Below are 115,343 nucleotides of genomic sequence, written 5' to 3'. Positions count from 1 at the left end.
GGGGTAGATGCTGTAAAGCCTATTGGACAGGGCAGATGATATGGGGCTAAAGCGTCAACTGAGGCAACTCACTGGTTTCCCTCTCCGGCGCAGAAGTCTTCTGGGTCTGTTGATTTTGCTTGTCGCTAGCTATCTGGGCAATCTGGCGCGATGGAACCTGTTTTTTAACATTGACCTGATTTTTGGCTCCATTGCCGTGTGGCTGGTGGTGGGGTTTTATGGGGTTCGGTGGGGCGTGTTGGCAGGGGCGCTGAGTGGTGTTTGTACCTACTTTCTGTGGGGACATTTCTACGCGGGCGTGGTTTTTACGCTGGAGGCGCTGTTTGTGGGTGTTTTGTTTTATGGCGATCGCCCCACAAACCGTCCAAACATCGTGCTGCTGGATGGACTCTTCTGGCTGCTGATCGGGGTTCCCCTGGGCTGGTTTTTCTATGCGGGCGTGTTGCAGGCCGACCCCTTCCAGGTGCAAATCATTTTGCTCAAGCAGCCTGTGAATGGCATCTTCAATGCGCTGGTTGCCAGCCTATTGATGACCTATTTGCCCATCCACCGCTGGCTAAATCGACCCAGCGCCATCAACTCTCTCGCTGTTCAGCAAACCTTGTTTAACCTGCTGGTGGCGTTTGTCTTTTTTCCGACGCTGCTGCTGATTGTGCTTGCCAGCCGCGATGTGGTGGACAATATTCGGGCCGAAGCCCGGGCCGATCTCAGTCGGGTATCGGGCTATGCCGTGGCAGCGCTGCGGTCGTGGCATCAGGAAAATCTGCGGTCGGCGAACGAACTAGCGCTGCAAGTCGTGCAGTATCACAAGACGGATCTGGAGCATTTGCAGCACCATCTCGAATCGACCCAACGGCTGCTGCCTGATCTGCGCCAAGTGCAGGTGTGGAATCGGGAGGGGCGGCTGCTGGTTTCCAGCCACAACAGATCGCGATCGAGCAATCGGTCTGATGAAGCGTTTGATGAGCCGTTTGGTAAAGCATTCGACGCGGCGATCGCCCCACTAAGCCCCTATGCAGCCCTGGCTCGACAGACACTCCAGCCGATTCTGTCGGATGTGGTGTCTGGTTCGCCGCCCTATGTCATCTGGAATTTTCCCATTGTACGGGATGGGCAGGTTGAAGGACTAATCACCAGTGAACTGACGCTCGATCGAGTCGAGTCCCTGCTGCGACAGAGCGCTGGCGACCAGGATTTGGATCTCACGCTCATTGGGCGGCGGCAGGTAGTGGTGTTAAGTACGCAGGGCGATCGCCCACCCGGTTCGCTGCTGCAACTGCCGGAGAATAGCAGCATTGAGCAACTGGATGAGCATTTCTACCAGCTATTTCCCGACAAACACCGGCCCATCATGGTGCGCTGGATCAACTCCTCCTTTGTGCAGGAAGTGCCTGTGGATGTAGGCCTGCCCTGGACGCTGGAAGTCATGGCTTCTGCCCAGCCGGATATGCGAAATATCCAGAGCATCTACTCTCGAAATTTGGCGCTGCTGCTGGCGATCGCGCTGCTGGCGCTGCTGGTGTCGGCGCTGGTGAGCCAGCGGATGGTGCGCCCCCTGTCCCGGCTTGCCCAGGTAACGACCAATCTACCCGACAAGCTGCTGGCTGGGCAGCCCATCGACTGGCCCGACAGCCAGATCACCGAACTCGCGTTTCTGGTCAAAAACTTTAGAACGATGGGCAAAACGCTGACCCAGCAGTTTGGCGCGATTCAGCAGGCGCTGAGCTACGAAGCATTGGTCAGGCGCATTACCGACAGCGTGCGCGACAGCCTGGACGAGTCACAGATTTTGCAGACGGCGGTGCAGGCGCTGGGGCAAGAGCTAAACCTCCTCTGTTGTGATGCAGCGCTCTACAGTGCCGACCAGAAGTATTCGACAATTCAGTACGAATATACAGTTGCCCTGCCGTCGGCGCTGGGCACGAGCTTTGCCATTCCCAACGAGTTTTCTGAGGTTCATGGTTTGCTGCTGCGGGGAGAATCCTGCCAGTTTTGCGCCGCGCTGCCCCATCCAGTCCGCCCCACTGCCTGCATGATGACGGTGCTGGCCCATCCAATTTGGGACGATCAGGGCGTGTTGGGGGATCTATGGCTATTTAAGCCGCAGGGCGAATGCTTTGAGGAGCCAGAGGTGCGGCTGGTGCAGCAGGTGGCCAGCCAGTGTGCGATCGCCCTGCGGCAGGCGCGGCTATATGAAGCGGCCCAAATTCAGCTCAAGGCACTGGAAGACTTGAACCTGCTCAAGGACGATTTTCTCAGCACCGTCTCTCACGAACTGCGAACCCCGATTACCAATATTAAAATGGCGATCAATATGCTGAAACTGTCGCAGCACAACGAGCGGCGCGAGCAATATCTAAAGATTTTAGAAGCGGAGTGCGAACGTGAGGCTAATTTAATCAACGACCTGCTCGATTTACAGCGCCTCGCCTCCGGGACACAGGCCCTTGAGCTGGAACCCATCTCCCTCCAGGACTGGGTGCTGCACATTGTCGAGTCGTTTCAGGAGCGCATCCGCAACCGCCAGCAGACTTTGCAGATTGAAATTTCCGACAAGCTGCCCGTCATCACGTCCGACCCAGCCTGCCTGGAGCGCATTTTGACAGAACTGCTCAACAATGCCTGCAAATACACACCGCCCGGTGAAAAAATTCGGGTGGCTGCTTGCGCTGTCGGCCCGTTTGACTGCGAAACTGCTGTGATGACTGAAACGACGGCTGAAACGACGACTGAAACGATAGCCAAAGCGACCGGGGGCGATCGCCCGTTTGCCCTCAAGCCCTTCGCTGCTGCCCCAAATCTCGCCTCAGCGCAAAATTTCGCCTCTCTTTACTCGTCTAATTCAGGCTTTTTTGTGCTGCGTGTCTGCAACTCTGGTGTGGAAATCCCCACCGAGGCGCTAGACCATATTTTTGAGAAGTTCTATCGCGTCCCTGGCATCGACCGCTGGAAACAAGGGGGCACAGGGCTGGGGCTGGCTTTGGTGCAAAAAATGACAGAACATCTGGGTGGCAGCATTCAGGTCGCCAGTGCCGCCCGACAAACCTGTTTCACCGTCGTGCTGCCCGTTGCTCCGCCCCACCAGGCAGCCCCCCAATCCACTGTATAGTCTTCCAGAGGTAAGGGAACTCTAGGAAAGATGAGCGATTGGGGGCTTTGTCCCCTCTTCTGGCGCTGGTATTTTAGAAAATATGGGGCACTTATGCAGTGGGAGGACTTCTTACGGGTCACGCCCGCAAGAAACCATCCAAAGTCCAGAAAACTGATCGCAAGTGTATGAGTCTAGTACTGAGCTGAGTCAAAAGTTTTCCGTCGCTTCACAGGTTCGCAGCCCGTCGCCTATCCGCCCCTCATTTCTCTTGCTTTCCGTGCCACAACTATGCCAGTTCCCGACTTTGCTACGCTCGATGTGCTGCGTCAGTACAACATTTTAGACAGCACGCCCGAAGAGGGGTTTGATGGGCTGGCGCGGTTGGCAGCGCAGTTAGGAGGCGTGTCGGTGGGGCTGATCGCCTTTTTGCGAGGCGACAGTTCGGCGCTGGCAGGCGAAGACCGCTATTGGCTGAAGGCGCTGACGGGCTGGCCCGAAAACACGCCCTGCCATCCGCTGGTGTGCCTGGACAGCACGCTGGCCGCCGAAGACGGTCTGCTGGTGATAGACTTGCAGCAGGATGAGCGGTTTGTATTTGAGCCGATCACCGTGGGTACGCCTGCGGTACGTTTCTATGCTGGCGTGCCGCTGCTGAGTCCGGCGGGGGCGGCGCTGGGCGTACTGGCGGTGATGGGCTGGGAGCCGGGAAATCCATCGGAAGGGCTGATGGACGGCTTGCGGCTGCTGGCGCGACAGGTCATTGCTCAACTTGAGCTACGGCGGCGCACGGCGGCTCTGACAGAGGCGATTGCCCAGCACCACGCCGCCGAAACCGAGCAAAAGCTGCTGTTTTCCCTATCGGCCCATCTGGCCTGCGTGATGGGCGCAGACGGCTACCTCAAGCGGCTCAACCCCGCCTGGCGCAAGCTGCTGGGCTATACCGCAGCAGAACTCATGGCCAAGCCGTTCCTAGAATTTATCCATCCCGACGACTGGGAAATCACCCTCAACCACATTCAAAAAGTCGTCGCCAAAGGGAAGAAAGTCACCTTTCAAAACCGATGCCGCCACCGCGACGGCAGCTATCATCGGCTCCAGTGGCGCATTGGGCCGCTGCAAGACCGCCAGCTCTTGTGCGCCACTGCCAGCGAAGTTTCGGCAGATGCGCCGCTCGATCCCAAACCGCCGCAGTACGACTTGCTTTCTGACCTGGCCTTCGCGCTAAATCAGCACTCCATCGCCGCCGTTACCGACCCTCAGGGCAAGATCCTCTACGCCAACGATAAATTCTGCGAAATCTCCTGGTATTCTCGCGAGGAGCTAATCGGGCAAGATCATCGGCTGATTAGCTCTGGCTATCACTCGCGGGAGTTTTTCCGGGATATGTGGCAGACCATATCCTCTGGCAATGTGTGGCGCGGCGAAATTTGCAACCGGGCTAAGAACAATATCCTCTACTGGGTGGATACGACCATCGTGCCGATTCTCGATGAGACAGGCAAGCCTCAGCGTTATATCGCCCTGCGAACGGACATCACGGAGCGCAAAGAAGCAGAGCAGGAACTCAAAGCGCGATCGCACTTGGCGGAACTGGGCGCGGCCGTCGGCGTAACCCTATCCCAGGGCGGCACTGTTATTGACATCCTGAAGCGCTGCACGGCCCAACTCGTGCAGTATCTCGACGCGCACTCGGCCTACGTGTGGACGCTTAATCCCGAAACGCGGCTGCTAGAGCTACAAGCCAGCACAGGCGGTTACTCTTGCCCCAAGGAGTTTCAAAACCGCATTCCCATTGGCATTTCGGTGATTGGCTACGCTGCCCAAACGCGGCAGCCCTACCTCACCGACAACGTGCTAAATGATATGTGTATCGGCTCCAAAGACTGGCTGGAGCAAGAGCGCATAGTTGGCTTTGCGGCTTACCCGCTGGTCACAGAGGATCGCTTAATCGGGGTCATGGCGCTGTTTAGCCATCTGCCCTTTGCCCAAACGGTGCATAAAACCCTGGGCTGGATTTCCAACAGTCTCGCCGTTGCCATCGACCGGACGCTGGCGCGAGAGGAGTTGCTGAGTCGGCGGGAGGCGCTGCTGTTTCGCCTGGCCAGCCAGATTCGCGCGTCGCTGGATCTGGAGGCGATCTTGGAAACAACGGTGAGTGAGGTGTGGTCGCTGCTCCAAGTGGATCGCTGCCAGTTTCTCTGGTGTCGCTCGACGCTGGAGGCAACGCGGCTGGAGATTACTCACGAAGCCCGCAATCCGGCGCTGCTCAGCCTGCTGGGCGACTATCCGCTGGGGCCGGGGCGGGTGCTGGGTGAAAAGGTGCTGAATCTGGAAATGGTGCGGATTGCCGACGGGCGGCCCGGAGCGGTGGAACCGGGCTTGCTAGAGGTGCTGAACCGGGCCGATGCGGTGGCTCATCTGCTGATGCCCCTAGAGACGCGATCGCACAAGTTGGGGGCGATCGCCTGCTACCACAGCAGCCCCCGCGCCTGGACAGACAGCGAGGTGGAACTGCTGCAAGCCGTTGCCGACCAGGTGGCGATCGCCATTGACCAAGCGGAGTTGTATGCCCACAGCCGAGAAGCGGCGATCGCCGCCGAAGCCCAAGCCGCCCAGCTCAGCCAGACATTGCAGCACCTCCAGCAGACCCAGGCGCACCTGATCCAGTCCGAAAAAATGTCCAGCCTGGGGCAGATGGTGGCGGGCATTGCCCACGAAATCAACAATCCGGTGAATTTCATCAATGGCAATTTGGTTCACGCCAACAACTACACCAAAGACCTGCTGCATCTGTTGAATCTGTATCAAAATCACATCCCCGATCCGCCGGATGAGGTGGCTCAGGCGCTCCAGTCGATCGACCTAGACTTTATTGCCGACGATCTGCCCAAGCTGATGACCTCGATGAAAATTGGCGCAGACCGGATTCGTCAGATTGTGCTGTCGCTGCGAAACTTTTCTCGGCTCGACGAAGCAGAGAAAAAGCCCGTGGATATTCACGAAGGCATTGACAGCACGCTGTTGATCCTGCAAAATCGCCTAAAAAATCACGCCGAAGGAACAGGAATTGACGTTGAAAAAGAATACGGATCGCTGCCCAAAGTGGAATGCTATGCGGGTCAGTTAAACCAGGTGTTTATGAACATTCTGGTGAACGCGATCGACGCGCTAGAAGAGTGCCCCCCGCCACGCCGGATTACCATCTCGACCGAGTTTGTGCCGCAGCCCGCGATCGCCCTCGCACCGCCCGCCGAACCCGCACCCTCTCAGTCGCCAGAGCCAACTGGCTGCGTTGTCATTCGCATTGCCGACAACGGCCCGGGCATCTCTGCCGAAACGCGCGATCGCCTGTTTGATCCGTTCTTTACCACCAAGCCCGTTGGCAAAGGCACAGGGCTAGGGCTGTCCATCAGCTACCAGATTGTCGTGCAGCGTCACGGCGGCAGTCTGGAATGCGAATCGGAAGTGGGCAAGGGCACAACGTTTATCATTCGGATCCCGCTGATCTGAGATTTTGGTAGGACTCACGCAGTTGGACGATTTCTCGCGGGCACAGCCCGCGAGAAATCGTCCAAAACCCAGCAAACTTATCGCAAGTGCGTAAGTCCGTACGAATTCCAATTACGAATCATACATTCGCGCTTCGGGTGCGTCGGGGTTCTCTTCGCAGTATTGCTCAAAGGCAGACTTGCCGCCTGTGATATCGCCGTAGGTGCGATTGGCTTTTTGGTGGGCGGCTTCGGCTCGCAATTCTTCCACAATGTCCCACGCCGCAGCGCAGTCTGGCGAGTCGATGCCTTTGGCGGCGCAGACCTGTCGGGCATGGGCGATCGCCTCTTGCAGTTGGTTTTCCAGCAGCACGGCCTTGGGCTGTTCCACAAAGTCGCCCTTGGTCAGGATGTCGTTCAGCGTAATCAGCCCCAGCAGCCCGCCCTGAATCACCGGAGCGCTGTGAATGCCCGTATTGGCAAATAGCCGCGCAACATATTCCACACCCAGATCAGGATTCACCACGATGCAGGGCTTGGTCATAATTTCAAACACGCGCACCCGCGCTGGGTCGAGGCCGTAGGCGACGACTTTGTACACCACGTCCGTTTCAGTCACAATGCCATAGGCATCCTGGCTGTGGCGCAGTTCCACAATCAGCGTCCGGGTCGCCTTTTCCTTCATCAGCTTGACGGCTTCATAGACCGTGGCTGAGCCGCGAATGGTCGCTACTTCTTTGGACATTACCTCAGACGCTTTCAACATAATTCTTTCCTGATGAGAAACCCTAGAGAAACCTAAATGTTGCCAATTATTGCCAAATGCTACCAACGATTGCTTAAATACCCAAATCTCAGCCTGCAAGTTGAGCCAGCACTATCCTCACACAGTTTGCCTCTGACTGCTTAACACGATTCTCAAAAGGCTCGAACCCTATACTCATCCAAAGAGCAGCTTCAAGGCGGCATTAAGCGGCATTAAAGTGGCATTTTTTGCAGCATTTCTAAGCAGCACTTTCAGAAGGCGGAGGGAAACCCAATGACGATCGCCAATCCCGTCGTCAAACCGATTAGTCAGCTTAAACTGGCACCAGGGAGCATGGCAACCCTGAGAAATGTAACCTGGCGATTGCAGCGACGCAATTGGGAACTGTTGGGGTCTACCACGTTTAAGCGGGAAGAAGACTGGCTCAAGCAGACTGGCTCAAGCAGCGCTGAATCCTAACCCCAGCCTATCCCTCTGCCACAGAGGGCACAAACTCTTCAAAGCCCGTCTCGAAGGGATTGTCTTCCAACCTTGGCGGCTCTGGTGGGGCTTCGGGGGTGGGCTGGAGCGTGGTCGCCTCCGAAATGGGTCGGCGGGCATCGATCAGGCTCATGGCACGGCTAACGCTCTCCGGCAGAATCACCACTAGCGCATCCTTGGGGGCCTGATCCAGCGCCGTATTAATGGCTTCGGTTTCGTCCAGAATCACGTCATATTTCAGATCTGGCTGGATTTGCCGAATACCTTCTTCGATAAACGCAGCTGCGCTGCCCCGCGCTCGTCCACGGGTGTCGTTGTCTTCTTTGATGTAAATCCGGTCGAAAATGGCAGCCGAGAGCCGACCGAGGGTAATGAAGTCCTCATCGCGGCGATCGCCCGGTCCGCCAATCACCCCGATCCGCTCCCCGTTCCAGTTCCGCACAAAGCCGCCCAGCGCCTCATAGCTGTGGGGATTGTGGGCATAGTCCAACAGGACATGAAACTCACCCAGATTAAACAGATTCATGCGGCCGGGAGTCTGGCTGGCAGAGGCCTGGAAGGTGGCAAGCCCCTGCCGAATGGCCTCGACCGGAACGCCCTGGGCAAAGGCCGCCAGCGAAGCCGCCAGCGCATTGGCAATCATAAACGGCGCACGGCCGCCCATCGTCAGGGGCACGCTGGCCGCCTCCATCAGCCGCAGCGCCCAGTCGCCTTTCACCAGCGTCAGGTAGCCGTTTTCATAAATTGCCGCCAGTCCACCCTGAGCGACGTGGTTTTGCACCGTGGGATTGTCCGGGTTCATGGCAAAGTAGGCCACCTGCGACTTGACGCGGCCAGCCATCGCCGCCACCAGCGGGTCATCCGCATTCAGCACAGCATAGCCGCCCACCCCGACGCTTTCTGCCACGACGCTCTTAAGGTGTGCCAGTTGCTCCACCGTATCGATATCGCCAATACCCAAATGGTCGGCCGCCACATTCAGCACCACGCCCACATCGCACTGGTTAAAGCCCAGCCCAGAGCGCAAAATCCCGCCCCGCGCCGTTTCCAGCACCGCGACTTGCACCGTTGGATCTTGCAAAATCACCTGGGCGCTTTGGGGCCCTGTGGTGTCGCCCTTTTCCACTAGATAGTCGCCAATGTAGATGCCGTCGGTGGTAGTGTAGCCGACGATTTGCCCCGTTTGCTTGAAAATATGGGCGGTCAGGCGATTGGTGGTGGTTTTACCATTGGTGCCCGTCACCGCCACAATGGGCACACGGCCGGGCGTTCCGGGCGGAAACAGCATGTCGATGATGGCTTCGCCCACGTTGCGCGGCGTACCCTCGCTGGGTGAGAAGTGCATCCGCAGGCCCGGCGCGGCGTTGACTTCTACAATTACGCCATCCACCTCGCGCATGGGTTTAGAAATGTCGGGGGTTACCACGTCCAATCCGGCAATGTCCAGCCCGATGATTTTGGCGGCGCGTTCGGCAATCCAGCGGTTTTCAGGGTGGATGTCGTCCGTGCGATCGATGGCGATGCCGCCTGTGCTAAGGTTTGCGGTCGCCTTCAAGTAGCACACTTGCCCCATCGGCAGCACTGTATCCAGGTCATAGCCCTGGCGCTCCAGCATTTGAAAGGCAGCGCGATCTAGCTCGATCTGGGTCAACACGTTGTCGTGTCCTGTCCCCCGGCGGGGGTCGCGGTTGGTTTCGTCCACCAGTTCAGCAATGGTGGAGCGACCGTTGCCAACGACGTGAGCAGGGACGCGCTCTGCCACTGCCACCACTTTGCCACCGACGAGCAAGATCCGGTGATCGCGCCCGCGATAGAAGCGCTCGACAATTACTGCATGGGATTTTGAGGCAGCTTGGGCAGCATCGTAGGCTTCCTCGGCTTCTGCCATTGAGTTAATGTCGATGGTGATGCCGCGGCCATGGTTGCCGTCTAGCGGCTTGATGACGATGGGGAACCCGCCCACGTCTTCGATGGCTTGCTCCAGTTCATCCAGGTAGTAAATCGTGGTGCCACGAGGAACCGGAACACCCGCTTCGGCCAGCAGCCGCTTCGTCCCTTCCTTGTCGCTGGCTAGCTCTACGCCCAAAATGCCCGTGCCGCTGCTGAGGCTGGCCTGGATACGTTTCTGATATTCGCCGTAGCCAAGCTGGATGAGCGATCGCGTGCTGAGTGGCATCCAGGGAATCCCCCGCGCCTCGGCCGCGGCGACGATATGCTCGGTACTGGGGCCGAGCGCCGCTTCCATCGCCAGTTCTCGCAGGTCGTTCAGGTCTTGCTCCAGTTCTTCAACGGGATAGCGACCTGTGTCTACGATGCTCTGGCAAAGGCGAACCGCCGCCCGCGCTGCGTAGCGACCCGCCTGCTCGTTTTTGTACTCAATCACAACTTGGTAAACACCGGGAGTCGAGGTCTCGCGGGTGCGCCCAAAGCCGACGGTCATCCCGGCCAGCGTTTGCAATTCCAGCGCGACGTGTTCCACGATATGCCCCATCATGGTGCCTTCCTGGACGCGGCTGAGGAACCCGCCCCGGCAGCCAGGTGAGCAGTAGTGTTCGACCAAGCTGGGCAGGAGGGATACCAACCCGTCGTAAAATCCAGGGATTTCGTTAGACGGGCGATCGCTCAGGTCTTCGAGGTCGAGCCGGATGATCACCAGCTTCGGGTATCGAATGCTCCAGTAGTTGGGGCCTCGCAACGTCTGAGTCTTGAGAATCTTCATAGCGCTGGGATTCCAGGATAGAGTGCGGCTTTAGAAGCACGATAGTCTAGTGTCAAGCGGGACAACAATGACAAACTGTATTGTTTGAAACAGTTTTAGGTTTGTTTTGGAACTGCCTGCCATCACCCCGTTGCCTGAATCCTGACGCATTTTCGTCCCCTACGCAATGAACCGCAGGACATTTTTGTGAGTAATTACTCATTGGGTTACTCATTGGGATAGACCCGGAGATCAACCCGGGGAGCAATCTTGAGGACGGGCGATCGCCCCCGATAGGCCACTAACGGAACCCCGATGAGCTAATCATCAGCCACCGATGGCTATCAATCTCCTATCGATTTCCTACCGATCTCCTACCGATTCAAGACGACGCGCTTGTAGAAATCAAAGCGATCGCCATGACTAAGGATATGCACCCGCAAATTGTGGATGCTCAGGGGATCGTCCGTGCCCGCGTCGGGCTGGTTGGTAAAGGAAATCTGACCTGGGTCGATCACCGTCACCGTGCCTTTGCCAATCACCTCAAAGGTGCCATTGCCCTGAAACATGGCGCAGGTATCCTCGTCGATGCCAATGCCTAGCTTTTCGGGATAGGCGGCGATCGCACTCATCAGCCGCGCCATCCGATTGCGATTGTGAAAATGCTGATCCACCAGCACTTCAGGAATAATGTTGAGTCCGGTCGTTAGATCTACCAGCGACCGATTCGGCGGCTCCCCGCTACCGCCACCCGCAATCATGTGCTGCCCCATTACGGCTGCCCCAGCGCTCGTGCCCGCCAGCGTAATTTCGCCCAGTTGAGCGCGAATTCTCACCTTTTCCATGATGGGCGTATCCGACAGCAGCCCGCATAGCCGCAACTGGTCGCCCCCGGTCATAAACACGCCCGTACAGTCTTCCAGAAACGCCTGCCATTCAGGATGGCTCCCCTGATCCCGATCTTGGATGTCGAAAATGGCAATATCCTTTGCGCCCATGTCTTCAAAAATCTCGCGGTAGCGGCTGCCGATCACCCCCGGCTCCCGCGAAGCCGAAGGAATGATGGCAATCCGCGCATCCGCACCGCGAGATCGATGAAAAAACGTGCGGAGAATTTCACGACCGTGGACTTTGTCTTCGGCACCGCCGATGACCATAACCGCTGTTTCTGTAGACTGGGGCATCCGTTGACGCTGGAGGGTAGGATCAGATTGGAACATCCGCTCTGAAAGCGGACGGCGCGACACTAGCCGTTCTAATAATTTGCCAAGCCCGTGTTGAGTGTTACTCATTACTCAAGAGTGAAGGTTGCTGGCGAGTGGGGACTCAGGGAAAAACAGCAGGAAAATCTTCTACCGTGCAGTAAATATGCAGCAAGTATGCAGCGAAATCAGCGGTCAAGGCATGAACCCTCGGATAAATCGCCAAAAGACGAGCGATGGTGCTTGCAATCTCGCAAGCGCAATCTCGCAGGCGCAATCTCGCATACATCGCCGACTCTGCTTTATCCTGATAAAGTTCAGTCGAATAGAATTTAGATTCGACAAGTTAAATCACGGGATGTGCAACTTCCAATTTGCCCTCATCCCCCAACCCCTTCTCCCATGTCGGGAGAAGGGGAGCAAGAGAGGCTTGAAGTCCCTCTCCCTCTCTGGGAGAGGGATTTAGGGTGAGGGAGATCGGCAAAGTCGCACATTGCGATTAAATCAGCAAATCTAATGGGAGTAGGTCTAGAGTCTAAGCGTAATTATTTAACCATACTCTCAAGCCTTTAACGGTAGTTTTTGTGCGAACCCTATCCTAGCTTCATTACATTCCCCCTTGAGCATAGGTGCAAAAACCTATCGCCTTTTACGACCACCAACCCCCCAAAGCCTCCAGAAACCACTCCGAAAACTATTCCAAAGAACAATACTCCAAAGCAGCCGCCCCCCCTTCCAGCCCTCTTCTCTCTTCGTTCTTCCCTCTTCGTTCTTCCCTCTTTCCCTCGTGCGCTTCGACCTAATCACCCTGTTTCCCGATTTCTTTTCCTCTCCCCTGCAATCCGGACTGCTGGGCAAAGCGCTGGCAAACCAGATCGCGGAGGTGCATCTGACCAATCCCCGCGATTTCACTACCGACAAGCATCACAAGGTCGATGACGAACCCTATGGCGGCGGCGTGGGGATGTTGATGAAGCCGGAGCCGATCTTTGCAGCGGTGGAGTCGCTGCCCGTGCTACCCCGACGGGAGGTGCTGCTCATGACTCCGCAGGGGGAGCCGATGTGCCAGCGGATGTTTCAGGAGTTTTCCAGCAGCCGGGATCAACTGGTCATTATCTGTGGACACTACGAGGGCGTAGACGAGCGCGTGCTGCATCTGGTGACGCGGGAAGTGTCGCTGGGGGACTTTGTATTGACCTGTGGCGAAATTCCGGCGCTGGCGCTGCTAAATGGCGTGATTCGCCTGCTGCCGGGGACGGTGGGAAAAGTCGAGTCGCTGAAGCTGGAAAGCTTTGAGGATGGGCTGCTGGACTATCCCCAATACACTCGTCCGGCGGAGTTTCGCGGGTGGCGCGTGCCCGATGTGCTGCTGTCGGGAAACCACCAGGCGATCGCCCACTGGCGGCACGAACAGCAGCTCGAGCGCACGCAGAAACGCCGCCCCGACCTTTGGCAGGCATGGCAGGAGCGGCAAAAGTCTTTCCCCAAAGAGCCTGATTAGGAGACTGCACCGGAAAATTACCTCGTTGGGCAATAGTCGGGATTGAGCAATAGCTCAGGTCAGCTCAAGTTTTGGTTTCCCGTTTTGCTTGAATTTAGACTCAAATTGCAGCTAAAACTCAGGACGGGCTGTAGTGATCAATCATTAAGGCAGCCAAAACTGCAAAGGCTGTAATACTGAGGGCGATCGCCGGATGTTGCCCCTGGCTAATGGCAAATGTGGTCACGGCTCCTGCGCCCAGCGTCGCAGTTAGAACCGCGCTCAACCAATCTTTTTTCGTGTTCTTATCGTACATTGAGCTAAACCGAGCGAAAGTTTTTGATGGTGTTATTCGATACTCATCAAACTATCACCCAGGTCGGAAATTCCCCGTTGAAGGCTGGGAATCTGTAATCAAGGTTTAGTTTTGCATACGTTTCTTCACTTTTTGGGCGCGGTTTGTGAGCTATTGTAAAGCGCTTCTGCCACGCGCTTTAGCCGCCGCAACTGCGCCTGCATATCCTGCCGAGTCCACTCCGCCGCAAACGTATTAAACCCATAGCGGATGACGGGGTTGGGAATGCGAAACTCAAAGCGATTGATCAGCGTCGTGCCCGTAGAAGTCGGTTGACACTCCCAGCGATCGCGCCCCTGAAAGAATCCCCTAAACTCCCACACGATCAGCCCTGGCTCCCGCTCGACCACCGTGCTGTAGAGCGCAGGTTGCGCCAGCGGCGTTTGAATCAGAAATCGGCTCTTGCTGCCTAGCTCTGTACTCCAAACACCCACAGGCTCACAGCGCAGCGCCGGATTGAGCCAGCGATGCATCAACTCCAGGTCTATAAGACACTGCTCGACCGCTGTTGCGCTGGCGCTGATCTGAATAGATTGCTCAAAGATCTGAAAATCAGCCATTCTCCCCATCCCTTCTATCGCTGCTCCAACTTAGCCTGCAATTCGTCCTTAATTCGGCTCAGAATGGAGGCTTCGTCAAGAGAGTCAAGAATTTCGCTGACGACGGTTTTTAGCCCGGTGGGCCCCCAGGATGCGCCGTTGGCGAGGTAGGTTTTGGTGAGCTGGCCAATGACGTAGGTAGACACTCCTGCGACCCCTGCCTGGGCGATCGCCACGGAGGCATAGGGCAACACCGACGCGCCCCCAGTAGCTGGAGCCGCGGCACCCAGCAGGCTTTTCAGCGAACCCAGTCCCAGCGTCAGCAGCAGGTCGCTGGCCGTCACGCCGCCTAGCCCAATTGCCATTTTTTGCAGCAGCATGAGGGCGTTTTGCTGGGTCATGGGGATGCCGTAGAGCCGTGACAGGGTGACAATCAGGGCAATTTCAATCACTGCGCCGCCCAGCAGATCCAGCACGGTAATCGGGTTCAGGGCGATCGCCACGGCCTTGGTCATCACGCCCTGCCAGATCAGGTCATCGGCGCTGCGATCGCGGATTTCGAGCTTGCGCTGCAACAGGCGATCGCTCACATCGTCGGCATAGAGCATCGTATTCAGCGCCACCAGCGACTTGCCCTCGCGGTGCAAAATCTCCAAAATTTTCAGCTTCAGGTCGTCTATCTGGGGCTTTCCGGCTTCTCGGCGCACCACAAGCTGGCCATCAGGCTGACGCACGGCCGTCGTCGTCATCGGCGAAGCCGCCGCCATGACGATTTCGTCCGGCGACAGCAGTTCTCGCACGCGCTGGTCGCGGATGGTCTGATAAATTGCTTGACGATCGGCATCGGGATACTGATCCACCTTGTTGAACACCAGCAGCATCGGCTTAGCCGCCTGCCGCAGCGCCGACAACGCCTCATATTCCACGCGGGTAATATCGCCCGATACAACGAACAGGATTAGATCCGCCTGTTTGGCAATCTGCTGTGCCAGTTGTTCGCGCCCCTCGCCGTCTACTTCGTCGATGCCCGGTGTGTCGATCAGCTCTACCTGCGACTGGCCCGTTCCCGGCAGCGACACCCGCAGAACCTCCTGAGCGCTTCCGGCGATCGCCTCCTGCCGAATTTCCCAGTTCGCCGCCTGCACCGCCTGCGTGATGCCATGCACCGGCCCCGTTTCAAACACCGACTGCCCCAGCAGCGCATTCAGCAGCGACGACTTGCCCCGCCCCACCATGCCAAACACCGCAATTTGCACCACCATGCGGTCGAGCTTTTGCAGCAGGGTTTGCAGGCTGGTTAGCTCTGTTTCCAAACCCGATCGCTCTCGCGGGGTCAGATCTAGCCCATTCACCAGATCCCGCAGCGCGTCCTGCGCCTGACAGTAGGTTAGATCTGCCTGGATCTCGCGAAAACTGGCGATCGCCTCGTCCAGTTCTTGATCCAGGGCGGGGTCAAAGGGCGATCGCTCGGCAGCGTCCTGAGCCGGGTTTGTAGGAAGGGTTCTAGGATGGGGACTGCCTGAACGGTCTGACCTGTCCTTACGATCTGCCAATCTCAAACTCCTGCAATGATCCAGCCAACAATTCAAGACTATGACCCAGCCCCATTGCCCTCTCAGATCCGCCTCAAACAGCAGCTTTACAAGTTAGCTACAAGTAGCCACAAGTTGGCACACAAGTTAGCCACAAGTTGGCACAGCAAGGGGCATGGAATTGGGTTACGAAGCGCCTCATCGCGCCTGCTCGATGTCTTGCCCGATATCCTGCTCTATGTCTAATCCTAGCGATTTCCCAAGCTGCCGTAGAAGACGGACTGACAAGCGCTTTAGATACCTTCTCCAAATCCAGTCACATTCTCTACAAAATGCGGACTATAAAACGCGAAAGTGCATCCAACTAGGTCAGATGCACTGTTCAATGGTTTGGACTGACGGTTGGACTAGCTGTTGAACTAGCTGATCGCGCTACGACAGCGCTTCCAGATAGTCGCGGACGCGGTTGCGACGCTTGGGCTGACGCAGCTTTTGCAACGCCTTCGCCTCGATCTGGCGCACCCGCTCACGAGACAGATCCAGCGCCCGGCCAATTTCCGCCAGAGAATAGGGCTGTCCGTCGCCCAGTCCAAAGCGCATCTGAATTACGTCGCGCTCGCGGCTGGTAAGGTCGGTGAGCAACTGCTGCAAATCGCGGATCAGAGATTCCCGCATCAGCAGTTCCTCTGGCGATGCGCCTTCGGTTTCCAGCAGGTCGCCCAGTTCCGTGTCGCGCTCCTTGCCCACTTTGGTTTCCAGAGACACAGCGCGGGGAACACGCTGCAACACCTCGCGTACCTGGGGCGCGGTCATGTCGAGTTCGGCAGCGATGTCTTCGTAGGTGGCGGTGCGGCCCTTCTCCTGAGAGACTTTGCGCTGCGCTTTCTTGATTTTGTTGAGCTTTTCGGTGATGTGGACGGGCAGGCGGATAATTCGGCTTTGGGTGGCGATCGCCCGCGTGATGCCCTGCCGAATCCACCAGTAGGCATAGGTGCTGAAGCGATAACCCTTCGTCGGGTCAAATTTCTCCACTGCTCGCTCCAGACCCAGCGTGCCCTCTTGAATCAGATCCAGCAATTCCAGCCCGCGATTCTGATACTTCTTGGCCACCGACACCACTAGGCGCAGGTTGGCCTTGATCATGTGATCCTTGGCAGCCAGCCCTTCCGATTGCACCAGTTCCAATTCCTCCACCGGACGCTGCACCAGTTCTGCCCAGCGGCGCTTGCCCTGTGCCAGCAGCGGCTTCAGTTCTGTCACGGCGATCCCCGCCGCCTCGGCCCAGCGCTCTAGCGAGGGACGATGCCCCAGCATGGATGCCAGCCGATCCTGAGTTTCCATAATTTGCAGGTAGTGCTGGAGCGCTTGGTCGCCCTGTTCGGCTGCTTTGTGGCAAGCCTCTAGCAAAGACATATAGCGCTGCACCTTTTGAGCTTCCGAGACTTCTTCATCGCGCCCCAGGAGCCGCACCCGCCCAATTTCCTGGAGGTAGAGTCGCACCAAGTCAGTCGTGCGCCGCGCGGTGGCGTTTTTGCCGATTGCACCCGCCCCATACTCCATTTCCAGGCTTGCCAAATCCTCGCTCAGTTGCGCTTCTAAATCGTCATCTTGAGCGTTGACAGCGCCAGTTTGAAGCTCAAAGCTATTCGAGGAGTCGTTGTAGTCCGCCTCAGCGGAGAAAGATCTTGCTGGCATAGTACTCGTCTCAGTTGCTCCAGGTAACAAGGGGCTTCTTTCACTGCTTACCGATAGTGTTCCCGGTATTCAGGACTAATTCATCAGGACTGAAAAAGAATATTCAGGTTCCATCCAAGCGTTTGAGCGTCGCGGCTAGCAAAGACTTCCAGTCCTCTGCACAAAGCGATGCCAACTAACCCTGCGACTAGAGTCGAGTGCCACATCCGAAAGGGGGAAACTTGCGGAGGAGTGGACGGGTGGCAGATCGCGGCAGGCGCTTGGGCTAAGGCAATGGATTCAGTCAACAGTCCACACCGGGATGCGGTTTTGGTCGGTGACAACTCTTATTGACAACTCAATTTGACAACTCAATAAGAATCCAAACGCTAGGCCAGTCCTGAGGATTCGGTCTATAAACATCTATCGGCTTTAGCCAATGGGCTTACGCAGGTTTTACGTTAGGTTCTGCGTAGGTCTTGTGATGACGCAGTGTTGATGCTAATGGTCTAGACGCACCCGGTTTCGGCGGCAAACGGCTCAATGCCTGTTGTCACAAAGCAGTCTTGATGCAAGACGCAGACTCAAGCGAGTCACAAACAGGTCGATGGAGGCAGTTTGCACAAAGCTCTTACATAAAGTTCTACAAGCTGCCCTCCGAAAATTCCCGAGGGGGCCTCTGAAGTTCACACTTCCTACATCAAAAGAACCCATATTCGGCGGGTATTTTGTCCGCAAAAAGGCGGAGTCTGGTTTCAAAGAATACAAATTTGAAACTCAAATTCCGGCGGCGCGTGAGATTTGGGTGGGCGATCGCCCCTTTCCCTTTTTCAGACTATATTTTCTGCTGGCTCTATGGCTGCCAGACAGCGTGACCGCCGAGTTGCACAAATAGCTGATTTCAGGCACATCTCGCGCCTTTAGACGAGGGATTTAAGGGCTGCATGAATCGAGTTAGGTGCAGGCAGCGTGAATAAAATGGGGCGATCGCGCTGCTGTGTAATCTACTTTGTTAATAGTTTATATAGATATTGTCCAGGACCTTGCAAAATTTTGAGTCTTTAGGATGCGGATGATGAGGATGCGGATGACGGCTTTGGGACAACGTTGATTACGTGCCCTGGCTTTTGGGTCGATTCCAGCCCACTAATTTGCACAGGGACAAGGGGTACGCCGATTGCCAGCACGGCCGAGGGCTTGCCGGAGTTGCTGTTTGAGGTCTTCTTCAATAGCGCTGCGGACGCTAGCCGTGGCAACGCCAGTCGCAGGCAGTCTGTGTTGCGCTTGAAACTGCTGAACGGCGCTAACCGTGCGCGGCCCATAAAACTCGCTGATGGACAGATCCGGACTCACGGTTTGTTTCAGTCCGTGGTGCAAGTTGCGAATAAGCTGGCGTGCTTTTTCCTGGGTGGGCTGGTCTGCTTCGCCCGTCAGCGGCAGCCCGTAGTGTGCCTGAAAGGTACAAATTGCCAGTTGCAGGTCATCCCTCGCCCGCTGGCTTTGTCCTTTGCGCTGCTCTGGCTGCGGGTTGTTTTGCAGGCTGTCCGAGTTTGCGTCCGAATTTGCGAAATATCCCAGCCCCGATAGCACGGCGATGAATTGTTGCAAAGAATAAACCGTTTTCATGGTCACGAATCCTGAAGTTTGGTCGGGGGGTCGGGCGCTAGGTGTGCTGCAAGGGTTAGACTAGCTCCCCGCACAGTAACCTTGCTAAAACTCTGAAACTGTTCAGGACTTACGCACTTGCGATAAGCTCTTTGGGTTTTGGACAATTTCTCGCGGGCGCAGCCCGCGAGAAATTGTCCAACTGCGTAAGTCATTCTGCTATTTAATCCTGAAGGCTTGATGGTGGAACCTTGCACTGAAAACCGTCTGGAAGGAAGGGCGGGGGTGCAATGGGAACACCCCCACTTGCAGAAGGTTCGTTCACCAAGTCGAGATACAATCCTGAATCGCTCTCTAGTATCAAGATAGGCAAAGGCTCAAAATAATTCTTCATGCTGCGGTGTAGACCCAGATCACCCACTCTGATCACCCGCTAGCATGAACCTCTTGGTTTGTTGCAAAAAGGGCGATCGCAAAACCCGTCCTTCTCCATCGAAAAAGAGGTGGATTGTGCGATCGCCCTTGACACCAGAACCATTTCCCAGTGGTTTCAGCGTTATGACCTCAAACAAGCTCAAACCTGTGGCGGGAAGCGGGAGGTGTTGATTAGGAAGTGGATTAGGAATTAGAGGAATCAGGCAGGTCTTCTGGGCTGGCAGCAGGCGGCTCAGGCGGCTGGAGGCGCTGGGTTGCATCGGCGATCGCCCCCTGAGCCTGTTCCGAAAGCTGCTGTGCCTTGTCCTGTGCCTGGGCCGTGAGATTAGCCATAGACTCTTTGGCTTTTTCCCCCGTTGCTTGCATCTGGGTTGTCGCGTCGGCCAGCTTCTCTTTTGCCTGTGCAGCAGCGTTCTCAGCTGTTTGCTGAAGCTGGCCAGCTTTATCCGCAAGGGTTTCTTTTGCCTTTTCGGTCGTTTGCTGAAGCTGCTCAGCTTTCTCTGCAAGGGTGGCTTTGGTTTGCTCGGTTAGCGATTGGGCACTGCTTTGCGCCTGCCCAACGAAGCCCGTCAGCTTTTGCTTGAGGTTGCTGACATCTGCTTTGGTTTGAGAATAATCATTTTTGAGGAAATCCCGCGCCTGCTGCACCTTCTGCACCACGCCGGGGCTTTCCAACTCCGCCGCCTCGACCGAAGACACAGTGCAAACCAAGCGGCGATCGCTCACGCCAATCACGCCCGCCGGATGCAGCCGATGCAGTCCCTTCGTCAGTCCGCCCCAGCCGTCGGTTGTAAACAGGTAATCCAGCACGCGCCCGCTCGTCGGGTCAAGGCGATAATCCACCACCAGCCCAGCGCGGCTGCCGCTATCCGTCCACACCTCATCACCCAGCACGAACACAACCGTATCGGGCTTGGTCGGTTCTGGGCCAATGTGGGCCTTGAGAATAACTCCTTCAGAGCCAATGCTGGCAATTTGTAGCCAATTATAGGCATGGCGCTTAATCCCCAATGCGCCCGCTGTGCATTCCAGCCCCACAATTTGATGCGCTTTGGGATCGAGCCAGAGCCGACTGACGCGCCCGACTTCCTCAGCCGTGTCCGGCTTGATGACAACTTTGCCGATCACCTCACTTTGCAACATAACGGGAATTGCCGCAGCAGTGGAATCAGTAGTCATAGGGATTTGGGGGATGAGGGGTTGGAAATTAAGGTTTGGAAAGACGAAGGGATGGGGATGTTTGCGGCAGTACAGGAAACGGTTGTGTAGCCAGACTTTTGACCTGAATGCTGAATCCTGCCGCCTGCCTACTCCTAAAGAATAGATGCTGTTTTTTGATTTCTGGGCATTCTAAACAAATAATTTCATCTAATCACGTTCAGGACTTACGCACTTGCGATAAGTTTTCTAGATTCTGAACGATTTCTCGCGATTCTGAACGATTTCTCGCAGGCTGCGCCCGCGAGAAATCGTTCAACTGCGTAAGTCCTACACGGTGTAATTTTGTCTGAACGGTTTCCCAATTGACAGCAATCTTGACAGCGATCGCCCGGTTTTGGAGACTTTCGAGTTTGGAAGCTTTCCCGGCCGGGATTGGCTCGGTCTGTCTGCGCTGAGACTGTTTCCGACCGATAGATAACCTGTTCTAGATAACCTGTTCATGATATCGAGCGACTTCCCGACCGATTGTTCCGCAGAATCTCCGCTATCAGAAATGCTAACTGGGGTGCTGACTGGGGAACCACCTGAGGCGCTAACTGAGAATTTTTTGATGCCGCGATTGCGCGAAGCCAACATTCAAGTGCTTAGCTCAGAGTCTACGCTGGAAGAACTGCCGCTGCACGACTTTCGGGCAGATTGTGGACAGACGGGGCTGCAAGTTGCGGCGGTGTTCGAGGAGCATCCAGCGCTGCCGGGCGTGGTGCTGTGGGATGCGGCGCGGTTTGTGGGGATGCTGTCGCGTCAGCGCTTTCTGGAATATCTGCTGCGGCCGCATGGGGCGGAGTTATTTCTCGGTCGCCCGCTGAAAGTCTTGCACAGCTACGCCGCCCAGCCGCCGCTAATGCTACCAGGGCACACGCCGATTCTGGCAGCGGCGCAGCAGGTCTTACGGCGATCGCCCGACCAGTTCAACGAGCCAATCGTGGTGCAGGCAGACGGGGCGTATTATCTGCTCAGCCCCCATGATCTGAACCGGGCCCATTGGCAGATTCGCGGCATCGAAACCCAGGTGCGCTATGAGCGAACCCAGGTGCAACTGATTCAGAGCGAAAAAATGGCTGGGCTGGGGAGACTGGTGGACGGCGTAGCCCATGAAATCCTCGACCCGGTGGGCTTTATCTGGGGAAACCTCAGCCATGTGTCGAGCTATGCCGCCGACCTGCTGAATCTAATCGCCGCCTACGAAGCCAGCCTGCCGTCGGTACCGCCTGCGGTGCAGCAGCTTCAGCAAGCTATTGAGCTAGATTACGTAAAACGGGATCTGCCCCAGGCGATCGCCAGCATCCGCGCCGGAGCCGAGCGGCTCAAGAACCTGGCCACCAGCCTGCAAAACTTTTGCCATGTGGATGAGGTCTATCCCAAGCCTGCCAACCTGCATGAATGCCTTGACAGCATGGTGCTGCTGCTAAAAAGCCGCCTGACTGGAGAAATCGACATCGTGTGTGAATATGGGCATCTGCCGCCCGTGCCCTGCTTTATTGGGCAACTGAGTCAGGTGTTTATGAATATTTTGATCAACGCCGTCGAGGCGCTGCTGGACTCGGCCACTTACCAGAACTGGGTTGAGGGGATGAGCGATCGCCCCACCCACACGGCGGCCGGTTCTCTCAGCAAACCCCAGATAGTCATCACTACATCTGTCCGGGGACTGTCGGACCCATCACCCAGCGGCGGGACATGGGCCAACCCATCGGGGGCGATCGCGCCAGCCGACTCAGACCCCATCCAAGCAACCGCTAAAACAGCCCAATCGCCCTCAGGGGCAGCAGCGCGAAACGAACGCCGCTGGGTGTCTGTCCGCATTACGGACAACGGCCCCGGACTCTCGCCCGAAGTCCAGCAGCGTATTCTAGAGTCGTTCACCGTCGAGCGTCGTGCTGCCAAAGAAACCAGCCTATCCGTCAGCTATCAAATTGTCACCGCCAAACACGGCGGCCAGTTTCGCCTCAAATCTCCCGCCCTTTTCCCAGCCGACGCGCCCGCTGGCATCGGCACCGAATTTGAAATTCTTTTGCCACTGTCATAAGCGCTGTCATAAGCACGCTTATAGGCGCGATCATAGGCGCAATCATAGGCGCGATCACCGAACCCGCCTGCCTTCCCAAAACCCGATCACTACCCCTCCCTGGAATCCAGGTGCGATCGCCGAGTCTCCTGCTCGATCAGCATTTTGGCAATGCCCTGGAAGTTTTGTGCGGCAAATTGGAAGTAGGTGGCGGCTTTGGTATCGGCTCCGAGTTCCAGGAAATAAACGGCGTGTTCCAACGCCGCCTGGGCGATCGCATACTGTCGCGTAATCGGTGATTGCATAACGTTCATGGTTAGTCACATCAGTCACAATGGAGGTGTCGGCGTGGCGGAGGTCGTGAAGTGCCGCAGGGCGCTGACTCTACCCGCAACTACAGCCCAGGGTTGACCAAAAGCTGCGATCGCCACAACCCTGCCCGACACACAAACGCGCAATATTGCCGAATCAGCGCTTGCTGGCTAGAGGGCGGCAACCGCCGGACTGTGTCGTATCGGGCGATCGCCCAGGCAATGGCATCGGCGGCATCAATGGGCACTCCCGCCTCGATCAGCTTGCGCCAATAGGTGGGTTTGATTTCGCGAGTCAGATTGCGTCGAGGTAGCGCTGGCCGAGTCTCATTCATGGCTGGAACACTCTCTGGGTTAGCTGTGACTACTATCTCCTGTTTCACGCTCCAGCCGAGTGATTCCACAAATCCGGGGGGGTGATAATTCTCTGAGAATCGGGTGACTGCCAGGGCCCCTGCATGGTGATGGAGTGCCCTGGACAATGTGATGAGCATCACAAGGATTGGGCAGGTCGGATTTGCAGTCCGGAGTAGACAGTGAAACGCTTGGACTCGCGCCTTCGTTATAAAACTTGACCCGTCACAAAACTTGAGCAGAACCACTTTAGGATTTTAGGCACACAGGTTAAAATAGAACAAGCGAACTAAATTCAGGCTTGATTTGATGTTTTGTGTAATTTTTAGTTCTAAGCTTTTAGGTTCTATATTTTGATTCCTATACTGTTCGTAACGATTCCTGCACCGCCATAGCTAGCCCCTCCGTCCTCTCTACCCTCACACAGCCATGAGCTTCTTCCAGCGAATTCAAGACGTGTTTGGTTTGGGCGAACCCTACGACGATGCCGAGTATGAGGATCTAGGATACACCGCCGAAGATGAGTCCTACGGCTATGCTGATGCCTACCCTGAGCGAGTTCCGCCCTCGTCGCCCCCCTCTCGCCGCCGTGGGGGGGCTGCGCCAAATAACGCCCCTAATAATGTCGTAGGCTTGCCGCGTGCTGCTGGACATCAGCCCGAAGTGGTGTTGATGGAGCCACGCTCCTTTGAAGAAATTCCCCAGGCGGTGCGAGCGCTGCGAGAGCGCAAGTCAGTCATTCTGAATCTAGGGCTAATGGAGCCAGACCAGGCCCAGCGGGCGGCCGACTATGTAGCAGGTGGAGCCTATGCGGTGGATGGACACCAAGAGCGGCTGGGCGACCACATTTTCCTATTCACTCCCAGCTTTGTGCAGATCAGCAGCTTTACCTCGATGGGCCGGGGCGATCTGCCGCTGGGCAACCTGACCTATCCTCCCACTCCGACCCCAAAGAGTCCGCCGACCTCGCCGCCACCCTGGCCCGGCAATGCGTTCTGATCGCCGCCTGATTGCCACTTCTGAATGTCTGCCCTGGACGAGCGATCGCCCATCCGCCCCCTACTACGCCCTCTACGAAGAGTCGGTTCTAGAGCAAGGTTTCCAGATCGTCAAACACCTTTTCTCCTTCGCGGCTCCACTGGCTGAGCCACTTCATCACCTCTAGCGGTAGGGGCGATCGCGCGCGCTGGGCGCTGTCAATGCACACGTGCTTGGTAAAGGCGCGGGCAACGCAGGTTTCCTGGATTTCGGGGATCTCCTTGCCTACTCGCTCCACCGTAAACACTTCGTACTCGATCTCAAACTCGCTGTCCTTCAGCTTTTTGGGCGTGACGTAAATCTTCTGCTCGTCCCCACAAAAAGACGGCCGCATAAAATCTACTGTGGCGTGGGTGATGGGAATCGCAATACGCGGGTAGCAAAAAAAGGCATTGAGATTAATCCCTGAAGCGGCGAGGGAGGCTTCATAGGCTTCGTGGCACATAGCCAGCACGTTGGCAAAATACACAACGCCGGCCGCGTCGGTGTCTTGAAAGCGGACAGTGCGAGAGTAAGTGAAGGGCATACCCAAATAACGGCTTAGGGACAGATTTAGTCTTTGATGAAAATCCTATCAATTCTCTTAGAGGGTGTTTGAAAAGGTATCGCCTGTAATGTTAAGCACTCAGAGATCCCCCCTAGCCCCCCTTAAAAAGGGGGGAAACCGCCTTAAAGCCCCCCTTTTTAAGGGGGATTTAAGGGGGATCTTGCACGCTTTGCTACAAACAGTAGGACTTTTCAAACATCCTCTTAGACAACTCTCTTAGAGAACCTACTTTGTACACACAAGTTCTCAGGCTTGAGCAGCGATGCCTTGATCCCCCCCAGCCCCCTTTAAATAAGCAGGAACCGAACTCAAGCGGCGGTGCTTTGATCCCTCCTAGCCCCCCTTCAGTAAGGGGGGAACCGAAACCCGAAGCAGGGAGAACCGGATCGGAAGTCCCCCTTAATCAAGGGGGATTTAGAGCTAATTTGTAAAGGAGCCTGAAAGCCTTGTTAATCAAGGATTTCCGAGAAACCGCTTTTCCTGGGCAAACATGACCTCAAAGCCACACATGCCAAGAGTTTCAGGCTTCTTAAGATTTGCTTCATAAATTAGCTCTTAGGGGGATATCTCAGAGCCCAGAAGTGTTGAACGCAATGTTAGCAGGGCAAGTTCATAGCTGAATCCAGTACAAAAGATCTATAATTCTGCCTGTAATGACCTACTTATTGCTTCCATTCTCAATAATCCGCCTCTTGAGAGTGCTTTTTGTAAAGTTTTACCATCAAGATTCAACACTTCTGCTCAGAGCCTTACGCAAGTAATCGAAATGGGTGTACACCTGACTGCCTGACACAAGTGGTTGAAAGAGTTGAGACCTCGTCAACAGAGGGAAAAGGTGAGCTGACATGAGACGCTGAAATTTGCGTCATCTCAGGGTCTGTATCATGCCAGCCACCACCTGCCTCTATGATCAAGTGCTGTCGTTATTGCGTCAATCCAGTAATGCCCGCGACCTGCGCCACCTCAAAGCGCTGGCGTGGATGGTGACGGCCCTGGTGTGCAGCGGTCGGTTGAGCCTGCCGCAGTGGGAAGCCTATGTGCCCAGTCGGGCCCGTCAGGCGCAAAGCACCGAACGCCGGTGGCAGCGCTTCCTAGGCAATCGCCGGGTGCGGGTCAAAAGTCTGTACGTGCCGCTGGTGCTAGCCGCCATCCATCGCTGGCAAGGTCGGCGGCTTTACCTGGCGCTCGATACGACGGTGTTGTGGAATCGCTACTGCAGGATTCACCTGACGGTTACCTGTTGCGGACGAGCGGTGCCGCTGCTGTGGCGGGTTTTGGAGCATCCCAGTGCCACCGTCAGCACGAAGCGATACCTCCCCATGCTGCGGTTAGCCCATCGGCTGTTGCAGTCGTACCCCGATGTGATGGTGTTAGCCGACCGCGGGTTTGCTAACCATGACCTGCTGGAGTGGCTAAGCCAAAGTCGCTGGCACTATTGTTTACGCTTGCCCAGTGACGTAGTGGTGCAGGGTCCGCGCCGTCATCCTGTTAAGGTAGGCTATCTGTGGCCTCCCAAAGGTGAAGCTCGACTCTATGAAGGGGTGGGAATCTGGAGCGAGGGGCGCTGGCGCTGCAATTTGGTGCTGGCTCATGTCAAAGGCGTCGAGGAACCCTGGGCGGTCATCACTGATGAGTCTCCCTCCCTCAATACCCTGTGGCAATATGCTCTCCGCTTTCGAGTCGAGGAGCTTTTCCTCGATTCTAAATCTGGTGTCTTTGAGTTAGAAGCTTCCGGCATCCGCTCCGCTCCGGCTCTCGAACGCCTCTATCTGGTCGCGGCGATCGCTATCCTTGATGGCACGACCCAGGGCATGGCGGTGCAACTCGATGGGCTACGCTGCCAGGTTGACCCGCACTGGAGGCGAGGGATTAGCTATCTCAACATAGGTTTGCGCTGGCTCAAGGGTGCCGTCAATAAAGGGCGAACACTGCTTCAGCTGATTGCCCTATTTACCGTTGACCCTGAACCCTGTTTTGCCTCTAAAAAAGCTGAAGCCCACTATTATGACCGCATTTGGTTTTCTAGAATTCAATCCTTGTGCTGCCAGCCGACACCCGGGCAGTCCGCATAAAAAGATGTGTCAGGCAGTCAGGGTCAATACTGCAAAGCGTCAGGGCATTTCTGCCTTTGATGCCATTTCTCGTGCCCTTACCTCACATCAGTTCGATTGGCTATTGGGTTGAGTAATTACAAGAACTGTTGCGCTCAACACCAATTTAGGGATTTTTGGGCTGCTGTTATCCAGTTATCAAACAGCATTCAGGATTGTGCGGTAGGGTCATAGCCAAATTCCCAGATGACTCGGTGCGCTAATTCGTCGATGGTTCGCTTGTTGGATTCTGTCAGCAACCTTTAGCAACCTTCACCCCGCCACTGCCGCTATGAAACTCCTCACCCCCCGCACCAAAGTTGTCGCTACAATCGGCCCTGCCAGCAGATCACCCGAAATTCTCAAAAAAATGGTGAATGCGGGCATGAGCGTAGCCCGCCTCAATTTTTCTCACGGTTCCTACGAAGATCACGCCAAGACAATTGAAATGATTCGGGTGGTCGAGGCAGAACTCGATACGCCGATTACGCTGCTGCAAGACCTGCAAGGGCCGAAAATTCGCGTTGGGCAAATGCCGAATGGGGGCATTCCCCTGGAGGAGGGTGCACCGCTGATTCTGGTGCCAGACGATGCCCTCGACGGGCAGCCCAATACCGTCTCGATTGACTATCCGCACCTGTGGGAAGAAGCAACGCCAGGGACGCAAGTGCTGATGGATGATGGCTTGCTGGAATTGCAGGTGGAGGAAGTGGTGGGCCGCGAGGTGCGCTGCCGTGTGGTCAAGGGCGGGCTGCTGAAAAGCCGCAAGGGCGTGAACCTGCCCAGCCTGAACCTGAAGTTGCCATCGATGACGGACAAGGACATTCAGGATGTGGAGTTTGGGCTGTCGCAAAATGTCCACTGGATTTCGCTGAGCTTTGTGCGGCGGGGTGACGACGTGCGATCGCTCAAGGATTTGCTGGCTTCTAAGGGCCATGCCGATGTGCCCGTGCTGGCCAAGCTAGAAAAGCCCCAGGCTATTGAAAATCTGGAAGACATTCTCTGCGCCTGCGACGCGATTATGGTGGCGCGGGGCGACATGGGCGTGGAACTGCCGCCAGAACAAGTGCCCCTGACACAGAAGCGCATCATTCGCCGCTGCAACGAGTTAGGGATTCCGGTGATCACGGCAACGCAAATGCTGGAGAGCATGATCCAAAACCCGCGCCCGACTCGCGCCGAGGCCAGCGATGTGGCCAACGCCATTCTCGACGGCACAGACGCAGTGATGCTGTCGGGTGAGTCGGCGATGGGGGCCTATCCGGTGGAGGCGGTGCAGATGATGACGCGCATTGCCCGCGAGGTGGAGCGCGACTATCACTTCGTCAACTACCCCCCCTCCAAAGAAGACGAAGCCCACGCCATTAGCGAAGCGCTAAACGCCATCGACCAGTTTTTGCCGCTCCAGTGCATTGTGGCGTTTACCAATACAGGCTATACGGCAAAGCTGGCCTCGAAGGAGCGGCCGACGGCTCCTGTGGTGGCGCTGACCCCAAATATCGACGTGTACCATCGGCTGAACTTGGTGTGGGGCGTGAGGCCGGTGCTGCTGCAAGAGGAAACAACCGAGTTTGAGGCGGTGCTGCGGCAGGCGGAGGAATACCTGCTGGAGCGGGGGTTGGCCTCGGTGGGCGATCGCATCTTGGTGGTCGGCGGCATCCCGATGAAGGTGACGGGCGGCACAAATTTCCTCAAAATTCACACCATCGGCACCTTTGCTGCTGGGTAGCACTAGCTTTTGGTTTCAAGCTGCAAAAAACCTTTGGTTTCATCTTTAATTTCACCGTTAACTTCACCTGATTTCAGAGCGTATAACGCTTCTCTAAACCCTATGGCAAAATTAATCCTGACCCGGCATGGACAAAGCCTCTGGAATGCGGTCAATAAGTTCACTGGCTGGGTAGACGTGCCGCTGAGCGAACGGGGCCGCGCCGAAGCAACGATTGCCTCGACCAAGCTGCGGGAATATCGCGTAGATGTGGTGTTTACCAGCAAGCTGATTCGGGCGATTGAAACCGCAGTCTGCATTTTGACCGAGTGCGACGACATCTGCGGCGGCAAGATTCCCATCATTCAGCACGACGACGACGACCCCGACTGGAAAGGTCTGGATAACTACGACAATCCAGACGAAGTGCTGCCCATTTTCACCAACGCAGCCCTAGACGAGCGCTACTATGGCAACCTGCAAGGGCTGAACAAGGCCCAGACCGCAGCAGAATACGGAGCCGATCAGGTGCAAATCTGGCGACGTTCCTACGATATCGCGCCCCCCGGTGGCGAGAGCCTGGAAGACACGCAGGCCCGCGTCTTGCCCTATTTCAACGAAACCATTCTGCCCTACCTGCTGCAAGGCAAAAACGTGATGATCGCCGCCCACGGCAACTCGCTGCGCTCCATCATTATGAAGCTGGATAAGCTGTCGGGCGAAGAAGTGGCCAAGCTGGAACTGGGAACTGCCGTGCCGATTGTGTACGACATTGATGAACACGGCGAAGTGACTCACAAAGTGGTGCTGGATCTGTAGGCGATTGCTGGGTATTTGCGAGGATCTGGCATGAGAGTGGCAGTGTTTAGCGCCAAGGCGTACGACCGCGAAATTCTGGAAAGCCTCGGCGCAACCCGGGGCCATGAGCTGGTGTTCATTGAAGAATCGCTGAATGCCCGTACGGCGGTGCTGGCGGCGGGGTTTCCAGCGGTGTGTGTATTTGTGAACGACCAGTTGGATGCGACCACGCTGAGGGCGATCGCCGCTGGAGGCACTCGCTTCATCGCGCTGCGCTGCACAGGCTATAACGGCGTAGACCTCAAAACCGCAGCGGAACTGGGGATCAGGGCTGCCCGCGTCGCTGCCTATTCGCCCTTTTCGGTGGCAGAGTTTGCTGTGGGGCTGGTGCTGGCGCTCAACCGCAAGATTCACCGAGCCTACAACCGCACCCGCGACGGAAATTTCAGCCTGGAAGGACTGATGGGGTTTGACCTGCGCGGCCGCACCGTTGGCATCATCGGCACGGGCAAAATCGGTCTGATCTTTGCCCAGATCATGCATGGCTTTGGCTGTCAGCTTTTGGGCTATGACCACCGGATAAATCCCCAGTTTACGGCGCTGGGCGCGGCTCAGTATGTGGAACTGCCAGAGCTATTTGAAAACGCCGACATTATCTCGCTGCACTGCCCCCTCACACCCGAAACCCGCCACCTGATTAACGCCGACACCATCGACCAGATGAAGCGCGGGGTGATGCTGATCAACACCAGTCGGGGCGGGCTAATCGACACGGAAGCGGTAATTGATGCACTCAAGGGTAAAATCATTGGGGCACTGGGCCTCGATGTGTACGAACAGGAGGCGGATCTGTTTTTTGAAGATTTGTCCAATGAGATTATTCAAGATGATGTTTTCGAGCGGCTGGTTACGTTTCCCAACGTCATCGTGACCGGACACCAGGCCTTTTTCACTGAAGATGCGCTTAGGGATATTGCCGAAACCACCCTGGACAACCTAGACGACTTTGAGCAGGGGCGGCCCTGTCCAAACGAGATCACCCAACCGCTGGTCAGCGCATGAACTTGCTTAACCGAGAGGATTGTCGATGAATATTCAAACTATTTCCACGCAGCCCTTCGCCGATCAGAAGCCCGGAACTTCGGGGTTGCGGAAGTCTGTTCCCACCTTCCAACAGCCCAACTATCTCGCAAACTTCATCCAGTCGATTTTTGACAGTCTGGACGGCTATCAGGGGCAAACCCTGGTGCTGGGCGGCGACGGTCGCTATTACAACCGCGAAGCAGTCCAACTGATTCTGAAAATGGCGGCGGCCAATGGCTGGGGCCGCGTGAAGGTGGGGCACCACGGCATTCTCTCTACGCCTGCCACGTCTTGCGTGATTCGCAAATACAAGGCCTTTGGCGGCATTATTCTCTCTGCTAGCCACAATCCCGGCGGCCCTAATGGCGACTTTGGCGTGAAATACAACATAGAAAACGGCGGACCCGCGCCGGAAAAGGTGACGGAGGCGATCTTTGCGCGAACCAAAGAAATTACGGAATACAAACTCCTGGATGCGTCCGATGTAGACATCGACACGCTGGGCGAAAGCAAGCTGGGCGGCATGGTGGTCGAGGTGATCGACTCCGTAGCCGACTATCAGGAATTGATGGAGTCGCTGTTTGATTTTGACCGGATTCGGGCACTGCTGACCAATGGCTCATTCCGCCTGTGCGTTGACGCGATGCACGCCGTTACCGGGCCCTACGCCCATGCCATTTTTGAGCAGCAGTTGGGCGCACCCGCAGGCACAGTTCGCAGCGGCACGCCCCTGGAGGATTTTGGCGGCGGCCATCCCGACCCCAACCTGACCTATGCCCATGATCTGGTGGAGATCATGTTCAAAGAGGACGCGCCGGATTTTGGGGCGGCGTTTGACGGGGATGGCGATCGCAATATGATTTTGGGGCGCAATTTCTTCGTCAACCCCAGCGACAGCTTGGCACTGCTGGCGGCAAACGCGCACCTGGTTCCCGGCTATAAGGACGGGCTGGCAGGGGTGGCCCGCTCGATGCCGACTAGCGCAGCGGCGGATCGGGTGGCCCAGCGGCTGGGGATTGGTTGCTATGAAACGCCGACGGGCTGGAAGTTTTTTGGCAATTTGCTGGATGCGGGCAAGGCGACGCTGTGCGGCGAAGAGAGCTTTGGCACCGGGTCGAACCATATCCGCGAAAAGGACGGCATCTGGGCGGTGCTGTTTTGGCTGAATATTTTGGCGGTGCGGCAACAGCCTGTAGAGCAGATCGTGCGAGAACACTGGCAGATGTTTGGGCGCAACTTCTACTCGCGGCATGACTATGAAGAGGTGGCGAGCGATCGCGCTAAGGCATTAGTCGATCACGTCCAGGCGCAAATGCCAACGCTGCCTGGAAAAACCTTTGGCTCCTACACGGTCGAATACGCCGACAACTTTATCTATACCGACCCGGTAGACGGCAGCGTCAGCCAAAACCAGGGCATTCGCATCGGCTTTACGGATGGGTCTCGCCTGATCCTGCGGCTGTCGGGCACGGGCACCAAGGGCGCAACGCTGCGGCTCTATCTGGAAAGCTATGAACCCAACATCGCTAAACACACCCTCGACCCGCAGGTGGCGCTGGGCGACCTGATTGCGATCGCCGAAGAGATTGCCCAGATCAAAGAATACACGGGCATGGACAAGCCTACGGTGATTACCTGATCCGGATTGGGGCGATCGCAGTTCTGCTTGGGGCGATCGCCCAGTGGTCACGCGATTGAACTACCGCGACAGTGGGTTAAAGGTAGACTCGAATACTCGGTCAGATCATCTCCCAGCACGCAATCGAACTAGCGCGACAGCGGGTTGAAGGGCTGTGGTAGGGGCACAGGCAGCGGTCGGAGGGGCGGGCCAGGTGGTTCAGGCTGTGGATCGGGGAGCGGTTCCGGGAGCGGCGTAATCGCGGCCTGCCCCACGCCGCCGACCCTGACCCGTCCAGGGCTGTTGGGGGCGTTGTGGGGAATCACCAACTGGGCCGTGCGATATCCCGGCTCCGTTGGGTTGAACATTATCTGGACGGTGCAAACCTCACCCGGAGCCAGCGTTACGTTGGTGCAGCTAATCGCAAAGTTGCTGTCGTTCGAGGTGGCAAAGTCAAACGGGTTTTCCCCGCTCAGCCCCAGATTTCCCAGGATCAGGGGCGCATTGCCGTTGTTTCGCAGGGTCACAGAGCGGGGCGCACTCATGTTGCCGATGGTCTGATTGTCAAAATCGATGCTGGTGGGCTGGATGCTGAGGGTGGGGAAGCGCTGCACCGAGCCGTTGCCCCGCAGCGCGACAGAGGTGGAGCCAGTGTTTGTCGGAATCACGATATTGGCGTTGCGCGACCCTTCTACCTGCGGAATAAAGACGACGTTAAAGCCGCAGCTTTGCCCCGGCCGCAGCGAGAGGTTGGAACACTCCGCGCCGATGGAGGAGTTGCGATCGCTCACAAAGTCTGGGTTGCCATTGACCCGGATATCGCCCAATAGCAGCGGCGCGGTGCCCATATTGCTAATGGTGACGGCACGGGGGGCGCTGGCCCGCTCTAGCTCGATGCTGCCAAAGTCAATGGATAGCGGGTTGACCCGCAGCGCAGGCACCGCAGGCGGCACACCCTGACCCATGAGCATGACGCGGGCTGTGCCCCGAAAGTCGTTGCTGTCGAACCGCAGGGCAGCGCGGCGATCGCCCTCCCCCTCTGGGCTAAACACCACGCCCACCTCGCAGCGGCCCCCCGGCGGCAAGTCACTGGGGCAGGTGTTGCGCGTCAGTCGAAAATCACTCGTCCGGCTTTCGATGCTGATATTGCGAAGCTGGATGGGCACGCCCCCCGTGCTTTGCAAAAAGAAGCGCTCTTCGCGGCTAGTATTGCGAACCGTGACAGAGCCAAAATCTACCCGGCCGGGCGTAATGCTGAGGGTGGGCGTTTGGGGCGCAGTGGCCACGCCGTAGCCCGTCAGCGGCACGTTCCACGGGCGATTGCTGGTGTCGATCACATTGATATTCGCCGTGCGCTGGCCCGGGGCCGTGGGGCGAAAGGCGACAAAAATCGGGCAGCTTTGTCCGGGGGCCAGGGGCCCGCCTGTACACTGCTCGCTTACTAAAAAGTCGCTGCGGGCCTGCCCATCGGCCCGCACCAGTTGAATCGTCACGGGAACGGCGCTGTTGTTGACTAGGGCGATCGTCCGCTGGCCGGTTTGAGCATTGACCTGCCACTCGCCAAAGTCCAGCGTGCCGGGGTTGAACCGCAGCGCCACATCAGGATTGACCGGGGGCGTAGGCGACGGACTGCCGGGGCTGGGGCTGCCGCCAATGGCACTGGGGCTATTGCCGCGCAGGGGAATGGTGTAGCGGGTCACGCCCGTAATGTCATTGAAGGCCAGATCCGCAATGCGATCGCCCTGGCCCTGGGGCGTAAACGTGACCTGGATCGTACAGGACTGGGCCGGCGGCAGTGGAGCGCGGGTGCATTGCTCCGCAACTTGAAAATCCGTTGGATTGGCCCCGACGGGTGTAATCCGTCCCAGCCGTAGCGCCTGACTGCCTGTATTTTGCAGGGTCACGGTTTGGGGCTGGCTGCTGGTGTGAACCGTTTGGTTGGAAAAGGTGAGACTGCTGGGATTGACACTGAAGGACGGGCGATCGCGCACCATCAGCCAGGCCGCCAGCGCCCCCAGCAGCAGCGAGGCCACCAGTCCCCCCAACAGCAGCGGCGAAAAGCGCGAGGAGGCTGCCTCTGCTTCGGGGTCGGAGGTTCCCGGCATGGGCGGCGGCGGCTGGTAGGGCGGATGGGGCGCGGGCGTAGGCTGGGCTGGCAGCGGCGGCAGTTGGGGCTGCGGCTCTGGGGCTGGGTATTGGGGCGGTTGGGGCTGGGGCGGCTGGATCTGCGAGGGATATTGGGGCCCTGGATATTGGGGTGGGGATTGCGGCGGATATTGCGGCGGGGGCTGATACTGGGGCGGCTGCTGGGGCTGGGGCTGGAGGTGCTGCATCGGAGCCACCAGCAGGCTGAGGTTGTGGCGCGAGGCGGCGGCGGCGGTTTCGTTGCCCCCGGCTTCCCGCAGGCGCAGCGCCTGGTTGAGATAGTTAATCGCGGCAAAGCTGTCGCCCAGGCAGAGGGCGCGGGTGCCTAGCTGGTGGTGGGCCAGGGCGATCGCCTGGGAATTGCCCAAATGTTCTGCCGCCCGCAGCCCCGCATCCCACACCTGCTCCCACGCGCCCCAACGTCGCCCCAGCGCTAGCGGGCCGTCCATCACACGGGCAAACTGCACGACTTCTTTCCACTGTTCTGCTTCAGCAGCCAGGTTTACCACCCGCATCAGCAGCGGCAAATCTGGCAACAGCGCCCCTTTGATGGGAGCCTGCTGCTGGACCCAGTGCAGAAAATGGCGCACCACCGGCTGCACCCACTGTTCCAGGTTCCAGAACTGCCGCAGGGGAGCCAGCAAATTTCCTGCCAGCGTGTGGCGCACCCCGTCACTGCTCAAAAAGCCCCGGCTGACCAGGGTTGCCACAATTGGCTGGGGATTGGTCGTGCCCGTCAGTCCGGCCAGGTGGTGCGTCTGCACGGGGACTTCCCCCAACACCGCCAGCGCCGCCAGACAGCGCCGCTCGGCATCCGGGAAGGTGGCGCACGCCCGCAGCACCAGCACTTCTAGCGTCGCCCCTGACTGCAACTGCTCGATCATGGCCAGCAGGGACAAATGTCCATCGCGCACCAGCATTGCCGCCTGCAAAATCCGCTGCGGATGCCCATACAACAACGTGCAAAGCTGTTCTGCGCTGGATCGCTGCTCCGGCGTGAGGGGATCGTTTAGATAGCGCTCTAGCAGATTCACCGCTTCGCTCTGGGGCAATCCGCTCAGCGGCAGACTGTGGCTATTGTTCCACAGATGGCGCTCTGAAGCCGTGACAATTAGGCCCAGCGTAGTCAGGTTGCGCGTCATTCGTTCCAGCACGTTGGGCGGCAGGCGCACGTCATCTAGCACCACCAGCGCCCGCTTCTGGCGCAGGGCATACTGCACCTCTTCCTCGCTCAGCTTGTGGGGAATGCCTTCGTCAATTTCAAAAAAATCTTCAAATAGGCTCTGGTAGAGATCCTCGACGGGCTGCTCGCCGACGACCCGGTAGACTAGCCCCTCAGCAGCCAGCCCCAAAACCGAGGGCTGGTGGGCCAGGGCGCGGGCCAGGGCGCTTTTGCCCAGCCCCGATTCGCCATAAAACTCGACGGGCACGGATTGTTCCAGCGCGGCGATCGCCCCGTCCAATTCCTTTTCGCGCCCCACCAGGTAGGGCATTGGCGGGCAGGCCGCTTCGGGGCTGGGCAGGGTGCGCGATCGCAGCGAGGGCGCTGAGGGCTGCGGCAAGAGCGTCACCACCGCACCATGCGGAGTCATCTGCAAGCGGCGATCGCCCGCAATCACCTGCTGTCCGCCCGCCCCCAGTTCAAACTCGGTCACGGGCAACCCATTTCCCGCCTGGGTTCCCTGCATCACCGTAGACACGCCGCCCAAGCCAGAAGGGGTCGCCAGACTAAACGCCTGCTGCCATCCGATCTGGCTGATGCCGCGCTGCCGGCCGTAAACTTTGAGCGTCTTGGCGGTGGCCATGCCTAGCCCCGCAATGCCCTGATGAACAAATGACGCAAGATCTGGCGGCGGCGCGGGCACGGCTTCCACGAGAACATGCAGCGTGTCTTGCTCCAGCCGGGCCATTGCCGTGATGCCTCTGGGATTGAGGCTGCGGTTGAGCAAGGTGGCGATCGCCTCCGCACTTCCCTGCCGCGCTTGGTCTAACAGGTTCTTTTCAGCCAGCAAATGTTCGTAGGTTTGCGACATGACGATACGAAAGCAAGGTTCACCCTAGAGCCAGATGGATGGTGGACGCGGACGGATTTTTGTTGCGGGTAGTATTCATAACGATAATGCGCCCGCCCCAAAACGCAACACTGAATCGCGCAGATTTGGGGACAAGAGGTAGGGACAGGAGGTGGGGACTTTGGGGCTGCGGGCCACAGGGTTTCAAGCTCTGCCAAAAGTCTGCTTCCAAAAATCTTGCGAAATTGCAGAACCATTGGTTAGAATAATGAAGCTGTGACGGAAACGAAAGAGCGTCTGCGTCCTGCCATCCCCATTGGGGCGTCGCCAAGCGGTAAGGCAGCGGGTTTTGGTCCCGCCATTCCTAGGTTCGAATCCTAGCGCCCCAGTTTTTCTAATTTTTGTGGTTAGCTTCATCAAGCCTTAGAAGCTAGGGCTGAGTGCGGTACTGTGAATTTGCGCGGTGAATCGGCATCTGCAACTGTTCTACTTTTGCAGAATGTGTCGGGGCGCACTTCCAGAGCCTTGTCAATTGAGTGGTAAGGTGACTCCAGATTCCGTTTGGTCATCCAGTACAAGGTCTGACTCATGATCAGAACAAAAATTGTTGAACTTTCCACGATTGAAGCCGCTGCCTATCGCCAAAAGTTGAGAGATGGCAAGGCAGGCATTGTGATTTTGCGCTATGACAATGCCCAGCCTGGTCTGGCAACCATCAACCGCCGCACTGCCGAGCCAGAACCGGCCGCCAATATTAACCTCGAAACCTTTCCGATGGAAGCCTTTCGGGAGGCGATGGAACTGACGGCAGGAATGCCCTACTCTCGTCGGGGCCCGGTCAAGCTGAGCGGCGTGCGAGAAGCGCCTGAAGACGAAGAGGCCTCGCCCGAAGAAGTGGCAACGGTAGACAGCGCCGAGTATGAAGCCATCGTCAAGGCCTACACAAATAAGAAGGGCGAACTGTCCTATGACCTGCTGAACAAGGACTTCATTCAGTTTGCCAAGTCCAGCAAGATTGTGGCGGATATGGTAGCAAATGGGGCTTCGGAAAGCGAGATTCGCGATCGCATTCTGAAGGTCAAGCTAGAATCGCTGACGGGTAACCCATCACTGACTGATGCACAGACGCAGCGCATTGTGGAAATGCTGGATGAAGTGAGTCCACGGCACGTCTTTCGTGAGCTAAACGACGAAATTCGCAAGATGCTGAGTCAGGCAAAGCCTTGATGAGGGTGCTTTAGGAAAGGCGTTTAGAAGAGGCGCTTAGGAGAAGCGTTTTAACGCCCGATCTGCCTAGCGCGGGGTACGCTGAGCCAGCCAGCGGGCATTGAGCTTGCGATCGCACTGGAGTTCCAGCACCCGTATCCCCTCGCTAGGTAGCACCTTTAGCGCCTGGGCAAGCTGCTCCCAGGTGTGGACGAGTTCGTGGGCGATGCCATAGGTGGCGCAGAGTGGGGCAAATTCCACGGGCTGCGGTGTGGCAAAAAATTCCTCGAATGGCGGCTCGAACTGGGCGATGGGCAGGTTCTCGAAAATGCCGCCGCCGCGATTGTTGATCAGGACGATGGTGAGGTGGCCCCGCAGGCGGGGCCGCAGCAAAAAACCGTTGGTGTCGTGCAGCAGCGCCAAGTCGCCCGTTAGCAAAACGCTGGGCTGGTTGCCGTGGGCGATGCCAAGAGCGGTCGAAAGCGTGCCGTCGATGCCGTTTGCGCCGCGATTGCAGAAGGGCTGAATGGCGCGATCGCCCGGTTCCCAAAACCATTCTACATAGCGAACGGCCGTGCTGTTGGCGATGATCAGCGGCGTTTCCGGCGGCAAGCATTGCGACAGTACCCAGGCGGTCTTGGCTTCGATCAGCGAGTCGAGCGATCGCAGGGTGTGCCGCTGCTGCTGCCAGCAGTCCGTCTCTGCCTGCAACCAGCGCTTCAGGTAATCCGTCGGCGGCGCGGGGGGGCTGGGCAGCGACGCGGCCAGGTGTTGAACGAGGTGCTGAACAGCGCAGCGCAGATGAACCGTCCGCAGGTGCAGCGGATCAAGATTGCGATCGCCCCCGTCTACCACCCACTGCTGCGGCTGAGTGCGCTCCAGCCAGCTTCGCAACTCCTTGCTGGTGGGCATCTCGCCAATCCGAAGCACCCCCTCCGGCGCCAGCTCCGTCGCCAAGTCAGGATCGCGCAGCAGCGTGTCATAGCTCGATACCAGATACGGGTTGAGGCGGGCATAGTTTCGCAGCGGCGACAGCCCCTCCGCCAGCACCGGAAACCCCAGACAGGAGGAAAGCTGGGCGATCGCCCGACAGTGGGCCCGGGCCGCAGCCGCATTGGGAAATTGGGCAATGCCTGCGATGATAATGCCGCGAGAGGGAATAGAAGAGAGCGATCGCCCCCAGTCTGGGCTACGCCACGGCTCCGGCGTTCCGTCATCCCAGCCGACATTGGCAAAGAAACGGGCTTCATCTAGGGATTCCCTGAGCGCCAATACCGCTGGCTGGGGCACGGGGGCCAGCGGGTCGCGGAAAGGCAGATTGAGATGCACCACCCCTGCAACAGGTCGCTGGGTACGCTCCCACGCGTGAATCACAGTTTGGCGCAGGTAGGCCAGTTGGGAAAACTCCGCCGTGGGTGTGGCGACTTCGTGATACCAGTTCACAAAGCTGCCGAAAAGCTTTTGCTGATCAACCGTCTGTCCCGCGTTGCAGTCGCGCAGTTCCGGCGGACGATCTGCCGTCAACACCAGCAGCGGCACGCGGCTTTCGCGGGCTTCGATCACCGCTGGATAAAAGTTTGCGCCCGCCGTGCCCGACGTGCAGACCAGGGCCACCGGTCGTCCGGTTTGCTTTGCCAGGCCCAGGGCAAAAAAGGCAGCCGATCGCTCGTCTAGCGCCGGAATCGCCTCCAGACCCGACTGCTGAGCAAGGGCGATCGCCAGCGGAGCCGACCGCGACCCCGGACACACCACCGCCACCCGCAATCCTAGTCGCACCAGCGTTTCAGTTAGCACAGAAGCCCAGAGGGTGTTGAGATTGCGGAAGTCCATGCAGCGAGAGGAAGAGAGGGCGTTAGCGCAATGGGAAGAGTAGAGTAGAGATGTCCAACCAGACCATCCCATCATCCCATCATCCCCCTCCCCTCTTCATTCCTTCCCCTTTCGCTCTCCCCTCTTCATTCTTCATTCTTCCCTCTTCATTCTTCGTTCTTCCCTCTTCGTTCTCCCCTCTTCGTTCTTCCTTCTCCCCTCTTCGTTCTTCCTTCTCCCCTCTTCGTTCTTCCCTCTTCCCCCATGTCTCCCGCCGAACCCCGCCCGATCCACCCTGCCAACCACCCCCTGCGACTGCTGCTGTACCTGGAATGGAGCCTACTGGCGATCGCCTTTTTGAGCGAACTGGTGGGGCCGCTGTTTCCGGGGCCAAGGATGCCACGGGGGGTTAGCCCAGAGCCGCCCTTTAGCTGGGTGTCGCCGCTGGATATTGCCTGCATCGTAGGCTTTGGGCTGATGGGGCTGCGGCTGCCTACGGGGCAGATGGCTACGCGCATCGGGTTTGTGCTGCTAGAGGGAGTGCTGATTTTGCTGGCAACGGCGGGCGATTTGCGGGAAATGCGGCTGTTTTCATTTCTCGTTGTGGTGTTTGCGCTGAGGAGTTGCCTCATCTTTGCGCTGCCGGGCCGCCTGATGACGACGGGCATTGCCTACGGGCTGTTTCTGGCGATTTTGACGCAGCGCTTGCGGGAACTGGCGGATCGAATTCCGATCAACTGGCGCGATCGCCCACGGGGGCTGCCTGCCTGGAGCTTTGCCTATAGCTCGGCGCTGCTGCTGGGGCTGACGCTGGTCTTTTTGCTGCTGCTGGTGGATGCGCTGCTGACGGAGCGCCAAAGCCGCGAAAAGCTGACGGCCGCCAATGCCCAATTGCAAAACTATGCGCTGCGGGTGGAAAAGCTGGCCATGGCCCAAGAGCGCAGCCGTATCGCCCGCGAAATCCATGACTCGCTGGGGCACTCGCTGACGGCACTGAACCTGCAAGTGGAAGGCGCACTAAAACTGTGGCAGAGCGACCCGCAGCGGGCGCATCAGTTTTTGAAAGAGGCGAAAGTGCTGGGTTCTACGGCGCTTCAGGACGTGCGGCAGTCTGTGGCGACGATGCGGGCCGATCCCTTGCAGGAGCAGTCCCTAGAAGCGGCGATCGCCCTCCTTGCCCGCAATGTCGAACAGGTCACAGGGGTCGCACCAATCTGCCAAATTCACCTCGATGCCCCCCTGCCCCCAGATCTCTCCACCAGCCTCTATCGCATTGTGCAAGAGGCGTTTACCAATATCTGCAAATACGCCCGGCCCTCGCAAATTTTGCTGGATTTGCAGGATACGGCTGCGACGCTGCACCTGCTGATTCAGGATGATGGCGTGGGTTTTGACCCAGCTCAAAATCGCACGGGCTTTGGGCTACAGAGTATGCGCGAACGGGCCGAGTCGCTGGGTGGCATCTTTGACCTGCAAACCTCTCCAGGACAGGGCTGCACCATTACGGTTCACATTCCGCTAGAGAGGATCGTTCCATGATTCGGATCGTTCTGGTAGATGATCAGCATTTGATTCGTCAGGGCATGAAAGCACTGCTTGAACTGGAAGCTGATTTGCAGATCATTGGCGAGGCAGAAAATGGTCAGGTTGCAGTGCAGCAGGTTGAACAACTGCATCCTGACTTGGTGCTGATGGACATTCGGATGCCTGTGATGGATGGCGTGGCTGCGACAGAGGCGATCGCCCGTCAGTTTCCCAGCACCAAAGTCCTGATTCTCACCACATTTGACGATCAGGAATATGTCACCGCTGCCCTGCAAAACGGCGCGACGGGTTACTTACTCAAAGACACGCCCTCAGAAGATCTAGCCGAAGCCATCCGCGCTGCCCACAAGGGCTACACCCAGATTAGTCCTGGCATTTTGCCGAAACTGCTGGCCCGGGTTGCGCCGTCGCCCGCGCCCGCCCTTGCCCCGCCCGACGGATTCTCCAGCCTCACTCCCCGCGAGCGCGAGGTGCTAGTTCTCGTTGCTCAGGGAGCCAGCAACCGCGAAATTGCCAAGGCGCTTTACATTTCGGAGGGCACGGTCAAAAACCACGTCACCAATATTCTGAACCGCCTGGAATTGCGCGATCGCACGCAAGCTGCCATCCTAGCTAACACGTTTCTCGACTGGCTGACCTGATGGTTCCCGCCCAAAAATCTGCCCCAACTGCCAAACGGCAATGTTATGATGTAGGGCGATCGCTGGTGTAGCTCAGTTGGTAGAGCTGCTGATTTGTAATCAGCCGGTCGCAGGTTCGAGTCCTGTCACCAGCTTTGGTCTGAAGTCACTCTAATCACTCGATTATTTCAGGTGCTTATTTTAGGCGCTCGATCAGGCGATCGCCCACCCGCAGCGCGTTGGCCATAATCGTCAGCGCCGGACTGGTGGCGGAAATCGACGGGAAGAAGCTGCCGTCTACAATGTAGAGATTATCGACATCGTGGGCGCGACAGTCGGGATTGAGAACCGAGGTCGCCGGATCTTCCCCAAAGCGACAGGTGCCGCAGGCGTTAGCCACCACTGACAGCGGCATTTCCCCGCTGGGATGGCGACCGCTCATCTGGAGTAGCGATTTGTCCATGCCTTTTTCCGCCGTTTTCAGCACCTCTGTCCAGCGATAAACCAAACGCTCATGGGGTTCGGTATTGTTCGGCGTATACTCGACGTAAAGCTTTTTGCTGTCTACGCGCACGCGGTTGTCGGCGCTGGGCAGGTCTTCGCTCTGCACCCACCAGCCAATGGAGCGGGTCGCCATCTGTTGTAGCCCAAACCCCGGCATCATCTTGGCCAGCACCGACAGCACAGGCGGCGACTCTGCGAAGATAATGTCTTGCAGCAGGCCGCCCGTGTTATAAATGTGCCCCATTGGGTAGTCAAATCCTTCTTCGCCCCAGTAAAAATCGTTGACGTAGACGCTGCGCTGAAACTTGCCGCTGTTGGGCTTGGAAAGCTGCACCACTGACGATAGCCGATGCTTCATTAGGTTGCGTCCCACCAGCCCAGAGCTATTGGCCAGCCCTTGCGAACAGGCTTCGCTGCATGACCGCAGCAGCACTGCCGCTGTATTAATCGCACCGCAGGCCAGCACAATGATGTCGCCCAAAAATAGATAGGGCTGCCCGCCGATTTCGGCTTCAACCGCTTTTACTTCTCTGCCAGAGGGGTTGGTGTGCAGCGAGGTGACCGTTGCGCTCGTTTTCAGGGTGACGTTGGGATGCTGAAGGGCAGGATTGATGCCGCTGACTTCGGAATCATTGGTGGGGTCGTCGGTCTGGTGGGTCAGCGCCATTGGCAGCGAGGCAGGATGAAGGGACTGAGCGGCGATCGCCCCAATCACTTCCTCAATCTGCGGATCGTGCCCTACGGCGGGATAGGGATAGTCGGCGCTGTGGGGCGGCTCGGTGGGGTCGGCTCCCACAGCCCCATGCACCTGATAGAGGTTCTCCGCTTCGGTGTAGTACGGCTCAAAGTCAGCGTATTTCACGCACCATTCTGGCGACACGCCCTCGTGATGCGTCACCATTTCAAAGTCACGCTCTCGCATTCGCAGCAGCGCCGCACCGTAGATTTTGGTGTTGCCGCCGACGGCATACTTTGTCTGGGGCGCAAAGGGTTCACCCGCAATGTCAAACCACTGCTCCGGCGCGTGATAGAGTTCCTTTTTGAAAATATCGACGTTGCTGCGGTTCTGTTCCTCCAGCGGCATCACGTCGCCGCGTTCCAGAATCAGAATTTTCTTGCCTGTGGGCGCGAGTTTTCGGGCCAGCGTGCCACCGCCTGCCCCCGTTCCCACAATAATCACGTCATAATGCGCGTCGTCGATAATCATGCGTTACTCCTCGTCGCCCCATTGATTTCGGAATTGACTGCTCGACCCGTTCCCGAATATGGGTCTTAATGGATGCGATATCCGTTCCTTCGGACATCGCCAAAGCATCACTGCCAGACGTAGATCAGAATGAACAGAATAATCCAAATAACATCCACAAAATGCCAGAACAGCGAGGTCGCATCGACACCCGTGTGTCCACCCGCGTAGTTTCCAGGCACAAAGGATTTGAACAGCATAATGCCCATCAGCAAAATGCCCGTGAAGACGTGCAGCCCGTGGAAGCCCGTCAGCAGATAAAACAGCCCGCCAAACACGCCATCGGAAAAGCCAAACTCCAGTTCGCTCCACTCGATCGCCTGCCCCACCAGGAAGTATGCACCCATCGCCATCGTCAGCAGCCACAGCAGCCGAAACACCAGCAGATTCTCTTTTTTCAGCGCTCGCTCGGCGAAGTAGGCGACAAAGCTGCTGGACACCAGCACGATGGTATTGATGGCAGGCTTTGAGACCTCCAGCCCCGAAACGCCTTCGGGAAGCCAGTTGGGGGTGGTTGTTTTCACCAGGATGTAGCCCGCAAAAAAGCTGAGGAAAATCACGCTTTCCGACAGCAGAAAGATGATGAAGCCAAACATACTATTGCCCGCGTGGTCTTCCTCGTGGGCGTGGGCAGTGTGGGGGGCGATCGCCCCATCCAGTTTTTCGGTTGAGATAGAGCTATCCATAGGCGGGTAAGGGGTTAGAGAATGAACAATCGGCGAATGAGCCAGTATGAGCCAGTAAATAGGCTAGTCCACGCAGCCCAGCCTAGCCCTCTTTGAGAGCAGCGGCGTTCTCCACGAGCGGATCAGACTTGCCATAGCCGTAGGGCCCAGACACAACAATGGGCAGTTCTTCAAAGTTCTCAACCGGGGGCGGCGACGACACCAGCCATTCCAGCCCGATCGCCCGCCAGGGGTTGTCTGGCGCAGGCTTGCCCTGCACCCAAGCACCCACCATATTCAAAATGAACGGAATCGTAGACATCCCCAGCAGGAACGCCCCGATACTAGCGACCACATTCCAAAAAGCATACTCCGGCTCATAGGAGGAGACACGCCGCAACATCCCCTGAAGGCCCAGCGGATGCATTGGGAAAAAGTTCAGATTTACCCCAATAAATGCCAGGGCAAAATGCAGCTTACCCAGTCCCTCGTAATACATGCGTCCGGTCATCTTGGGGAACCAGTGATAGATGGCAGCAAACATGCCCATCGTAATCGTGCCGTACACAATGTAGTGAAAGTGACCTACCACAAAGTAGGTATTATTCACATGAATATCAATCGGTACAGAAGCCAGCATTACGCCTGTAATTCCTGCGAACACAAACATGATGAGCGCTCCCAGGCAAAAGAGCATGGGTGTGTCTAGCCGCAGCTTACCCTTCCAGATAGTGGCAACCCAGGCAAACACCTTAATCCCGGTTGGCACTGCCACCAGCATTGTCGTTGCCATAAACAGCATCCGCATCCAGCCCGGTGTGTTACTGGCATACATATGGTGAACCCAAACCAGCACGCTGACTGTTGTAATCAGCAGCGACGACACAGCCACCACCTTGTAGCCAAACAGCGGCTTACGCGAATAGACCGGAAATATTTCTGAGAACACACCGAAGATGGGCAACACCATTACGTAAACCGCTGGGTGCGAATAGAACCAGAAGAAGTGTTGGAACAGCACTGGGTTGCCGCCTTTATCGGGATTGAAAAAGGCCGTACCCGCCGCTGCGTCAAACAGCAACATGATTGCACCCGCCGTCAGTGCAGGCAATGCAGCAAGCTGAATGATCTGGGCGCTGAACACCGTCCACACATAGGCAGGCATCCGAAAAAAAGTCATTCCTGGTGCCCGCATCCGCACAATTGTTGTCACGAAATTAACCGCGCCCATGATGGAAGACACACCGGAAATCGCCACGGCGAGAATCCAGACAAATTCACCCGTGATGATGCTATCGGTTGGGTTTTGAGTGCTGACGGGGGGATAGGACCACCAGCCGGCCTGTGCCGTGCCTGCGGGCAAGAAATAGCTGGTCATCAGCAGGATGCCGAAGATGGGCACCATCCAGAAGGCGGCTGCGTTCAGCCGGGGAAAGGCCATATCTCGCGCCCCGATCATCAGCGGCACAAGATAGTTTGCCAGCCCCACCAGCGACGGAAAGATCCACAAAAAGATCATGATCGTGCCGTGCATGGTGAACATGCTGTTATACAGCGTGCGATCGATCAGATCTGCCTGGGGCGTAATCAGTTCGGCTCGAATCACCATCGACAGCAAGCCACCGATGAGAAAAAAGACGAAGGACGTGACCAAGTATTGAATGCCGATGACCTTATGGTCGGTGCTGAAGCTGAAATATTTCCGCCAGTTGTTTTGCGGTTCGGGATGGGCAATGTCGGGAATTGCAATTCCTTCAACGGGGACGTTTGTCATGAATCTGCCTGGGGTAACTGTGGGGGCGAGTGGAGGATTTTAGATTTTGGGTTTTGGATCTTAGATTTCAGATTTTGGAAGGGTAAGAGTCTGGAGACGGGTTTGGGGACTGGCCTTGCGGGGCTATATCGCTCTCTTCTCTCCCCGACTCTTCCAGTTAGCCTTCTGCCAGTGCATTGACCAGTGGCGGCGGTGCGGGGGCGATCGTTTTCCATCCGCCAAAGCGCTTCAGCCGCTTATTGGTGTATTCCGAGTAGGCGGGGTTTTCGGCGGGGACAGCAGGCTGAGCGGCGGCGCTGGCGAGCCACTGGCGATAGGAATCGGGCGACTCCACTACTACATTAGCCGTCATGATGGCGAAATAGGTGCCGCTGAACTGGGAGTCGTTGAGCCGATAGGTGCCTTCGCGCACAGGCGTAAACTCAAACTCCGTCGTGCGCTTGGGCATGATGTCTTGCTTCAGTCGAAAGGCGGGCACGTAGAAGCCATGAATCACTTCATCTGCGGTCATCCGCAAGCGCACGCGCTTGTTGACGGGCAGATGCAGGTCGGCGCTGACTACGCCCGCACTGGGATAGCGGAATGACCAGGCCCACTGCTTGGCGTAGACCTCTACCTCCTCGACGGGTTCGGGTTCTAGATCTGCAGCGTAGGCTGTAGGCGTGGTGCCTGGCATGTGGTGCAGGTGAACCAGATCCATCGGCCCGCGCACGGCCATCTGCTGATAGGTCTGGTAGCTGTAGGCCGCTAGAAAAAACACCAGCAGCAGCGGCACTGCCGTCCAGAAGATTTCTAATTTGACGTTGCCCTCCATGTGGGGGCCGTCGCTGGTGTCGAAGCGGCTGACGCTCTGGGTGAAGACGGTATAAAGCACCAGCCCTGTGATGCCCAGCAGAATGAATGCGCCAATGGCAGAGAACAGGCTAAATAGGTCGTCGATCAGCATGGATTCGGCCGAGGCTTGGGGCGGCAACCAGCCATAGGCCTGCTGCCCAACCCAAATGCTGGTTGCCACCAGAATCGCGATATACACTCCGATTCCGGCAATGGTTTTCAGGTTCATCGTGTCTCCTTCGCGCTTGTCTCAGCAGCTTAACTTCAGCAGCTTAACTTTAGCTACTACTTCAGCAATAGGTTGGGATCCTGTCCTGCCCGCAGCAGCTCGCTGGCGGTAATGTGAACCCCAAACTCGGCGGCTAGCTGTGCGCCTAGCGTGCCGTGGACAAACATAATGCCCAGCACTGCAACGCCTGCGAGTAGGTAGCTCCATTGCACCTGGCGACCCATGTCCTTGCGCCAAGCAAAGCGCTGGAATCCGCGCCACACCGCCATGCCGACAATAATCGCCAGCAAAAACACGCCGCCCACCCCGTGCAGTAGCATGGTGGGCATCGCTTCCAGACCCCAGGCGCTTTTCACGCCTGCTTCTGGCGTTGCCAGCATGATTTCGTAGAAGCCGGCTGCCACGGTGAAGAAGGTAACAATCGCTGAGGCCAGCACGTTGTACCAACCCACGTCGAAAAAGTTGGAGCGCACTGCCGTCAGCGACAGCATCTTGAGGATGGACTTTTCTAGCGGGAAGAAGGCTCCGGCGAAGTCAAAGGCGATGCCGATGATGAACAGACCTAGGGTGATGTGAACCAGGTTGGGGTGGATTGGAATGCTGTAGGGCAATCCGTTGGGGCCAAGCTGTGACCCAAGCTGCTCGAGGAGTTCTGGATTCATTTACAGCACTCCCTCGCGAATTGCCTCAACTACGGGCACGGTATGCAGTCCGTAGACCCATACCAGCTTGTCGCCCAGGTAGACCTGCACAAACACCAGCGCCGCCAGCACCAGCCCCGCGCCCAGGTAGGGCATTGGCAGTTTTCCGGGATCGCGCGATCGCAGGATGAAACGCCACGCTGTCATGCCTGCCAGAATTGCCGACAGCGACCAGCCCAGAACTGTGTGGGCATTTAGCACGGGCACTACGGCATCGTAGGGTTCTGCCAGCCCTGCCTCGACTTGTCCAAAGATAATGGCGATAAAGATTGAGAGCGTGGCAAAAAACAGGTTCCACCAGCTCACTTCATAGAGGCGGGTGTTTTTGGTGAAAAAGGCGATCGCATCGCACAACACTGCAAACAGCGCCATCGCAATCACAAAGTGAACCACGATGGGATGCATGGTGTCGGGATAGGGCAGGTTGTGGTCATTCAGTGGAGGCAAGCTGAACTGCATGACTGGCGGAAACCAGCTGAGTGTCAGCAGTGGAGGTATTTTAAGCATCGCAAATATCAAATCCATTGCGTTCTCCAGACATGTAAACCAGGATCGGGGGCAGACCGTTGGAAAAACAGTAAATGAAAGAACAGTCAAGAAAATTGAAAGAAGATCGTAAACCCACTTGTAGTTTCAACCTGTGGTTTTAACTTGCGGTTTCAACCGGTCGGTTCCCACGGCTTGCAGTTTCAGGATTCAGGCAACCCCAGATGCATCTGAAATAGGTTGGGGCAAGGCTTGAGAAGTGAGCGACGATCCCACGGGTACTGTGATAATGCGAGAACCCCGCTCACGGGTCAAGTAGGTCCAGGTCCATTGCAGCAGCACCGAAAGCTGATTCTCAAGCTGATTTAGCACGGCAATGTGAACCACGAGCCAAGCCAGCTTTGCCGGAAGCCCGCTCCACTGAATGTTGCCGACCTGCATTACGGCAAACTTGCGCCCGATGGTAGCCATGCTGCCCAGATCCACGTAGCGGAAGGGAGGCAGTGCGGGTTTGCCGCAAACGCGGGCATCGATCACCTGTCCTGCATAGCGACCGCTCTGCATGGCTGCCTGAGCCAGGCCCGGAACGGGCTTGCCGTCGGATTCCATATGGGCGGTGTCTCCGACCACAAACACGTTGGGATACTGCGGCACCGAGAGGTCTGGCTTTACTGTAACCCGTCCCGCCCGATCCGTCTCGGCGTTGAGCCACTTGCCTGCGGGTGATGCCTGCACCCCAGCCGTCCAAAAGACGTTGCGGCAGGGAATCCGTTCTCCAGCTACCGTTACGCCGCCCTCGTCGATATCTTCAACCCGGCAATTCAGCCGCACTTCTACGCCGAGGCTTTCCAGTGCTTTTTGCGCTTCGGCGGAGAGATGTTCTGAGAAGGCAGGTAAAATGCGCGGGCCGGCTTGTACCAGGATGACGCGGATGCAGGCGGGATCAATGCGGCGGAACTCTGATTTGAGGGTCAGCCGAGCCATTTCGGCAATGGTGCCCGCCAGTTCTACCCCTGTAGGGCCTGCGCCCACCAGCACAAACGTCAGAATATCGGAACACTGCTGCGCGTCGCCTTGAAGTTCGGCTTGCTCAAAGGAGCGCAGGACGCGATCACGAATTTGTACAGCATCCAGCACACTTTTTAGCCCTGGCGCGATCGCCGCCCATTCGTCTTTGCCAAAATACGTCTGCTGTGCGCCCGTCGCCAAAACCAGATAATCGTAGGGCATCGTGCGATCGCCCATGAAGACCAACTGCCGTTCGGGATCAACGCCCGTCACCTCGGCCATGGCAACGGTTGCGTTTTTTTGCGACCGCAAAATTTGACGAATCGGGGACGCGATATCACTGGGTGAAAGCGTCGCTGCCGCCACCTGATACAGCAGCGGCTGAAACAGGTGATGATTGGTGCGGTCGATCACCGTTACCTGCACCGGAGAGCGAGCTAGGGCCCGCGCTGCCTCGATGCCAGCAAACCCTCCCCCGACGATGACCACGCGGGGAAGCGTATCAGGGCGATCGCCCTTTATATTGGACTTCATATCGGACTTCGACGCTGCTTCCGTTAAGTCTGTTGAAATAGTTGAAATAGTACTCATAAAATCCTAGAGGAGCTGCCTAAAGACCTGATGATGCTCGTGCCCGAACAGCAAACTAACTCAAAGAACCGACAGCCAAGCCAACTGCTCAAATGCGTCAGAATTTTCAGAACTTCTGGATTATCCCGACAGCCCACATTGCTTATCCTGTTGCTAGACTCGCATACCAATTCGTAACAACAGGCTACGTTTTTGAGAGTATTATGCAATGTGAAATGAGTGGAGCATGTATTCCTCATCACGCCAAAGTATTGTTACAACAAGGCTTTGTAGAAATTTAGGAATTGCTTAGGAATTGCCAAAACCTGAGAGTATGTCTCTAAAGCTTTAGACTTCTTCAAAATTCGGGTTTCTTTTGGGTTTCTATAGATTCGGTAGATCGAGATCGGTAGATCGCATGATGCCATCCTGGTTTTCGCTATTTCTGGACCTGGTTAGAGGGGCGATCGCCCTTGATCCCCAGAGCTTCCTACGCCTACAAGCCTCACCCGATGGCGAAGCGATCGCCCTCTGCGTCATCCTGCTGGCTGCCTTCTCGCAGTCCCTAGCCCAGAGCATCATCCTGTTTATCAACCGAGTCAGCCCCTTGCGATTTGTCATTAGCCTGCTAATCAGCACGCTGCTGTTTGCCTTTGGCTGGCTGTTTTGGGGAGCCAGTACGCTGGTCGTCCAGCATCTTTTGTTTACTTCAGATGCCAGTTGGCGACAGGTCGGGCTAACGCTCAGCCTTGCCTACGCGCCGCAACTGCTCAGCCTCTGGGTGGCGCTGCCCTATTTCGGCGTGCCCATCTACATCCTGCTGTCAATCTGGACGTTTCTGGCGTTTTTGACGGGTATGACCACCGTGCTGGGCATCGACACCTGGCAGGCATTCTGGTGCGGGGCGCTGGGCTGGCTGGTGGTGCAGGTACTTCAGCGCACCATCGGCCGTCCGATTAACAATGTGGGGCGCTGGATGCAGACCGTCGCTGCTGGAACGCCCCTGATGCAAAACCTGCAAGAGTTTCAGCGACAAGTGCTGCGGTCGAGGTAGACGCTGAAGGTACAGCTAGTACAGCTAGGACGAAATTTCTAACCAGAGATATACGTCAAATCGAGTGGACGTTTGTCAAAGTGAAGAGTGAGCAACTTTAAGGAATTTCCCCACTCGCCCTGCTCCATTGCAAGGATTTTGCGAGGATTCTATCTCTAGAGTGGGGCGATATTCTCGGTCTTCTACCTGTTTGGTCAGGGCGATCGCCCTCACGAAAGGCTACACTGCAAGCCGAAAAGTCAAGTACAGCCCATTTGTAAAGAACTGTTTAGTGAAAGTTAATCTGAGTCCTGCATCCCTTGCAGGTCAATGCTTTTCAAGCATCCGCAGGTGCATCTAGCGTATTTTAAGGCAGACAAAAGTTTAAAGATGCAGGATAACGGATACAGAAGCCTGATCCAGAGGCTTGAGATACGAAGCCTGACTAAGCCTGACTCACAGACCAGACTGGCAATCTGCTCCGAAGAATCCTCGTTGCTCTCGGCAAAGCCGATCTTAATTCAGCTCCTTTGATGCAATTTCCCTTAATGCAGTCCCGCTGCACCGATGCTAAAGGTTGACTGCCTGGCCGTCTGCAAGCTTCCTCGACTGCGGATGTTGATCTCAATCAAGACCTTTAATCCCTGTTTAGTCATGGACAACACCTTGATTCAATCTTTATTGGAGAATTTGAAAGATCCTGATGAATCAATTCGCGATGCTGCTACGCATGAGCTTTGGCGGCTCTGGTTTACGCAAAAGGGTGCAAGAGGGTTAGAACTGCTAGAGCGCAGCCAGACGCTCATCGATGCAGGCGAATATGGCCATGCAGAGCAAGTCTTGACGGATGTAATTGCTGACCTGCCCGATTTTGCCGAAGCCTGGAACCGTCGGGCCGTGCTGCACTACATCTGTGGACAGTATCAAAAGTCTCTGGCCGATTGTGAGCAAGTGCTGGCGCTAAACCCGATTCACTTTGGCGCAATGCATGGGCAAGGACTCTGCCACATGGCGCTGAAACAATATATGGCAGCTATTCACGCCTTCCGGCAAGCGCTGGAGATTCAGCCCTACGCGCTGGAAAATCAAAAGATGATCCTGGAATGTACGGCAAGGCTGAGTTAGGACAGCGGGATCGGGATTTTGGATTTTGGATTGGCGATTTTAGATAGCCAATTCTTGGATAGGCAATTCAAAGACCTTGCAAAGCCTTCAGCGCAGAGGGTTCAGCGATTTTGCAGGTGGCCCTGTTTGAGGAGTCTGCGCGGTCGGATAGGTAGGTGGTCGGATAGATAGTCGGATCGTCGGGGTCAGCGCTGGGGATCAGGTAGGTGAAGAGGTGAAAGAATCGCCGATCGCCAGTCTGGTTCCATTGGCCCAGTCCCAGCCGCTTTGGGGGCGTTTCCCAGACGGCTGCACAATCAGCAGCAGCAGCAGCCCATCCGATGTGTTCACCAAAACGCCGTGATGTTTGAGCAGTCCGACGATTGTGCCGGGGGCTTCGGGGGCGGCGAGGTGGGGCTGCCAGTCTGCCCGGAGGGACTGAACTGAGTCGGGGATGGGCAAGTCTGGGGCTGTGGTGAGAGGAACCGTGGAGAGTACCTTGAGCGGCTGCCCGCGGAAGTGGGTGAGGCAGTTTGGGTAGAAGCCGCGCACTTGGTTGTGGAGGGCGATCGCCCCCCGGTTCCAGTCCAGCCAATAGTCTTGCTTTTGGATCAGCGGCGCGTAGGTGGCCTGCGCGTCGTCCTGCGGGATGGGCTGAACCTTGCCCTGGTCTAGCCCTAGCAGCGTGTCGATGAGCAGGTCGGCTGCCTGCTTTGCCAGCACCGTGGCGAGATCGTGGGCATGGTCAAACCAGCCGATGGGCGTGGTGGCCTTCAGCAGCATAGGCCCAGTGTCCATGCCTGCATCCATCAGCATGGTGGTGATCCCCGTTTCGGTTTCGCCATGATACAGGCTCCACTGGATTGGCGCAGCCCCGCGATATTTGGGCAACAGTGACCCGTGGGCGTTGATGCAGCCGAGGCGGGGCATGTCAAGAATTTCGAGGGACAGGATTTGTCCGTAGGCGACGACGATGAACGCGTCGGCCTGGGTGCGGTGCAGGTTTTCCAGGGTTTCGGCATCTTTTTTGATGCGGGCTGGCTGCCAGATGGGCAGGTCGTGCTGGAGGGCGATCGCCTTGACGGGAGATGGAACTAGGTCACTGCCGCGCCCCCGTCGCTTGTCGGGCTGAGTCACCACTGCTAGCACCTCAACGCCGGGCTGACCGAGCAGTCGCTCTAGCGAGGGCACTGCAAACTGCGGCGTACCAAAAAACACAAGACGCATGGCGCAAACCAGAGAAGGGGCGATCGGGTGGCCGTCGGGCGGTCGTGGGGGCTGGGGCGTTTGCCCCACAACTAGTTCACAACTATTTCACAATTGTTTGACGACGGTAACGACGATAACGATCATCACGTTAATGACCATCACGGATCATCACGACCATTTCACAACCATTTAACGACACGTTGGCGCAGGCTCCAGGTTTGACAGTCCTTGGCGCTGCTGCCCTGGCTTTGGAGCGTTCGCTCAGCCGTGTCGATTCACTTCCTGTTGCAGCCACTCGTCCACAGGCTGGCCGTCTTTGCGGCGCAGTTCTACATCAGTCATCATCACCAGGCCAGACTCCGGGGGGGCCGGATACTGGCGGAAGGAGATCTCGTAATCATCCGGGTTTTCGTTGCGCTCTCGCAGCCAGTCTTGCACTTTGGTGGTGGCAAAAAAGCCCTGTCCATCCTGGAACATGCGGCTAATCTGCATTTGCAAGGTGTAAGGCTGGAAGCGTGGCATTGGCTCTAACGTCCCTTTTGATGACGAGGTTTAGCGCTGACGACGAATCTCAACGATGGCCTGACGAATCTGGGCGGCGAGGTTGGGATTGCTCTGCTGCATTGCCGTAATCTCGTTGAACCGTCCAATGGTCATGCCATTGCCTTGCACCACCGTAACAGACTGGGTGCAAAAGTCTGCCACAATTTGGCGGATATTGCGGGGCAAACTGCGGAGGTCGTTGGATTGGGTACACATCAGCGAGGGTAGGGGTGCGCCTGCGCTTTGAATGGCCTGCACTGCCTGCTGTCGATAAGGTTCGATTTCTAGCACGGAGGCCGCATAGCTGCGAATTTCGCCAGTAGAAACGGCTGCCTGCGCCAGGGCTGCGTTGCTCAGTTTGACAGAACCCGTCGAGACCTGAACATCGGGAACCCAGCCCAGCAGCAGCCCCGCCAGAGACAGCGCACCCGCCAGCAGCGGCATAGTGAGGCGGCGCTTTGGTCGAGAAGGAATCAAAGAGTGAGTCATAGGAGTTTTGAACAAGCCTGTAAACACAAGGAAGAATGGTTAATGTTAGGCGTGGCCTGTTTTAGCCATCCGCTTATTCTGAATTATTTTATGCGAGGGTTGTTCCTGCGATCGCCCAAGTTCGCCCAAGTTTTAGAAGGATGCTCCATATTTTTTGATGCGAGTAGGTTTTTGGCCGGTTGCCCGACGAGGCCCTAGCTGCGCTGGCCGGTGCCGCTAAACACCTGACAGAGTTCAATGACTTTGCTTTGCATCAGCACGCGCTCATCTGCACCGTGTTTTAGCCCGGCTTCGAGCTGGAGCAGCAGCGGCAGGCTTTGCTGCAATCGATAGAGGGCGATCGCCCGCACGTCTTGCTGCAAAAAGTAAATGCGCTTGGGGTTGGCGATGTCGGCGGCACGGGCGATCGCCGCGTTGTCTCGTTCACCCGATTCGGTCATGAGCTTGACCCACAGCCAAGTGCGAAACTGCCCCACCAGCGTCGCCACGATTCGCAGCGCAGGTTCATTGCGGGCAAACAGGTCGGCAACCAAAGCAATGGCGCGACCCGTATCGCCCAGGCGAATCGCCTCGGCCAGCTTCAGGCTGTTTTGGGCAGAGGCGCTGACCAATAGGGCGATCGCCCCTTCGTCGATGGGCTTGTTGCTGCCTGCAAAGAGGTGCAGCTTTTCTAGCTCGTTGTGCAGTCGGCGAGTATCATTGCCAATCGCCTCGGCCAGCAGTTGGGCCGCGCCAGGGGTGAGCTTTACGCCTGTGGACTGGGCCACCTGGCGCACGCGCTGTACGATCTGGTCGGTCTGCCAGGGGGCGATCGCCGCAAATTCGCGAATCTCGGCATGTTTTTGCAGCAGCTTGGTGGATTTGGCGCGGCCGTCGGGCTTGCTGCTGCTGGTCAGCAATAGCACGGTGCTGTCGGGGATGTCTGGCAGCGTCCGCGATAGCTCCGCCAGCAGGTCTTCTGAGCAGCGCTGGCAGAGGGTCGTTTCCGCTAGCCAGACCAGCCGTTGCCCCATGCCGAAGGGGGGAGTCATGGCCTGGTTGAGCGCCTGGATCACGCCGTCGGGCTGCTCTGGGGGAATCTTGTCATAGTTAAAGCTGGCCCAGTTCGGATCAAGCGTGCGATCGCGCAGATCTTTCACGGCCTGCTGCATGGCGTATTCGTCATCCCCCCAGAACAGATAGATGGGCATTGGGTCAATGGGTTTTTAATAATTTAATTAATTTTCAAACGTGTTAAGCGGAGTCCTGCCAGCCAGGGATTTCAGGTCAAGGACGGGCCGCGTACCATAGGGCACGACCTCACGGGTCGATCGGCAGCGTTACAAGATTTTTCCAGAAGCGGCGTGTCAAGAAAACACAGGCTACAGTTCTTGATGAAGGCATACAGCTTTTTACGTTTATTCACCAATCCCTATATATGGAATTTATATAACAATCTCACAGCACATCTAGTAGTCTAGTTAAGCTGGTAAAAAAGAGGGGCTGGCTTTGGGCGAACTGCCTGCGGCCAGTGCTGCTGTCTCTGGGGCTGTTCTGGGGCTGTTGCCCTGTTTGGGGCTGTTGCCCTGTCTAGAGCTGTCGCTCTAGAGAGAGCCTGAGAGATCCTATGGAGACCCAGAGACCTGATACCTCGCTAGCTGCCATCTGCCAAGTCCGAACTGCTGAGGGAGCGCTGGGTGTTGTTCAGTCTGGAATCGTCTAGACCTGCAACATCTCAGGCTGCAATGTGTCAGTCTGCAACCGTCAGGGTAGGGTCGCTGCATTTTGGGCAATTCACCTGGGAGAAGAGCAAACGTGGAAGTCGTGCTAGAAACCTTTTGGACAGAAGTATTGGAGCAGCTCCAGCTGAAGCTGAGCCGCCCCACGTTTGAAACCTGGATCAAGTCTGCCACCGCAGAGCAACTGGACGAAAACACTCTCGTCATCTGCACGCCCAACCCCTTTGCCCGCAACTGGCTGCAAAAGCATTACTTAAAAATCATTCACGAGGTTGTTGAAGAACTGCTGGGGCATCCGGTCGAGATTCAGATCACCGTGCGCCACGGAGAAGACGGGGAAGGCATGGCCGATCCGGGAGACATGCTGTGGCCCATGCCTACGGAGGCGCTGACCGAGCCATCGACCACGCCTAAGCAGCGCCCCAAGCCCTCAGACCTCAACCCGCGCTATGTCTTTTCTCGATTTGTGGTGGGGGCAAACAATCGCATGGCCCATGCGGCCTCGCTGGCGGTGGCCGAGTCGCCGGGGCGCGAGTTTAACCCGCTGTTTCTCTGTGGCGGGGTGGGGCTGGGCAAGTCGCACCTGATGCAGGCAATCGGGCACTATCGCCAGGAAATCGACCCCGACTCGCGGGTGTTTTATGTGTCTACGGAGCAATTCACCAACGACCTGATTACGGCGATTCGCAAAGACAACATGCAGAGCTTTCGGGAGCAATATCGTCTGGTGGATGTGCTGCTGATTGACGACATCCAGTTTATTGAGGGCAAGGAGTACACGCAGGAAGAGTTTTTCCACACGTTCAATACGCTGTATGAAGCGGGGAAGCAGGTGGTGCTGGCGAGCGATCGCCCCCCCAGTCAGATTCCCCGCCTGCAAGAGCGACTTTGCTCTCGCTTCTCGATGGGGCTAATTTCCGATATCCAGCCGCCGGATTTGGAAACGCGCATGGCCATTTTGCAAAAGAAGGCGGAATACGAAAATATGCGCCTGCCCCGCGAGGTGATCGAGTACATCGCCGCTAGCTACACGTCCAACATTCGCGAACTGGAGGGGGCCCTGATTCGGGCGGTGGCCTATGTGTCGATTTCGGGCTTGCCGATGACTGTGGAAACCATTGCGCCCGTGCTGAACCCGTCTAATGAACAGATCGAGGCTTCTCCAGAGGCCGTGATGATGGCTGTGGCGGAAACCTTTGACGTGCCCATCGAAGACCTGAAGGGCAGTTCCCGTCGCCGTGAAATCAGCATTGCGCGTCAGGTGGGCATGTTCCTAATGCGGCAGCACACCGACCTCAGCCTGCCCAAGATTGGCGAGGTGTTTGGCGGCAAGGATCATACGACCGTCCTCTATAGCTGTGAGAAAATTGCTCAGCTCAAGGAAACCGATGTGGAACTGTCGCGGACGCTGCGCCAGTTGAGCGATCGCATTGGGTTGTCGGGATCGTCCAAGAGTTCTGCCCGCTAGCCCAAATGCGATGAGGGCTGTGGGATCGGTGGGGGAAAGACGCGAATGGGCGATCGCCTGCTGAATCAGTATCGGGGGGCGCTGCTGGGGGCGGCCCTGGGCCAGGTGCTAGGGGCAAACGCACAGGCGCAGGGACAGCCGGACTGGCGGCAGGTCGAGCGCTGGGGTTTTGATCCGCCTGCGCCGCATGACTCGCCACCTGATCTAGCGGCAGGGCTGGGGAAATCTATGCTAAGCCTGGGCGAAGGGTTGATTCATCGGCCCCAGCAGTCGGTGGCGCTGCCGTCGGCAATTCTGGGTAATCCTGCCGCGCTGGCGATCGCCACGTTGCCCTTGGCGCTCTATACGCATGACCATCCCGAACAATTGCGATCGCACTTGCAGCGGCTGGATGCGCCTGCGTCGTCACAGTCGGTGGCGCTGGCCGTTGGGGAACTGGTGTCGCAGGCGATGCACGCCGACCAGCCGCCCCAGGTGCTGATCGAGCGGGCGATCGCTGCTCAAGATTTGATGCCCATTGCGCCGGATCTGACGACTGCGCTTCAGCGGGTGCATATCGCGGCTCAGCAAGACTCATCGGCGATCGCCCGTCATACCCTGTTCGCCGAAACGCCAGCAGAGTATTTGCCGCTCTGTCTGGCGCTTTACTGCTTTTTGTCTACGCCGAACGATGCGGCGATCGCCCTGCGACGGACCGCGCAAATCAGCCCCTCACCGCTGACCTGTGCACTGGTGGGCGCATTCTGTGGGGCTAGGAACGGCAGCAGCGGACTGCCCGCTACGTGGCGCGGGCAGGCGCATCGGGCAGGTAGTGTTGCCGCCCTGTGGGGAATTCCAGAATCAGCGATAGATTCGCTGGCCGCCATGCTTTTCGCCGCCTGGGCCGGGATCTATCTGCCCACGCTTCAGGGCGGCAAACTCCCCCATCGGGGCTGGGTAGTCGCGCCGGCTGGCAAACTCCGTCCCCGCTGAGGTCAGCAGGACGGTTGCTGAGAGTGGGTGGCGTGTTGATGGAAAGAACGAAGAGGGAGGAGGGAAGAACGAAGAGGGAAGAACGAAGAAAGAAGAGGGAAGAGCGGAGCGGGAGGACGGTTACCGAGATTGGGCGGCCTGTTGACGGAGTGCCTTTGCAGCAGCGTCGTTGGGGTCGAGTTGGAGGGCCTTGTCAAGCGCGATGACTGCATCGCTATAGCGGCGCAGCGTCACCAGTGCAGCACCCCGCGTCCTCCAGGCTTCGGGCGAATTGCGAAAGAGTCCAATGCCTTTGTCCAGCGCCACCAGCGCTTCCGAAGACCGCCCCAACTTTTGCAGCGCCACGCCCTGCTTGACCCAGCCGTTCGCGTTTTCGGGATGCTGTTTGGAAACAGACTCGTATACCTGAAGTGCTTCATAGGTGCGGTTTTGCAGCAGCAGCGCGTCTCCCTTGCCCAGTTGCGCGTCGGGGTCGTTTGGACGATAGGCCAGGGCATCGTTGCAAGATACGATGGCCTCTTCGGGGCGCTGCAAGGTGTTGAGCGCTTGACATAGCCCCACGTAGGCTTCGACCAGCTTGGGATCTAGGGCGATCGCCTCGTTATAGAGCGACAGCGCCTCGTCCGGGCGATTGTCCTGCGCTTTTTGCTGGGCCTGGGTCAGCAGCGCTGCTGCCTGTTCTGTCGGCGTGAGGGAGACCACTGCGCCGGGGCTAGGAGGATTACTGGGACTATTGTTAGAACTGTTAGGGCTGCTGATGGGGGTTGCCGGCCGGTTTTCTAACCAGCGCACCACCAGCCAGGACGAAAGCGACGTAGCCGTGGCGATCGCCACCACTGCCGACAGCAGCACCAGTGGAGTCCACCGGAGCATCTGCCAGGAGGAACTGGGCGTAGAGGGAGGTGCAGGAATGGCCCCTGAATCGTCTCGCCGAGGAATCACGTCGGTCAGGACGTTTGTGTGATCGGCTGCCTCGGTCGATGACTCCACCCACTCAACGCGAGTCACTCGCGTCGGATCAGCCTGTGGCCTGATCATGGTTTCATCCAGCGACAGCGGCGGATGAATCTGCGTGCCGATATCGTCCTGCGTCGCCTCCCGCAGTTCCATTGGGGCCACGACCGATCCCGACGCGCCGCTACTGCCAGCACTGTTGGGATAAACCAGGGATTCTGTCAATGCTGTGGGTGTGTCTGCGATTCGAGCGGATGATGCTGAGGGCACAAACTCCAGCGGCATGGGTATTTCTGCTTCGACTGGGATGGTTTCCAGGGCCGCCAGCGCTTCGTCGGCTGTGCTATAGCGATCGCGAAAGTCATACCGCACCATGCGATCCAGCACCTCTTTGAAGGCTAGACTGGCTTGGGGCGCAAGATGCTGCCACTCCAGTTCTCCCCGTGTGTCTTCCCCTAGCCGTCGCGGATGCACTCCTGTCACCGCCTGCACGCCCAGCACCCCAACTGCGTAGATGTCGCTGCTAAAGCGGGGTTTGCCTGCAATTTGCTCGTTGGGCATGTAGCCCTGAGTGCCAATGGAAATCGTGAGGTTGGTGTTTCCGGCTTCTGCGGCCTGGGCGCTGACCTGCTTCACTGCGCCAAAGTCGATCAGCACAATCCGCTGGTCGGCCCGCCGCCGAATCAGGTTTGAGGGCTTGAGGTCACGGTGAATTACCTGCTGCCCGTGGACAAATGACAGCACTTGCAGCACGTCCTTGAGCAGGGCGATCGCCCGTCCTTCAGACCAAACCTGCCCCTCTACCAGCTCGCGGGCAATAGACTCTCCTTCAATAAACTCTTGCGCCAGGTAAAACTCACGGTCTTCCTCGAAGTGGGCCAGTAGCCGGGGAATCTGGTCGTGATCGCCCAGCCGATACAACACCTGGGCTTCCGTCTCAAAACAGCGTCGCGCCATCGATAGCGTGTCGTCGCTGTTGATCTGGGGCTTCAGGTGCTTCAGCGCACAGCGAGGATGTCCCGGTAGGTGCAGATCTTCTGCCAAGTAGGTGCGCCCGAAACCACCCGTGCCCAGTTGCCGCAGCACACGATAGCGTCCACCCAGGGGCTTATCCGAATTGAGAAGCGGAGTCGAACGGCTCATTCAGCAGGGTTCATCTTGCATAGACGGGCGGCAGCGCAGAGTCACCACTCCCGATGATAGATACTCCGATCAGCTAGGAACTGGCAGACTTTCAAACGGGTGCAGCCTCAACCCGTCGCGATTCTCAGCCTAGAGCAACATGGCTCGATCAGCTTGTCAAACGCTTATCTTTCTGACAGGAATTCGGCTAGCAACTCGACCAGTGACTCAACCGGCAGGTTAGATGCGCCACAAAATGCCAGACCCACGCCGTGGGAAAGAAAACAACCGGGAAGACCAGCTAACGGGTCACCCGAAACAGGCCAAGTACCTGATCGGTACTAACTTATCCGGGATATCTCAGATGCACCTACTTATTAGTTATACACAAGTTCGCACGTCTGGTTCGGATAAACCCGCTTAAAAGTCGAGCGATCGCCCACCAGCACACCTTTCAGCCGCAGCCCTCTGGTCAGTATTGGGTTGGAATGTCTCCTAGCGCGATCGCCCTTTTTGCAGGCGATACCCCACGCCCAAAACCGCCAATAGCCCTAAAACGGCTGAGGGTTCGGGCACGGGTTCTGGTGTTGGAGTGGGCGTTGGAGTCGGAGTGGGCGTGGGTGTTGGGGTTGGAGTCGGAGTGGGCGTGGGTGTTGGGGTTGGAGTCGGGGTGGGTGTTGGGGTTGGAGTCGGGGTGGGTGTCGGAGTCGGAGTCGGGGTTGGAGTCGGAGTCGGGGTGGGTGTCGGGGTTGGAGTCGGAGTGGGTGTCGGGGTTGGAGTCGGGGTGGGTGTTGGGGTTGGAGTCGGAGTCGGGGTGGGCGTGGGCGTAGGGGTCGGGGTTGGAGTCGGTGGAGGAACTGGCGACACCAGAGAGGTAAATTCTGCGCCAACCAAATCTATCTGATAATCCAAAATGGGGCCGCTATAGCCGGGTCTGCCAACCCAGCCGCCCAGCCTGCTGCCGGGGTTAAGCGCACTCACCAGCTTGTTGCGATCGGCTCTAGCATCGGAAAACAGCAGATTGCCCGCAGAATCCACCGGGTCGTAGTTATAGCCAGAAATCGCTAGAAAATAAAGCCCGTCGGGAATCGTATTCCGAGGTAGGCGGAGTGTAGAACGCCTTGTGCCCGGATTGGCGCGACCGGGGTCATCGTCTGGCGTGTTGTCGTTGGCAAATAAAGCTCTACCTTCTGAGTCGAACAGGAAAAGCTGCGTGTCTTCAAACAGGGTTTTGCCAAGGTTGCCTGTGCTGGCCATAAACTGTCCAGCGCTGTTCTTGATTTGAATGCCAAACAGGTCTGCGTTGCCGCCCAAAGTACCCAAGATGGCAGTGAGCTGAGTTCCTGCAACGCGAGTGTTGGCAAGCTGGGCCGTGCCAAGGGTTTGACCCGCATCCCCGACTTCAGTGAATGTGGCGGCACTGGCCGTCGGGGCGATCGCCATCGACAGACACAACCCGCCCAGTGCGAAGATGAACGACTTAATCGGGCTTAAGCTGCGCTGCTGGCAGATTGCAAATGGTCGATGCGCCACTACAGACGATGCAGCGGAAGAGGGAGATGCAAACATGGCTAGACTTAACTGAAATTTACCAGAATGCTTTTTCTACGGGAGAAACAGCTTATAAACACTGATGCCAGAGGCATCGGTGTCTCTGACCTTACAGCGTCGAAAATCGTAAGATTACGCAATGGGTGCTGCGCTGATTGACGTTGAGCCGATTGGCGTTCAGCGCGTTAACTCTAAATCCTGAACCTCTTCAAACTCTGAACGCCAGTCGCATAGCGACCTGGGCCTATGCTCGACTCATGCTCAACGACTTGCGATAGATGCACCTGATGAACGAGGAATGCTGATTACGAGCGCTGGCTACAAGCGCGATCGCAACAACTTCAGCAATCTCAGTAGATGTTACGTAAATTTACCGAAAGCTCGATTCAGTATCTACGTAGAGTACTGCCTTTGGGAAAAATTAGCAAACTGGCTCGTTATAAAACGAAAATTAGGCTCTTAACTAAGAACCAAACCTCTAACCGAGAACCAAATCGTTAGCCTAAAAATTGGAAACCGAGGCAACAGGGAAAGTTTGAAGGGAACACCGAGTGAGCCTGACTATCTAACCTACGCACTAACCTACGCGCCCGTAGCCTATGCAAGAGCGTCAAACAACTTGCCAAATCTCTCGAAGAATAAAGATATTGTAACCAAGGACACGAAACCTGTGTGGTTTCTACGTGAAGTTACGACGATTAATTTGCGGAAATTCCGTAAATTTTGAATCAAGGACAGGACTTACGCACTTTCAATAAGCATTCTGGGTTTTGGACAATTTCTCGCGGGCGCAGCCCGCGAGAAATTGTCCAACTGCGTAAGTCCTACAAGGAGTTGGAATGGCGTAGGGGAGTGCGCTGTGTCGTACTAAGCAATATGGCTCTGCAAGGTTAGTACCAGTGCCTCGAAGCCAGTGCCTCGAAGCCAGTGCCTCGAAGCCAGTGCCTCGAAACCAATACGGCCCCACCCATCCAGTCCCCACCCATCCAGTCCCCACCTATAATGATTAATGCCTTATCAATCCTGACCCACCCGCAAGTTTATCTTCACCTATGACCGCCTCCCCTCGCCGTTTTCACATCACCACCTTCGGCTGCCAGATGAATAAGGCAGATTCCGAGCGGATGGCTGGCATCCTGCAAGACATGGGGTTTATTTGGTCAGACGATCCCGAAGCTGCCGATCTGATTCTTTACAATACCTGCACCATTCGTGACAATGCCGAGCAGAAGGTCTATTCCTATCTGGGGCGGCAGGCCAAGCGCAAGCACGAGCAGCCTGACCTGACGCTAATTGTGGCGGGCTGTGTGGCTCAGCAAGAAGGAGAAGCCCTGCTGCGGCGCGTACCAGAGTTGGACTTGGTGATGGGGCCGCAGCACGCCAATCGTCTGCAAGACTTGCTGGAGCAAGTGTTTCAGGGCAGTCAGGTCGTGGCGACGGAACCCGTTCATATTATGGAAGACATTACCCAGCCGCGCCGCGACAGCACCGTGACCGCCTGGGTCAACGTGATTTATGGCTGCAACGAGCGCTGCACCTATTGCGTGGTTCCCAATGTGCGGGGGGTGGAGCAGTCGCGCACGCCAGAGGCGATTCGTGCTGAGATCGAAGTCTTGGGGCAGCAGGGCTATAAAGAAATAACGCTGCTGGGGCAAAATATCGACGCTTATGGGCGTGACCTGCCCGGAGCCACGCCGGACGGCCGCCACTTGCACACGCTCACCGACTTGCTCTATTTCATTCACGATGTGCCAGGAATTGAGCGCATCCGGTTTGCCACCAGCCATCCCCGCTATTTCACGGAGCGGCTGATTCGCGCCTGCGCCGAGTTGCCCAAGGTCTGCGAGCATTTCCACATTCCCTTTCAGTCGGGAGACAACGACGTGCTAAAGGCCATGTCTCGCGGCTATACCCACGAAAAGTATCGCCGCATCATCGACACCATTCGTCGCTATATGCCCGATGCGTCGATTAGCGCTGACGCAATTGTGGGCTTTCCGGGTGAGACGGAGGCGCAGTTTGAAAATACGCTGAAGCTGGTGAGCGACATTGGGTTTGACCAACTCAACACGGCCGCCTACTCACCGCGTCCGGGCACGCCCGCTGCCAACTGGGACAATCAGCTTTCGGAGGAGGTCAAGAGCGATCGCCTCCAGCGGTTGAATCATCTCGTTGCCGCTAAAGCAGCCGAGCGATCGCAGCGGTATTTGGGCCGCGTCGAAGAGGTGCTGGTAGAAGACCAAAACCCCAAAGACCCAACTCAGGTCATGGGGCGCACTCGCGGCAACCGCCTTACCTACTTTGAGGGCAACCTAGAGGAGCTACGCGGACGGGTCGTTCCTGTCAAAATCACCGAAGTTCGCGCCTTTAGCCTGACAGGTCGCGCCCTCGTCGCCGCTGAATGCTAGCCTGCTAGCTGGGTATAGATGCCGAGTCTGCCTAGCAGCCAGAATAGGAAGCTGTTGATAAAACTGAGGGCGATCGCCCCTAGCAGCGCACTGAGAAAACCCCAGCGCAGCCGAAACCCTGGCACCAAAAAGGCCGCCAGCCCAAACACAATCGCGGTTGCAACCAAACCGAACAGCCCCAGCGTCAGCAGATTCAGCAGCCTCAGCGAACTCAGCAGCGGCAACACCAGCGAATTGAGTGCGCCAATCACCAGCCCAGAGAGAAACGCCTTGGGGAAACCGTCGATATCAATGCCAAGGGGCAAGTTAGAAATAATCACCAGGCTCACTGCCGTCACCAAGGCAAAAATGAGCAGTCCGATAATCCAGCCTTCCATAGTTCTGAAGTAATTTGCTAAAGAGTTGCTGAAGAGTCTTATGGTCTGAATCTTTGGTCTGAATCTTTTTGAAACTTTAATTTTTTCAAGTTTTTATTGTCCCTGGTTGGACTGCTGCAAACAGCCCTGCACACCGCCCTTCATGGCTTCCGTCACGCGCCGATCCAGCCGGCCTTGTGCCAAAAAGCTGTCTGCGGTGGTGCCGATGATTTGGTTGGCCTGGTCTTCTGTAATTAGACCCTGATCCATTGCGACTTTGGCTGCCGTGCAAGCGCCAGAAGCCACGCCCACAAAGCCGCCCGTCACGCCGCCCCCCAGCGCCCCTAAGATACCGCCGAGAACGCCCCCAATCAAAAAGCTAATCAAGCAGAGAGAAAAAACGCGACCTGCCCGCATAACCCAACGCTTATTAAATAGAAAGTGCAAATTAAACAAAACACCCAGAACGAGTTCTCACAGCAAGGGCAACCGGCCAAAAGCTGCGACCCGCAATGGTTGCAGTTCAGTCTTAGTGAATCCACCGCATACCATACCAGATTTGCCTAGACTTAACAAAGTAAATGCGAGCAAGTCGCTGAAAAATCCAGATGGCGGGAGGTTGATGGCCATGCATTGCTTAATTGTGGCGACGGGCAATCCGGGCAAGGTGCAGGAAATGTCGGCCTATCTGGCAGAAACGCCGTGGGAACTGAAGCTGAAGCCTGCGTCGCTGGAGATCGAAGAAACTGGCAGCACGTTTCTGGAGAATGCGGCGCTGAAGGCCTCGCAGGTGGCGGCGGCAACGGGAGAGTGGGCGATCGCCGATGACAGCGGACTCCAGGTCAACGCGCTGGGCGGTGCGCCGGGGCTATATTCAGCGCGATACGGCAAGAGCGATGCTGAGCGGATTGCGCGGTTGCTGCGGGAAATGGAGGGGCAGACCGATCGGCGGGCCCAGTTTGTCTGTGCAGTGGCGATCGCCCGGCCCAATGGTTCCATTGCGTTTCAGACCGAGGGCATCTGTCCTGGCGAAATTGCCACCTCCCCCGCAGGCGCAGGCGGCTTCGGCTATGACCCGATCTTCTACGTGCCGGAATACAGCATGACCTATGCAGAAATGCCCCCAGACCTAAAGCATCGCATCAGTCACCGGGGGCTTGCCTTTGCGGCGCTGCTGCCAGAGCTAGAGCGCCTTGCTGACGAAAGATAGACAGGAAATGCAAAATGGACAGCAGAACAGGCAGCGAGATTAAATCGCTTCCTGGTTAGCCTCGCCCGTGCGGATGCGGATAATCTTGTCTACCGGGGTGATGAAAATCTTGCCGTCGCCGATTTCTCCGGTGCGGGCGGCGGCAATCACCTTTTCCACCACCATGTCTACCTGCTCGTCTTCCACCACAATTTCAATTTTCAGCTTTTGTAAAAACTCTACGGTGTATTCCGATCCTCGGTAGCGCTCGGTTTGCCCCTTTTGCCGCCCAAAGCCGCGCACTTCGGAAACGGTCATCCCCACGATGCCCGCATTAACCAGGGCAATTTTGACTTCATCCAGCTTAAAGGGCCGAATAATCGCTTCTACTTTTTTCATTTAATCGATCACTCCTGAAAGTTTAAATTCAGTCCGCACACCAGCAGATTCGTTCTATCACCGCTTAGGGGAGCATTTTGTAGCTGGTGATACGTCGTTTTCATGATTAGTTTAAGGCTTTGGGGTGAGAAGTGATGCGAGTTTCCTGAGACGGAGGGCTGTTGTCAGGCGCGGGGCTGACAAAACTGGTAGATCGCAGCGGCGATCGCCTGGGGTTGTTCAAGATGGGGCAGGTGTCCGCATTGAGGAATCCAGACCAACTGGCTGTGGGGAATTCTGCGGGCCAGTTCTAGCGCGTCGCGGGTTCCCAATATGCGGTCTGTGTCGCCCCAGAGGATTAGCGTGGGCGGGCGGAGCGTGGACAGTTGGGAACGAAATGAACCGTAGCCGCCGCTGCGAGTGAACTGGGCCAGGGCTGTTTCCCAGTGGGGTTCTGCCAGGTGCAATGCCCCGCAGGCGTAGGCGCTGTCGGTGGCCAGTTGAGACTTGTAAAATGCCCGCCGCATGACGTTTTGGCGCACCGTGGGACGAGCCAAAAACCGCGCTCCCTGTCGGGCGATCGCCATCGGAAGCAGTTTGGCAAAGGCGGGGCCGCTGCGATAGCCCGCGCTGTCGATCAGCACCAGTCGCCGCACTGCATCGGGATAGCTCAGCGCAAAGTCGATCGCCGCCGCACCACCCATCGACACCCCCACTAGCACTACAGGTTGCCCAATTAGGGTTTTCCAGGCATAGTGCAAGTGTGTGCGGAGTGCTGTTGTATGAACGTCTAGGTCGGGTCGCCGTTGGGTAAACCCAAATCCCCACAGGTCGATTGCCCAGGTGTTGAAATGGGCCGCCAGCAGCGGCATCAGCCGCCGAAACTCTAGGAGGGAACTGTCGAACCCGTGCAGCAGCAAAATCGGCGGATCTCCAGTGCCCAGTTGTACGGTGTTGGTGGCGATCGCCTCTGAACAGAGCGACGTGACGATCGGCTCTCGCCGCATTTGTTCCAGCAGGGCGATCGCCTCTGGTTCAGTGATTCGGTCTTTCATGCTCAATTTTGGGGTCGTGCTGGATTGCATCCGTCGTCTCATGGTTGTCGTTTCATTGTTTTTGTCTGGGTTCAAAGTCTAAATTTCAACACCCAACATTGAACCCTTGCTGAAGGAGGGTTCGAAGAACGAAGAGGGAAGAACGAAGAGGGAAGAACGAAGAGGGAAATGATTCGTTTGGCGATCGCCCACTCGCTCCCACAGCAGACCTCACAGTAGACCTCATAGCAAATCCTGAAGCAGGCTCACCAGTCGCCCTGCCGTCAACCTCCAGCTTCATCATGCCAGCCCAGCGACACCTGCTTTAATTCTCTTTTCCGAGGGTTATGATAGGCGAACCCCCCCACCAGGAGATATCTCACCCCCGGCCCCAAAATCCAAAACCCAAAACCCCCTCTCCTGCCTTCATGGCAGTACCCTAGCGCCATCCCTCAGCCCCTCCAGACCTACCCTCATCCGTTCAATGCCCAAGAGTTTGCCACTCAGAAATCTGCTGATTTTGGCTTCGGTTGCCCAAATTATTGGAGTCGTGGGGCTGGTGGGCTACCTTTCGTTTCGCAACGGGCAAAAGGCGGTGAATGACCTGGCAAACCAGCTCCGGCAAGAACTGACCGCCCGCATCGAGCGAGAGCTACAGGGCTATTTTGCAGTACCCCACGAAATCAATCGGCTGAACGCCAGCGCCTTTTCCCTGGGCGATCTGGATGTCGAAAATGCGTCGCGGGGCGAGAGCCAGTTTTACCAGCAGATGAAGATTGCGCCGACGGTGGCGTTTGTCTATTGCGGTAGCGCCCAGACGGGGGAATTTTTTGGCGTGCTGCGATCGCCCCAGGATGGCTCTCTGCAACTGTCCTACGGCAATGCCTCCAATAACTTTTTGCGGGAATATTACAGCCTGGACGTGCGAGGCGAGCGCACCTACCGCCTGCGCCAGCTCGATCGGCCCTTCGACTCGCGCCAGCGCCCGTGGTACAAGGCCGCAGTGCTAGCAGAGCGGCCCACCTGGACAGATATCTACATTGCATTTACGACCGGATTACCCAACGTCACCGCCAGCCAGCCTGTATATGACAAAGCGGGGCGCAAGCTGATCGGCGTTTGCGCGACGGATGTGGTGCTGCCAGAAGAGTTTCGCATGTTTTTGCGGAATCTCCAGATCGGCAAAACGGGGCAGGCTTTCATCATGGATCGCAGCGGCAACCTGATTTCCAACTCCATCGACGAGCCGCTTATGCAGGGCGAAGGGCAGGATGCCAAGCTATTGCCCGCAACTGCAAGTAAGGATCGGCTGGTGCGCGAAACGGCAACTTACCTGACACGGCGGTTTGGCGGGTTTGATGCCAGCGCGATCGCCCAGCCCCAGCGGCTAGATTTTTCGCTCGATGGGCAGCGTCAGTTTCTTGAAGTGGTGCCGTTTCGCGATGGCTATGGGCTAGACTGGCTGATTGTTGTTGTCGTGCCAGAGTCAGACTTTATGGCGCAGATCGATGCCAACACACGCAACACCGCGCTGCTCTGTCTGGGGGCATTGGGGGCATCGATCCTGGGCAGCATCCTCACGGCTCGCTGGATCACCGGCCCGATCCTGCGCGTCACCCAGGCCACAGCGGGTATTGCCGAGGGCAACTGGGGACAGCCCGTTGAACCCATCGGCTCGATTACCGAAATTCAAACCCTGGCTAACACGTTTACCCGCATGAGCCACCAGCTCAAGGATTCCTTCGAGGCGCTGCGCCAGAGCGAAGCCACCAACCGCGCCATCGTCACGGCGATTCCCGACTTGCTGATGCGAGTCAGTGGGGATGGAACCTACATCGACATCGTGGGGGGCGATCGCCTGCTGCAAGTCTACGGCAATGAGCAGTTTGTGCCGGGTTCCAACGTGACGGATTCGCTGCCGAGGGCGATCGCCGAAACTCGCCTCAAGTATATTCAGCAGGCCCTTACGACCGGTCGCCTTCAGGTCTACGAACAGCAAATCGAGGTCAATGGCAAACGGCAGGATGAAGAAGTCCGTATCGCCGTCTTAGGACAAGATGAAGTGCTGATTATGGTGCGCGATATCACTGCTCGTAAACGAGTAGAAGAATCGCTTCGCATTGCCGAAGAAAAATATCGCAGCATTTATGAAAACGCCGTCGAGGGCATTTTTCAGTCCACAACCGATGGGCGATATATTAACGTCAACCCAGCCATGGCCAGGAGCATCCCACTTTCGATGAAACAGTCAACTGGCGAGCTGTCCATTGAGGTAGGCACAGCGCAGACTCAACATGGCATTAACGGAGGCCGTATTCCAGCGAGCACCCGAAATTTGGAGGCGTCGCCCAATCTGTTTGACAGCCGATTCTACGGCTCCTGATCCAATAGAACAGAGTTGCTCAGCCTGGTAGAACCCATAATTCACGATGCGAGAGCGATGGGTGCTCAGATAGGCTTCAAAATTGCGGGCTTGCTTGCGCCGACAGTCGGCAAAGAGGGCCCTGGCGGCTTCCACTTGACCTTGCCATAACAGCATTTCCGCCGCTGCTAAGCGCTTGAGCGACCCACCGACTTTGTAGAGGTTTTCTTTGAGATGGTACCAATCGAGGATTTCCCAACGGGTCTCAACGGTGGTGAGTTGAGCAAACAGATTCCACACCCCAGCGTGACCATCGCCCAGACAGACCAGTGGGGAGAGCAAGCGTTGAGCGCTGAGATAATCAATCAAGCTGTCATTGTCTTGGAAGAAGGCGTTGTAATCAATCCCCTCCACCCGCACCGCTTTGTAGTCTCGCCACGGGCTATCGGACTCTAGCAGGTCACGCAGACGGACTTTGCCGCCATCAATGCTGACCTCACTGACGCCTTGTTTAGCCTCGGCAGACTCGAACGACTGACGCCCCACCAGACGTTGTTGGGTCGAGTGCCCGACCCGCATCCCGGTCAGGGCTACGATGTCATCCTCTGCATCTTGAAACGATTCGTTGGCACTTAAGCGTAGGTTGGCTTTCTCTAGGCCACCACTGAGACGGCTGTAAGCCTTTACGCCTAACCGTTCTGCCTGACTTTGACGAATCTCAAGGACCCCTACCAAACTCTTCAATCGGCGAACCCGGCCTCGGGCGGGGTAGGCTTTCTGGTTGACAAAAAAAGGGCAACTCGAGGGCTCACCTCCTCTAGCATTTGCCGTCGTACAGTCTGCTCGATGCCTTCTAGACTATCGAGCCCCTCTCGGTTGCTATTGCGATACAAAATCTCGGCGATCTCTGCTGTACAAGCTTCCAATCGCTTTTGGTCTTCAGGTGTCCTGGTGAGTCATCCCTGGGGCTACCCTCCCATTCTCACCCTTCGCACTGTTTTCGCGAAAGTGGGATGCTCCCGCCATGGCCCGCCTCTATGGGTATGATTCATCCGAAGATATGGTGAATTCAGTAAAAGACATTTCGACCCAAATCTATGTCCAGCCAGAGCGTCGCCAGGCCTTCAAAACAGCGCTAGAAATCACCGACCAGATTGAAGCGTTTACTTACCAGAGCTATCAAAAAGATGGGACGATGATCTGGGTGGAGGAAAGCACCAGAGCTGTGCGAGATCCGCAAGGAAACATCCTTTATTACGAAGGCATTGTGCAGGATATTACCGAGCGAAAGCGCTGGGAAGAAGAGATCCGCCGGCACCTAGAAGAACTGCAAATTGAAATCGATCAAAGCCGCCGCGCAACGGAAGTAGAAATGATAACCCGCAGCAACTATTTTCAGGAAATTCAGGAAGAAATCTCAGGCTTTGATTTGGATCAATTCTGGAGCTAGTAGCCCTATCCGCAGAGCTTGAAGTCCCTAAGTCGGTAGACATAATCACGTAACTAACCAACAGGATGCGTGAGGGGAGCATCCCACTTTCGCGAAAACAGTGCGAAGGGTGAGAATGGGAGGGTAGCCCCAGGGATGACTCACCATGACTTGGTTGCCTGACACAAGTCCCGAAAGCCCAGAAAATTCGTTGTCTTGGGATCGAAGCCCATAGCTCCTGAGTTGGAGCCGGAGGGCTTGGTCAGAGGAGCTTTTGGGCCAGCGTCCCCTACGAGAAATCAGGGGTTTCCAGAGATGTGTCAGGCAGTCAGCACCATGACACCTGAAGACCAAAAGCGATTGGAAGCTTGTACAGCAGAGATCGCCGAGATTTTGTATCGCAATAGCAACCGAGAGGGGCTCGATAGTCTAGAAGGCATCGAGCAGACTGTACGACGGCAAATGCTAGAGGAGGTGAGCCCTCGAGTTGCCCTTTTTTTGTCAACCAGAAAGCCTACCCCGCCCGAGGCCGGGTTCGCCGATTGAAGAGTTTGGTAGGGGTCCTTGAGATTCGTCAAAGTCAGGCAGAACGGTTAGGCGTAAAGGCTTACAGCCGTCTCAGTGGTGGCCTAGAGAAAGCCAACCTACGCTCAAGTCTTTAGTTTGGACTAACTGGCATCACAATAATGCTCAACAGGATGCCATAAAGAATCTGCTCAACCGTTCATAACAGTTGAACTTAAGGAATTGGATACAATCCTGCTCGCAGTTAAGCTGCTGTTGCAACCGGACTGTTCAGGGATTGTTCGGATGTCTTGCGTTTCGAGGCTCGTTTTTTGACCATCGGATAGCAGGGACGAGGAGTTGGCTTGTGCCCCTTGCCTCGTCCTGGCGATTTACCACGAGGTTTAGGCGCAGGAGCAGGGGTGCCAATCGCTGCCAAAATGCCTGCAAACGCTTGTGCGACCCGACCCGGAGTCAACGTTTCTTGCGGTGCCTGCCAGGGCAAGGGGTGGTCAGTACAGTCCTTTCGCGCTAACCACAACTGCCAACTGAGCAACGGCATCAGGCTGCTCCACTGTTCGGTTGCCGATACAGAACTGAACTGGGGATGTGTCCAATATAGCCTCTGCTTGGCAAAGCGATACCAGTGTTCAATGGCAAAGCGACGGAGGTAGTGCAACCACAGGGTTTCTAACGGAGGCATCTGCTCACCCAGCCAAACTAACCACAAAGGAGCCAAGCGTCGCGTGCTGCTCTGTGTCTCCAGCACCTCCACGCGCAACACTTCCATTGCCCGTTTGGGGGATTTGCGGAAATGGTATGCACTCCAACGACTGACCCGCACTCGTCCCCAGTTGGGATCATCGACTTCAACGGTTTCGACCGGGACACTCCAAGTGTCAGGGTCATTGAGTTTCATCTTATGTCCATGCTTGGCAGGTGCGCCTCGCCCTCGATACGCTGGGGGCGCGCCATAGACACATCGATTGGATGTAACCCGCAGCAGCAAGTCTGCCTCAATCCCTGCCGTTTGGTTGACAAAACTGGCATTGCCGTACCCTCGGTCGTAGATCGCCAACGGACGCACCGCTAACTGCCGAGTCACTTGTTTGAGTTGGAATGCCGCTTTACTGGCGGGTGTTTCAAAGCTGGTGATGCGCTCATGCCGCAATGGTAATGCCCAACTGCCCCTGTCTTCAGCAATCCAGGCTAAGGTACTGTAGTTTTGTCCGGCTATCGGGGCATGTCCTGTTCTGCCTGATAAGGTGCGGTCTTTCAAACGCCTGGCAGCAGGACGGTTCCACCGACTCGCATCACTTGCCAACAACGGTTGCTGCTGAGTCGGTATCTGCTGCACCAACAGCTTCAGCACCTTTGATCGGGGTAGGCGGCTATCGCGCAACGCTTCATAGGTGCTCGACCACTGGCGACGAAAGACAGGACTCTGCGATAGCCTCACAAACGACACGATGCACGCACTCACTAACACGGCATCCATCAGATCAAACAGGGCATCTCTGGCGTTTCCCAAGCTGGCATACAACGTTTGGCGAAATTGCTGAAGTTCGTTGAAAATCATGGGGTCAATGTTGGTTGTACTTCATTGACCTTACGGCAGTCGGTGCTTCTCATTGACTGCCTTCCTCTTCACCATTAGTCCAAACTAAAGTCAAGTGCCAACGAATCGTTTCAAGATGCAGAGGATGACATCGTAGCCCTGACCGGGATGCGGGTCGGGCACTCGACCCAACAACGTCTGGTGGGGCGTCAGTCGTTCGAGTCTGCCGAGGCTAAACAAGGCGTCAGTGAGGTCAGCATTGATGGCGGCAAAGTCCGTCTGCGTGACCTGCTAGAGTCCGATAGCCCGTGGCGAGACTACAAAGCGGTGCGGGTGGAGGGGATTTATTACAACGCCTTCTTCCAAGACAATGACAGCTTGATTGATTATCTCAGCGCTCAACGCTTGCTCTCCCCACTGGTCTGTCTGGGCGATGGTCACGCTGGGGTGTGGAATCTGTTTGCTCAACTCACTACCGTTGAGACCCGTTGGGAAATCCTCGATTGGTACCATCTCAAAGAAAACCTCTACAAAGTCGGTGGGTCGCTCAAGCGCTTAGCAGCGGCGGAAATGCTGTTATGGCAAGGTCAAGTGGAAGCCGCCAGGGCCCTCTTTGCCGACTGTCGGCGCAAGCAAGCCCGCAATTTTGAAGCCTATCTGAGCACCCATCGCTCTCGCATCGTGAATTATGGGTTCTACCAGGCTGAGCAACTCTGTTCTATTGGATCAGGAGCCGTAGAATCGGCTGTCAAACAGATTGGGCGACGCCTCCAAATTTCGGGTGCTCGCTGGAATACGGCCTCCGTTAATGCCATGTTGAGTCTGCGCTGTGCCTACCTCAATGGACAGCTCGCCAGTTGACTGTTTCATCGAAAGTGGGATGCTCCTATGCGTGAGCGCTAGCGCAGTGCATCGAAAGCCTCAAAGGGAGTACGTTACGGCTGCACCCACCAGCATCCTAGGGCGTGTTTTAAAACCCTTTGATCCCCCCTAGCCCCCCTTAACAAGGGGGGAACCGAGCCGAGCCACCCCGGAAGTCCCCCTTTTTAAGGAGGAGGATCGACTCAGAGCAATCAATGGCCTAGAAAGTTTTAAAACAGTGCCTAGTCATTCAGCCACCCAATTACAGCTATGTTCTACAATGCAGCCATCTGATTACGGCTATTTGCTTGGAACGACGGAATTGAGGTAAGCTCTAAGCACAGTTAGCTTGGGCAGTGCCTTGGTAAGCAGACTGTGGCACGATATCTACACCATGTATTTCAACATCCGTTGCACCAGAAACATTGAGAGAGGCACAGCGAATTTTCTGAAGCAAGTGCTGACTGGAAAGCTTACCCGAAAGCATCACCACGGTTCCTCGCTGGCGCACCGTTAGATGTTGTAACTCTTCGTAGCTAAACTGCTGTTCCAATGCTTGCGTGACGCGATTTGCAAGTCCGTTATAGTCATACTGACCATCGATTCCAACCCGCTCTGGTGGAATCGTTTTGAAGAGAGAATGAGTCGTGTCTTTGGCAGATGTATGGGTGTTCATTCCGGTAGATTCAACGAATGACAAAGCTCCTGAAATCATAAATGCACATCCTTTTTATGATTTTCAGCTAGCGAACTGGGGGCTAGCTACGTTTCTGCTGAATCTTCTCGTTAGATTCACTTAATCTGAAATTATGTGAAGCCTAACATAAAGCTAAAGCAGGTGTAACTATTGAGAATCCGTCAATTAGTCAGCTTTCTACGTGCAAACACTTAGACTGGATTCAAAAAATACAAAGCACAGATTAAGCAGTCCGGAAAATACGGTTAGCCTTGAGGGGTGAAACCCCTTAGTTCCCTCAAATATAACAATCTAAGATGCCTGCTACATCAGGGTTTTAGCCGATTCAGCCAGCTTCCTGAAAAATTCATCGTTTATTGATCCGGAAACACACAGCTACTGGCCTAGCTAAATGAGTCTTTCTACTCATTTTTACTCAGTGGTTGAAACTTGCTTAGGATACCTGCCAGAGCCTGATTGTGCCGTCTCGTCCAGCGCTGGCGAGACGCTTCTTGGACAAAAATGCGACGCTCTCCACCGCAGCCGTGTGTCCTGTGAGAGTCGCTTGCAGCGCCCCTGTTTCTAGATTCCAGATTTTAACCGTAGTGTCGTGGCTGGCGGTAGACAGCAGGCGGGCGGATGGGTTGCAAGAGAGGGCCGTAATCGGCAATAGATGGCCAGTCAGGTTGTAGCGCAGCCCGCCCGCGTGCAGGTTCCGCAGCTTAAGCGACATATCCCAACTGCCGCTGAGGACGCTGCTGCTTTGCGCCGTAGCCGACTCTGGCGGTAAGGCGATCGCACTCACTTGGGCCCCGTGCCCCGACAGGGTTCGCAGCAGTTCTCGCGTGCCAGTATGCCAAATTTTTACCGCGCCCTCTGCGCCACCGCTGACCAGAATCGGCTGCTGCGGGTGGAGGGCGATCGCCTCTACTGCTGCTTTGTGGCTGCTGAAGGTGGCGATCGCCTCGCCGGTGTGGGGCAGCCATTGGCGAATCGTTTTGTCGCGGCTGGCACTGTAGAGGGTGCTATCGGGAGCAAAGGCGATCGCCGTCACTACGTCCGTATGGCCCGCCAGCGTCCGCGTTAGTGTGCCGGACTGCCAATCCCAGAGCTTGATGGTGCGGTCAAAGCCGCCGCTGGCCAGCGCATCGCCCAAGGGACTCACCGCCACCGTCGTCACGACCACCCCTGGCTCCTCAAACATCCACAGCGCCTCGCCGCGATCGCAGTCCCACACCACCAGCCGCCCGTCATTGCCGCCGCTAAACAGCAGATCTCGACCAGGGAGGGGGGCGATCGCATTTACCCCCGCCCCTGCCTCCAGCGTCCCCACACAGCGCCAGTGGCTTTCGGGTTCGGGTTTCAGGCTGACCCTGGTTCCCGGATTGCCGACCCCCGATTCCTGATTCCGAATGCCAAGCACGTCCATCACCGCAGCGGCCGAAGAAAAGCGATCGCCCAAGCTCGTGGCCAGCATTTTGTCCAAAACCTGTGCCAGGGTGTCGCTGACAGTACCCGCTACCGACCGCCAGTGCCACAGCCCCCGCACGCCGTCAAATAGCTCAAACGGACTCAGCCCTGTCAAAAGCTGAATGCAGGTTACGCCCAAGCTGTATAAATCGCTGGCGTAGGTTGCATGGCCCATCAGTTGCTCTGGTGCGGCATACTCGGCGCTGCCCATGAGGGTTCCCGGGCGGGCCAGGGCGGATTGGGTGAGGCGTTTGGCTGCGCCAAAATCGACCAAAACGAGGGATTTTGGATTTTGGATTTTGGATTTTGGATTTTGGATTTTGGAGGGTTGCAGCCAGCCCGTTAGCTCTGGTGCGTCTGTTAGCGCCCAACTGGTGACATCGAGTTCTGCCTGCTGCCCGCCGCTGGGGGGCTGCCCTTTGCGAATCAGGTTTGTGGGCTTGATGTCTCGATGGATAATCTGGTGGTCGTGGAGAAATTGCAGGAGGGGCAAGATCTCAGCCAGCAGGGCGCGAATTTGGGATTCGTCGAAGCTGCCGTCCTGGGTCATTTCCTGAAACAGGCTGCGCCCTTCGACAAATTCCTGCACCAGAAATTGGGCATCTTCTCGCTCAAAGTAGGCGTAGAGATCGGGAATTTGCGGATGGCTGCTGAGTTCGTCGAGTCGCGCGGTTTCTTGTCGAAATCGTTCTTCGCCGGTTTGGTTTTGAAAGCGCTTGATAATGCAGCGGTTGTCGGTAATTTGGTGGGTATCTAGCCCCAAAAAGGTGCGGCTCGATTCGCCATTGCCCAGGGGTTGATAGGCTCGATAGCGATCGCCCAGCAGCAGCCGCGCCCCGCAGGTCTGACAAAAGCGATGGCTCTGGGGATTGGCGGGCTTGGGACAGCGGGGGTTGAGGCAATACATGGGGGCAATACCGCTTTTGGATTTTAGTATTGACGATTTTGGATTGCCAATCTGCTAAGACTCTTTCTGCACTTTGCGCCCCCGGCTGCGCGACCGCAGTGGCAGTGAGAGAGAATGTCCTCGCAGGGCGATCGCCCGCTGCAAGTGTTCGGTCAGGGGCGCATCCTTGGCAAGCTGAAGCTGGCGGGCAGTCTGGGCGATCGCCCGAATCTCGCCACCGGATACGGCAAGCTGCTTGGCCAGCGCCTCCCAGTCGATGGGGCTGCTTTGCGGAAACAGTTCTGTTTGCTGCCAAAGCTGCCAGCGCTGGGCCGCGTCGGGCATGGCAAACGAGAGAACCGGACGGAGCTGGCGTTGCCAGGGCAGGGCGATCGCCTCGGCGTGGGGCAGGCTGAATAGGGTCAGCGTTCCATCTTCTTGCCGGAGAGAGAGCAGGCGGGAGATTTCCGAAGGGGCGATCGCCGCTGACCGTCGCAGCCAAAGCTGGGCCGATTTCACCAGCAGCAGCGGCGGACGGGTAGACTCGATGTCTTGCAGCAGCAGAGGAAAGTCGGCCGGGTTGACCTGGGACAGATCGACCATTGCCAAGGGCTGCCCCAGCGTGTGGGCGATCGCCTCGGCAGCAAGGGTTTTGCCGACCCCTGAGGGCCCAGCCAGGACAGCGACGGGCCCGCTGGCGGTCGGGGAGACGGCAGCGGCGCTGGCCAGATCACAGAGCGATCGCAGCCGCCCGATCAGCGATTCTGGCAATACCAGCGCATCCCACGGCACGTCCGTCCGGCGGAGGGTCAAAAACGACTCGACGGCGGCAGGTTGCAGCAGGCGGTCCAGCACCGCCGCCTGGGGCTGTTCGTCTAGCAAAAAGCTGACCAGGGGAGCCACCAGCCGCAGCGATTGGTTGAGCAGGGTGTCGGTGTTGCGCGGGTGTCGCTCCAGTAGTCCCAACTTTAGCAGGGGTGCGTCATCCAGCAGGCGCGATCGCCCGACCCGCCATTCCTGGTCATTGCGACACAGCAGTTGCAGCGCCAGGTTCACCGTGGGCAGGTCAGACACGGCAGACTCTTCACCCTGCAAAAAGCGATATAGACGGGCGTAGCGGCGGTTCACCTCTGGGGCGATCGCCAACAAAACCACCTGCTTTTCAAACAGCGAAAGCTGGAGGCGATCGCACAACATCGGCAGCCCCAGCAAAACGCCGCGGGCCTCCGTCGCCCGGATGCGTCCTTCAAGCTGCTGCTGATAGCCGAGTCGGGGTGTGGTTACCGCTGTCGTCACAGGCGGCTGGCGATATTCGTCGTAGCAAATCTTGCCGTCCAGCGAAATCACGCCCTGCCACCAGTGGCTCGTCACTCGGTCTGCCCGCGACTGGGCCACCCGGTCGATTTCTTTGGCTTCCTTTTTTTGTCGCGCCACCGCCACCATCAACATCCGCTCTAGCCAGCCTAGCTCGGTTTTCAGATAGCTCCAGTTGTCGGCAAATCCGGCGGATGCTCCCGTGGGTGGCTCTGGTAATGACTCGGTAAGGGGTTCTGCGGACATGAGAAGTTTAATGGGTTAGGGATAATGACTCCGCAAGGCTGATGCGAAGAGGGTGGGGGTTGGAACATCAGGCGGGGTGCATCAGGTTGTAAAAGCGAGCGGTGCTAATCCAACGGATGGATGATCCGCCAACAGGCTTTCCTCAAAATCTCTTGCAATCTCTATCTCCTTCTTAATCTCCTTCAAAAGGAGGATTTTGATCCACAGGCTCTTTTTCCTGAACCTTCATCTTGTTTTGAGATTGTTTTGAGATTGTTTTGAGAAAGCGCTAGCTCAAGACGGAATCCAGGGTTCCAAGTGGCTCCACCCCCAAAACACTAACCTGTAGTATTCCCACTCAGAAACTGTCGTCAACCTTGAGGAATAATGAAGCGCGATCGCCCGATTAGATGAACCGCCGTGATCTGGGAAACTCAGTATGTTGACGGTATGAATCCGTGAAATTAATGGTAAGAATAGAAGATACGAGTCTTGTTTCTGAAGGACTGCTCAGTGACCTCAAGTAAGCAGTTCTACAGCAACACTAGAGGACGATTCAGTGACCAGCAAATGGGGAGTTTCTACCAGCGGTTCAATTTGTTTTGTGTCGATATCCGGTCTGTGTTGATATCCGGGCTGCGTCTGGTCTGTGCCGGTCTCAGGTTGGTGCATGTTGTCACTTGCTTTGTGCTCTCCGCTGCCCAGCTTCAGGTTCTACTCTGTTCCCTGTTTCACATCAACTAATCCTTAAAGACATCCTATGTTTGAAGTTGGTGCCCTGGTGCTCTGGCTTTCTTTGTTTACGGTTCTACCCTGCCTGACTAGCCATCAAAAACCGAGTCCGCCTCGCTAGGTCGCTGGGCGATCGCCCGATTCCGATGCATAACACGACGCATAGCACATGCATAGCACATGCGTAGCACATGCATAGACGGTTGACGCAGCATCGCTTTGGGTCTGCTCCCCGCTAGACAGGCTGTGCGGGGGCGATGACTGACTGCACCTGCAACCTGTTGTCCACTTGTCGTCTACAAGTCGCTTACAAGTCGTTTACAAATTGTCGTCTACAAAATTGTCCTACCGTCAGGAAGCTTCTCCCGGATTCTTGGCGCATCCGGAGTTTTCAGCGCAGCATTATGTATTTCGGGTACTAAATGTTCACTAGACATTATTTTGGGATAGCGATTTGAGGCAGACCTAGAGCAAACCCTAGGGCATGTTTTAAAACCCTTCGATCCCCCCTAGCCCCCCTTAAAAAAGGGGGGAACCGAGCCGAACCACTCCGGAAGTCCCCCCTTAATAAGGGGGATTTAGGGGGATCGACTCAAGGCAATCAACGACCTAGAAAATTTTAGGACACTGCCTAGGGCAGCGCGGGGTTCTAGGGTGTGCTGTTTTGGGTGGCTGACTCGCCAGTTGCCAACCGCGCCTCTAGCCAAACTCTTCAGCCAGTTGTATTACGCCGTGCTACAATCGTAATCTAACTGTACAGAAGGGCGATCGCCCCTGAGTTTCTGATGAGACTCTTGGGCACATCTCCGTCTGCCGATCTGGGTGGAGGTCTCCCGCGATGGCGAGTTCACAGAGTTTTCGCAATATTCTGAATTACTACAGACGATACTGGGGCCTCTCGGTGTTTAGCATTACGGCCAGCAGCCTGTTTGAAGTGCTGGATCTGGCCGTCCCCTATGCCATTGGGCAACTGCTGAATGTGCTGTCGGGGCAGCCGCTGGACGGGCCGTTGCAGCGGTTTGTGGCGCAGGTTGGCACAATGGGCGATTGGGATGTGGGGCGATCGCTCTCGCTGGTGGTGCTGCTGGGCGTGATCTTTTTGGTGACGGTGGTTCGTGCGCCGATTCAGGCCTGGTTGGGGGTCTGGTTTCACTGGGACATCGCCCTGAGGTCGCGCCGCGATCACACAATTCGGGCGATCGCCAAAGTCCTTTCTTTGCCGCTGGAGTTCTATGACGAAAACAATCCGGGACGCATCTCTGGGCGAGTCGCGCGGGGGTTGGCAAACCATACCTGGACCTATCCCGAAATCGCGGGTCAGCTTATTCCCAAGATTGTTCGCGTGATTGGGATTTTTGGAGTCATCTTACTGATCGAGTGGCGCATCGCGATCCTGTTCCTGATTTCGTTTGTGCTGATTCTCGCCTTTCTGCTGCACAACCTGCGGCGGCTGATCAAAAAAGAGGAACGGCTCGATGAATACATGGAGAACACCGAAAGCCGCACTTCGGAAATCATCACTAACATCAAAACCGTGAAAGCCTTTGCGACGGAGGCAAACGAGCTAGAGCGGCAGCGACAGCGGATAGAACGCGAGTTTAAGGTGGTGGACTATCGGGTTCATAAGGGCTACGTCACCCTGTTTGCCTGGCAAAAGCTGGTGGTGGAGTCGTCGGTGTTTGTGGTGCTGGCGCTGACGCTGTGGGCGACGGTGCAGGGCAATATCTCGCTGGGTCATTTTGTGACGACGCTCACGGTGTCTAGCATGGCCTATGCAGAGTTGGAACCGATCTGCACCGTGGCGGAGGTGTTTGCCCGCCGCTATGCCTCGATGAACCGCTTTCACGAGTTCATGCAAACTCCGGACGGGCAAGATTCCCATAACTTACTCGATACGCCCGCAGCGGTGCGCCATTATCAATTCACAGGTAAGGTTCATTTTGAAAACCTGAGTTTTGGCTATGAGCGCGATCGCCCGGTGCTACAAAACATCAATCTGCTGATCGAGCCGCGTCAGACGGTGGCGCTGGTGGGTCGTTCTGGTTCTGGCAAATCGACCTTAGTGAAGCTGCTGTTTCGCTATTTCGAGCCGCACAGTGGGCGCGTGTTGATTGATGGTCAGGACGTGCGATCGCTCGACATCACGGGCTATCGCAAGCGGCTGGCGATCGTTCACCAGGAGGTGGATGTGTTCAACGGCACGCTGATGGACAATCTGACCTATGGCAACCCCCGCGTGACGCAGGAGGCGATCGCCGAAGCTTGCCACATTGCCCGCGTGGACGAATTCGTGAAAATCCTGCCCCAGGGCTATCTCACCGTCGTCGGCGAGCGGGGCGTGCGGCTCTCTGGCGGTCAGCGACAGCGCCTCGGCATTGCCCGCGCCCTGCTGATGAACCCAGACGTGCTGGTGTTTGACGAAGCCACCTCCAGCCTGGACTACGAATCCGAGCGATCGATCCAGTTGGCGATGCAAAACATTCTGGGCACGCGCACGACGATCATCATCGCCCACCGCCTGAGTACGGTGCGGGAAGCGGATCAGATCGTGGTGCTAGATCAGGGTCAAATTGTGGAAGTGGGCAGTCATACGGAACTCCTCGCCCACGGCGGCATCTATCACCGCCTCCACGCTTTGCAGGAAACGGGTGAGCTAATGGCGTAATTGACCTGAACTGATTCAGTCGAGTATTGAGCAGGAATACGACCCAGAGGGGCAGCGCGTGTTTAGCTCTGCCCTTTTTTTAGAGCTTCAAATTTTAGGGCTTCAAAGATTCCGCAAAAGTGCCCGTTTGAATTGAAGAAGGTAGTGTTCGCCCAGAATGTTTAACCCAGAACGTGGGGTGCTGCCTGATGCGGGCGATCGCCCGATTCTAACGTTTCATTTCACACCCGGTGGATGCAGGAACCTACTCCCAAAATCCTGCGTCTCCGGTAGCCCATACAAGAGGTTCGATATATGAAGAAAAAAGCCAAGGGCGGAGGACGGCAGCGCAACCAGTCTTCTTTCTGGGGCGATGAGCGGTCGTGGGATCAGAGCGACTTCTTACCCACCTGGCTCGATCCAGCAGAGGTGGGCACAGCATCTGCCGGCATTCCCTTCGAGTTTGAAGCCGGCCCCGTATTCTTTGAAGTGTTTAACGACGGCGTACCCGACGGCACCGACTCGGTAGTGTTCACATTGTCGGAGGGCGACGGCCTGGGCTTTGCCAAATCGACCTACGTGTTTCGGGAACCTGCTGCGGGCAACCAGCTCTTCAGCATCCGTCTGGCAGAAGGGGCCGCATCGCAGGAAGTGACGATTATTCTGCTGGATGCGGGAGTGGTGCCGGTGCGGTTGGGCCAACAGGGCGATCGCTACGGGGGGTCTGCTGGCGACGACGCAATCTTTGCAGGCAAGGGCGACGACACGATAGATGGCAAAAGCGGCAGCGACACCCTGCGAGGACAGGAGGGGAATGACACTCTGCGCGGTCGTGGCGGCAATGACTCGCTGTTTGGTGAAGAGGGCAAAGATAACTTGCTGGGGGGCGCAGGCAACGACACCCTCAACGGCGGCGCAGGGAACGACACCCTCAACGGCGGCCTGGGCAACGACATCATAGACGGTATGGCGGGGCGAGATTTGCTGATCGGCGGCGACGGCAAGGATATCTTGCTGGGGGGCGCGGGCAACGACACGATTTATGGCGGCCTGGCCGACGGCGCAACGGAAGTCAACTTTGGCAATGACCAGGAACTCAGCGGCGGCGACGGCAACGACCTGATTTTTGGCGGCGAGGATGCCGACCTGATCTTTGGCGGCGACGGCAAGGATACGCTGTTTGGCGGCGGCGGCAACGACGAGATCTTTGGCGGCAATGGCAACGACCGCTTGGAGGGACAAGAGGGCGATGATACCCTCAGCGGCGGCGACGGCGACGACACGCTGCTGGGCAACGCGGGCAACGACTCGCTGACCGGCGGGCTGGGCAACGACAGCCTCAGCGGCGGCGAGGGAAATGACGTGCTATCCGGCAACAGCGGCAACGACACGCTGGCGGGTGGCGCGGGCGCAGACACCTTCTTGTTTTTCAGCTTTAACGGCGTGGCGACGATTCAAGATTTCTCTCGTGCCGAAGGCGATACAATCCAAATTTCCAAATTTGGCACCGGGGCGATGCTAACGAGCCAGTTTGCCTATAGCAGCGCCACTGGAGCGCTGACGTTTAACGGAACGCTGGTGATGCAGCTTCAGCCGGGGTTGACCTTTTCACCCAGCATCGACTTGGTGCTGTTCTAGGCGACCCGGCCTAGTGTCCATCCTTTCAAAGTATCGCTATGGACGAAATTGCGGAGGCCCAGCGGACGCTGACCGGCAATCCAAAATCGCAAATCCAAAATCCAAAATCAAAAATCATAAGCTCGCCTGTGAAGCATTTGCTACATCCGAGAAGGCTAAATTCTGACAGAAAAGAAAAGAGCAGACGGAGCGCACCGCCTGCCCTTCAGGATCACTACTGGTCTTTGAAAATAGTGTATTGGGTTTTCTGTGAAATTACGGAAAAGTTCAAAGTGCTTAAGTAAATATTCTGAGAATTGTTCTGAGAGTTCCTGAGCTTGCTCCTTTTCCCGCGACGCTCTACGAACCCTTTACGATAGCTGAACTATGGCTGGATCGCTTTCCTGGAGGGCGATCGCCGAAATAGGTGATCATGCTCTGGGTTATACAAGCGCGATCGCACGGATGTTTCGGAGCTTTCCTCAGAACCCCTTGCCGCCAGGGCCGGACTAATCACGTATAGCGTCGTGCGGATCAGGTCTTTTTCCTGCGTGGTTGCCGCCATCTGGCTGAGCGGCGTAAGCCAGATCTGCTCATCGGGCCAGCCCAGCCGAAAGCAAATCGCCACGGGCGTATCGGCGGCATAGTGTTCCATCAGTTGGGCCTGGGCGGCTTCTACATGGCGAGCACTGAGGTAGAGGCACAGGCTGGCTTTGTGCGCTGCCAGAGAAGCCAGATTTTCGGCATCGGGAACCTGGGTGCGCCCGCTGATCCGCGTCAGGATAATGGTTTGCACCAGGCCGGGCAGCGTCAGCTCTACCTTTAGCCGCGCCGCCGCCGCCTGAAACGCGCTAATGCCCGGAATCACTTCAAAGGGAATGTCCGCGGCTGCCAGCAGGTGCATTTGTTCGTGGATGGCGCTGTAGAGGCTGGGGTCGCCGGAATGCAGCCGCACGACCGATTGGTGCGATCGCACTCGCGCCACCATCAGCGGCAGAATATCCTCCAGCGTTTTGTTGGCCGTCCGCACAATCTCCGCATCGGGGCGGACGCAGCCCAACACCTGCTGCGGCACCAGCGAATCGGCCACCAAAATCACGTCCGCTTGGGCTAGCAGACGATAGGCCTTCAGCGTCAGCAGTTCTGGATCGCCGGGCCCCGCGCCCACGATATACACGGCTGGCTCCAGCGGTTCCGCTGTTCCAACTGCAAGATTTGCCCCGAAATCAGTGACCTGAAGACCCGTCATTGGCGATCGCCCCAAACGTGATTAGAAAACTAGGACGGATGCAGTTGGACGATTTTCCGTGGTGGATAATTTCTCGTGGGCTGCAGCCGCGAGAAATCGTCCAAAATCCAGAAAACCGACCGCACGTGCGTCAGTCCTGAAAGCAAAGTGTAGCGAATATTTGCGAATATTTAGGGAATTCACAGCGTTTCCTGTTTGGGCGCGACCGAAACAAAATAGAGCGTCAGCCCCATACCCCACAGCACCATCACCGCAAGCATTGCCAGCATTTTGGTGGTTCGGGGAAAACGCCCCAGCAAGCCCCAGCCCACCAGCCAGCCAACGGGGATGCTGATGGGCCAGAGCCAGGTCATGAAAATCGCAATAGGCCAGATGGCATCATCGCTGATGCGGTTGATGATGCCTTTGCCGTACACCAGTTCTGCTACCAGCGCAAAAGCAGCGAATACTATTGCCCCTGGCAAGCCCATCCCAGGAATAAAGCCAAACACAGCCAGGGCGATCGCCACACCTGTCACTATTCCGAAAGCTTTCAGCGTCATACATTACGCCCGCGCATCGGTCATGGTTATAGCCCAGGGGCGATCGCGCTGTTTCTACGAACGCTGTGATATTGACCCAACAGGACAGGGAATGGGCGATCGCCACAGGGTAAGAATCAACAGTTAGCTTACTTGCTCTTCTTTTTCGGCTTCTTCTGTGCAGTTTCAGCACCAAACCCCTTAGAAGGAGACGCAGGCAGCTTCGACGTTTTCACCCTTAGCCGGTCGGCATCAACCTGATGCCGACGCTCATACACTTCCGTTGGCGAGAGCAAGCCTAAGTGGCGTTGCACATCTAGCCAGTCTCCACAAATCGCAAAGTCCACCCATTTTGCGGCATAGGCCTGCTCGATGATGGGCGCAGACTCCTTGGCTTCTAAATCCAACAGGCTATTGACCAAAACCCCGTTCATTTCTGGGTTGTTGCTGGAATACCGCTCAAGCGGCGCTTCCAGAGCCGCCACACACGCTGCCCTCAGTTCCGGGTGGGTTTGACCCAGTTTGACCAAGATGCTAGCCGCTGTCCACCGGCAGTAGAGAGGATTCTTTGGATTTTCTAAAAAATCACGAGTTGGAGAGAGTGCTGCTGGACCAATCAGCGAAAAGACTTCGGGCATTTCTTCATTAAACCAGTCATTCCCCTCCATATCGCTGAAAACCGAGAGCAGCGGCTCAATAGCATCTTCGGCTTTGAGTTGTCCCAGCGCCCGCCATGCATGAACAGGTGCCCAACTCTCTGGTTTATCCGACTCAGCCCAATTTAACTCTTGGTCGATTGCCATTCGAGTCAATTCAGGAATATCCGCCTTCGTGAACCCATACTCTTGGGGGTAGTCTATCCATTTGTGATGTAATCGCAGGCGTTTTTCCCCAAGCTGAAGCAGTACATTGACGGGTGGAGAATAAGTTTCAGAAGTCATAACAGTTGGTGAAAAATAGTTGGTGAAAACAGGTTATAGATGTTGTAAATGATAAGTGCGGTATCGCATATTACTGCCTAAACACCCTCAGCAACGGGGATACGCCCCTGTCGCGCTGCCGCCACTAGCAGATCATAGTCTCGTTCCGTCTGGTCTGCATAGGCGTTGGCAAAAGGAACCAGCGCGTCATCCAGGGCGGCGCTCTTGCCCACGTAGCCCGCCAGCATCGCCACGTCGCCAGATTTGGCATGGGCCAGGGCCAGCGCCCAGCCGCACAGCACGCCGTAGTTGGGCAGGGCCGAGGGGGCAAACTTACCGGGTTCGATTTTGAGGGAACCTTTCATGTCGCGCAGTTGGCGGAGATAGTAATGAACGCCATCCAGCGTTCCCCATCCCAGAAAAATGTCTGGGGCACCCTGGATCAATCGCTGCCCAATCACAACGCGGTGTCCCTGATGATGATCTGGCAGGCGATGCCGACAGAGCGGGTCTTGATTCACTGGGTCTACGTAGGGTGCTAGAACCGAGGGCTGGGCCTCTTTGATTTGCAGAAACAGGGGATCATTGTCGCCTGTGCCTTCCAGATAAATGACTGAACATCGAGTCCCAACGCTGCCAACTCCCACCACCTTGCGGGCCCCGTCCACAATTCGATATCGAGACAGCAAGAAACGGCGATCGCCACTCAGGGAGGTCAGATAGTCCTGCATGAGGAGCGCGATCGCGTCTACGGGCGATCGCCCGCTGCTGGTCGTTTCCAAGCGCACGATCAAAGGCGGCGACTCCACAATATGGCGCTGGTCATCAATCAAGTCTGTTATCTTATCTAGTGTCTGCAAGTTAGTTCTTTCACGCGCCATAGTCAACAGGCGATCGGTTTTTTGGCGTAGCTCATCAGGCAACTTCTGAAGTAGCTCATCTTCAGAAATCGTTTCGTACCACAGTTCCAGATGCCCCATTTCGGCATAAATCTGCAAATTTTGCCGATAGGACTGCACGACTGCCCGCACTGCTTCTTCACACAGCGTTGAACTGGCTCCCAGCGTCCTTCCCGCCACCACAAAGCTGGCTACCAGCCGCTTCAAATCCCATTCCCAAGCCCCCGGATACGTTTCATCAAAATCGTTAATGCCAAAGATCAAGTTGCGTTCTGCCGAGGCAAATACGCCAAAGTTAGACAGGTGCATATCCCCGCAGGCTTGAACCATCAAGCCCGTTGTTGGCGCTGGGGCAATATCTCGAATCATGATTGCCGCCGCTCCTCGCAAAAACGCAAAGGGAGAAGCCAGCATTCGCCCGTAGCGAATCGGCACCAGGTCAGATAAGCGAGTTTTCGCCTGGGCTTCCAGAATTGCGATCGGGTCTTCACGTAGGTCGGCGGGGCTATAACTGCCGTGATCCGAACGCTTGAGGACTTGACGCAGAGCTTTGCCCTCCGCCCGACGTTCTGCCACAGAGCGACTTTCAGTGGAGAACAGCAGCGCTGCTGGATCGACCGAAAGATTTGCAGAGGATGAAAACGGCATTTTCCTTTTTGCCTATAAAAAGTCTTTACTCAAAAAGCGTCGGATTGACCTGACCGCCAGTCTGTCCACCCCAATAATTTATGAGAGCAGCCTATTAGAACCGCCTATTAGAGCAGCCCATTAGAACAGCCTATCAAAACGGAATCAGCCCCAAAAAGCGCTCCATCAGCTTGCGTCGCCAGATAAAGCGCAGCAGCAGCGCCCACACAATAGCAGCCAGCCCAATGCCGATATACTCCTGTGGTTCCAGAGGAGCTAATTCAAAAAAGCGTTGCAGCGGCGGGATTGTAATAATCGCAATGTAAATTAACAGCACTAACCCTGCCAGAATCGTATAGCGCCAGTCTCGACTCAGCGGCTCTCCGCCCGCCCAACTCGGCGTTGGCGGCTTTAGGAAAGGCAGCAACAGCAGCCCGCCCAGGACCTGCATTGTCACCATTGCGGATTCTGCAATTTGCTGAGCTTGGCTGATTTGTGCGCGATTGATTTGCTGTGCCAACTCTTCTAGCGAAATTGCGCCGCTCAACCAGTCCATCAATGGGCCGACGTTTTCTGCCAAAAAGTAGAGATAGACCAAAATACTCGCCAAAGAGAGGGTGAGCGCGGCAGGCACGACAAAATGACGGAAGGATTCCCACAGCGACACTTTGGGTCGGGTGGGGCGGGCCCAGAGCGTTACAAAAAAGGGCGGCAGGCCCACTGTCAGGAACGTGACAATTGTGCTGGCCTTGATGCTGAAGGGAAACGACAGCGTAATCATGCCGATGGCCACGATCGCCAAGATAAACGAAAAGATCCGAACCATAAACAGCTTGCTGATGTCCACCACTCCGTTGCGGATGCGCCGCCCTTCCGTGAAGATTTTGGGCAAAGCGCTGAAGGTGTCGTTGAGCAGCACAATATCGGCGACGCTGCGGGTGGCCTGGCTGCCGCTTTCCATTGCAACGCCGACGTTGGATTGCTTAAGCGACAGCACATCATTCACCCCATCACCCATCATGGCGACATAGTGCCCGCGAGACTGGAGGCTCTGCACCAGACGCGCCTTTTGCTCTGGGGTAATGCGCCCAAAAATCGTGCTTTCTTCGGCGGTTTGAGTGAATGCTGCATCGTCCATTTCTGCCAGATCCTGACCAGATACGGCGATGATGTCCTCGCTCAAGCCTGCCTGTTTGGCTAGGGCTGCCACCGTGACCGGGTTATCCCCTGAAATGACCTTGACCTGGATGCCTGCCTGACGAAACTCTGCCAGGGTTTTCTCGGCATCTGATCGCAGTTCATCCCCGAAGAATAGCAGCGCCATCGGTTTGAGGTCTGGCGGCAAGACGGGAGTATCTGACGCATCTGACCAGTCGGGAAGCGTGGAACTGTGGGCAAAGAGCAGCACCCGCAATCCCTGGTCTGCGCCTTCTTGAATGCGCGTGAGCAGATCTTCCGACAGAGACATCGCCAGTGCCAGCACCTCTGGCGCACCTAGAACGTATACACCAGGCTGATCTGCGAAGGCGATCGCACTCCATTTATAGACCGAAGAAAACGGGATTTCTTGTTTGACAGAACGCGGCGATCGGGGCAGAAACGCGGCGATCGCATCATTCGTTTTATTACTCGCAGTGGCGCTCGCGGCATATTCTCCCAGGCGTTCTTCTAATGCAGCGCGATCGGTGTCAATGGGTTCGAGCGATCGCAGGTTAATTCGATTCGCCGTTAGAGTCCCTGTCTTGTCCAAACACATGACATCTACGTTACTCAGAGACTCTACGGCGTTGGACTGCTGTACGAGCGCACTCTGTTCCGCAATGCGGACTGCGCCCAGCGCGTAGGCCAGGGTAATCATGAAGTATAAGCCAATCGGCACCAGCCCCACCAGCACCGCCAAGTTTTGTACGCCCGCTGTAATGGAAGTAACGCCCAGCAGCATTCGCAGGAACGTTACCAATCCCAGCACGATCGCCACACCCAGCAACAGGCGAATAATCAGATTAATTCGGCGTTGCAGCGGGGTGAGGACTTTCCGAAATCGACGTGCCTCTGCGGTCATCTTGCTCGACAGGCTGGCGGCTCCCACCTTTTCGGCTTCGTAGTAAGAAGACCCGCTGACGCAAAAGCTGCCAGAATACACTGGGTCGCCGGGCCGCTTGAGGATGTGATCCGATTCGCCCGTCAGCAGGGATTCGTCTACTTTAATGTCGCCTTTAATGTCGCCGTCGCCCACCATCACGCCATCCACCACCACCTGGTCGCCCGGCCCAATTGCCAGAATATCGCCCACCACAATCTCTGCTAGGTCAATCTCCTGCGATCGCCCGTCTCGAATCACCGTTGCCGAAGGGCGCGTCAGCAGCGCAATCTTGTCTAGCTTTTGCTTGGCGCGAATTTCTTGAACAATGTTGATAACAACGTTAAGCAACACCACAAAGGCAATCACCACCACATCGCTAGCCCGCCCCAGGGCAATTAGCACCAGGCTCAGGAACAGATACACGCTGTTAATAAAAGTGAACAAGTTATCACGCAAGATATCCCAATAGGTGCGGCTAGTTTGCACTGGAATATCGTTTCCCTGCCCAGCAGCGCAACGGGCAAGAACCTCGGATTGGCTGAGACCCTGGAGGGCAGAAGGTGTCGAAGACATAGGCTTAGCTGAGATTTTGGATTTTAGATTTTGGGTTTGGAGGTGCGTTGAGGTAGGTAGATATCGAGGTAGGTAGATATCATTAATTTGAAAATATTAACCCCAAGGGTGATGCTGAGGGCGTTTTGAACATAACGTTCTAAATTTCTAAAGAGCGGCTGCGGCGACTGCCGAATAAATGGGCATAGACATAGGTAAACTCGCAGCCAAAGAAGAAAATCTGAACGGTCAAGAAAATCCACAGCATCAGGATCATCACGCTACCGATCACGCCGTAGGAGAGAAACCGCCCGCCAATTGAGATGACGCTATTGCCTACAAGCTGCTGTAATGCAAAGAGTGCAACGGCAGTTAGCAGCGCTCCCAGCCAGACATCTCGCCATTGGATGCCTACGCTGGGTAGGATTTTGAATAAAATACAAATGGCGATTGCCAATATTAAAAACGACACTCCTGTTTGCAAACCTCGATCCAGCGAGATATCGTCAAACTGAGTGACTTCAAAGTTTCCCTGGAGCATATTGACCAGATTCAAAAAAATCCGAATCACAATGTTGGACACTAGCAAAACCAGCAGCAGCAGTGCCGTTCCCAGCACCATTAAAAATGCAAATAGTCGATTTTTAATAAAAAATAGCACTGAATCCACTAGACCCTGCCCGCTGGAGCCTGGATCGGCCGATCGCCAGATGTAGTTTACCGAATAGCGCAACACCCCAAACACGCTGCTCGACGCAAAAAGCAAGATCCCAAAGCCCACCAGTCCCGCGCCGACGCTGTTCTCATTCATTGTGACGATGGTTCCCTTAACCAGCTCGTGCGCTTCGGGCGGCAGAGCCCGCGCCAACCCTGTGGCGATCGCCCGAAACGCCTCTGTATCTGGCCCGATTAAGGAACTAATGATACTCAGCATCACCAGCAGCAGGGGAAACATAGCAAACAGCGCGTGATAGGACAAAGCCGCCGCCATCCCTGGACAATTGTCCTGACTCCAGCGCAGACCCGATTGAATAAACAATTGAACTAACCTCGACGGTAGGATGGTTGATCGAACGTATTCAATGAATCGCATAGGACTGCTTAGATCTGGACTCTCTGGCTAGATAGTGATCTCGCTTATTGCCACAGTGCTGTGGCGCGAATTGGTCTTGAGCAGACTACTTGAGCAGATTACTTCGAGCAAACTACTTTGAGCAGATTACTTCGAGCAAACTACTTTGAGCAGACTAGATATGAGACAAGCTGATAACAATTCATATAACTTAGGGGATTTTAGACCTCTATTCACAGGATTTGCAATTTTGCCGCTCTCCCCTGCTTGACTGACAAAACTAAGAAGCTGGAATACGGCTGAGGACAGTGAATTCACGCTTTAGGGAGTCATCGTGTTGTCGCCTTGATGCGATGGCAGGTTGAGGGTCAGGTGAACAGGAGAGGAACTGATAAACGTGAATCTTCCACTGGTGAGTGATAGCCAGCCGAATCCAATTCCAGCCCAGCTTGAGATAACTCATGCCGCGCTTCCAGTGAGCATCGACTTGGCGACGCTTGCCGGATGCGACCACTTGCACCCCTTGGAGAACTAAGAACAGCATCGTCAAGGCGATTACCCCACACAACTGGGAAAGGGCAACCTTGTCTCTGAGTCTGGAGGCTTCGAGATTAAACCCGTTGGACTTCAAATCCAAAAACGACTCCTCCACCTGAAATCTCAGTCGATATTGGGCAAACGTCTGCAAGTTCGTCGGCTCATCACTCACAATTGTCCAATTCTCGCTGCTGAGTTTGTCGTGGGCAAAGGCAAGGTAAACATTGTCGTAGGGCTTTGTTCTACCCACCGACACTGCAGGCGTAAAGTAAGCTTGTCCTGGTTGCAATTGAACCGACGATACCTGGCGCCACTGCCCTTGGTGCTGAAATTGGAAGGAGCGTTTGATGCGGATGCGGAAATGCCAACCCAGATTCTCCCGGAGGTATTTCATCAACTTGCCATCGGCAAACCCTCGGTCTGCCAAAAGGACAATCGCGACACCCTCGGGCATCAGCCGTTGCGCTTGCCGCAGTACCCGTTGAATCGTCCACAACCTGACGGTGCTGCTTGATTGCGCCACCACTTTCCAGATGAACGTTTTGGCTTCCAATCATGCCAATGATCATCCAGCACAGTGTTTGCAGATGGCGAGCATCCTGCCACTGAATGTCGCATTGACGCAGAAAATCATTCAACGCATCATAAAGACGGGAAGTCGGTGACATTGATTTGACTGGTTTGTGTGGTTACTTCTCAGCCTAAATCATGCTCTGCTTCCCGCATGGCTTTCGTTCCAGCTTTAACCTGTTTTGTCAGTCAAGCAGCCGCTCTCCCTCATCCTCCACGGGGAAATGCTGTAAGCTATTGCAGAAGCCGGGCGCAAGCGGCGCAAGCGGTCAAGATCGAACCCTACTGCGTCCATCCTGGCTATCCCTCCCAAAATCGCAACCACCGATGGCTTCCTTGTCTCAACTATCCATCCCTCGAATATCTGCCATGCAGCAATTCGCCACTCGACTAGTTGAGCGGCGGTTCCAATCGCTCTCTGTAGGTTTCTTATCGACCTGCGCTGCACTGGGCATTGGCGTTTGGGGTAATCTGCTGGGAGCATCGCCAGCCCTCAGCGCAGAACGGCTCACGACCTACGTAGGGCCCCTCCAACTCTCGATCTCCGTCGATGCGCTCGAAACCTATGCCCAAACGGGGCAAGCATCGGGCAATCTAAGGCTATTTCTGGGCTTTTTGGATGCCGATTCTCAAGCGCAACTGCGGCGACTGCTCCAGCACGAAATGAAAGCCGATGTCGCGCTCGTTTCGCGTGTTCTTAACATTCCAATGGCGGAGCAGGTGTTGCAGAGCATCGGCAAGACCCTGCAAACCGATTCGGGACTGAATGGATTTCGCGCAGTGCGCTCGGCGCTTATCCTCTCCGCCGCCAACCACCCAGACGGTTGGACTTGGATTGACTGGATGCGGCAGTATCCTACTCCAGATATCCGAATCGATCTGAGTTCGCTAATGGCGCTTCTGCAAGATTTGAAAACCGTTGTTCTGTATCAGGATGCAGCCGCTCAAGTGGTAATGGATGTTTCCAATCAGGAAGCCGCTGCTGACCCGGAGTTTGCCTATGATCAGCTACCAGACCTGAGCCAGCCCGGCCCCTATGCGTTTCGGCGGGAACAGTTGACGTTTGACATCCAAGCCACTCGCACCACGCTCGATGGTTTCTCTGGACGCTACACCATGCGGGTAGATGTCTACATTCCAGAGAACGCCCCAGCGCCCGCGCCGCTGGTCATTTATACCCACGGCTGGGGTGGTCGTCTCAGCGATGGCATGGTGGATGGCGAACACCTGGCCTCCTATGGATTCGCCGTTGCAGTGCCCGAACACATTGGCACCACAGACACCTATCGCAGTCTGTTTCTGGCGGGTGGGCTGGGCGACCTGACGAGTCCGACGGAGTATGTGAGTCGGCAGCAAGACATCATCTTCCTGCTGGACGAGTTAGAAAAGCTCGATGCGACCGATCCCCAGTGGCAGGGGCGAATTGACGTGCAGCGGGTCGGCATTATTGGTCAATCTCTGGGTGCAATGACCGTTTTGGGAGCGGCAGGGGCCAGCTTCGACCCGGCTAAGCTTGTGCCGCGCTGTGCAGAGGGGTTAACCCAGATCAATCCATCGTTTCTGCTGCAATGCCACGCTCGCTTCTTGCCGCCGACCCTCTACGACTTTACAGACCCCCGCATTCGTGCTGGGATTGCTCAATATCCGATGGGGGCAACGCTGTACGGACAATCAGGAGTTGGCAATGTGCAAATTCCGATGCTGATTCTGGCTGGGACTCGCGATATCTTAGCACCATCGGTGTATGAGCAAATTCCGATGTTTGCCTGGATGGATGCCCCTGATCAGTATTTGGGACTCATGGTGCCCGGAACCCACTTTTCCACCAGCCCGCCCCAAAATGAAGAACTGGTTCCTGCGCGGATTCGGGGGCCGGCTTGGGCGATCGGGCGTTCCTACATCCGCAACCTCAGCGTTGCGTTTTTCAAAATCTATTTGAGCGATCGCCCCGAATCGTCTGAATATCTTCCGTACCTAACCGCCTCCTTTGGACAAGTGCTGACCCAGCGGGCGGCGGCCTTCAGCAGCGACGAAAATCGGCTTTATCTGATTAAATCTTTATCCCCGGCGCAGTTGGCCGCTGCCTACGGAGGTCAAATTCCGGGGGGCGTTCGCCCTCTTGCATCTCGTTCTTCACCCGTCGCCGCCAGTCGTTCCGTGCTAGACGATCTAGACGCAACGGGCGTTCTGAGAATTGGGATTCGCTCTGAGGTGGCTCCGCTGGGTTACGTTAATCCACAGTCAGAGTGGACGGGCTTTTGCTTTGACATGGCCAGGCAACTGGCTGACTATATTACGACGACGGAATCAAGGTCGGTGGCGCTGGTGGTGCTGCCGTCCAATGCAGACAATCGCTTTGACCTGGTTCGGACTGGATCTGTCCATCTGGAATGTGGCCCCAACCCGATCCACACCACGGTCAACGGAATTGTCTTCTCGGAACCTTTTTACGCTACGGGCAACTTTGGGCTAGTACCCAATGAATCTCTGGAATGCAGTTTCTATGGTCTGGCTCTGCCCGATGGCGATCGCCCTTGGCGCTCCTTGGTCAATCGCTATCTGCGCTCGGAACCTGCTCGATTGCAGCGTCGAGAGTATGCCAGGAACTTTGATACCGATAATCTATTTAACCTGGAAACCTGCTTTCGCTGAGTCCTATAAAATGGCGATCGCCTTCAAATTTCGGCGTTTCGGGCTGTTAGGAATAAGATAAAAGCAGCATCTCCTAACCAAGCTGAAGTCGTGGCGCTAGTACACTTGAACTGCTTTTGCGTCTCAGATTTGAGTGCCCTAAGTTCTGACAATTTTGACACCCATTTGACACCTATCAGAGCGATTTTGGAGTTGTCATTTGCCTGGATCTCAATTCCTCCCTGAAAGGTGAGATATTTTTGCACGCTTTCTTTAGAAATAAGCTATTCTAAGTAAGCTATTCTGTTGAGGCTCTGGTCAAAATTAATGCACAGATTAATCCACACCAGGTTAATGCACGCCAGCTTGAGGCGAAGGTGACGAGTGCTGTGGGTTGAGCGTATCTCATGCCCACTGCCCCAACCGTCGCGATGGCAGACGATCGGGCGATCGCGCCAAATCGCACCAGATTGCGCCAAACTGCGCCGCATGGATAAAGCCGCCGCGCCCTACTCACAGTCTTCTGCCATTTTTGCACCTGAACAGCAGCACACGCCGATGCTCCAATCTGTAAAATCCTTGAACCATAAGCAGTTCAGCCTGCGAAGCCTGATCGCTGGAACCAAGGCGGGCGATCGCCCCACTCCCATCGACTCTCGTATCCCATCCGTTATCCCCAGATTTCCAAACCCATCATGACAGACGATTTCATCACGACCGACCAAGACCAAGTAAGCCACACTGACCTGACGAATGCTGCCGAAATGCTTGCCAAACTGACTGCGACGACCACTGACAAACCCCAAATGCCATCTGCCGCTGAGTCTGATGAAAAGCCGTCTAAAACCCGACGTGCCTACCGAAAGCCCGTGATTGTGGATTTGAACCTGCTAAAAGCTGTTGCAGAACAGATCGGCATCAAAGGTAAAAACCGCAGTTCTGAAGATCTATTGCACCAGGTTCTAGAAATATTTTTGGTGCTGGGCGTTGATCCAGCAGAGGCAGTCGAGGCGCACGCTCAGTCCACCCAACTCGCCTCCGAACCCGTCAACTCGGCCGAGGAGACTGCCGAATCTTCACCCGCCACTGTTGACCTCAAGATTGTGGCAGATCAGGCCAAAACGCTGGCCTGGTTTACCAACGAAATCGAAACCCTAAAAAACCAGGTGAAGCAGCTAGAGCAAGCGCTGCAACAGGGACAAACCCAGCCCAATGCTCAGCTTGCAGCCCTCCAGCAGGAAAACCAGCGACTCCGGCAGGAGCGAGATGCAGCCGTAGAAAAGCTGGAAGCCTTCCGCAAGCTGCTAAACGGCAGCAGCACGCCAGCCCTTTCTACACCAGCCCTTTCTACGCCAGCCCTTTCTACGCCAGCCCTTTCTGCGGAGGTCGAAATAATACCTCCAGCAGTGCCCACTGTCTCGCTTGCCGAACCCGAACCCGCGCCTGTAGCGTCGAAAAAAGCTGCGTCCCGCGCTTCATCGACCCGTGGCAAGAAGGCGATCGCCCCCACCGCCAAGCCCTCCACCACCAAGCCCACTGCCGCCAAGCCCAGCGCCATCAAGCCCAAACCTGCCCCAGAAGATGCATCGCTCGATCCGGGCGTGCTAAAGGCGCTGTACGCCATCATGGACTATAACAATGCCCAAACCTCCCATGCAGACAAGTGGGCCATCTCCTTTCCGGTGATGAAAGATCTCTGCAAAACCATCGGCGTGGCCACACAAACCAAAATCACCCAGGTATTTCGCACGAAGGCAGACCTGATCGAGCAGCACCACCAGGAGCATAGCCTGGGGCAGCGCCACAATCGGGTTCACAAAGGACAAAGCATTACCGACGTGATCTCGCTGGGGGTGTAGCTGGCATATAACTGCTCCATTGCAACTGCTCCATAACTCTCTATCGCTGCTTCCGCAATGCTCCAAATATCTGAAGCCGGGCTTGCAGCACGCTCAGAGCGCGGGCGATGAGGTCAGTGCTTGGCATGGCTAAAGTTTGTATGCCACATCAGTACCTTACTTAGATTTGCATCTGAAAGGTCAGCATAGCTAAAGTCTGTTCGCGTCAGAAACGCCCCATCCAGCACGGCCCCGCGCAGGCAGGCCCGATGAAGCCGTGCATCCGTCAGGTCAGTATTGACCAAGAGGCTTTCACTCAAATCTGCATCACTCAGGTTTGCTTCTCGCAGCAGTGCCCCCGTCAAGTTCGCGCCCCGCAGAACTGCACCCTGGAGATTTGCGCCGCTGAGGTCGGCATAGGAAAGGTCTTGCCCGCTGAAATCTGTCCCTGCTAAATCTGCCTGGAGCAGGTCTGCGCCCCTCAAGCAGGGTAGCTCTGGCACCGGGCGGGTTGGGCAAGGTGGAGGCTCCCAAAGCGTTTGTGGCTGAACTTGCGGCGCTGGCTCACAGCTCGGAGAACTTAGCTCAGACCCGTTGCCGCGTAGTGCAACATCCGATAGCGCAATATCCGATAGCACAACATCCGATTCGGAATGGCAGAATGGCTTGGCATTTGGAAAATCGCTTAGGCCGATTTCATACTGCACGGGTAGACCCTCCAGCAGGGTTCGATCTTCGCTGATATGGGGCAGCTTGAGCTGAGAATCAAATATGCCGCGCTGCACCTGGCGCTGATGGAGCGTGGCAAAGCTGCCTGCTGCCAGAACCCGCAGACAAGGCGGAGGCACCTGATCCTGGCGGGCGCTGGCATAGAGTAGATTAGTCTGTTGCAGCCAATGTTCAAACCGCATCAGGAAAGAATACGGACGCGCTAGGGAGTGGCCGGGGGCTAGCTCTATGTTCACCCAGTATCGCGCTGGAAACTCATGGGCAGACAGGGTAATGCAAAAGTCTTGGAGTTTGATGTTGAACTCGCGCTGCAACTGTTCCATGACCTGGATTGCATGAAATTCCGTTGTTTTCTCTGTCGTAGAGGACAGCAGCCCACCCTGCCGATGGCGAAACACAATTAGCGGCGCTTGTTCATAAAATCCAACAACTTCCACAACATCGCCGATGTCGTAGCGATAGAAGCCGCTGTAGCTGGTCACCAAGATACGATATCGTTCACCAACCTGCACCTCCACAGGCAGGAGGGTTTTGGGCTGTTCGACATGCCACTGATCCTGCGGGACGAATTCAAAAAAGCCGCTCTCGATTGCCAGAATGCTGCCGTCGGTGTTGAAGCTGGGATAAACGCCAAAGGTGGCTTCGGCGGTGCCATAAACGCCGCCAAATACCGGGATGTCGCCAAAGTAGTCAGGAAATCGCTCTAGGTAGAAATTGGAGGTGCCGCCGCGAGCAGTGGTGAGATAGCTGAGTCCTGGCCAGGCGGCTTTTGGGGTGAGCCGACCGTCGTAGTAGAGGGCAGCCCGCAAGTCTGTTGCCCGCTGGGGAGCCGCCGTAAATCGCCGTTCGAGCTGGGCCCGCAGGTGGGGTTCAAGCTGGAGCCACGGGGCGATCGCCCCCTGTTCTAGGTCGTGAATTAGCTCCTCGGCATAGGTTTCCAGATAGCGGCAGGTCCGCAGCATCAGCATCGGGAAATTTGCAACCCAGCCGCGCAAATCTGCATGGCGCAGCGCAAACAGCAGGCAGACGTAGTGGCGGGCCAGGGTATCGGCGATTTCTAGCGCGTCGAAGGGCTGGCTAAACAACTGCTCGAACAGGAGGCGGCCCTGGCGAATGCTGCCCACGCTGACGGGGCCGGTGGGGATGCCGCCGCTTGTTTTTTGGGGTTGGGGAACCGCATTGGTGAGCAGTCCTTTGCCAAAGGGGAGGCGGCGCTGCTTCATTTCGGCGATCGCAAAGCCCATGCTGGCCAGGTCAGCCCGGCGCAGCGTGCGCTGATAGCGTCGAGTCACGGGCACTTGTTTTTTGCGGCTGGTGGTTCCACTGGTGAGGTTGATATAGACCACCGGATCGGGGTTGAGGACTCCCTGATCGCCCTGGGCAATTCGTTCTGTGTAAGGTTCATAGAAGCTGTAGGGCAGCACCGGAATTCGTTCACGAAACTGATCCAGCGTTTTGATCGTTGACAGATCGAACCGTTGTCCTAGCTCTGTATTTTTATGTGCTTGAATGAATTCTCTTAGAAACAGTTCTTGCGTTTCCATCACCTGCTTGGTCTTGTGGATCAAACGTTCTCGCGCATGAGCAGCGTAGGATTCCAGCAGTGCGAGTGTAAAGCGATGATTCATGGGCCTGATCAAATCTTGCTGAAGAAGCTGGGTATTCCAAAAGACCTGCACAGAAAGACCTGTACAAGGCGAGATCCGCCGTGCAGCGCCAACTTCTACAGTGCCAGCCAAAAGTAACAAGAAGGTTTCAGAAATCCTGAGCGGTTTTTCCTTTGCGGCTTCCTTTTTGCCGGACGAGCGGCAACTGAATTTCAAAAACCGAGCCTTGGTGGAGCTGGCTGCGGACAGCGATGCTCCCTTGGTGGGCTTCGATGATTTGACGGGCGATCGCCAGTCCCAGCCCCACGCCCCCGGTTTCGCGCGATCGCACCACATCAGCCCGATAGAACCGATCGAAAATGTGCGGCAGGTCGGCTGCATCAATTCCGATGCCTGTGTCTCTGACTTGCAGGATTGCTCCGGCGGGCTGTTGAGTGAGAACTAGGTCAATTGCGCCGCCTGCGGGGGTATGGCGACAGGCATTTTGCAGCAGGTTGGCGATCGCCATTTGCAGAACTTGCGGCTCTGCGAAAACCAGAACGGCCGTCTGTGGCACTGTGCAGCGCAGGGTTTGCTGACGGTGGGTGGCTTGTGCCTGGGTCGCGTCTACAAGCTGTTTCACCAGTTGCCCCAGATCAACGACTCGCAAAACATGCGGCGGCAGATGTCCAGAGTGTCGCGCCAAAAACAGGAGTTGACCCACCAGGGCGCTCATGGATTCGGCAATCTCGACAATGGTTTGCAGGCGGTGGCTCTGCTCTTGGGAGTCCACTGGCTCCATCAGCCCGACCTGGGCGTTGCTGAGGATACCCGCCAAGGGCGCACGCAGCTCATGAGACGCATCGGCAGTGAATTGCTGGAGTTGCTGATAGGCCTGGTGGATCGGCTGCATGGCCACGCCACCCAAAATCCAGCCTGTGAGGGCGATCGCCCCCAGCGCCATCGGCACGCCAATCGACAAGAACAGCCGCAATTCTCGCAGGGGTTCCTGAACCGAATCGAGGGGTGCTGCAATTTGCAAAAAGCCCAGCACCTCCTCGCCCCGACGCACGGGCAGCGTGAGCTGGCGAAACTGCTGAGGCGGGCCGACCCGTGGCGGACTTGATGGAGCGTCCGGGCGCAATGCCGCACCCGCCAGAGTGACCAGTCCAATAGGTGCCTCTAGCGTGGCAGCGGGAATGTCTCCCACAAACTGGAGGAGCCGTCGATCGGGCGTATACCACCGGGCAAAGTGCAAGTAGGTGTCTAGCACCAGCGTATCGTTTCCCAGCAGGGGCACGCTTTCTAGGTCGATGCGCCGAATCGATTGATACTCAATCTCTTCAACGCCGCCCGCCATGATTTGGGCCGTGTTGTAGAGGTCAGCGTCGAAGGTTTGCAGGCGATCGCGGGCCTCACGCCAATACAACAGCGCCGCAAAGACGACCAGAATGCCGCCCATCGAGAGCGTAAACCAGGTGGCTAGATTTTGGCGGCTGCGGTTGAATAGCATGTCAGCGGCATTAGAACGCGGCATTAGAGAGTGGCATTAGAATGCGGCATCAGAATTAGCATCTCAGTCAGTCGCCTCTGGCACGCTCAGGCGATTCGAGATTGAATTGGGAGACGGCAAGTGTATAAGATCTCAGTCAGTCGCCTCTGGCACGCTCAGGCGATAGCCCATGCCATAGACCGTCTGCACCCAGGTTTCTGCACCCAGGGGTTGCAGGCGCGATCGCAGTCGGTGGATTAAAATCGCGACTGCCTTACTTTCGGGCTGCATGTTCCATTCCCACAGCGCTCGCTCAATCTGGTCGCGGGTCAGGACTTGCTGAGGATGCCGCATTAGGTATTCCATCAGTTGAAACTCTCGCGTCGAAAGCTGAATGCTCACGCCTTGCCGCTGCACCGTCAGCGTGGCCAAATGCAGTTGCAGATCTGCCAAATGCAGGATGTCGCCTGTCCAAAGGGGCGATCGCCGCCCCAGCGCCCGCACCCGTGCCAGCAGTTCTAGAACATTCACCGGCTTAACCAAATAGTCATCTGCGCCTGCGTCCAGCCCCGTTACCCGATCCATCAGCCCATCCCTGGCAGTCAGCATCAAAATTGGCGTGCCTTTGCCCGTCTGACGATGCTGTTGACACAGATCTATCCCGCTAATCTTGGGCAGCATCCAGTCCAAAATCAGCAGGTCGTAGGTGTGTTCCTGCATGAGCCACTGCGCGGTTTCCCCATCCAGCGTGGCATCCGTGATGTGGCCTGCTTTTGCAAGGGCGGCATAGAGCGGCTCCAGTTGAATCGGATCATCTTCGGCCAATAGAATCTTCATAACCCTGCTCTGCTCAGGAAGCTCGTTCTGCGGCTGCCTCCAGGTTTCAAATTCTACCTGCTATGACTCCATTTCGCTGGCTGCGTGCCCGGTTCTCCCAAGGCCGAATTCTATCCGCTCAGGACGGGCAGACTGCCCAAAAGCCGGGGAGTTCGTCACCCCTGCGATCGCCCGCCAACAGCCCGCCGCTCCCCTCGCGCCTGAGGCCGGCCCTGCTTCTCTTGGCGCTACCTGCCGTCGGTGCGCTCTTCTGGCTGGGAACAGGCTGGCTCAATCAGCGCGTTTTGGGGCAATCCTATCGCCTGCCAGACCAAATCATTCTGCCCAATCCGCAGCAGGTGGAGCTAACGCTGCGGCTGACGGTGGTTTCGATTGATGTGGAAATCGACCGGCGCGAGGGCACGTCTGAGGTGGCCGTCCAGGTGCGCGGTTCGACGTTGCAGGCGCTGGAGTTTGAATATCCGCTCACAGATTATGCCACGGTGGAGCGGGCCATCGCCCAAGAGCTAAGCCTGCCGCCTGAGCAGGTTCGCCAACTGATTCGCTATCGAATTGAGTAAGCGTCGGTGTTGGACGCTAACACGGTTGGGCCAGCAGCCAGTCGGCAAATTGGGCGATCGCCGCTTGATAACAATCGGCTCCCAGTTCGCGGCAGAGGTTGACCAGTGTGCCCTGGGGAATGGGGCGATCGATCTGGATGGTGGAGCGGGCGGTCGGGTCGATCTGATGGTCGGGCGATCGCACCAGGCGCGACTGAAAGCTAGCCAATACCGGACATCCCTCATCAGCCGCAAAAACATGCCAGCGCATCGCCTCTTCCTCATCTGCTGACAGCACAAGGCAATGAGTGGATCGCCGCAAGATTTCGGCGTTCTCAGCCGTGCGCTTGCCACCCAAATCGAGCAAAATCAGAGACAACTGAGAGTTTCTTCCCAATTGCTCGATCATGTGCAGCGTCGAGCCAACAAACTCTTCCGAAAAGGCAGCTTTTTTGCGGATTTGCTGCACTACTGATGGATCGGCTTCATTGGACCACATGCCCTCTCCATCGGGACAGGCGCGGTGCAAAAACACACCCGACGGCTGTCGCTGCAACAACTGTCGATACAGTTCTGCCAAAAAGACTGATTTTCCTGAATGCGGCGGCCCGCCTACGGCAATCACTCGACCGTGATAGTGGACACGGGGATCAGTTGCAGAAGAGGGTTGAGACAGGGGGCTATGGGGAGTCGTCATGGTAGATAGGGGCACACAATTAGAGATTCAGAGGTTTGGAGATGAGAGGTTTGGGAGATTAGAGGCTAGAGATTAGAGGCTAGAGATTAGAGGCTGATGGTCTTGCCGACTTGAAAGCGTTCATCATGCGTTTGCACAATGACATAACCCAGGCGGGGGTCGTAGGTGGCGATCGCCGGACTGGGGTGCGCTGCATGAAAAATCATGCCGTATCCCCACACCGGGCCGCGGCCGTTGATCAAAATTGGCGATGAACCCACGAGTGCTGGTTCAATCTCTCGCACAGCTTCTGCAAATTGCTCTGGTGTCGTTACTCCAGTGGGAATTTCAAACTCCACCAAGCGAAGGACTAGCCCATTCTCATGGGGGTGATCAGTGATTGTGAAGACGGGTTTTGCCATGAGGGTTTACGTTTGAGGTGAGAGGATGTTTGAAAAGCCCTACTGTTTGTAGCAAAGCGTGCAAGATCCCCCTAAATCCCCCTTAAAAAGGGGGACTTTAAGGCGGTTTCCCCCCTTTTTAAGGGGGGCTGGGGGGGATCTCTGAGTGCTTAACATTACAGGCGATACTTTTCAAACACCCTCTGAGATTGTCTAAAGAATTTTCCAGGTTTGTAAGCAGCGTGCGGAGTTCTATCAGCATCGGGCTAGAAAAGCGATCGCCCACGGCATCCAGGCAAGCCCGATAAAACCACAGAATATCAGCAGGGCTAGCATTGAAACGCTGCCACACGCGATCGCCCTGACGCTGCCAGTCTGTCCAAATACAGCGCAGGTTGTGCAGCTTGTCGGCAAGGATCACGCGCTGAATGGCGGGTTCGGCTTGCTGGAGTTGGGCGATCGCCCGAAGTTTTCGTTCTTTCCAGGATGGTTTTGGCGTTTCGTCCGATTCCGTACAGGCATCCACAATGCGTAGCACGGCATCACCAAACTGCTTCCGAATCTCATTCCGAGTGGCATTCCCGCCCTGATCCTCGATTGCGTCATGAAGCAGCGCGGCGATCGCAGCGTCTTCATTCCCGCCATCCTCTAGAACCAGCGCAGCAACACTCATCAGATGGCTGATATAGGGGACGCTGCTGCCTTTCCGCAATTGATGTTGATGCAGGTGAAAGGCATAGGTCAAGGCGTGTGCAAAGCGAGGGCTAAGAGGTCGGGATTGGGTTTGAGTTTCAGGAATCATTGTTCTTGATTGCGCCTCCCCAATGCGGATGATGATAGGGACAGGACTTCGCACTTGCGAGAAGTTTTTGGGTTTTTCTGCGGGCGCATTTCACGAGAAACGCCCAACTTAATGGAGTCTCTTTATTCGTTCAGGTCGCTTTCATACAGCCTCCAGGTTTCTTGCATATCGTCTGTCATTCGCTGGCGCAAGCTCAGCGGCAGCAAGACTTCTACATTAGGCCCCCACGCCCGCAACCGCATGACGACGTTGTTGTCGCCGAGGCGATGTTGGGCGCTGCAAAAGACGCTGCTCTTGTGGCGGGGGCGATCGCCAAACAGCTTGGTTAGCGATAAGCCCTGCCTGCTAATCTCTGGATCAGCCCGAAAGCGCTTTTCTGCCTGGGCAAAGCCCATTTCAGTAAACAGCTTGGCGCGTTCGGTGTTGGCAATGTAGTTGCCGTAGAAATAGCGCTCGAATCTGAGTAATAAAGGGGCGATCGGGCGATGAATTTCGACACCCATGGCCAAGGCGACCTCCTGCTGCACAAATTCCGGTGTTTTCTCAGCAAATCGCTTGGGTAAGCCTGGGGCTGATGCTACTGACTGTGCCAAGGACTGTGCCCAGGACTTCCCCTGTGAAGTTTTGAACTGCCATTCGGCAGGCAGGGATGGATCGTTCCAACTCAAAAGCTGGAGAGACAAAATTCGATCGAGTCGATAGTCATACCAGCTCAAATGCTCCGGTTTACCATCATCTAAATGCTGCGGCGTTTGACCAAAGGCAAACAGGTATGGCGCACGCTGAAAGTAATAAATGCAAACGGGATACGTTAGGATGCTAAACTCTGCCTCGTAGTAGCGAATGCTGCGATAGACCAGCCGCACGGGAGGCACGGGAGTCTGCTGCCAGCCCTCCTTTAAGGTTTGGAGTAATTGCTCCACTTGGCGAGACACAGCCTGAGAAATAATGTATTCCGTATCCAGGATAAACCGCTGGATGCCGTTGATGGGCTGAGGAAAATGCTCAACGACGTTAGCCAAATCATTCGGGATGAAATGGATCAACGCTGGCTCGTCCGCAGATTCGGCAGCGATCGCAGCAATCCAGGGCAAGGTCGGCAAGACGCTCACCTTGTAGTAGCGCCGCTGGCTGCCTGTGCCGCTAGCCTTGAGCCAGCCCAGTTTTTCCAGCGTGGCAAAGTCGTTTCGCAAGGTGCGGTGATCGACTTGAAACGGAATCGGCTCTTCATCCGCTGGCGAATCTCCCAACAGTACAGAGAGGCGATCGCGCTCAATGCCATAGCGATTCACAAATGCCTGCCGCCAGTGTGTCTCATCAATCGCAGGCTGATGTTGAAAAAGCCATTGTTTGAGGGTTTTTTGCTGATTATCGGGTTGCAAAAAAGCGTCGCGCCATTGAGCATTGCTAAAGGAACCCTCTGCATCCGTAGAGAGCAGCATGGGTTTCTCGCTATAGAGCGATCGCAAGATCGCCCACAGCCGCACTGCCTTGAGCAGATTGCCCTTTTGCCCCAGCACACCGGGCACCAGATAATCCAACAGATCTACTGTCGGCGGATAGTCAAACGAAGATTCCATAGACGTGAATCGATTTTGGATTTTAGATTGGCGATTTTGGATTGTGAATCCAGCGTGTTATTCCCAATAGGGCAAACCTATTTCGTTCCAGAGCGGTGGGAGCGATCGCTTTTTGCTTTTCTCGTTTTCGGTAAACCATTTGTAGTTTTCGCCGTCTGGGTCTGGCTGTGGTTTCATTCTGGGATAGTGAACCGGCCCGTCCAGACCTTTTGCAGCCTGCTTAAAGGCTCGAATAAACAGAACTTCTTCAAAGTCCTCTTTGTTCTTGTTTGGTGAGTAAGCAAGTGTGACGGCCTGCTTAAACGTATCGATACATTGTTCTGCCTGCTTTGGATCGGGTGGATCGATCGGCAGCAGCGACTCATAATATTGCTGCCAATCTTGCCCTAATCGCAGATCGGTTTGGCTCCAATCAATCTTCAGTTGCACGCTGCCAAAGCCGAGGGGCTTGCCGCCGCCCAGTCGGTGGTAATGCTTGTCTGGCAAGGTCAACAGCCAAAGCAACGCGCCCAACTCCACAGACGACAGATTCGTAATGTCAATGTCAAACTGAAACTGAGTGTTTTGCTTTACCCAGGCTTGGATCGAGCGGTTCTGGCTGTCGCGCTGCTCAGTGCCATCTTTTTTCGGACGGCGATATTCCTGATAGCAGCCGTTGACAGATTGCCCAGTGCGATCGCGCATGGGGTCGTTCCAATAGTCGGCATTTTTGGCGATCGCCTTGTGATGGGGATACACCTTCCGCCCCCGCAGCCCTTGATTTGCAGAAGCATATCCATCTTGTTTGGATATGCTATTACCTAAAGCATTGCCCTCTTTATCCCTACTAACATAAAACCGAGACTGCTGCGGTTTCGGTTGCCCTAGGATCGTCAGCGGTAATCCAGGATTATTCGCTGGATCGCCCGTAAACTCTTGAATCGCATCCGTTGATAAACATTTCACCGAATGAAGCCGCAACTGACCTTTATAAGCACCTTTGCCTTTCTGATTCACCCAACCAAAAACGCGATCGGCAGGCGAAAGTTCATCAACTTTTTCGCTGGGCTTTAAGGATTCTACTAGCAGAGCTTCTGGCGTTGTTTTGAAAAATTGACGAGAAACCATCACTGGCAATAAAGCCGTAATTTTATTGTCCTGAATTTGTACATAACAGAATGTGCCATGTTTCAACTCAACCATACTTTTGGTATAGATGTGTCGAGACCAGCCAGTTTGCCCTGGCTCATGCCCCAAGTAAGCGTTATAAGAATCCTTGGGTGGTTCTTCCTTCTTACGCTCCTTTAAGTCTTCTTCATGGAGAGCCTGATAGTCTCTGATAAGCTTCTCCCAAGCAGTGATCTCTGGTGCTGTAATGTCGTAACTTTTCTGCTTATCAGGGCTAAGCTCAAAGAAGACACGCTCATAGCGCTTCTCATTACAGTTGGGGCCAGTAATACAAGCCCAACCCTTCTGCCAGCCTTTTTCATGTTCTCTAGGTTCATCAAACCGAAATTCAGTCACCTTAAAGCTTTTTGTATTAAGCCGGAACCAGATTTTCTCGGTGTGTTTTGGTAGTCGATTTTCGGGATAATTATTCTCACGAGCAACTTCCAAAGCTCCTTTATCAATTGGAGCTTCTTCAGTTTCTGCATACTTCTTGTAGCAAAGAATTTTTGCAGCTTGCATGAGGCGGAGGGTTAGCTTATCACGCCGTCTATCCTTAGTCACGATAGCTGGAATGATTTTAGTCGTTGGCTCCATGCGATAAACCAGGTTTTCGTCATGCTTCTGAAAAACTGACAGCCTTGAATTTGTGATCGCCTCATAGGCAGCTCGAAGCGACCCCTTGATGGAAGTAGGCGGCAAGTAAGGCTTGCCATCAACCAATCGGATGGGATAGGTTTTGTGTTCGCTGTTCTGCCACTTCTCTGCTTGGGCAGCATCCGGAATGAGGAGCGGGGTGACTGTTATCAAGTTGACGCGAATTCGTCCGCTCCAGAGATTATCTAGATACTGGCCATGTCCACGAGGAGAGCGATCGCCCAACTCGCCCTTAATATTCTGCCGGGGAGTCGCAGGAACAAAGTTGTACGGATTATGGAAAACCTGGCGTGAGTCAGAATTCTGAGATCCTTGTTTTTTCTGAGGCTGATTCTGCTTTTTGAGAGGCGGAGACTGTTTTTTAGTCTGATTTCCGGCGTTAGAGGGGTTGGGGCGCTGGGGATGATTGGGGCGTTGGATTTGTGTCGGTTTATTATTTGTCATTGGTATTTACCTTCTTCGTGGAGATCCAGGTTAACTTCATCAAGCGTTCTTCTTGCACTGCAACATTGCCGTATGGTTCAATCTCGCCCAGATACTCACGGCTATGAAGCTCAACAACGGTTTGGTTGTTAGAGCCTGGTGAAATCGGAACGGGCATTGCCCCAATTCGAGCGGCAGATAAAATACTCCAGTTGGCTGGTGCAGGCTGCTTCACCTTGTTCAGGGGTTCACCCCAAAGCAAATACTTCTGTTCAACAGCTTTGAGATAGTTCAACTCATTAGTGTCATCTGCAAATTTTTTCTCCAAATTTGTTTCCGAGATCAGCACGGCTTTTCCTTTGCTGCCGGGAATGCTGAGCCAGCGCAGTTCAGCCCGTTCATTAAACACTCTGGCTTCAAACACTGAGGACAGATCCAGGGTCTGCTCTTGCCAGTCTTGTTTACTATTGCCTTGTTTACTATTACAGCAAATGGTGACTTGTCCATTTGACTCGAATCTGCCGAAACTGCAAGCCTGGGGGCTGTAAAGTAGTGCGATCGCCCCCGACATCAGGTCTTTAACCTGGTTCAGCGCGTCTTCCAAAGAGATGTCCATCTTCGATTGTCTATACAGTTTCGTTTTGGTAGCGACTGCCTCGCTCATGATGCAACCTCCTGAGGAATTGTTGATTCGATCCAGGCTTTCCAGGCATCGTTCAAACCTCCAAGGCTGCTAATCTGAGCGAGATGCTGGGCAGTAAGATAAGTCTGCGATTGCTCTGGTTCAACCTTTAGCGTGATATCGTGAAGGGCTTGGATTTCGTCAGGTAAGTTCGCGCCGCTGGCTGAAAACGAGATAGATTTGATGGCGATCGCCCCCATGCCTCGATTCACGCCATACCCCAGGGGAATGCGTCCCTGAATCAGATCTCGCAACACCAGCAGCAGCAGCGCGACTCCTTGTTTTTGCAAGTCCGCTCCTGGCAGGCGAGATAAGTTGAGCCGGAGAGCGATCGGCTGCCACTGCACGCCCATCGGCTCCAGCGTGCTGTAGAGAAACTGATCCGCTGCGCCGCCTGTCCAGCGATCGATCGCAACGTGAAATGCCTGCTGTACATCGTGTAACTTCGCGTCTTGCAGCGCTTGCAGCAAATCAGAGGATTCCTTTGCAGTTTGCACTTTTTCCCACTTTTCTACTGAGATGGAATGGTCAGCGTAGCAATCGGCGACTGTCAAAGCACCCATACCTACTTTCTGCTGCTGATCCTCAGTTTTGGCAGCCTTGCCGAACAGGTTTTCAACCAGTGGAACCTCGATCTGTTGCAAAAATGCTTTTTTGGAATCGGCTGGCTTTGTTGCTGCGGCATGATTGAACGCAGGGCAAACCGTGCGAACGATGCGCTCTGCCTGGGTTCGCAGCGCCCCTTTGATGGCGCTTCCCGGCAGCACAAACGCAACTCGGTCGCCAATGCTGCTCACCAAAGGCAGCATATCGACTGCGATGCCTTCGCGCTCTGCCTTCACCATTAGGGGCGAAATGGGAGCCCAGTCAATGGTGACTGTTAGAGCAGGACGCGCCTTTCGCGGTGTGTCTGCCTCCAGATTAAAAATCGACGAGTTGCCAGACTCCCCTTTGAGCAGCGCAAGAATGCCTGCACGAGAATTGAACAGTTGCTCTTTGACTTCCAACTTTTCTAACTTTACGGTTCCCAGTCCCCGCGTTTTGGCAGCGCCCAGGCTCAGTTCGCCATCTTGCAGTGCTTGCAATAGCCCCGACCATGCTTCACAGGCTGCTTTCCATTCAGCATCATTCAGCGCCAACTTTGACTCTGAGACCCGATCTAACGTAATGTGCAAATCTAGCTTGCTGCCTTTTGGCAAAATCGCGCGATCGAACTTGATATATTCTGCGGCGCTGCCGCCAAAGCGATCGATTCCTACCCCATCACGCAGTTCGGTTTGCACGTCGCCCTGAATCACGGCATCTTCTACCAGCACCCAGCTTGCGCCGTCATCGCTCTGCGTTCTGCCGGTTTGTCCCAGGCGCGGCCCCCAGAGCGTGGAAATGATTTGGGAGCCTTCTTCCAGTTCCTCCATCCAGCCGCGCAGCGCCCCGGCAAGGCTAGTGCCGGGAATGTAGTAGTCTCCGGCTCCGTTGACTGCCAGCGTTAAATCAACCATTGGGTCATTGTTTACCCCGCCAATGTGCAGAGGACTTTCGGCGGTTAATACCCCTGTGATGATGTATCGAGCCTCTATCTTACGCGCCATGATTTGCTCCTGCTGCAACGACTGCTTGCTCCTGCTTTTTCTCTAGCTCCTCTAGCTCTCGCTTATGAGCACGAATGCAGGCATCAATGACAACTTGAACTGCTTCTGCCCAAAGCTCTTGCTTCAAATCTGATTCGCCCGTTTGGGTTAGAGTGAGTTCCTGAAGAGAGGGATAGTTGAGGCTGTTTTGATTCGGATCAGCATGACAAAGTGCAGTGCTAATCCATTGCCAAATCTGTGTCTCTTCATGGATCAGACGCTCGATCTTGCCCAGTCCATCTTTTGTTTTCTCCCATTTGTTAGAGCGTTTCTCTCGAATGTTTTCGATCCAGGACAAAACTGGCTCTTTTTGATTGAACTTCAGTTGAGAGAGGACTGAGCGCAAACCACCGAGCTGGCTCATGCTGGGATGGCTGGTAATTTTGCCCTGCTTGTTTTCAATCCAAATGCCCAGAATCTCTCTGCGGCGATCGCCCTCACTGGCTAAAAACAAAGCAGCCCTGCGAATGGCTTCGCGCCAAGCAGCTTTCTCGATCAAACGGGCGTAGTCAAAAACGTCAGAATTGCGGTTAGACGCACTAAGCAATGGCGGCGGTGTATCTAGCTCAGCTTCTTGAGATTCCGAGTCTTCCTCTGTTTTGCGGTTTGGTCTCTCATTATCAAATGGTTCGCTGAGCAATGGATGGTTAAAGCAAAGCTGTCCGTAGCCTTCGGCGGTTCGTTCGCCTATGCCCGATAGCTCAAGTTGTCTGAGGCGCTGGGGATCGAGCGTTCCAGTAACCTCAAAGACCATGCAGCTTCCTGCCGCAATGCCCACCAGAGAGGGACGAGGCAAATTCCACCACGTCTGCCAGGACTCGACCCGGTGCGATCGCAGCATGGCGGAAATTAACCCCTCACCAGGAGTAGAGAGTTCTAGCTGAATAGGTGATTCATCTCCCCCAGCGTTGAGCGTCTGCTGGTTAGCGCTGAGTGTCTGCTGGAGTGCTTGCCGAAAGTCTTCGACCGATGCCGTCGGCCGCAGCGACTCATTCCGCAGAAGCACGTCTGAAAGCAGCCACACCCAGAGTTTCTCTGTTTGTTCTGTTTGTTTTGAATCCTCCGTTGAGGTATCTGTTTTGCGTTCCGGTTGAATGATCTTTACAGTGATGTCAACGGCTCCATAGTCATCTTTTTTAGATTGTCCAATGCGGTGATGTCCCTGCAATTTCTCGTGCCAGTCAGCCTGTTTTTGACACAGTGCATCATAAACAGACTGTCGCATCCGTAGCTCAGCCCAGAAGCAGGTTCCAGGGGCGATCGCCTCATAGCTATAGACCCCGCCGACCTCGCTGGTGGGGCGCTGGCATCGGTCTTCAATCGTGTTGTGTGTGCCAACGAGCGTATCGACTGTTTTGTATTCGGGGAGCGTTTCCAAGCGCTTTGTGAACTCGATGTAGCCTTGGCGATAGCCCTTAAGCTGAGAGCCTTGCTCCGGTTCACAGAAACGGTTGTAGACTGTGCCCCCTTTGGACAGGCCGCCGCCCGATTTTTCATAAAACAGGCAAGCGGGAATCGGCTGTCCTGGCTGGTCGGCGATCGCAATCGTGGCATTTGTCACCAGCAGATCGCCCCGCGCCATTGGATCGCTCAGATCCACGCCGAGCGATCGCACCTGTTGCAGCACCAGCCGCAGCAAATTCGTGCCGGGAATGTAGTCCAGCGTTTCGACCACGTTGCCAATCGCGCGGGCGGGGATGACCAGAGGCGTTAGGGCTTCTAGGGCGATCGTGATTCGCTGCCACCCAGATTGATCACTGCGAATTTCCAGAGAATTCGTCTTTTCTGAAATATCTTCTGAGCCATCTGAGCTATCTTCTGAAGCTTCGGGAAGTTCAGGTGCATCTCGCGCCAGAATGTCCCACACCGCTTGCTGAATTCCAACCTCCTCAGGCCAATCAATCTTGAACTCACAGCGCCCTGCGCCGCGCCGCCGCTTGCCGCCGAGCCGTTCCACCACCGTTGCACCTGCTGCCAACAGAGTACAAGCTGCTTGCTGCTGTTCTGGATTCAACGCTGCCAGCAATTCACAATCTGCCGTCAGCACCGCACCAATTCGCGCCATTTCTTCAAAGCGCAGAAAATCTTCCTTCGCACATCCTCTGTCATCAATGCTGATTCCGGGTTTGATAAAGGTAAACGCACTTTGCAAGGCTTGATGTGCAGGATTGGAGGCTTTGGCCCGATGCTTCAGCAAATTTCTCAGGGATTTTGGCAAGTGGGCGGCTCGGATGGAAAGAGCGGCGGGCTGGGGCGCAGTTGAAAGTGCAGCGTTGGCGATCGCAGGCTGATCTCCAAATAAGAAATCGACCCACTGGTTCCAGGATGTGGATGCATCCTCAGAGAGCCCAGCGCTATCCAGCCCATCGGCAATGAGTTCGCAGGCATCTCGCCAAATGCCCGTAAGCGTTTTTGCAGGCAAGTAAGGTAAGCCGTCGGTGTCGCGCTGAATCAGCCGATCGATGTCGCCTCGTCTGCCAGCGCCAGCGCCCACATGCCAATCGCTCTGCATCGTAATGGTGAGTTGAAATTTCATTTACCCATCCTCCTGGTCAGCAGCGCGTTGAAAAGTTGGGTTCGCAGAGAGGTCAGCGGATAAGAAATCAGCCGCATCCAGCGCGTCCAGTAAGCCAGTCATTTTGAGTGAGTTTCCTGTGTCAGGATCGGTAACTATTGTGAATAAAGATCCCTGATCTCCTTCCAGCGCTTGAATGTCGAAAAGGGGGCGATCGCCCTTCTCGACAGCATCCTCATTTTGTACATCTGCGTGTGAATCAATATAGCGATCGCGAATCAGCCGATACTGGGCATCTGCCAGTTCTACACCTTGCGGCAGCGCATTCCGCAGACTGTGCATCTGGCTATTCGGCAGTTTGCGCCGCCCGTCTTCATCCTTTGCATTTAGCGCTTCAACTCGACGCACTAGGTGTTCCCATTGATGCGGCTCTGCCCATTGCGCCATCTCGTCTTTGACCAACAGATCTTTAACTGGAGTGACAATGTAAGGCGCGATGTAAAGCTGAGTATTGGATGTGGGTCTAAGGCGATCGCGGATCTGTTTTAAGTTCACGCCGCTTGTGTCATACAGCACATGGAAATCTAGCGCAGAGCAGGGATAGGGAACAGCTTTTGTTTCATTAGGCAACACATGGGTCAGCTTTCGCTTCACCGCTTTTGCCGATTGCATGAGGGATTCCGAAAGCTCGTAGGCAACCGAAAAGGGAAAATGGGGCTTGATAATCGCTACGCCTGCACAGGACGAGAGACGATTCACGCCCAGCGCTGCTTTAGCAATTTCAGGAAGAATACCGTCATAGTGCTGCTCATCAACTTTTTGCGTTTCGGCTTCAAACGCGAGAAGAAACTGCTGCGTAAACCGCAGCGCCGCTTTGCCATCGCAAATCACCGTCAGGTCGTCGCCGCCCAACACCAGCGGCACAATTGGCAACTTCTCAAGCCCCGTGCCAAATGATTGCAGTGCTATGATAAACGCCTGCTCAGTGCAAACATCCAGCGCCAGGGAAAAGCGGCGCAATGCGTCAACATAAGTGCGATTATTTTGGCTAATATCACCCGTCATCTTCCCCAGCTTAGTCAGGTGCGTGCCAAACTTGAGGAAAATTTCGCCCAGTCCGTTGCCATCGGCATGAATCACGGCTCGCCAGGAACCCTGTTTGCTTTGCTGTTCGTCCTCGTCGTCTAGGGCTTTAATGCTCTTCGCAAAGCTTTGAGGAATCTGATTTCGATCTAACAGTTCTTGAATGCGCTGAGTATTACTGTCGTAATTCTTGCGTTTTGCCACTGAGACGCGCGATCGCAGCACAGCCTTTCCCCCAGCCGCTTTCGGATCTACTTCGTTGGCAGGCAATCCGCTGGTGGCGCATTGATCGACCACGGGTAGCCGCAAAAAGCGGAGATGATGGGTGGGATTGTGCGATCGCGCTTCTGCAAATTTATGATGCACCTGCTCGTTTACATCCGATAGGTTATCCTGTTCCCAGTCAAATTCCTCAAACACACCAAAGATATCCAATCCGGGTGCTTCTTCTAGTGCCTTTAGCGTGACGGCTTGAATGATTTTTCTTGCTTTTTCCTGATCACGAGTGATGATCAGCGCTTTGCCAGAAGTCGCCAGAATGATTTCAGCATCAATGTCTAGCGTTGACTCCAGCGGCGGATTCCACTTTGGATCTATTAGCTTGTCTCGAATTTCATTTTCCCGGACTTCTGCTTCACCTTGTGAATTCTTATTCCAAACTCTCAAATGAGAATGACCACCGTTTTCAGCCACGGCATCTAGCACCCATTTTGTGCCAGCGCGAAAGGTCAGCTCTGATGCGCCCACGTTTTCACGCAGCTTGTTGGTCGAAAAGATATAGCCCTGGTTGCCAGACGTTTCCAGAAGGACAAGAAACATAGCGCTTGCTCAAAGATGAAAAAGATAGAAAACCGAACACTAGAATCTAAAGCATCACCCCAAACTGACGGCAGATGGCGCACCTGAGTTAGCTTGCCTTTTGCCGATCGCCCCGATGCGATCGCCCCCCATTCTGCATCCCCAACGTCACGCGGATCGGATCGAGAGAACCGATGACTCTGCCAGTTTTTGGATCAGTCCGGGCGGGGGTATATTGCAGCGGGCGAACCGTGTTGATGCAGGCCAGCACCGTACCCACAGAGGCGTGGGCCGTCATGCCCGTATAGTCTGCAATCACGTCTTGCTCAATCCAGCCCTTCGGCAGCCGCGTTAAATAGATTTGATTCACACAATTGCGAAATTGCAGCGGGTTGTAGATATCGTTCACCACAATCGGATCATCGACACATACACTCGGAAACTTGCGGCGCAAGTCCAGCGCCATTTCTAGCTTCTCTTTGGAACAAATCAGCCAGCAGCACTGTAGGGTTGGCAGATGAAAGCGGATGGCTGTTTCGCACGCTTCGGGCTGGCTCACCAGCAGAATCAGCCCCGGATACTTTTGGTCGAGCTTTTTTTGGCGCACTTCAAAGGGAATGTGGCTGGGCAATAGCGCAATCTGGCGGGAAATCAGCCACGACACGGCGGCGATCGCCCCCACCAAAATCAGCAGCGAAATCAGCGCAATGCGAACGAGCGCCACTGCATCATCACCCAGCCACGACTGGAGCAGGTCGTACACCGCACTGCCAAAGATTCCCAGGCAAACCGACCCCACAAAAAACGGCAAAATCGTCTCTGCATTAAACACAACCTTGATGGCTTGGGTGATGGCTTCAGTCAGCGTGTTTCGCATAGTTGTTTCGCAGAGTGCAGGGCAAACCTCAATGTCCAATGTCGATACCGGGTCTATACCTAACTGTTTTACACCCACTTGGAAGAGGGGTCTTCCAAGCCCGTTGAAGATAGGA

General features: G+C 55.9%; 83 protein-coding genes, 2 tRNA genes and 2 pseudogenes. 31 read left to right on the top strand and 56 right to left on the bottom strand.

What is annotated here, in order from left to right; genetic code table 11:
- Positions 1–109: 109 nt before the first annotated feature.
- Both HPC62_RS15750 and HPC62_RS15745 read left to right on the top strand, forming a co-directional pair.
- A complete protein-coding gene (locus HPC62_RS15750) occupies positions 110–3,109 on the top strand; it encodes an ATP-binding protein (RefSeq protein ID WP_172357199.1) in 3,000 nt (999 codons plus the stop codon).
- 270 nt (positions 3,110–3,379) lie between these two features.
- Positions 3,380–6,601, top strand: coding sequence for a GAF domain-containing protein (locus HPC62_RS15745; RefSeq protein WP_205369675.1), 3,222 nt, complete (start codon positions 3,380–3,382; stop codon positions 6,599–6,601).
- A gap of 111 nt (positions 6,602–6,712) precedes the next feature.
- Here HPC62_RS15745 and HPC62_RS24205 read toward each other — a convergent pair whose 3' ends face one another.
- Positions 6,713–7,345: a CP12 domain-containing protein gene (locus HPC62_RS24205; RefSeq protein ID WP_172357197.1), complete on the bottom strand. Its 633-nt coding sequence runs from the start codon at positions 7,343–7,345 to the stop codon at positions 6,713–6,715.
- Positions 7,346–7,618: 273 nt separating this feature from the next.
- On the opposite strand from HPC62_RS24205, the gene HPC62_RS15735 reads away from it, so the two are divergent.
- Positions 7,619–7,804, top strand: a complete 186-nt coding sequence (locus HPC62_RS15735; RefSeq protein WP_172357195.1) for a hypothetical protein — start codon at positions 7,619–7,621, stop codon at positions 7,802–7,804.
- A gap of 7 nt (positions 7,805–7,811) precedes the next feature.
- Here HPC62_RS15735 and cphA read toward each other — a convergent pair whose 3' ends face one another.
- Both cphA and HPC62_RS15725 read right to left on the bottom strand, forming a co-directional pair.
- Positions 7,812–10,544 (bottom strand): cyanophycin synthetase, encoded by a 2,733-nt coding sequence (cphA, locus tag HPC62_RS15730; protein ID WP_172357193.1) that lies wholly within the window; start codon positions 10,542–10,544, stop codon positions 7,812–7,814.
- A gap of 353 nt (positions 10,545–10,897) precedes the next feature.
- Positions 10,898–11,743, bottom strand: coding sequence for a cyanophycinase (locus tag HPC62_RS15725; protein ID WP_371321940.1), 846 nt, complete (start codon positions 11,741–11,743; stop codon positions 10,898–10,900).
- Between the two features lie 769 nt (positions 11,744–12,512).
- Between HPC62_RS15725 and trmD the strand changes: the two genes are divergently transcribed.
- On the top strand, positions 12,513–13,226 hold the full coding sequence (trmD, locus tag HPC62_RS15720; RefSeq protein WP_172357192.1) for a tRNA (guanosine(37)-N1)-methyltransferase TrmD: 714 nt from the start codon (positions 12,513–12,515) through the stop codon (positions 13,224–13,226).
- Positions 13,227–13,344: 118 nt separating this feature from the next.
- Here the strand turns inward: trmD and HPC62_RS15715 are convergent, their stop codons facing one another.
- From HPC62_RS15715 to HPC62_RS15690, 6 genes are all read right to left on the bottom strand, one after another.
- The gene (locus tag HPC62_RS15715) at positions 13,345–13,491 is read right to left on the bottom strand and encodes a hypothetical protein (protein ID WP_172353196.1); all 147 of its coding nucleotides are present in this window, start codon (positions 13,489–13,491) and stop codon (positions 13,345–13,347) included.
- A gap of 155 nt (positions 13,492–13,646) precedes the next feature.
- Positions 13,647–14,120, bottom strand: a complete 474-nt coding sequence (locus HPC62_RS15710; RefSeq protein ID WP_172357190.1) for an SRPBCC family protein — start codon at positions 14,118–14,120, stop codon at positions 13,647–13,649.
- Positions 14,121–14,134: 14 nt separating this feature from the next.
- Positions 14,135–15,544 carry a GTP-binding protein gene (locus HPC62_RS15705; RefSeq protein ID WP_225906867.1) on the bottom strand — a complete coding sequence of 470 codons (1,410 nt, stop codon included), beginning with the start codon at positions 15,542–15,544 and terminating at the stop codon, positions 14,135–14,137.
- A gap of 519 nt (positions 15,545–16,063) precedes the next feature.
- Positions 16,064–17,326 carry an RNA polymerase sigma factor SigC gene (sigC, locus tag HPC62_RS15700; RefSeq protein ID WP_172357186.1) on the bottom strand — a complete coding sequence of 421 codons (1,263 nt, stop codon included), beginning with the start codon at positions 17,324–17,326 and terminating at the stop codon, positions 16,064–16,066.
- A 1,125-nt stretch (positions 17,327–18,451) separates the two neighbouring features.
- Positions 18,452–18,931: a peptidoglycan-binding domain-containing protein gene (locus HPC62_RS15695; RefSeq protein ID WP_172357184.1), complete on the bottom strand. Its 480-nt coding sequence runs from the start codon at positions 18,929–18,931 to the stop codon at positions 18,452–18,454.
- Positions 18,932–19,528: 597 nt separating this feature from the next.
- Positions 19,529–20,524 (bottom strand): PRC-barrel domain-containing protein, encoded by a 996-nt coding sequence (locus tag HPC62_RS15690; RefSeq protein ID WP_172357182.1) that lies wholly within the window; start codon positions 20,522–20,524, stop codon positions 19,529–19,531.
- A 592-nt stretch (positions 20,525–21,116) separates the two neighbouring features.
- Here HPC62_RS15690 and HPC62_RS15685 point away from each other — a divergent pair.
- On the top strand, positions 21,117–22,592 hold the full coding sequence (locus tag HPC62_RS15685; protein ID WP_172357180.1) for a sensor histidine kinase: 1,476 nt from the start codon (positions 21,117–21,119) through the stop codon (positions 22,590–22,592).
- An 89-nt stretch (positions 22,593–22,681) separates the two neighbouring features.
- Here HPC62_RS15685 and HPC62_RS15680 read toward each other — a convergent pair whose 3' ends face one another.
- Entirely contained in the window at positions 22,682–22,885 is a 204-nt protein-coding gene (locus HPC62_RS15680) for a hypothetical protein (RefSeq protein WP_172357178.1), read from the bottom strand.
- An 80-nt stretch (positions 22,886–22,965) separates the two neighbouring features.
- The gene (locus tag HPC62_RS15675; RefSeq protein ID WP_172357176.1) at positions 22,966–23,217 is read right to left on the bottom strand and encodes a hypothetical protein; all 252 of its coding nucleotides are present in this window, start codon (positions 23,215–23,217) and stop codon (positions 22,966–22,968) included.
- A 448-nt stretch (positions 23,218–23,665) separates the two neighbouring features.
- On the opposite strand from HPC62_RS15675, the gene HPC62_RS15670 reads away from it, so the two are divergent.
- The gene (locus HPC62_RS15670; protein WP_172357174.1) at positions 23,666–24,235 is read left to right on the top strand and encodes a cell division protein SepF; all 570 of its coding nucleotides are present in this window, start codon (positions 23,666–23,668) and stop codon (positions 24,233–24,235) included.
- A gap of 88 nt (positions 24,236–24,323) precedes the next feature.
- On the opposite strand, the gene HPC62_RS15665 is transcribed toward HPC62_RS15670, so the two are convergent.
- Positions 24,324–24,800, bottom strand: a complete 477-nt coding sequence (locus HPC62_RS15665) for an acyl-CoA thioesterase (protein WP_068514286.1) — start codon at positions 24,798–24,800, stop codon at positions 24,324–24,326.
- 905 nt (positions 24,801–25,705) lie between these two features.
- On the opposite strand from HPC62_RS15665, the gene HPC62_RS15660 reads away from it, so the two are divergent.
- The 5 genes from HPC62_RS15660 to HPC62_RS15640 all read left to right on the top strand — a co-directional run bounded on the left by HPC62_RS15660 (position 25,706) and on the right by HPC62_RS15640 (position 32,139).
- Complete coding sequence (locus HPC62_RS15660) at positions 25,706–26,893, top strand: transposase (RefSeq protein ID WP_172354921.1); 1,188 nt, start codon at positions 25,706–25,708, stop codon at positions 26,891–26,893.
- 310 nt (positions 26,894–27,203) lie between these two features.
- Positions 27,204–28,640 (top strand): pyruvate kinase, encoded by a 1,437-nt coding sequence (gene pyk / locus HPC62_RS15655; RefSeq protein ID WP_172357172.1) that lies wholly within the window; start codon positions 27,204–27,206, stop codon positions 28,638–28,640.
- Between the two features lie 102 nt (positions 28,641–28,742).
- Positions 28,743–29,438, top strand: a complete 696-nt coding sequence (locus tag HPC62_RS15650; RefSeq protein ID WP_172357170.1) for a 2,3-bisphosphoglycerate-dependent phosphoglycerate mutase — start codon at positions 28,743–28,745, stop codon at positions 29,436–29,438.
- A 30-nt stretch (positions 29,439–29,468) separates the two neighbouring features.
- Positions 29,469–30,479, top strand: a complete 1,011-nt coding sequence (locus HPC62_RS15645; RefSeq protein WP_172357168.1) for a 2-hydroxyacid dehydrogenase — start codon at positions 29,469–29,471, stop codon at positions 30,477–30,479.
- Positions 30,480–30,504: 25 nt separating this feature from the next.
- Positions 30,505–32,139, top strand: a complete 1,635-nt coding sequence (locus tag HPC62_RS15640; RefSeq protein ID WP_172357166.1) for an alpha-D-glucose phosphate-specific phosphoglucomutase — start codon at positions 30,505–30,507, stop codon at positions 32,137–32,139.
- 128 nt (positions 32,140–32,267) lie between these two features.
- Here the strand turns inward: HPC62_RS15640 and HPC62_RS15635 are convergent, their stop codons facing one another.
- On the bottom strand, positions 32,268–36,296 hold the full coding sequence (locus HPC62_RS15635) for a choice-of-anchor D domain-containing protein (protein WP_172357164.1): 4,029 nt from the start codon (positions 36,294–36,296) through the stop codon (positions 32,268–32,270).
- A 296-nt stretch (positions 36,297–36,592) separates the two neighbouring features.
- Between HPC62_RS15635 and HPC62_RS15630 the strand changes: the two genes are divergently transcribed.
- Positions 36,593–36,664: transfer RNA gene (locus HPC62_RS15630), tRNA-Gln, on the top strand.
- A 199-nt stretch (positions 36,665–36,863) separates the two neighbouring features.
- Positions 36,864–37,502 carry a hypothetical protein gene (locus HPC62_RS15625; RefSeq protein ID WP_172357162.1) on the top strand — a complete coding sequence of 213 codons (639 nt, stop codon included), beginning with the start codon at positions 36,864–36,866 and terminating at the stop codon, positions 37,500–37,502.
- A gap of 66 nt (positions 37,503–37,568) precedes the next feature.
- Here the strand turns inward: HPC62_RS15625 and menD are convergent, their stop codons facing one another.
- The gene (menD, locus tag HPC62_RS15620; RefSeq protein ID WP_172357160.1) at positions 37,569–39,311 is read right to left on the bottom strand and encodes a 2-succinyl-5-enolpyruvyl-6-hydroxy-3-cyclohexene-1-carboxylic-acid synthase; all 1,743 of its coding nucleotides are present in this window, start codon (positions 39,309–39,311) and stop codon (positions 37,569–37,571) included.
- Positions 39,312–39,554: 243 nt separating this feature from the next.
- Here menD and HPC62_RS15615 point away from each other — a divergent pair, with 243 nt between their 5' ends.
- The 3 genes from HPC62_RS15615 (at position 39,555) to HPC62_RS15605 (ending at position 41,610) form a co-directional block, all read left to right on the top strand.
- Positions 39,555–40,829 (top strand): sensor histidine kinase, encoded by a 1,275-nt coding sequence (locus HPC62_RS15615; RefSeq protein WP_172357158.1) that lies wholly within the window; start codon positions 39,555–39,557, stop codon positions 40,827–40,829.
- Complete coding sequence (locus HPC62_RS15610; RefSeq protein ID WP_172357156.1) at positions 40,826–41,476, top strand: response regulator; 651 nt, start codon at positions 40,826–40,828, stop codon at positions 41,474–41,476. Before HPC62_RS15615 ends, HPC62_RS15610 begins: the two co-directional genes overlap by 4 nt.
- A gap of 61 nt (positions 41,477–41,537) precedes the next feature.
- Positions 41,538–41,610: transfer RNA gene (locus HPC62_RS15605), tRNA-Thr, on the top strand.
- Positions 41,611–41,651: 41 nt separating this feature from the next.
- Here HPC62_RS15605 and HPC62_RS15600 read toward each other — a convergent pair.
- The 7 genes from HPC62_RS15600 to HPC62_RS15570 form a co-directional block, all read right to left on the bottom strand.
- Positions 41,652–43,166, bottom strand: a complete 1,515-nt coding sequence (locus HPC62_RS15600; RefSeq protein WP_172357154.1) for a GMC oxidoreductase — start codon at positions 43,164–43,166, stop codon at positions 41,652–41,654.
- 107 nt (positions 43,167–43,273) lie between these two features.
- A complete protein-coding gene (locus HPC62_RS15595; RefSeq protein WP_172357152.1) occupies positions 43,274–43,891 on the bottom strand; it encodes a cytochrome c oxidase subunit 3 in 618 nt (205 codons plus the stop codon).
- 82 nt (positions 43,892–43,973) lie between these two features.
- On the bottom strand, positions 43,974–45,644 hold the full coding sequence (ctaD, locus tag HPC62_RS15590) for a cytochrome c oxidase subunit I (RefSeq protein WP_172357150.1): 1,671 nt from the start codon (positions 45,642–45,644) through the stop codon (positions 43,974–43,976).
- Between the two features lie 157 nt (positions 45,645–45,801).
- Positions 45,802–46,707 carry a cytochrome c oxidase subunit II gene (locus tag HPC62_RS15585; protein WP_172357148.1) on the bottom strand — a complete coding sequence of 302 codons (906 nt, stop codon included), beginning with the start codon at positions 46,705–46,707 and terminating at the stop codon, positions 45,802–45,804.
- 56 nt (positions 46,708–46,763) lie between these two features.
- The gene (locus HPC62_RS15580) at positions 46,764–47,369 is read right to left on the bottom strand and encodes a DUF2231 domain-containing protein (RefSeq protein WP_172357146.1); all 606 of its coding nucleotides are present in this window, start codon (positions 47,367–47,369) and stop codon (positions 46,764–46,766) included.
- Positions 47,370–47,867, bottom strand: a complete 498-nt coding sequence (locus HPC62_RS15575; RefSeq protein WP_172357144.1) for a DUF2231 domain-containing protein — start codon at positions 47,865–47,867, stop codon at positions 47,370–47,372.
- A gap of 237 nt (positions 47,868–48,104) precedes the next feature.
- On the bottom strand, positions 48,105–49,436 hold the full coding sequence (locus HPC62_RS15570; protein WP_172357142.1) for an NAD(P)/FAD-dependent oxidoreductase: 1,332 nt from the start codon (positions 49,434–49,436) through the stop codon (positions 48,105–48,107).
- Between the two features lie 454 nt (positions 49,437–49,890).
- On the opposite strand from HPC62_RS15570, the gene HPC62_RS15565 reads away from it, so the two are divergent.
- On the top strand, positions 49,891–50,526 hold the full coding sequence (locus tag HPC62_RS15565; protein WP_172357140.1) for a hypothetical protein: 636 nt from the start codon (positions 49,891–49,893) through the stop codon (positions 50,524–50,526).
- Between the two features lie 633 nt (positions 50,527–51,159).
- A complete protein-coding gene (locus HPC62_RS15560; protein WP_172357138.1) occupies positions 51,160–51,630 on the top strand; it encodes a tetratricopeptide repeat protein in 471 nt (156 codons plus the stop codon).
- A 198-nt stretch (positions 51,631–51,828) separates the two neighbouring features.
- Here HPC62_RS15560 and fmt read toward each other — a convergent pair whose 3' ends face one another.
- The 4 genes from fmt to holA form a co-directional block, all read right to left on the bottom strand.
- A complete protein-coding gene (fmt, locus tag HPC62_RS15555; RefSeq protein WP_172357136.1) occupies positions 51,829–52,836 on the bottom strand; it encodes a methionyl-tRNA formyltransferase in 1,008 nt (335 codons plus the stop codon).
- A 243-nt stretch (positions 52,837–53,079) separates the two neighbouring features.
- Complete coding sequence (locus HPC62_RS15550) at positions 53,080–53,340, bottom strand: hypothetical protein (protein WP_068515540.1); 261 nt, start codon at positions 53,338–53,340, stop codon at positions 53,080–53,082.
- A 30-nt stretch (positions 53,341–53,370) separates the two neighbouring features.
- Entirely contained in the window at positions 53,371–53,850 is a 480-nt protein-coding gene (locus HPC62_RS15545; RefSeq protein ID WP_172357134.1) for a DUF4168 domain-containing protein, read from the bottom strand.
- Between the two features lie 194 nt (positions 53,851–54,044).
- Positions 54,045–55,040 (bottom strand): DNA polymerase III subunit delta, encoded by a 996-nt coding sequence (gene holA / locus HPC62_RS15540; RefSeq protein WP_172357132.1) that lies wholly within the window; start codon positions 55,038–55,040, stop codon positions 54,045–54,047.
- 604 nt (positions 55,041–55,644) lie between these two features.
- On the opposite strand from holA, the gene dnaA reads away from it, so the two are divergent.
- Together dnaA and HPC62_RS15530 are read left to right on the top strand one after the other, a co-directional pair.
- Entirely contained in the window at positions 55,645–57,036 is a 1,392-nt protein-coding gene (gene dnaA / locus HPC62_RS15535; protein WP_172357130.1) for a chromosomal replication initiator protein DnaA, read from the top strand.
- A gap of 45 nt (positions 57,037–57,081) precedes the next feature.
- Positions 57,082–58,008, top strand: coding sequence for an ADP-ribosylglycohydrolase family protein (locus tag HPC62_RS15530; protein WP_172357128.1), 927 nt, complete (start codon positions 57,082–57,084; stop codon positions 58,006–58,008).
- A 120-nt stretch (positions 58,009–58,128) separates the two neighbouring features.
- On the opposite strand, the gene HPC62_RS15525 is transcribed toward HPC62_RS15530, so the two are convergent.
- A complete protein-coding gene (locus tag HPC62_RS15525; RefSeq protein WP_172357126.1) occupies positions 58,129–60,105 on the bottom strand; it encodes a serine/threonine-protein kinase in 1,977 nt (658 codons plus the stop codon).
- A 474-nt stretch (positions 60,106–60,579) separates the two neighbouring features.
- The gene (locus HPC62_RS23155) at positions 60,580–61,653 is read right to left on the bottom strand and encodes a hypothetical protein (protein ID WP_216655270.1); all 1,074 of its coding nucleotides are present in this window, start codon (positions 61,651–61,653) and stop codon (positions 60,580–60,582) included.
- Positions 61,654–62,687: 1,034 nt separating this feature from the next.
- Here HPC62_RS23155 and miaB point away from each other — a divergent pair.
- The gene (gene miaB / locus HPC62_RS15515; protein WP_172357124.1) at positions 62,688–64,043 is read left to right on the top strand and encodes a tRNA (N6-isopentenyl adenosine(37)-C2)-methylthiotransferase MiaB; all 1,356 of its coding nucleotides are present in this window, start codon (positions 62,688–62,690) and stop codon (positions 64,041–64,043) included.
- Here the strand turns inward: miaB and HPC62_RS15510 are convergent.
- A complete protein-coding gene (locus HPC62_RS15510) occupies positions 64,040–64,420 on the bottom strand; it encodes a phage holin family protein (RefSeq protein ID WP_172357122.1) in 381 nt (126 codons plus the stop codon). The genes miaB and HPC62_RS15510 overlap by 4 nt on opposite strands.
- 93 nt (positions 64,421–64,513) lie before the next feature.
- Positions 64,514–64,786, bottom strand: coding sequence for a hypothetical protein (locus HPC62_RS15505; RefSeq protein WP_172357120.1), 273 nt, complete (start codon positions 64,784–64,786; stop codon positions 64,514–64,516).
- A gap of 241 nt (positions 64,787–65,027) precedes the next feature.
- On the opposite strand from HPC62_RS15505, the gene rdgB reads away from it, so the two are divergent.
- The gene (gene rdgB / locus HPC62_RS15500) at positions 65,028–65,609 is read left to right on the top strand and encodes an RdgB/HAM1 family non-canonical purine NTP pyrophosphatase (protein WP_172357118.1); all 582 of its coding nucleotides are present in this window, start codon (positions 65,028–65,030) and stop codon (positions 65,607–65,609) included.
- Positions 65,610–65,648: 39 nt separating this feature from the next.
- Here the strand turns inward: rdgB and HPC62_RS15495 are convergent, their stop codons facing one another.
- Both HPC62_RS15495 and HPC62_RS15490 read right to left on the bottom strand, forming a co-directional pair.
- Positions 65,649–65,987, bottom strand: a complete 339-nt coding sequence (locus tag HPC62_RS15495) for a P-II family nitrogen regulator (protein ID WP_068515513.1) — start codon at positions 65,985–65,987, stop codon at positions 65,649–65,651.
- Between the two features lie 164 nt (positions 65,988–66,151).
- The gene (locus HPC62_RS15490; protein WP_225910558.1) at positions 66,152–67,021 is read right to left on the bottom strand and encodes an alpha/beta fold hydrolase; all 870 of its coding nucleotides are present in this window, start codon (positions 67,019–67,021) and stop codon (positions 66,152–66,154) included.
- Positions 67,022–67,484: 463 nt separating this feature from the next.
- On the opposite strand from HPC62_RS15490, the pseudogene HPC62_RS23510 reads away from it, so the two are divergent.
- Positions 67,485–68,723, top strand: a pseudogene (locus tag HPC62_RS23510) (cache domain-containing sensor histidine kinase); the annotation flags it as partial.
- Positions 68,724–69,248: 525 nt separating this feature from the next.
- Here HPC62_RS23510 and HPC62_RS23505 read toward each other — a convergent pair.
- Positions 69,249–70,288 (bottom strand): ISKra4 family transposase gene (locus HPC62_RS23505; protein WP_172355000.1). Its coding sequence is split into 2 segments (ribosomal slippage): positions 69,249–70,156 and positions 70,156–70,288, totalling 1,041 coding nucleotides; the frame shifts between segments, so codons are not numbered across the junction.
- Positions 70,289–70,386: 98 nt separating this feature from the next.
- On the opposite strand from HPC62_RS23505, the gene HPC62_RS15470 reads away from it, so the two are divergent.
- The gene (locus HPC62_RS15470; RefSeq protein ID WP_172357116.1) at positions 70,387–70,812 is read left to right on the top strand and encodes a PAS domain S-box protein; all 426 of its coding nucleotides are present in this window, start codon (positions 70,387–70,389) and stop codon (positions 70,810–70,812) included.
- A gap of 748 nt (positions 70,813–71,560) precedes the next feature.
- On the opposite strand, the gene HPC62_RS15465 is transcribed toward HPC62_RS15470, so the two are convergent.
- Complete coding sequence (locus HPC62_RS15465) at positions 71,561–72,874, bottom strand: NF041680 family putative transposase (protein ID WP_172357114.1); 1,314 nt, start codon at positions 72,872–72,874, stop codon at positions 71,561–71,563.
- An 84-nt stretch (positions 72,875–72,958) separates the two neighbouring features.
- On the opposite strand from HPC62_RS15465, the pseudogene HPC62_RS15460 reads away from it, so the two are divergent.
- Positions 72,959–73,714, top strand: a pseudogene (locus HPC62_RS15460) (ISKra4 family transposase); the annotation flags it as partial.
- Positions 73,715–74,048: 334 nt separating this feature from the next.
- Here the strand turns inward: HPC62_RS15460 and HPC62_RS15455 are convergent.
- From HPC62_RS15455 to HPC62_RS15445, 3 genes are all read right to left on the bottom strand, one after another.
- Positions 74,049–74,429: a phospholipid-binding protein gene (locus tag HPC62_RS15455; protein ID WP_172357112.1), complete on the bottom strand. Its 381-nt coding sequence runs from the start codon at positions 74,427–74,429 to the stop codon at positions 74,049–74,051.
- Between the two features lie 415 nt (positions 74,430–74,844).
- Positions 74,845–76,767, bottom strand: a complete 1,923-nt coding sequence (locus HPC62_RS15450; RefSeq protein ID WP_172357110.1) for a serine/threonine-protein kinase — start codon at positions 76,765–76,767, stop codon at positions 74,845–74,847.
- Positions 76,768–76,821: 54 nt separating this feature from the next.
- Positions 76,822–78,306, bottom strand: a complete 1,485-nt coding sequence (locus HPC62_RS15445) for an AAA family ATPase (RefSeq protein ID WP_172357108.1) — start codon at positions 78,304–78,306, stop codon at positions 76,822–76,824.
- A 1,549-nt stretch (positions 78,307–79,855) separates the two neighbouring features.
- On the opposite strand from HPC62_RS15445, the gene HPC62_RS15440 reads away from it, so the two are divergent.
- Positions 79,856–81,682, top strand: a complete 1,827-nt coding sequence (locus tag HPC62_RS15440; RefSeq protein WP_172357106.1) for an ABC transporter ATP-binding protein — start codon at positions 79,856–79,858, stop codon at positions 81,680–81,682.
- 294 nt (positions 81,683–81,976) lie between these two features.
- Complete coding sequence (locus tag HPC62_RS15435; protein WP_172357104.1) at positions 81,977–83,299, top strand: calcium-binding protein; 1,323 nt, start codon at positions 81,977–81,979, stop codon at positions 83,297–83,299.
- Between the two features lie 364 nt (positions 83,300–83,663).
- Here HPC62_RS15435 and cobM read toward each other — a convergent pair whose 3' ends face one another.
- From cobM to HPC62_RS15400, 7 genes are all read right to left on the bottom strand, one after another.
- A complete protein-coding gene (gene cobM / locus HPC62_RS15430; protein WP_172357102.1) occupies positions 83,664–84,527 on the bottom strand; it encodes a precorrin-4 C(11)-methyltransferase in 864 nt (287 codons plus the stop codon).
- A 179-nt stretch (positions 84,528–84,706) separates the two neighbouring features.
- Complete coding sequence (locus HPC62_RS15425; RefSeq protein ID WP_172357100.1) at positions 84,707–85,069, bottom strand: hypothetical protein; 363 nt, start codon at positions 85,067–85,069, stop codon at positions 84,707–84,709.
- Between the two features lie 128 nt (positions 85,070–85,197).
- Positions 85,198–85,989 (bottom strand): PBS lyase, encoded by a 792-nt coding sequence (locus HPC62_RS15420; protein WP_172357098.1) that lies wholly within the window; start codon positions 85,987–85,989, stop codon positions 85,198–85,200.
- Between the two features lie 77 nt (positions 85,990–86,066).
- Positions 86,067–87,515 (bottom strand): DUF2252 domain-containing protein, encoded by a 1,449-nt coding sequence (locus HPC62_RS15415; RefSeq protein WP_172357096.1) that lies wholly within the window; start codon positions 87,513–87,515, stop codon positions 86,067–86,069.
- 133 nt (positions 87,516–87,648) lie between these two features.
- Entirely contained in the window at positions 87,649–90,150 is a 2,502-nt protein-coding gene (locus HPC62_RS15410; RefSeq protein ID WP_172357094.1) for an HAD-IC family P-type ATPase, read from the bottom strand.
- Positions 90,151–90,289: 139 nt separating this feature from the next.
- Complete coding sequence (locus HPC62_RS15405) at positions 90,290–91,168, bottom strand: YihY/virulence factor BrkB family protein (protein ID WP_228721631.1); 879 nt, start codon at positions 91,166–91,168, stop codon at positions 90,290–90,292.
- Positions 91,169–91,481: 313 nt separating this feature from the next.
- Positions 91,482–92,264, bottom strand: coding sequence for a transposase (locus HPC62_RS15400; protein ID WP_216655268.1), 783 nt, complete (start codon positions 92,262–92,264; stop codon positions 91,482–91,484).
- Positions 92,265–92,677: 413 nt separating this feature from the next.
- Here HPC62_RS15400 and HPC62_RS15395 point away from each other — a divergent pair, with 413 nt between their 5' ends.
- The 3 genes from HPC62_RS15395 to HPC62_RS15385 all read left to right on the top strand — a co-directional run bounded on the left by HPC62_RS15395 (position 92,678) and on the right by HPC62_RS15385 (position 96,798).
- Positions 92,678–94,960, top strand: coding sequence for an alpha/beta hydrolase (locus HPC62_RS15395; protein WP_172357088.1), 2,283 nt, complete (start codon positions 92,678–92,680; stop codon positions 94,958–94,960).
- Positions 94,961–95,323: 363 nt separating this feature from the next.
- Entirely contained in the window at positions 95,324–95,638 is a 315-nt protein-coding gene (locus HPC62_RS15390; protein WP_172357086.1) for a hypothetical protein, read from the top strand.
- Positions 95,635–96,798, top strand: coding sequence for a cell division protein ZapB (locus HPC62_RS15385; protein ID WP_172357084.1), 1,164 nt, complete (start codon positions 95,635–95,637; stop codon positions 96,796–96,798). Before HPC62_RS15390 ends, HPC62_RS15385 begins: the two co-directional genes overlap by 4 nt.
- Positions 96,799–96,911: 113 nt before the next feature.
- Here the strand turns inward: HPC62_RS15385 and HPC62_RS15380 are convergent, their stop codons facing one another.
- The 3 genes from HPC62_RS15380 to HPC62_RS15370 all read right to left on the bottom strand — a co-directional run bounded on the left by HPC62_RS15380 (position 96,912) and on the right by HPC62_RS15370 (position 101,421).
- A complete protein-coding gene (locus tag HPC62_RS15380) occupies positions 96,912–99,134 on the bottom strand; it encodes a GH3 family domain-containing protein (protein WP_172357082.1) in 2,223 nt (740 codons plus the stop codon).
- Between the two features lie 127 nt (positions 99,135–99,261).
- Positions 99,262–100,629, bottom strand: coding sequence for a sensor histidine kinase (locus HPC62_RS15375; RefSeq protein WP_216655267.1), 1,368 nt, complete (start codon positions 100,627–100,629; stop codon positions 99,262–99,264).
- A 108-nt stretch (positions 100,630–100,737) separates the two neighbouring features.
- Positions 100,738–101,421: a response regulator transcription factor gene (locus tag HPC62_RS15370; protein ID WP_172357080.1), complete on the bottom strand. Its 684-nt coding sequence runs from the start codon at positions 101,419–101,421 to the stop codon at positions 100,738–100,740.
- A gap of 62 nt (positions 101,422–101,483) precedes the next feature.
- Between HPC62_RS15370 and HPC62_RS15365 the strand changes: the two genes are divergently transcribed.
- The gene (locus HPC62_RS15365; RefSeq protein WP_172357078.1) at positions 101,484–101,981 is read left to right on the top strand and encodes a hypothetical protein; all 498 of its coding nucleotides are present in this window, start codon (positions 101,484–101,486) and stop codon (positions 101,979–101,981) included.
- 16 nt (positions 101,982–101,997) lie between these two features.
- Here the strand turns inward: HPC62_RS15365 and HPC62_RS15360 are convergent, their stop codons facing one another.
- The 10 genes from HPC62_RS15360 to HPC62_RS15315 all read right to left on the bottom strand — a co-directional run bounded on the left by HPC62_RS15360 (position 101,998) and on the right by HPC62_RS15315 (position 115,228).
- Positions 101,998–102,657: an ATP-binding protein gene (locus HPC62_RS15360; protein ID WP_172357076.1), complete on the bottom strand. Its 660-nt coding sequence runs from the start codon at positions 102,655–102,657 to the stop codon at positions 101,998–102,000.
- Positions 102,658–102,743: 86 nt separating this feature from the next.
- A complete protein-coding gene (gene crn3 / locus HPC62_RS15355) occupies positions 102,744–103,058 on the bottom strand; it encodes a CRISPR-associated ring nuclease Crn3/Csx3 (RefSeq protein ID WP_172357074.1) in 315 nt (104 codons plus the stop codon).
- A gap of 118 nt (positions 103,059–103,176) precedes the next feature.
- Complete coding sequence (locus HPC62_RS15350; RefSeq protein ID WP_216655266.1) at positions 103,177–103,782, bottom strand: HD domain-containing protein; 606 nt, start codon at positions 103,780–103,782, stop codon at positions 103,177–103,179.
- Positions 103,783–103,961: 179 nt separating this feature from the next.
- Positions 103,962–105,419, bottom strand: coding sequence for a TIGR03985 family CRISPR-associated protein (locus HPC62_RS15345; RefSeq protein WP_172357070.1), 1,458 nt, complete (start codon positions 105,417–105,419; stop codon positions 103,962–103,964).
- Positions 105,420–105,476: 57 nt separating this feature from the next.
- On the bottom strand, positions 105,477–107,666 hold the full coding sequence (locus tag HPC62_RS15340; protein ID WP_172357068.1) for a TIGR03986 family type III CRISPR-associated RAMP protein: 2,190 nt from the start codon (positions 107,664–107,666) through the stop codon (positions 105,477–105,479).
- Positions 107,656–108,309, bottom strand: coding sequence for a type III-D CRISPR-associated protein Csx19 (gene csx19 / locus HPC62_RS15335; RefSeq protein ID WP_172357066.1), 654 nt, complete (start codon positions 108,307–108,309; stop codon positions 107,656–107,658). The genes HPC62_RS15340 and csx19 overlap by 11 nt, the downstream gene beginning before the upstream one ends.
- Positions 108,306–109,826 carry an RAMP superfamily CRISPR-associated protein gene (locus HPC62_RS15330; RefSeq protein WP_390819307.1) on the bottom strand — a complete coding sequence of 507 codons (1,521 nt, stop codon included), beginning with the start codon at positions 109,824–109,826 and terminating at the stop codon, positions 108,306–108,308. The genes csx19 and HPC62_RS15330 overlap by 4 nt, the downstream gene beginning before the upstream one ends.
- A gap of 79 nt (positions 109,827–109,905) precedes the next feature.
- Complete coding sequence (locus HPC62_RS15325; RefSeq protein WP_172357062.1) at positions 109,906–112,491, bottom strand: RAMP superfamily CRISPR-associated protein; 2,586 nt, start codon at positions 112,489–112,491, stop codon at positions 109,906–109,908.
- On the bottom strand, positions 112,492–114,372 hold the full coding sequence (locus HPC62_RS15320; RefSeq protein ID WP_172357060.1) for a hypothetical protein: 1,881 nt from the start codon (positions 114,370–114,372) through the stop codon (positions 112,492–112,494).
- 88 nt (positions 114,373–114,460) lie between these two features.
- Positions 114,461–115,228 (bottom strand): CRISPR-associated protein, encoded by a 768-nt coding sequence (locus tag HPC62_RS15315; protein WP_172357058.1) that lies wholly within the window; start codon positions 115,226–115,228, stop codon positions 114,461–114,463.
- Positions 115,229–115,343 lie beyond the last annotated feature (115 nt).

The organism is Thermoleptolyngbya sichuanensis A183 (genome assembly GCF_013177315.1).
GTDB classification, from domain to species: Bacteria; Cyanobacteriota; Cyanobacteriia; order Elainellales; family Elainellaceae; genus Thermoleptolyngbya; species Thermoleptolyngbya sichuanensis.
The sequence above is the reverse complement of the archived record's forward strand: the minus strand, read 5'-3'. Positions and strand labels throughout refer to the sequence as shown.

What these genes read in the sequence shown, in the direction of transcription:
- HPC62_RS15745 (WP_205369675.1), top strand. Translation starts at nt 3,380, where the DNA reads ATGCCAGTTCCCGACTTTGCTACGCTCGATGTGCTGCGTCAGTACAAC.
- HPC62_RS24205 (WP_172357197.1), bottom strand. Translation starts at nt 7,345, where the DNA reads ATGTTGAAAGCGTCTGAGGTAATGTCCAAAGAAGTAGCGACCATTCGC.
- HPC62_RS15735 (WP_172357195.1), top strand. Translation starts at nt 7,619, where the DNA reads ATGACGATCGCCAATCCCGTCGTCAAACCGATTAGTCAGCTTAAACTG.
- cphA (WP_172357193.1), bottom strand. Translation starts at nt 10,544, where the DNA reads ATGAAGATTCTCAAGACTCAGACGTTGCGAGGCCCCAACTACTGGAGC.
- HPC62_RS15725 (WP_371321940.1), bottom strand. Translation starts at nt 11,743, where the DNA reads ATGTTCCAATCTGATCCTACCCTCCAGCGTCAACGGATGCCCCAGTCT.
- HPC62_RS15710 (WP_172357190.1), bottom strand. Translation starts at nt 14,120, where the DNA reads ATGGCTGATTTTCAGATCTTTGAGCAATCTATTCAGATCAGCGCCAGC.
- sigC (WP_172357186.1), bottom strand. Translation starts at nt 17,326, where the DNA reads ATGCCAGCAAGATCTTTCTCCGCTGAGGCGGACTACAACGACTCCTCG.
- HPC62_RS15695 (WP_172357184.1), bottom strand. Translation starts at nt 18,931, where the DNA reads ATGAAAACGGTTTATTCTTTGCAACAATTCATCGCCGTGCTATCGGGG.
- HPC62_RS15690 (WP_172357182.1), bottom strand. Translation starts at nt 20,524, where the DNA reads ATGACTACTGATTCCACTGCTGCGGCAATTCCCGTTATGTTGCAAAGT.
- HPC62_RS15685 (WP_172357180.1), top strand. Translation starts at nt 21,117, where the DNA reads ATGCCGCGATTGCGCGAAGCCAACATTCAAGTGCTTAGCTCAGAGTCT.
- HPC62_RS15680 (WP_172357178.1), bottom strand. Translation starts at nt 22,885, where the DNA reads ATGAACGTTATGCAATCACCGATTACGCGACAGTATGCGATCGCCCAG.
- HPC62_RS15675 (WP_172357176.1), bottom strand. Translation starts at nt 23,217, where the DNA reads ATGAATGAGACTCGGCCAGCGCTACCTCGACGCAATCTGACTCGCGAA.
- HPC62_RS15670 (WP_172357174.1), top strand. Translation starts at nt 23,666, where the DNA reads ATGAGCTTCTTCCAGCGAATTCAAGACGTGTTTGGTTTGGGCGAACCC.
- HPC62_RS15665 (WP_068514286.1), bottom strand. Translation starts at nt 24,800, where the DNA reads ATGCCCTTCACTTACTCTCGCACTGTCCGCTTTCAAGACACCGACGCG.
- HPC62_RS15660 (WP_172354921.1), top strand. Translation starts at nt 25,706, where the DNA reads ATGCCAGCCACCACCTGCCTCTATGATCAAGTGCTGTCGTTATTGCGT.
- pyk (WP_172357172.1), top strand. Translation starts at nt 27,204, where the DNA reads ATGAAACTCCTCACCCCCCGCACCAAAGTTGTCGCTACAATCGGCCCT.
- HPC62_RS15650 (WP_172357170.1), top strand. Translation starts at nt 28,743, where the DNA reads ATGGCAAAATTAATCCTGACCCGGCATGGACAAAGCCTCTGGAATGCG.
- HPC62_RS15645 (WP_172357168.1), top strand. Translation starts at nt 29,469, where the DNA reads ATGAGAGTGGCAGTGTTTAGCGCCAAGGCGTACGACCGCGAAATTCTG.
- HPC62_RS15640 (WP_172357166.1), top strand. Translation starts at nt 30,505, where the DNA reads ATGAATATTCAAACTATTTCCACGCAGCCCTTCGCCGATCAGAAGCCC.
- HPC62_RS15635 (WP_172357164.1), bottom strand. Translation starts at nt 36,296, where the DNA reads ATGTCGCAAACCTACGAACATTTGCTGGCTGAAAAGAACCTGTTAGAC.
- HPC62_RS15625 (WP_172357162.1), top strand. Translation starts at nt 36,864, where the DNA reads ATGATCAGAACAAAAATTGTTGAACTTTCCACGATTGAAGCCGCTGCC.
- menD (WP_172357160.1), bottom strand. Translation starts at nt 39,311, where the DNA reads ATGGACTTCCGCAATCTCAACACCCTCTGGGCTTCTGTGCTAACTGAA.
- HPC62_RS15615 (WP_172357158.1), top strand. Translation starts at nt 39,555, where the DNA reads ATGTCTCCCGCCGAACCCCGCCCGATCCACCCTGCCAACCACCCCCTG.
- HPC62_RS15610 (WP_172357156.1), top strand. Translation starts at nt 40,826, where the DNA reads ATGATTCGGATCGTTCTGGTAGATGATCAGCATTTGATTCGTCAGGGC.
- HPC62_RS15600 (WP_172357154.1), bottom strand. Translation starts at nt 43,166, where the DNA reads ATGATTATCGACGACGCGCATTATGACGTGATTATTGTGGGAACGGGG.
- HPC62_RS15595 (WP_172357152.1), bottom strand. Translation starts at nt 43,891, where the DNA reads ATGGATAGCTCTATCTCAACCGAAAAACTGGATGGGGCGATCGCCCCC.
- ctaD (WP_172357150.1), bottom strand. Translation starts at nt 45,644, where the DNA reads ATGACAAACGTCCCCGTTGAAGGAATTGCAATTCCCGACATTGCCCAT.
- HPC62_RS15585 (WP_172357148.1), bottom strand. Translation starts at nt 46,707, where the DNA reads ATGAACCTGAAAACCATTGCCGGAATCGGAGTGTATATCGCGATTCTG.
- HPC62_RS15580 (WP_172357146.1), bottom strand. Translation starts at nt 47,369, where the DNA reads ATGAATCCAGAACTCCTCGAGCAGCTTGGGTCACAGCTTGGCCCCAAC.
- HPC62_RS15575 (WP_172357144.1), bottom strand. Translation starts at nt 47,867, where the DNA reads ATGCAGTTCAGCTTGCCTCCACTGAATGACCACAACCTGCCCTATCCC.
- HPC62_RS15570 (WP_172357142.1), bottom strand. Translation starts at nt 49,436, where the DNA reads ATGAAGTCCAATATAAAGGGCGATCGCCCTGATACGCTTCCCCGCGTG.
- HPC62_RS15565 (WP_172357140.1), top strand. Translation starts at nt 49,891, where the DNA reads ATGATGCCATCCTGGTTTTCGCTATTTCTGGACCTGGTTAGAGGGGCG.
- HPC62_RS15560 (WP_172357138.1), top strand. Translation starts at nt 51,160, where the DNA reads ATGGACAACACCTTGATTCAATCTTTATTGGAGAATTTGAAAGATCCT.
- fmt (WP_172357136.1), bottom strand. Translation starts at nt 52,836, where the DNA reads ATGCGTCTTGTGTTTTTTGGTACGCCGCAGTTTGCAGTGCCCTCGCTA.
- HPC62_RS15550 (WP_068515540.1), bottom strand. Translation starts at nt 53,340, where the DNA reads ATGCCACGCTTCCAGCCTTACACCTTGCAAATGCAGATTAGCCGCATG.
- HPC62_RS15545 (WP_172357134.1), bottom strand. Translation starts at nt 53,850, where the DNA reads ATGACTCACTCTTTGATTCCTTCTCGACCAAAGCGCCGCCTCACTATG.
- holA (WP_172357132.1), bottom strand. Translation starts at nt 55,040, where the DNA reads ATGCCCATCTATCTGTTCTGGGGGGATGACGAATACGCCATGCAGCAG.
- HPC62_RS15530 (WP_172357128.1), top strand. Translation starts at nt 57,082, where the DNA reads ATGGGCGATCGCCTGCTGAATCAGTATCGGGGGGCGCTGCTGGGGGCG.
- HPC62_RS15525 (WP_172357126.1), bottom strand. Translation starts at nt 60,105, where the DNA reads ATGAGCCGTTCGACTCCGCTTCTCAATTCGGATAAGCCCCTGGGTGGA.
- HPC62_RS23155 (WP_216655270.1), bottom strand. Translation starts at nt 61,653, where the DNA reads ATGTTTGCATCTCCCTCTTCCGCTGCATCGTCTGTAGTGGCGCATCGA.
- miaB (WP_172357124.1), top strand. Translation starts at nt 62,688, where the DNA reads ATGACCGCCTCCCCTCGCCGTTTTCACATCACCACCTTCGGCTGCCAG.
- HPC62_RS15510 (WP_172357122.1), bottom strand. Translation starts at nt 64,420, where the DNA reads ATGGAAGGCTGGATTATCGGACTGCTCATTTTTGCCTTGGTGACGGCA.
- rdgB (WP_172357118.1), top strand. Translation starts at nt 65,028, where the DNA reads ATGCATTGCTTAATTGTGGCGACGGGCAATCCGGGCAAGGTGCAGGAA.
- HPC62_RS15495 (WP_068515513.1), bottom strand. Translation starts at nt 65,987, where the DNA reads ATGAAAAAAGTAGAAGCGATTATTCGGCCCTTTAAGCTGGATGAAGTC.
- HPC62_RS15490 (WP_225910558.1), bottom strand. Translation starts at nt 67,021, where the DNA reads ATGAAAGACCGAATCACTGAACCAGAGGCGATCGCCCTGCTGGAACAA.
- HPC62_RS15470 (WP_172357116.1), top strand. Translation starts at nt 70,387, where the DNA reads ATGGCCCGCCTCTATGGGTATGATTCATCCGAAGATATGGTGAATTCA.
- HPC62_RS15465 (WP_172357114.1), bottom strand. Translation starts at nt 72,874, where the DNA reads ATGATTTTCAACGAACTTCAGCAATTTCGCCAAACGTTGTATGCCAGC.
- HPC62_RS15455 (WP_172357112.1), bottom strand. Translation starts at nt 74,429, where the DNA reads ATGATTTCAGGAGCTTTGTCATTCGTTGAATCTACCGGAATGAACACC.
- HPC62_RS15450 (WP_172357110.1), bottom strand. Translation starts at nt 76,767, where the DNA reads ATGTATTGCCTCAACCCCCGCTGTCCCAAGCCCGCCAATCCCCAGAGC.
- HPC62_RS15445 (WP_172357108.1), bottom strand. Translation starts at nt 78,306, where the DNA reads ATGTCCGCAGAACCCCTTACCGAGTCATTACCAGAGCCACCCACGGGA.
- HPC62_RS15440 (WP_172357106.1), top strand. Translation starts at nt 79,856, where the DNA reads ATGGCGAGTTCACAGAGTTTTCGCAATATTCTGAATTACTACAGACGA.
- HPC62_RS15435 (WP_172357104.1), top strand. Translation starts at nt 81,977, where the DNA reads ATGAAGAAAAAAGCCAAGGGCGGAGGACGGCAGCGCAACCAGTCTTCT.
- cobM (WP_172357102.1), bottom strand. Translation starts at nt 84,527, where the DNA reads ATGACGGGTCTTCAGGTCACTGATTTCGGGGCAAATCTTGCAGTTGGA.
- HPC62_RS15425 (WP_172357100.1), bottom strand. Translation starts at nt 85,069, where the DNA reads ATGACGCTGAAAGCTTTCGGAATAGTGACAGGTGTGGCGATCGCCCTG.
- HPC62_RS15420 (WP_172357098.1), bottom strand. Translation starts at nt 85,989, where the DNA reads ATGACTTCTGAAACTTATTCTCCACCCGTCAATGTACTGCTTCAGCTT.
- HPC62_RS15415 (WP_172357096.1), bottom strand. Translation starts at nt 87,515, where the DNA reads ATGCCGTTTTCATCCTCTGCAAATCTTTCGGTCGATCCAGCAGCGCTG.
- HPC62_RS15410 (WP_172357094.1), bottom strand. Translation starts at nt 90,150, where the DNA reads ATGTCTTCGACACCTTCTGCCCTCCAGGGTCTCAGCCAATCCGAGGTT.
- HPC62_RS15395 (WP_172357088.1), top strand. Translation starts at nt 92,678, where the DNA reads ATGCAGCAATTCGCCACTCGACTAGTTGAGCGGCGGTTCCAATCGCTC.
- HPC62_RS15385 (WP_172357084.1), top strand. Translation starts at nt 95,635, where the DNA reads ATGACAGACGATTTCATCACGACCGACCAAGACCAAGTAAGCCACACT.
- HPC62_RS15380 (WP_172357082.1), bottom strand. Translation starts at nt 99,134, where the DNA reads ATGAATCATCGCTTTACACTCGCACTGCTGGAATCCTACGCTGCTCAT.
- HPC62_RS15375 (WP_216655267.1), bottom strand. Translation starts at nt 100,629, where the DNA reads ATGCCGCGTTCTAATGCCGCTGACATGCTATTCAACCGCAGCCGCCAA.
- HPC62_RS15370 (WP_172357080.1), bottom strand. Translation starts at nt 101,421, where the DNA reads ATGAAGATTCTATTGGCCGAAGATGATCCGATTCAACTGGAGCCGCTC.
- HPC62_RS15365 (WP_172357078.1), top strand. Translation starts at nt 101,484, where the DNA reads ATGACTCCATTTCGCTGGCTGCGTGCCCGGTTCTCCCAAGGCCGAATT.
- HPC62_RS15360 (WP_172357076.1), bottom strand. Translation starts at nt 102,657, where the DNA reads ATGACGACTCCCCATAGCCCCCTGTCTCAACCCTCTTCTGCAACTGAT.
- crn3 (WP_172357074.1), bottom strand. Translation starts at nt 103,058, where the DNA reads ATGGCAAAACCCGTCTTCACAATCACTGATCACCCCCATGAGAATGGG.
- HPC62_RS15345 (WP_172357070.1), bottom strand. Translation starts at nt 105,419, where the DNA reads ATGGAATCTTCGTTTGACTATCCGCCGACAGTAGATCTGTTGGATTAT.
- HPC62_RS15340 (WP_172357068.1), bottom strand. Translation starts at nt 107,666, where the DNA reads ATGACAAATAATAAACCGACACAAATCCAACGCCCCAATCATCCCCAG.
- csx19 (WP_172357066.1), bottom strand. Translation starts at nt 108,309, where the DNA reads ATGAGCGAGGCAGTCGCTACCAAAACGAAACTGTATAGACAATCGAAG.
- HPC62_RS15330 (WP_390819307.1), bottom strand. Translation starts at nt 109,826, where the DNA reads ATGGTTGATTTAACGCTGGCAGTCAACGGAGCCGGAGACTACTACATT.
- HPC62_RS15325 (WP_172357062.1), bottom strand. Translation starts at nt 112,491, where the DNA reads ATGAAATTTCAACTCACCATTACGATGCAGAGCGATTGGCATGTGGGC.
- HPC62_RS15320 (WP_172357060.1), bottom strand. Translation starts at nt 114,372, where the DNA reads ATGTTTCTTGTCCTTCTGGAAACGTCTGGCAACCAGGGCTATATCTTT.
- HPC62_RS15315 (WP_172357058.1), bottom strand. Translation starts at nt 115,228, where the DNA reads ATGCGAAACACGCTGACTGAAGCCATCACCCAAGCCATCAAGGTTGTG.